Origin of the sequence: Burkholderia sp. Bp9140 (assembly GCF_003853425.1) — a bacterium.
Lineage (GTDB): Bacteria > Pseudomonadota > Gammaproteobacteria > Burkholderiales > Burkholderiaceae > Burkholderia.
The window spans coordinates 1-113,010 of the sequence record NZ_QTPQ01000029.1 but is presented as its reverse complement, the minus strand read 5'-3'; the positions used below and the strand labels follow the sequence as shown (position 1 = coordinate 113,010).

The 113,010-nt window shown below is 67.1% G+C and carries 106 protein-coding genes, 7 pseudogenes and 1 riboswitch (1 of these 114 only partly in view); of the genes and pseudogenes, 58 read left to right on the top strand and 55 right to left on the bottom strand.

Annotated features, from left to right (window positions below):
- The 4 genes from dbpA to DIE21_RS23820 all read right to left on the bottom strand — a co-directional run.
- Positions 1-709, bottom strand: the 5' portion of a protein-coding gene (dbpA, locus tag DIE21_RS23835) for an ATP-dependent RNA helicase DbpA (protein ID WP_124500017.1). The gene continues 689 nt to the left of window position 1, outside the view; 709 of the gene's 1,398 nt are visible here — the first part of the coding sequence; it begins with the start codon at positions 707-709; its stop codon lies off the left edge, out of view.
- Entirely contained in the window at positions 706-903 is a 198-nt protein-coding gene (locus DIE21_RS23830) for a hypothetical protein (protein WP_124500016.1), read from the bottom strand. Before DIE21_RS23830 ends, dbpA begins: the two co-directional genes overlap by 4 nt.
- Before the next feature lie 394 nt (positions 904-1,297).
- Positions 1,298-2,980 (bottom strand): malate dehydrogenase (quinone), encoded by a 1,683-nt coding sequence (gene mqo, locus DIE21_RS23825; RefSeq protein WP_185642831.1) that lies wholly within the window; start codon positions 2,978-2,980, stop codon positions 1,298-1,300.
- A 555-nt stretch (positions 2,981-3,535) separates the two neighbouring features.
- The gene (locus tag DIE21_RS23820; protein WP_311767464.1) at positions 3,536-4,939 is read right to left on the bottom strand and encodes a PLP-dependent aminotransferase family protein; all 1,404 of its coding nucleotides are present in this window, start codon (positions 4,937-4,939) and stop codon (positions 3,536-3,538) included.
- A gap of 119 nt (positions 4,940-5,058) precedes the next feature.
- Here DIE21_RS23820 and DIE21_RS23815 point away from each other — a divergent pair, with 119 nt between their 5' ends.
- Entirely contained in the window at positions 5,059-6,030 is a 972-nt protein-coding gene (locus DIE21_RS23815) for a DMT family transporter (protein WP_221622396.1), read from the top strand.
- 3 nt (positions 6,031-6,033) lie between these two features.
- Positions 6,034-6,204: pseudogene (locus DIE21_RS23810) on the top strand (alanyl-tRNA editing protein); the annotation flags it as partial.
- A gap of 48 nt (positions 6,205-6,252) precedes the next feature.
- On the opposite strand, the gene DIE21_RS23805 reads toward DIE21_RS23810, so the two are convergent.
- On the bottom strand, positions 6,253-6,573 hold the full coding sequence (locus DIE21_RS23805; protein WP_124500014.1) for a hypothetical protein: 321 nt from the start codon (positions 6,571-6,573) through the stop codon (positions 6,253-6,255).
- Between the two features lie 61 nt (positions 6,574-6,634).
- Positions 6,635-7,123 carry an Lrp/AsnC family transcriptional regulator gene (locus DIE21_RS23800; protein ID WP_057926304.1) on the bottom strand — a complete coding sequence of 163 codons (489 nt, stop codon included), beginning with the start codon at positions 7,121-7,123 and terminating at the stop codon, positions 6,635-6,637.
- 125 nt (positions 7,124-7,248) lie between these two features.
- On the opposite strand from DIE21_RS23800, the gene DIE21_RS23795 reads away from it, so the two are divergent.
- Positions 7,249-8,286, top strand: coding sequence for a histone deacetylase family protein (locus DIE21_RS23795; RefSeq protein WP_124500013.1), 1,038 nt, complete (start codon positions 7,249-7,251; stop codon positions 8,284-8,286).
- 70 nt (positions 8,287-8,356) lie between these two features.
- The gene (locus tag DIE21_RS23790; RefSeq protein WP_124500012.1) at positions 8,357-9,502 is read left to right on the top strand and encodes a branched-chain amino acid ABC transporter substrate-binding protein; all 1,146 of its coding nucleotides are present in this window, start codon (positions 8,357-8,359) and stop codon (positions 9,500-9,502) included.
- A 54-nt stretch (positions 9,503-9,556) separates the two neighbouring features.
- Here the strand turns inward: DIE21_RS23790 and DIE21_RS23785 are convergent, their stop codons facing one another.
- Complete coding sequence (locus DIE21_RS23785; RefSeq protein ID WP_124500011.1) at positions 9,557-10,432, bottom strand: mechanosensitive ion channel family protein; 876 nt, start codon at positions 10,430-10,432, stop codon at positions 9,557-9,559.
- A 329-nt stretch (positions 10,433-10,761) separates the two neighbouring features.
- Here DIE21_RS23785 and DIE21_RS23780 point away from each other — a divergent pair, with 329 nt between their 5' ends.
- Entirely contained in the window at positions 10,762-12,132 is a 1,371-nt protein-coding gene (locus DIE21_RS23780) for a M23 family metallopeptidase (RefSeq protein WP_124500010.1), read from the top strand.
- Between the two features lie 503 nt (positions 12,133-12,635).
- Here the strand turns inward: DIE21_RS23780 and DIE21_RS23775 are convergent.
- From DIE21_RS23775 to DIE21_RS23765, 3 genes are all read right to left on the bottom strand, one after another.
- Entirely contained in the window at positions 12,636-13,373 is a 738-nt protein-coding gene (locus tag DIE21_RS23775; protein ID WP_124500009.1) for a fucose-binding lectin II, read from the bottom strand.
- Between the two features lie 193 nt (positions 13,374-13,566).
- A complete protein-coding gene (locus DIE21_RS23770) occupies positions 13,567-14,391 on the bottom strand; it encodes a fucose-binding lectin II (protein WP_124500008.1) in 825 nt (274 codons plus the stop codon).
- Positions 14,392-14,522: 131 nt separating this feature from the next.
- A complete protein-coding gene (locus DIE21_RS23765; RefSeq protein WP_124500007.1) occupies positions 14,523-14,912 on the bottom strand; it encodes a fucose-binding lectin II in 390 nt (129 codons plus the stop codon).
- A 675-nt stretch (positions 14,913-15,587) separates the two neighbouring features.
- Here DIE21_RS23765 and DIE21_RS23760 point away from each other — a divergent pair.
- Positions 15,588-15,992 carry a peptide ABC transporter ATPase gene (locus DIE21_RS23760; protein ID WP_124500006.1) on the top strand — a complete coding sequence of 135 codons (405 nt, stop codon included), beginning with the start codon at positions 15,588-15,590 and terminating at the stop codon, positions 15,990-15,992.
- Between the two features lie 186 nt (positions 15,993-16,178).
- On the opposite strand, the gene DIE21_RS23755 is transcribed toward DIE21_RS23760, so the two are convergent.
- The 10 genes from DIE21_RS23755 to DIE21_RS23710 all read right to left on the bottom strand — a co-directional run bounded on the left by DIE21_RS23755 (position 16,179) and on the right by DIE21_RS23710 (position 28,989).
- On the bottom strand, positions 16,179-17,600 hold the full coding sequence (locus DIE21_RS23755) for a hypothetical protein (protein ID WP_260432548.1): 1,422 nt from the start codon (positions 17,598-17,600) through the stop codon (positions 16,179-16,181).
- Positions 17,601-17,653: 53 nt separating this feature from the next.
- Positions 17,654-19,021, bottom strand: a complete 1,368-nt coding sequence (locus DIE21_RS23750; RefSeq protein ID WP_124500026.1) for a glycoside hydrolase family 71 protein — start codon at positions 19,019-19,021, stop codon at positions 17,654-17,656.
- The gene (locus DIE21_RS23745; RefSeq protein WP_124500005.1) at positions 19,018-20,307 is read right to left on the bottom strand and encodes a hypothetical protein; all 1,290 of its coding nucleotides are present in this window, start codon (positions 20,305-20,307) and stop codon (positions 19,018-19,020) included. Before DIE21_RS23745 ends, DIE21_RS23750 begins: the two co-directional genes overlap by 4 nt.
- Positions 20,295-21,473: a glycosyltransferase gene (locus DIE21_RS23740; protein ID WP_260426764.1), complete on the bottom strand. Its 1,179-nt coding sequence runs from the start codon at positions 21,471-21,473 to the stop codon at positions 20,295-20,297. Before DIE21_RS23740 ends, DIE21_RS23745 begins: the two co-directional genes overlap by 13 nt.
- On the bottom strand, positions 21,433-22,527 hold the full coding sequence (locus DIE21_RS23735; RefSeq protein ID WP_124500004.1) for a polysaccharide pyruvyl transferase family protein: 1,095 nt from the start codon (positions 22,525-22,527) through the stop codon (positions 21,433-21,435). Before DIE21_RS23735 ends, DIE21_RS23740 begins: the two co-directional genes overlap by 41 nt.
- Complete coding sequence (locus tag DIE21_RS23730) at positions 22,514-23,575, bottom strand: glycosyltransferase family 4 protein (protein WP_124500003.1); 1,062 nt, start codon at positions 23,573-23,575, stop codon at positions 22,514-22,516. Before DIE21_RS23730 ends, DIE21_RS23735 begins: the two co-directional genes overlap by 14 nt.
- Complete coding sequence (locus DIE21_RS23725) at positions 23,572-25,827, bottom strand: polysaccharide biosynthesis tyrosine autokinase (RefSeq protein ID WP_260432547.1); 2,256 nt, start codon at positions 25,825-25,827, stop codon at positions 23,572-23,574. Before DIE21_RS23725 ends, DIE21_RS23730 begins: the two co-directional genes overlap by 4 nt.
- A gap of 25 nt (positions 25,828-25,852) precedes the next feature.
- Complete coding sequence (locus DIE21_RS23720; protein WP_124500024.1) at positions 25,853-26,290, bottom strand: low molecular weight protein-tyrosine-phosphatase; 438 nt, start codon at positions 26,288-26,290, stop codon at positions 25,853-25,855.
- A 47-nt stretch (positions 26,291-26,337) separates the two neighbouring features.
- Complete coding sequence (locus tag DIE21_RS23715) at positions 26,338-27,390, bottom strand: polysaccharide biosynthesis/export family protein (RefSeq protein WP_124500001.1); 1,053 nt, start codon at positions 27,388-27,390, stop codon at positions 26,338-26,340.
- 195 nt (positions 27,391-27,585) lie between these two features.
- Positions 27,586-28,989: an undecaprenyl-phosphate glucose phosphotransferase gene (locus DIE21_RS23710; protein ID WP_124500000.1), complete on the bottom strand. Its 1,404-nt coding sequence runs from the start codon at positions 28,987-28,989 to the stop codon at positions 27,586-27,588.
- 250 nt (positions 28,990-29,239) lie between these two features.
- Between DIE21_RS23710 and DIE21_RS37330 the strand changes: the two genes are divergently transcribed.
- A complete protein-coding gene (locus tag DIE21_RS37330; protein ID WP_185640682.1) occupies positions 29,240-29,398 on the top strand; it encodes a hypothetical protein in 159 nt (52 codons plus the stop codon).
- Between the two features lie 1,124 nt (positions 29,399-30,522).
- A complete protein-coding gene (locus DIE21_RS23705; protein ID WP_124499999.1) occupies positions 30,523-31,365 on the top strand; it encodes a peptidyl-prolyl cis-trans isomerase in 843 nt (280 codons plus the stop codon).
- 85 nt (positions 31,366-31,450) lie between these two features.
- Here the strand turns inward: DIE21_RS23705 and DIE21_RS23700 are convergent, their stop codons facing one another.
- The 5 genes from DIE21_RS23700 to DIE21_RS23680 form a co-directional block, all read right to left on the bottom strand.
- Positions 31,451-31,933, bottom strand: a complete 483-nt coding sequence (locus tag DIE21_RS23700; RefSeq protein ID WP_124499998.1) for an RES family NAD+ phosphorylase — start codon at positions 31,931-31,933, stop codon at positions 31,451-31,453.
- A gap of 368 nt (positions 31,934-32,301) precedes the next feature.
- Positions 32,302-32,622, bottom strand: coding sequence for a helix-turn-helix domain-containing protein (locus tag DIE21_RS23695; protein WP_124499997.1), 321 nt, complete (start codon positions 32,620-32,622; stop codon positions 32,302-32,304).
- Complete coding sequence (locus DIE21_RS23690) at positions 32,619-32,960, bottom strand: SymE family type I addiction module toxin (protein WP_124499996.1); 342 nt, start codon at positions 32,958-32,960, stop codon at positions 32,619-32,621. Before DIE21_RS23690 ends, DIE21_RS23695 begins: the two co-directional genes overlap by 4 nt.
- Before the next feature lie 409 nt (positions 32,961-33,369).
- On the bottom strand, positions 33,370-34,179 hold the full coding sequence (locus tag DIE21_RS23685) for a TlpA disulfide reductase family protein (RefSeq protein ID WP_124499995.1): 810 nt from the start codon (positions 34,177-34,179) through the stop codon (positions 33,370-33,372).
- A gap of 551 nt (positions 34,180-34,730) precedes the next feature.
- Entirely contained in the window at positions 34,731-35,714 is a 984-nt protein-coding gene (locus tag DIE21_RS23680; RefSeq protein ID WP_124499994.1) for a hypothetical protein, read from the bottom strand.
- Positions 35,715-35,897: 183 nt separating this feature from the next.
- On the opposite strand from DIE21_RS23680, the pseudogene DIE21_RS38310 reads away from it, so the two are divergent.
- Positions 35,898-35,987, top strand: a pseudogene (locus tag DIE21_RS38310) (class I SAM-dependent methyltransferase); the annotation flags it as partial.
- Positions 35,988-36,067: 80 nt separating this feature from the next.
- Here DIE21_RS38310 and DIE21_RS23670 read toward each other — a convergent pair.
- Positions 36,068-36,544 (bottom strand): GNAT family N-acetyltransferase, encoded by a 477-nt coding sequence (locus DIE21_RS23670; RefSeq protein ID WP_124499993.1) that lies wholly within the window; start codon positions 36,542-36,544, stop codon positions 36,068-36,070.
- A 131-nt stretch (positions 36,545-36,675) separates the two neighbouring features.
- On the opposite strand from DIE21_RS23670, the gene DIE21_RS23665 reads away from it, so the two are divergent.
- The gene (locus tag DIE21_RS23665) at positions 36,676-38,154 is read left to right on the top strand and encodes a PLP-dependent aminotransferase family protein (protein ID WP_124499992.1); all 1,479 of its coding nucleotides are present in this window, start codon (positions 36,676-36,678) and stop codon (positions 38,152-38,154) included.
- 28 nt (positions 38,155-38,182) lie between these two features.
- On the opposite strand, the gene DIE21_RS23660 is transcribed toward DIE21_RS23665, so the two are convergent.
- Complete coding sequence (locus DIE21_RS23660) at positions 38,183-39,220, bottom strand: aldo/keto reductase (protein ID WP_124499991.1); 1,038 nt, start codon at positions 39,218-39,220, stop codon at positions 38,183-38,185.
- 128 nt (positions 39,221-39,348) lie between these two features.
- Here DIE21_RS23660 and DIE21_RS23655 point away from each other — a divergent pair, with 128 nt between their 5' ends.
- The 6 genes from DIE21_RS23655 (at position 39,349) to DIE21_RS23630 (ending at position 44,967) form a co-directional block, all read left to right on the top strand.
- Entirely contained in the window at positions 39,349-40,236 is an 888-nt protein-coding gene (locus tag DIE21_RS23655) for a LysR family transcriptional regulator (RefSeq protein WP_124499990.1), read from the top strand.
- Positions 40,237-40,423: 187 nt separating this feature from the next.
- Entirely contained in the window at positions 40,424-40,723 is a 300-nt protein-coding gene (locus DIE21_RS23650) for a helix-turn-helix transcriptional regulator (RefSeq protein ID WP_124499989.1), read from the top strand.
- Between the two features lie 20 nt (positions 40,724-40,743).
- A complete protein-coding gene (locus tag DIE21_RS23645; RefSeq protein ID WP_124499988.1) occupies positions 40,744-42,096 on the top strand; it encodes a pyridoxal-dependent decarboxylase in 1,353 nt (450 codons plus the stop codon).
- Between the two features lie 161 nt (positions 42,097-42,257).
- Positions 42,258-43,481: a Zn-dependent hydrolase gene (locus tag DIE21_RS23640; RefSeq protein WP_124499987.1), complete on the top strand. Its 1,224-nt coding sequence runs from the start codon at positions 42,258-42,260 to the stop codon at positions 43,479-43,481.
- Between the two features lie 127 nt (positions 43,482-43,608).
- On the top strand, positions 43,609-44,076 hold the full coding sequence (locus DIE21_RS23635; RefSeq protein WP_124499986.1) for a cupin domain-containing protein: 468 nt from the start codon (positions 43,609-43,611) through the stop codon (positions 44,074-44,076).
- Positions 44,077-44,145: 69 nt separating this feature from the next.
- Positions 44,146-44,967: an SDR family NAD(P)-dependent oxidoreductase gene (locus tag DIE21_RS23630; protein ID WP_124499985.1), complete on the top strand. Its 822-nt coding sequence runs from the start codon at positions 44,146-44,148 to the stop codon at positions 44,965-44,967.
- Between the two features lie 139 nt (positions 44,968-45,106).
- Here DIE21_RS23630 and surE read toward each other — a convergent pair whose 3' ends face one another.
- The 3 genes from surE to DIE21_RS23615 form a co-directional block, all read right to left on the bottom strand.
- The gene (gene surE, locus DIE21_RS23625; protein ID WP_124499984.1) at positions 45,107-45,886 is read right to left on the bottom strand and encodes a 5'/3'-nucleotidase SurE; all 780 of its coding nucleotides are present in this window, start codon (positions 45,884-45,886) and stop codon (positions 45,107-45,109) included.
- A gap of 187 nt (positions 45,887-46,073) precedes the next feature.
- Positions 46,074-46,376 carry an AzlD family protein gene (locus DIE21_RS23620; RefSeq protein ID WP_409364647.1) on the bottom strand — a complete coding sequence of 101 codons (303 nt, stop codon included), beginning with the start codon at positions 46,374-46,376 and terminating at the stop codon, positions 46,074-46,076.
- On the bottom strand, positions 46,366-47,103 hold the full coding sequence (locus DIE21_RS23615) for an AzlC family ABC transporter permease (RefSeq protein ID WP_124499983.1): 738 nt from the start codon (positions 47,101-47,103) through the stop codon (positions 46,366-46,368). The genes DIE21_RS23620 and DIE21_RS23615 overlap by 11 nt, the downstream gene beginning before the upstream one ends.
- Before the next feature lie 126 nt (positions 47,104-47,229).
- Here DIE21_RS23615 and DIE21_RS23610 point away from each other — a divergent pair, with 126 nt between their 5' ends.
- Positions 47,230-47,688, top strand: coding sequence for an Lrp/AsnC family transcriptional regulator (locus tag DIE21_RS23610; RefSeq protein ID WP_006486309.1), 459 nt, complete (start codon positions 47,230-47,232; stop codon positions 47,686-47,688).
- Positions 47,689-47,909: 221 nt separating this feature from the next.
- A complete protein-coding gene (locus DIE21_RS23605) occupies positions 47,910-48,479 on the top strand; it encodes a hypothetical protein (RefSeq protein WP_124499982.1) in 570 nt (189 codons plus the stop codon).
- A gap of 198 nt (positions 48,480-48,677) precedes the next feature.
- Here the strand turns inward: DIE21_RS23605 and DIE21_RS23600 are convergent, their stop codons facing one another.
- The 5 genes and pseudogenes from DIE21_RS23600 to DIE21_RS23580 all read right to left on the bottom strand — a co-directional run bounded on the left by DIE21_RS23600 (position 48,678) and on the right by DIE21_RS23580 (position 51,174).
- Positions 48,678-48,965 carry a helix-turn-helix transcriptional regulator gene (locus DIE21_RS23600; RefSeq protein ID WP_124499981.1) on the bottom strand — a complete coding sequence of 96 codons (288 nt, stop codon included), beginning with the start codon at positions 48,963-48,965 and terminating at the stop codon, positions 48,678-48,680.
- Positions 48,952-49,293: a type II toxin-antitoxin system RelE/ParE family toxin gene (locus DIE21_RS23595; RefSeq protein ID WP_124499980.1), complete on the bottom strand. Its 342-nt coding sequence runs from the start codon at positions 49,291-49,293 to the stop codon at positions 48,952-48,954. The genes DIE21_RS23600 and DIE21_RS23595 overlap by 14 nt, the downstream gene beginning before the upstream one ends.
- A 207-nt stretch (positions 49,294-49,500) precedes the next feature.
- Positions 49,501-49,746 (bottom strand): annotated as a pseudogene (locus DIE21_RS23590) (LysE family translocator); the annotation flags it as partial.
- A gap of 225 nt (positions 49,747-49,971) precedes the next feature.
- Positions 49,972-50,766, bottom strand: coding sequence for a hypothetical protein (locus DIE21_RS23585; protein ID WP_260432549.1), 795 nt, complete (start codon positions 50,764-50,766; stop codon positions 49,972-49,974).
- Positions 50,767-50,841: 75 nt separating this feature from the next.
- The gene (locus DIE21_RS23580) at positions 50,842-51,174 is read right to left on the bottom strand and encodes a DUF2322 family protein (RefSeq protein ID WP_124499978.1); all 333 of its coding nucleotides are present in this window, start codon (positions 51,172-51,174) and stop codon (positions 50,842-50,844) included.
- A 175-nt stretch (positions 51,175-51,349) separates the two neighbouring features.
- On the opposite strand from DIE21_RS23580, the gene DIE21_RS23575 reads away from it, so the two are divergent.
- Positions 51,350-51,676: a thioredoxin family protein gene (locus DIE21_RS23575; protein ID WP_124499977.1), complete on the top strand. Its 327-nt coding sequence runs from the start codon at positions 51,350-51,352 to the stop codon at positions 51,674-51,676.
- A gap of 10 nt (positions 51,677-51,686) precedes the next feature.
- Complete coding sequence (locus tag DIE21_RS23570; RefSeq protein ID WP_124499976.1) at positions 51,687-52,106, top strand: secondary thiamine-phosphate synthase enzyme YjbQ; 420 nt, start codon at positions 51,687-51,689, stop codon at positions 52,104-52,106.
- 52 nt (positions 52,107-52,158) lie between these two features.
- Here the strand turns inward: DIE21_RS23570 and atsR are convergent, their stop codons facing one another.
- Genes atsR through DIE21_RS23555 form a run of 3 tightly spaced genes read right to left on the bottom strand, consistent with a single transcriptional unit; the run spans position 52,159 to position 55,411 of the window.
- The gene (gene atsR / locus DIE21_RS23565) at positions 52,159-53,970 is read right to left on the bottom strand and encodes a hybrid sensor histidine kinase/response regulator AtsR (RefSeq protein ID WP_124499975.1); all 1,812 of its coding nucleotides are present in this window, start codon (positions 53,968-53,970) and stop codon (positions 52,159-52,161) included.
- 9 nt (positions 53,971-53,979) lie between these two features.
- Positions 53,980-54,480 (bottom strand): molybdopterin-dependent oxidoreductase, encoded by a 501-nt coding sequence (locus DIE21_RS23560; protein WP_124499974.1) that lies wholly within the window; start codon positions 54,478-54,480, stop codon positions 53,980-53,982.
- Between the two features lie 49 nt (positions 54,481-54,529).
- Positions 54,530-55,411: a helix-turn-helix domain-containing protein gene (locus DIE21_RS23555; protein WP_124499973.1), complete on the bottom strand. Its 882-nt coding sequence runs from the start codon at positions 55,409-55,411 to the stop codon at positions 54,530-54,532.
- A gap of 379 nt (positions 55,412-55,790) precedes the next feature.
- Between DIE21_RS23555 and DIE21_RS23550 the strand changes: the two are divergent.
- The 5 genes and pseudogenes from DIE21_RS23550 to DIE21_RS23530 all read left to right on the top strand — a co-directional run.
- A pseudogene (locus DIE21_RS23550) lies at positions 55,791-56,190 on the top strand (tetratricopeptide repeat protein); the annotation flags it as partial.
- Positions 56,191-56,649: 459 nt separating this feature from the next.
- Positions 56,650-59,730, top strand: coding sequence for an ATP-binding protein (locus DIE21_RS23545; RefSeq protein ID WP_124499972.1), 3,081 nt, complete (start codon positions 56,650-56,652; stop codon positions 59,728-59,730).
- 119 nt (positions 59,731-59,849) lie between these two features.
- Complete coding sequence (locus DIE21_RS23540; protein ID WP_124500022.1) at positions 59,850-60,038, top strand: hypothetical protein; 189 nt, start codon at positions 59,850-59,852, stop codon at positions 60,036-60,038.
- Between the two features lie 349 nt (positions 60,039-60,387).
- On the top strand, positions 60,388-61,047 hold the full coding sequence (locus tag DIE21_RS23535) for a response regulator (protein ID WP_124499971.1): 660 nt from the start codon (positions 60,388-60,390) through the stop codon (positions 61,045-61,047).
- Positions 61,048-61,128: 81 nt separating this feature from the next.
- Positions 61,129-64,137 carry an ATP-binding protein gene (locus DIE21_RS23530; RefSeq protein ID WP_124499970.1) on the top strand — a complete coding sequence of 1,003 codons (3,009 nt, stop codon included), beginning with the start codon at positions 61,129-61,131 and terminating at the stop codon, positions 64,135-64,137.
- A gap of 354 nt (positions 64,138-64,491) precedes the next feature.
- On the opposite strand, the gene DIE21_RS23525 is transcribed toward DIE21_RS23530, so the two are convergent.
- Positions 64,492-65,508, bottom strand: coding sequence for a 1-aminocyclopropane-1-carboxylate deaminase (locus DIE21_RS23525; protein ID WP_124499969.1), 1,017 nt, complete (start codon positions 65,506-65,508; stop codon positions 64,492-64,494).
- Between the two features lie 193 nt (positions 65,509-65,701).
- On the opposite strand from DIE21_RS23525, the gene DIE21_RS23520 reads away from it, so the two are divergent.
- Together DIE21_RS23520 and poxB are read left to right on the top strand one after the other, a co-directional pair.
- Positions 65,702-66,202 carry an Lrp/AsnC family transcriptional regulator gene (locus DIE21_RS23520; RefSeq protein WP_124499968.1) on the top strand — a complete coding sequence of 167 codons (501 nt, stop codon included), beginning with the start codon at positions 65,702-65,704 and terminating at the stop codon, positions 66,200-66,202.
- A 354-nt stretch (positions 66,203-66,556) separates the two neighbouring features.
- A complete protein-coding gene (poxB, locus tag DIE21_RS23515; protein WP_124499967.1) occupies positions 66,557-68,278 on the top strand; it encodes a ubiquinone-dependent pyruvate dehydrogenase in 1,722 nt (573 codons plus the stop codon).
- A gap of 154 nt (positions 68,279-68,432) precedes the next feature.
- On the opposite strand, the pseudogene DIE21_RS23510 reads toward poxB, so the two are convergent.
- Positions 68,433-69,281 (bottom strand): annotated as a pseudogene (locus DIE21_RS23510) (LysR family transcriptional regulator); the annotation flags it as partial.
- Between the two features lie 250 nt (positions 69,282-69,531).
- Here DIE21_RS23510 and DIE21_RS23505 point away from each other — a divergent pair.
- The 3 genes from DIE21_RS23505 (at position 69,532) to DIE21_RS23495 (ending at position 71,412) form a co-directional block, all read left to right on the top strand.
- Positions 69,532-70,122 carry a class I SAM-dependent methyltransferase gene (locus DIE21_RS23505; RefSeq protein ID WP_124499965.1) on the top strand — a complete coding sequence of 197 codons (591 nt, stop codon included), beginning with the start codon at positions 69,532-69,534 and terminating at the stop codon, positions 70,120-70,122.
- A gap of 234 nt (positions 70,123-70,356) precedes the next feature.
- Positions 70,357-70,722, top strand: a complete 366-nt coding sequence (locus DIE21_RS23500; RefSeq protein WP_124500021.1) for a hypothetical protein — start codon at positions 70,357-70,359, stop codon at positions 70,720-70,722.
- 123 nt (positions 70,723-70,845) lie between these two features.
- On the top strand, positions 70,846-71,412 hold the full coding sequence (locus DIE21_RS23495) for a hypothetical protein (protein ID WP_124499964.1): 567 nt from the start codon (positions 70,846-70,848) through the stop codon (positions 71,410-71,412).
- A 30-nt stretch (positions 71,413-71,442) separates the two neighbouring features.
- On the opposite strand, the gene DIE21_RS23490 is transcribed toward DIE21_RS23495, so the two are convergent.
- A complete protein-coding gene (locus tag DIE21_RS23490) occupies positions 71,443-72,318 on the bottom strand; it encodes a LysR family transcriptional regulator (protein ID WP_124499963.1) in 876 nt (291 codons plus the stop codon).
- Positions 72,319-72,479: 161 nt separating this feature from the next.
- Here DIE21_RS23490 and DIE21_RS23485 point away from each other — a divergent pair, with 161 nt between their 5' ends.
- The 4 genes from DIE21_RS23485 to tam all read left to right on the top strand — a co-directional run bounded on the left by DIE21_RS23485 (position 72,480) and on the right by tam (position 75,645).
- Complete coding sequence (locus tag DIE21_RS23485) at positions 72,480-73,808, top strand: DUF3422 family protein (protein ID WP_124499962.1); 1,329 nt, start codon at positions 72,480-72,482, stop codon at positions 73,806-73,808.
- 30 nt (positions 73,809-73,838) lie between these two features.
- Positions 73,839-74,039, top strand: coding sequence for a hypothetical protein (locus DIE21_RS23480; protein WP_124499961.1), 201 nt, complete (start codon positions 73,839-73,841; stop codon positions 74,037-74,039).
- 273 nt (positions 74,040-74,312) lie between these two features.
- Positions 74,313-74,747 carry a GNAT family N-acetyltransferase gene (locus DIE21_RS23475; protein ID WP_124499960.1) on the top strand — a complete coding sequence of 145 codons (435 nt, stop codon included), beginning with the start codon at positions 74,313-74,315 and terminating at the stop codon, positions 74,745-74,747.
- 112 nt (positions 74,748-74,859) lie between these two features.
- On the top strand, positions 74,860-75,645 hold the full coding sequence (tam, locus tag DIE21_RS23470; RefSeq protein ID WP_124499959.1) for a trans-aconitate 2-methyltransferase: 786 nt from the start codon (positions 74,860-74,862) through the stop codon (positions 75,643-75,645).
- A gap of 42 nt (positions 75,646-75,687) precedes the next feature.
- Here tam and DIE21_RS23465 read toward each other — a convergent pair whose 3' ends face one another.
- Entirely contained in the window at positions 75,688-76,278 is a 591-nt protein-coding gene (locus DIE21_RS23465; protein WP_124499958.1) for a GNAT family N-acetyltransferase, read from the bottom strand.
- A gap of 538 nt (positions 76,279-76,816) precedes the next feature.
- On the opposite strand from DIE21_RS23465, the gene DIE21_RS23460 reads away from it, so the two are divergent.
- The gene (locus DIE21_RS23460; protein WP_124499957.1) at positions 76,817-77,308 is read left to right on the top strand and encodes a molybdopterin-dependent oxidoreductase; all 492 of its coding nucleotides are present in this window, start codon (positions 76,817-76,819) and stop codon (positions 77,306-77,308) included.
- A gap of 123 nt (positions 77,309-77,431) precedes the next feature.
- Positions 77,432-77,755: a winged helix-turn-helix domain-containing protein gene (locus DIE21_RS23455; protein WP_124500020.1), complete on the top strand. Its 324-nt coding sequence runs from the start codon at positions 77,432-77,434 to the stop codon at positions 77,753-77,755.
- 21 nt (positions 77,756-77,776) lie between these two features.
- Here the strand turns inward: DIE21_RS23455 and DIE21_RS23450 are convergent, their stop codons facing one another.
- Both DIE21_RS23450 and DIE21_RS23445 read right to left on the bottom strand, forming a co-directional pair.
- Entirely contained in the window at positions 77,777-79,120 is a 1,344-nt protein-coding gene (locus DIE21_RS23450) for a DUF2325 domain-containing protein (protein WP_124499956.1), read from the bottom strand.
- A gap of 109 nt (positions 79,121-79,229) precedes the next feature.
- Positions 79,230-79,727 (bottom strand): hypothetical protein, encoded by a 498-nt coding sequence (locus DIE21_RS23445; protein ID WP_185642830.1) that lies wholly within the window; start codon positions 79,725-79,727, stop codon positions 79,230-79,232.
- A 268-nt stretch (positions 79,728-79,995) separates the two neighbouring features.
- Between DIE21_RS23445 and DIE21_RS23440 the strand changes: the two genes are divergently transcribed.
- Positions 79,996-80,214, top strand: a complete 219-nt coding sequence (locus tag DIE21_RS23440) for a hypothetical protein (protein WP_311767463.1) — start codon at positions 79,996-79,998, stop codon at positions 80,212-80,214.
- 149 nt (positions 80,215-80,363) lie between these two features.
- Positions 80,364-80,765 carry a nuclear transport factor 2 family protein gene (locus DIE21_RS23435; RefSeq protein WP_124499955.1) on the top strand — a complete coding sequence of 134 codons (402 nt, stop codon included), beginning with the start codon at positions 80,364-80,366 and terminating at the stop codon, positions 80,763-80,765.
- Positions 80,766-80,843: 78 nt separating this feature from the next.
- On the opposite strand, the gene DIE21_RS23430 is transcribed toward DIE21_RS23435, so the two are convergent.
- The 4 genes from DIE21_RS23430 to DIE21_RS23415 form a co-directional block, all read right to left on the bottom strand.
- Positions 80,844-81,941, bottom strand: a complete 1,098-nt coding sequence (locus tag DIE21_RS23430) for a GNAT family N-acetyltransferase (RefSeq protein ID WP_260432546.1) — start codon at positions 81,939-81,941, stop codon at positions 80,844-80,846.
- A gap of 40 nt (positions 81,942-81,981) precedes the next feature.
- The gene (locus DIE21_RS23425) at positions 81,982-83,463 is read right to left on the bottom strand and encodes an aldehyde dehydrogenase family protein (RefSeq protein ID WP_124499954.1); all 1,482 of its coding nucleotides are present in this window, start codon (positions 83,461-83,463) and stop codon (positions 81,982-81,984) included.
- Between the two features lie 22 nt (positions 83,464-83,485).
- Positions 83,486-84,436, bottom strand: coding sequence for an agmatinase (speB, locus tag DIE21_RS23420; RefSeq protein WP_124499953.1), 951 nt, complete (start codon positions 84,434-84,436; stop codon positions 83,486-83,488).
- Positions 84,437-84,603: 167 nt separating this feature from the next.
- Positions 84,604-85,491: a helix-turn-helix transcriptional regulator gene (locus tag DIE21_RS23415; protein ID WP_124499952.1), complete on the bottom strand. Its 888-nt coding sequence runs from the start codon at positions 85,489-85,491 to the stop codon at positions 84,604-84,606.
- A 196-nt stretch (positions 85,492-85,687) separates the two neighbouring features.
- Here DIE21_RS23415 and DIE21_RS23410 point away from each other — a divergent pair, with 196 nt between their 5' ends.
- The 3 genes from DIE21_RS23410 to DIE21_RS23400 all read left to right on the top strand — a co-directional run bounded on the left by DIE21_RS23410 (position 85,688) and on the right by DIE21_RS23400 (position 88,626).
- Entirely contained in the window at positions 85,688-86,032 is a 345-nt protein-coding gene (locus tag DIE21_RS23410; protein ID WP_124499951.1) for a cupin domain-containing protein, read from the top strand.
- Positions 86,033-86,113: 81 nt separating this feature from the next.
- Entirely contained in the window at positions 86,114-87,568 is a 1,455-nt protein-coding gene (locus DIE21_RS23405; protein ID WP_124499950.1) for an FAD-binding oxidoreductase, read from the top strand.
- 137 nt (positions 87,569-87,705) lie between these two features.
- Positions 87,706-88,626, top strand: coding sequence for a LysR family transcriptional regulator (locus DIE21_RS23400; RefSeq protein ID WP_124499949.1), 921 nt, complete (start codon positions 87,706-87,708; stop codon positions 88,624-88,626).
- Positions 88,627-88,637: 11 nt separating this feature from the next.
- Here DIE21_RS23400 and DIE21_RS23395 read toward each other — a convergent pair.
- The 3 genes and pseudogenes from DIE21_RS23395 to DIE21_RS23385 form a co-directional block, all read right to left on the bottom strand.
- Positions 88,638-88,922, bottom strand: a pseudogene (locus tag DIE21_RS23395) (MFS transporter); the annotation flags it as partial.
- Positions 88,923-88,925: 3 nt separating this feature from the next.
- Positions 88,926-89,294 carry a hypothetical protein gene (locus DIE21_RS23390; RefSeq protein ID WP_124499948.1) on the bottom strand — a complete coding sequence of 123 codons (369 nt, stop codon included), beginning with the start codon at positions 89,292-89,294 and terminating at the stop codon, positions 88,926-88,928.
- Positions 89,295-89,315: 21 nt separating this feature from the next.
- Positions 89,316-89,672 carry a helix-turn-helix domain-containing protein gene (locus tag DIE21_RS23385; RefSeq protein ID WP_124499947.1) on the bottom strand — a complete coding sequence of 119 codons (357 nt, stop codon included), beginning with the start codon at positions 89,670-89,672 and terminating at the stop codon, positions 89,316-89,318.
- Positions 89,673-89,808: 136 nt separating this feature from the next.
- Between DIE21_RS23385 and gstA the strand changes: the two genes are divergently transcribed.
- The 6 genes from gstA (at position 89,809) to DIE21_RS23355 (ending at position 97,395) form a co-directional block, all read left to right on the top strand.
- Positions 89,809-90,441: a glutathione transferase GstA gene (gene gstA / locus DIE21_RS23380; protein WP_124499946.1), complete on the top strand. Its 633-nt coding sequence runs from the start codon at positions 89,809-89,811 to the stop codon at positions 90,439-90,441.
- An 83-nt stretch (positions 90,442-90,524) separates the two neighbouring features.
- Complete coding sequence (locus DIE21_RS23375) at positions 90,525-90,911, top strand: hypothetical protein (RefSeq protein WP_124499945.1); 387 nt, start codon at positions 90,525-90,527, stop codon at positions 90,909-90,911.
- 91 nt (positions 90,912-91,002) lie between these two features.
- On the top strand, positions 91,003-92,295 hold the full coding sequence (locus DIE21_RS23370; protein WP_124499944.1) for a TolC family protein: 1,293 nt from the start codon (positions 91,003-91,005) through the stop codon (positions 92,293-92,295).
- An 11-nt stretch (positions 92,296-92,306) separates the two neighbouring features.
- Positions 92,307-93,827 carry an efflux RND transporter periplasmic adaptor subunit gene (locus DIE21_RS23365; protein WP_124499943.1) on the top strand — a complete coding sequence of 507 codons (1,521 nt, stop codon included), beginning with the start codon at positions 92,307-92,309 and terminating at the stop codon, positions 93,825-93,827.
- Positions 93,824-97,030 carry an efflux RND transporter permease subunit gene (locus DIE21_RS23360; RefSeq protein ID WP_124499942.1) on the top strand — a complete coding sequence of 1,069 codons (3,207 nt, stop codon included), beginning with the start codon at positions 93,824-93,826 and terminating at the stop codon, positions 97,028-97,030. The genes DIE21_RS23365 and DIE21_RS23360 overlap by 4 nt, the downstream gene beginning before the upstream one ends.
- Positions 97,027-97,395, top strand: a complete 369-nt coding sequence (locus DIE21_RS23355) for a copper-binding protein (RefSeq protein WP_124499941.1) — start codon at positions 97,027-97,029, stop codon at positions 97,393-97,395. Before DIE21_RS23360 ends, DIE21_RS23355 begins: the two co-directional genes overlap by 4 nt.
- Before the next feature lie 133 nt (positions 97,396-97,528).
- Here the strand turns inward: DIE21_RS23355 and DIE21_RS23350 are convergent, their stop codons facing one another.
- From DIE21_RS23350 to DIE21_RS23340, 3 genes are all read right to left on the bottom strand, one after another.
- A complete protein-coding gene (locus tag DIE21_RS23350; RefSeq protein WP_124499940.1) occupies positions 97,529-98,539 on the bottom strand; it encodes a sodium:calcium antiporter in 1,011 nt (336 codons plus the stop codon).
- An 82-nt stretch (positions 98,540-98,621) separates the two neighbouring features.
- Positions 98,622-98,797: riboswitch (yybP-ykoY riboswitch) on the bottom strand.
- 133 nt (positions 98,798-98,930) lie between these two features.
- On the bottom strand, positions 98,931-100,346 hold the full coding sequence (locus DIE21_RS23345; RefSeq protein WP_124499939.1) for a heavy metal sensor histidine kinase: 1,416 nt from the start codon (positions 100,344-100,346) through the stop codon (positions 98,931-98,933).
- On the bottom strand, positions 100,343-101,014 hold the full coding sequence (locus DIE21_RS23340) for a heavy metal response regulator transcription factor (protein ID WP_124499938.1): 672 nt from the start codon (positions 101,012-101,014) through the stop codon (positions 100,343-100,345). The genes DIE21_RS23345 and DIE21_RS23340 overlap by 4 nt, the downstream gene beginning before the upstream one ends.
- Positions 101,015-101,281: 267 nt before the next feature.
- On the opposite strand from DIE21_RS23340, the gene DIE21_RS23335 reads away from it, so the two are divergent.
- From DIE21_RS23335 to DIE21_RS23300, 8 genes are all read left to right on the top strand, one after another.
- Positions 101,282-101,668, top strand: coding sequence for a hypothetical protein (locus tag DIE21_RS23335; protein ID WP_124499937.1), 387 nt, complete (start codon positions 101,282-101,284; stop codon positions 101,666-101,668).
- Positions 101,669-101,756: 88 nt separating this feature from the next.
- Entirely contained in the window at positions 101,757-102,050 is a 294-nt protein-coding gene (locus tag DIE21_RS23330) for a hypothetical protein (RefSeq protein ID WP_124499936.1), read from the top strand.
- Complete coding sequence (locus DIE21_RS23325) at positions 102,047-103,675, top strand: TolC family protein (protein WP_124499935.1); 1,629 nt, start codon at positions 102,047-102,049, stop codon at positions 103,673-103,675. The genes DIE21_RS23330 and DIE21_RS23325 overlap by 4 nt, the downstream gene beginning before the upstream one ends.
- Before the next feature lies 1 nt (position 103,676).
- A complete protein-coding gene (locus DIE21_RS23320; RefSeq protein WP_124499934.1) occupies positions 103,677-104,972 on the top strand; it encodes a multicopper oxidase family protein in 1,296 nt (431 codons plus the stop codon).
- Between the two features lie 76 nt (positions 104,973-105,048).
- Positions 105,049-105,396: a copper-binding protein gene (locus DIE21_RS23315; RefSeq protein WP_124499933.1), complete on the top strand. Its 348-nt coding sequence runs from the start codon at positions 105,049-105,051 to the stop codon at positions 105,394-105,396.
- A gap of 14 nt (positions 105,397-105,410) precedes the next feature.
- A complete protein-coding gene (copC, locus tag DIE21_RS23310) occupies positions 105,411-105,797 on the top strand; it encodes a copper homeostasis periplasmic binding protein CopC (RefSeq protein WP_124499932.1) in 387 nt (128 codons plus the stop codon).
- Positions 105,794-106,735 (top strand): CopD family protein, encoded by a 942-nt coding sequence (locus DIE21_RS23305; protein ID WP_124499931.1) that lies wholly within the window; start codon positions 105,794-105,796, stop codon positions 106,733-106,735. The genes copC and DIE21_RS23305 overlap by 4 nt, the downstream gene beginning before the upstream one ends.
- A 208-nt stretch (positions 106,736-106,943) precedes the next feature.
- Positions 106,944-108,758: an ExeM/NucH family extracellular endonuclease gene (locus DIE21_RS23300; RefSeq protein ID WP_124499930.1), complete on the top strand. Its 1,815-nt coding sequence runs from the start codon at positions 106,944-106,946 to the stop codon at positions 108,756-108,758.
- A 282-nt stretch (positions 108,759-109,040) separates the two neighbouring features.
- Here the strand turns inward: DIE21_RS23300 and DIE21_RS23295 are convergent, their stop codons facing one another.
- Positions 109,041-110,045 carry a helix-turn-helix domain-containing protein gene (locus DIE21_RS23295; RefSeq protein WP_124499929.1) on the bottom strand — a complete coding sequence of 335 codons (1,005 nt, stop codon included), beginning with the start codon at positions 110,043-110,045 and terminating at the stop codon, positions 109,041-109,043.
- 253 nt (positions 110,046-110,298) lie between these two features.
- On the opposite strand from DIE21_RS23295, the gene DIE21_RS23290 reads away from it, so the two are divergent.
- The 3 genes and pseudogenes from DIE21_RS23290 to glyA form a co-directional block, all read left to right on the top strand.
- Positions 110,299-111,546, top strand: coding sequence for a D-arabinono-1,4-lactone oxidase (locus tag DIE21_RS23290; RefSeq protein ID WP_124499928.1), 1,248 nt, complete (start codon positions 110,299-110,301; stop codon positions 111,544-111,546).
- Positions 111,547-111,579: 33 nt separating this feature from the next.
- Positions 111,580-112,359 carry an SDR family NAD(P)-dependent oxidoreductase gene (locus DIE21_RS23285; RefSeq protein WP_124499927.1) on the top strand — a complete coding sequence of 260 codons (780 nt, stop codon included), beginning with the start codon at positions 111,580-111,582 and terminating at the stop codon, positions 112,357-112,359.
- A gap of 320 nt (positions 112,360-112,679) precedes the next feature.
- Positions 112,680-113,010 (top strand): annotated as a pseudogene (gene glyA / locus DIE21_RS23280) (serine hydroxymethyltransferase); the annotation flags it as partial.

The following is a 113,010-nucleotide window of genomic DNA, read 5'->3' as shown; positions in this document are numbered from 1 at the left end:
CGACCGCGTGCAGCCTCTCGGTTTCCGTCACTTCGTAGAAGCGCTGGCGGATCTTGCTGTTGTCGTGGCGCTCCTCGAGCTTTACTTCCTTCGGGTTGCGCAGGAACTGCTGGCTCAGCTTCGCGATGCCGTCCGGATAGGTCGCGGAGAACAGCAGCGTCTGGCGCGTCGTCGGGCACATCCGCGCGACTTTCGCGATGTCGTCGAAGAAGCCCATGTCGAGCATCCGGTCGGCTTCGTCGAGCACGAGCGTGTTCAGCGCGTCGAGCTTCAGGTTGCCGCGGTCGAGGTGATCCATGATGCGGCCCGGCGTGCCGACGACGATATGCGCGCCGTGCTCGAGGCTCTGCGCCTGCGGGCGCATCGGCGTGCCGCCGCACAGCGTCAGCACCTTCACGTTTTCCTCGGCGCGCGCGAGGCGGCGCACTTCCTGAGCGACCTGGTCGGCGAGTTCGCGCGTCGGGCACAGGATCATCGCCTGCACGTCGAAGCTGCGGGTATCGAGGCGCGCCAGCAGCGCGAGCGAGAACGCGGCGGTCTTGCCGCTGCCCGTCTTCGCCTGCGCGATCAGGTCGTGGCCGGCCAGTGCGATCGGCAGGCTCGCGGCCTGGATCGGCGTCATGTCGACGTAGCCGAGCTGCGCGAGGTTCGCAAGCACGGCGGGCGTCAGCGATAGCGCGCTGAAGGGCGTGGCGGTCGGCTGGGTCATTCCAGGTCTCCGAGGTAAGGACGGCCTGCCATCTGCTCGTAGACGATCGTGCCGTCTTCGGCCTCGAAGCGTTCGAGATAGTTGCGCGCGCCGCACAGCGGGCAGCGGAACAGCAGCCCCTGGCCCTCGTCCTTGATGACGACGTCGGACTGCTCCCACTGCGTGCCGCAGCTCTGGTTTCGGCAGGTAAACACGGTTTTTCTCCAGCTGAATTCGGTTGGTGGCGCGCCCGGCGGGCGCGGCAACGGTGTGCGGCGCTCGCGCGGCTCGGGCGCGGGCCGCACCGGCGGTCGCGTGGACCGCGTCGATGCGGATGGTGGATCGGGGGCGACAGCGTCGCGCGTGCCCGCAATTCTAGCGGATGCGGGTGGCCGGCAGCGGACGATCGGTAGCGGGCTATCGGCGGTGGGATATCGGCAGTGGGTAGCCCGGCAGTGGACGACCGGCGAGGACGACCGGCGAGGACGACCGGCGAGGACCACCGGCGAGCGCGCCGCCGGTCGATGCGCGCGGTGCTGCCCCGTCCGCCATGAAAAACGGCCGCCCCGGAGGGCGGCCGTGCGGTGCGGAAAAACGGGGCCGGACGCGTTACAGCGCCATGTCGGCCGCTGCCTTCGCGGGGCTCGCCGGGGCGGAGCCCGTCGCCTGCGACGGCGTCGTCAGGTCGATCTTCGGCGGCGGCGACAACTGCAGCACGTCGCTCGTGTAGGTCCATTCCTCGACGACCTTCGCAGGGCTGTCGTTCAGCTTCGTGCCGTAGCTCGGCACGATCTGGCGGATCTTCTGCTGCCATTCGGGCGTCGCGACCTTGTCCTTGAACACCTTCTGCATCAGGCTCAGCATGATCGGCGCGGCCGTCGATGCGCCCGGCGATGCGCCGAGCAGGCCCGCGATGCTGCCGTCCTGCGAACTGACGATCTCGGTGCCGAGCTTCAGCACGCCGCCCTTCTTCGGGTCGCGCTTGATGATCTGCACGCGCTGGCCGGCCTGCCACAGGCGCCAGTCTTCCTTCTTCGCGTCCGGGAAATATTCCTTCAGCGCGTTGAAGCGGTCGTCGTCGGTCAGCATCAGCTGGCCGGCGAGGTACTGGACCAGCGGGAATTCGTCGACGCCCACGCGCATCATCGGCGCGACGTTATGCAGGTTGGTGCTCTTCGCGAGGTCGAAGTACGAGCCGTTCTTCAGGAACTTGGTCGAGAACGTCGCGAACGGCCCGAACAGGATGATCTTCTTGCCGTCGATGATCCGCGTGTCGAGGTGCGGCACCGACATCGGCGGCGAGCCGACCGACGCCTTGCCGTACGCCTTCGCGAGGTGGCGCTTCACGACCTCGGGGTTCTCCGTCACGAGGAACGAGCCGCCGACCGGGAACGCGCCGTAGTCCTTCGCCTCGGGGATGCCCGACGCCTGCAGCAGGTGCAGCGCACCGCCGCCCGCGCCGATGAACACGAACTTCGCGTCGACGGCCTGCGGCGGTTCATCCGAGTGCAGCTTGACCCACGACACGTGCCACGTGCCGTCCGCGTTGCGCGAGATCTCGCGCACTTCGCTCGACAGCGACAGCGTGAAGTTCGGCTGCGTCTTCAGGTAGCCGACGAACTGGCGCGTGATCTCGCCGAAGTTCACGTCGGTGCCGATCGGCGTCCAGGTGGCGGCGACCTTCTGCGAGCGGTCGCGGCCTTCCATCATCAGCGGCACCCACTGCTTGATCTGGTCGTAGTCTTCCGAATACTGCATCCCGCGGAACAACGGGCTCGCCTGCAGCGCGTCATGGCGCTTCTTCAGGAAGCGGACGTTGTCGTCGCCCCACACGAAGCTCATGTGCGGCGTCGAGTTGATGAACGCGTGCGGGTTCTTCAGCACGCCCTGGCGGACCTGCCAGGCCCAGAACTGGCGGGAGATCTGGAACGACTCGTTGATCTCGATCGCCTTCGAGATGTCGATCTTGCCGTCGGCCTTCTCCGGCGTGTAGTTCAGCTCCGCGAGCGCCGAGTGGCCGGTGCCGGCGTTGTTCCAGCCGTTCGAGCTTTCGAGCGCGACGCCGTCGAGGCGCTCGACCATCGTCATCGACCAGTCGGGCTGGAGCTCGTGCAGCCAGACGCCGAGCGTCGAGCTCATGATGCCGCCGCCCACCAGCAGGACGTCGACCTTCTTCGTATCGGCGGCATGCGCGGACGACGCAGCGACGCACAGCGCGAGCGCCGACAGTATTACCCGTAACGTTTTGATCACAGCAGATCCCTTTTCAACTTGGATGCATCGGTTTGCCATGCCGCCCGGTGGATGCGGATTCGCAACCGGCTCGCGAATCCGGAAATCCGGACCGCGAATCCGGAATTTCGGATCGACCGCGCCCGCCGTTGCATTTGCGCACGCGAAACCGTTGAGAAGGACACCTTCGGATCGGCTTCATGCGCTCGTGCAATCGCCTGCGTCGCGATCGAGCGACGGGCGCGCAGGCCCTTGCTGCAGGCCTCGCCGGACGGCGCTTCGCGCTGCGTCGCAAGAGGCCGCGTGCAACGCATTTTGCGGGGGCGGGATGGCAAGGGGCGCGTAATATAACCGAACTCGGCTAACGTGTCGCACGCGCAGAATATCCTTGTTTTCGTGGGGTTTTTTGCGTGTCCGGGTTTCCGGAATATCGTGGGAGGCGTGGGAGAACCGGGAGAAAAGTGAAGTGTCGCGGCGCGGGGTGCCGATGACGCAGCAACGGAGCTACTTCGGCGACTGACCGATGTCGCCCGGCAGGTTGCGGCGCCCACGTTGATGCATGATGCGTCTGCGAAATACCGGGCGCGAAATGGATAGGCATTCCGCATGCATGGCCTACAGCGGGGTATGTGACGATTGCATCCCCGCGCGCAGGAGATCGCCGAGGCGTTCGAATCCCTCTAACAGCATTGCCTCGCCTCCTGACGCGTTGCTGACGCTTGCGCGCACGAAGTGCGGTACCACGCCACGGCCGACGCTGAAGGCCTCTGCAACGCTGATGAGGTGATTGCGTTGTCGCAACTGATGCTCGACCTCCGCTGACCGCCAGGGAGCGGGTACTTCGATCCAAAAGTGTGGGCTGCGATCGTGCGTCCGATAGTTCAATCCTGCGAGGCAGTCGGAGACCAACGTCTTGCGTCGTTCGATTTCCGTGATCTGTTGATGCAGTAACGCGCGTGCCGTGCCGTCTTCGATCCAGCGACTGGCGATCTCGAGGCCCAGTGGCGCGGCCATCCACGAACTGGCGCGAATGGCCGCCCCCTGACGGCTTACCAATGGAGCTGGCACATGGAGAAACCCGGCGCGCAGGCCGGCCGCCACGGCTTTGCTCAGGCTGCTGATGAGAACACCGCGCTCCGGCGCGAAATAGCTGATCGGTAGCGGTCGGTCCTCCATCAAGACGCCGTGCGTTTCATCCTCGATGACCACGAGATTGTGTTCGCGACAGATCGACGCGATCACCTGCCGGCGCTTGGGAGACATGACTGCTGTCGTTGGGTTCTGGATCGTTGGCGTGCAGTACACGGCGGTCACCCGGTTGGCCCGGCAGATCTCGTCGAGCGACTCGGGCATTAATCCTTCATTGTCCATCGCGACATCGAGCAGCTTGATACCGAGGAATCGAGCCAGACCCACGAGGCCCGGATAGGTGAGCTGTTCGGTGACGAGCGTGTCGCCCGGGCGTACCAAGGCCATTAACGCGCAGAGCAAACCATGCTGGCTACCGTTGACACAAAGCACTTGATCTGCGGACGGCGCAAATTCGCCGTGTGCAATCCAACGTGCCCCGGCTTGCCGATGATGGGGTAATCCTGCGTCGGGCGTGTAGAGCATCAGCTCCTGCAGGGCGTGAGGTGACTGCGACAGTTGCGCGAGATCGCGAGCCAACAACGCGGCCTCCTGTCCGGGAATATGCATATTGCGGCTCATGTCGTGGCACAACGCCGGTGCGTCGACAAAATTGCGGAACCCGGTGTCGCGCGCTCGCTCTTGTTGACGCGAATGCACGTAGGTGCCGTCCCCCACCCGGGCAGCCACCAGCCCGAGTCGCTCCAACTCGGCGTAGGCCCGACTGACGGTGCCTGGCGTGATGGCCAATTCGTCGGCGAAGACACGATGAGGTGGCAGCTTGGTGCCTTGTGCGATCACGCCGGATTGAATGGCGCTTTGCAGCGCATGTGCAAGGCGCAAGTACTTGGGGCCTCGCCCTTTGTCCAGCGCATTTTCGACAATTGACATGGTGTCAATATTTGCTTTGACAGTCATATTCACCAGATTTACCCTGTGATTTCAGTGCTTTGTATGGAATTTGCAAGGCTATTATCTCGGTAATATATTCGGAATGGCGTATTGATACCATGTCAATGGCGGTTCAAAAAGAGCATTCGGCACGAGGCAAACTGGCCGGTATGGTGACGGCACTGCTTTTCCTGATCGTCTGCCTGAGTTGGGGTACGACCTGGCTGGGTATCAAAATTGCGGTCGAGAGCGTGCCGCCGCTGACGGCTGCGGGGCTGCGCTTCCTGATTGCATTCCCGTTGTTCGTGCTGTTCGCACTCGTTCGACGAGAGCCGATCCGCTTTCCCCGTCATCAGTTCGGCTTCTTTGTCTTCGTCACGTTATGTTATTTCGGACTGCCATACTATCTGCTCAATTATGGCGAAATCCATGTGTCATCGGGGCTGACGGCACTGTTGTTCAGCAGCATGCCGGTGTTCATCCTGATTTTCTCGGCTGCATTTCTGCGAGAGAGGATTTTTATTTCGCAAGTGGTAGGCATCGCTATTGGTTTTGGAAGTCTGGCGATGATCATTCGTTCACAAGGACTGCATCTTGACTACGCGGAGTTGCTCGGCGTTGTCGCTATCCTCGTCGCAGCCATCATGCATGCGCTTTGCTATGTGAAAACCAAGCAACGAGGCAGTGCGCTCAGTGTGATCACCTTCAATACGTTGCCTATCGGAATCGCAGGCACTGGGCTCTTTCTTGCCGGCTTGATCGTGGAGCATCCCGACCTCGCGCAGATCTCGTCACGTTCCTGGGGCGCGTTGCTTTACCTCGGACTTGCGGCATCGGTCGGTGGGTTCATTGTGTACTTCTTCCTGCTTAAGCGCCTGAGCCCGGTGATCCTGTCGTTCGTGTTCATCATCTTCCCGGTGTTCGCCGTGCTGATCGGCGCGTGGTACGAGAGCGTGCCGGTATCCCGCGAATTGATCGTCTATTCGGCGTTGCTTCTGGGGGGCTTTGCCATTACGAAATTGCCTGTCGAAACGTTGCAGGTGCGGAGGCGCCGAAGGTCGAGTCGGCCAAGAGACGACTGCTCGATCTAAACCGCTACGCCGGTGCGCTGCGATGTTGTGACCGACGCCGAGTGACGAGCAAATCCCGAGTGGGTTCGCACGATGAGCGTGATGCCTCCGACGGGATACGGAACAGTGCGCGTTGTGAATATCGAAGGCGTCGATCTGCAACCGTGTGGAGGAACGCATGTCGCCCATCGCGCTTGCACTTCATCGAGCCGCGGCGTTGCACCGCGGCCCGGTCATGTCACTTCACTTCGCTCCGCCGTTCCGGCAGAACTGCTCGTACCCCTGCGGCGAATTCGCGAAGCCATGCGCCTTCGCGAGTTCCCACGGACGCTCGCATTGCTGTGTCCGCTCGCACCATGCGTAGCCGGCCGAGCCGATGCAGCCATGCGCATCGCGATCGCCGCCGACCATCGGCGGCGCGGCCTGGGCGGTCTGTGCGCCCTGCGTGTCCTGCCCGGCGACATTGGGCGGGAGCGGGTAAGGTGGTTGCGTCGCGCACGCGCCCAATGCAAACGCGAAGGCGATCGTGGCGGCAAGCGACGCGGAAGGAATGAAATGTTTCATGCGGTAGCGCTCCATGGGATGAAGGTCGACAGCGGATGCCCGTGCGTGGGTGCATGAACGATCACGCATCCGGCACCGGCACGCGCGACGAGAATTTGACCTCGCGCAGCGCGAGGCTCGACTGGATCGACGACACACCGGCCTGCTTTCTCAGCACGCGCTCGACGAATTCCGCATACGCGTCGAGATCGGTGGCGACGACCTGCAGGATGTAGTCGGCCGCGCCGGTGATCTTGTGACACGACGTCACTTCGTCGTGACGCCGCATCACGTCCTCGAAGTGATCCGAATCCTGGTCCGAATGCATGTTGAACGTGACCTGCACGAACGCGAACACGTTCATCCCGAGCGCGCGGCGGTCCAGGTTCGCCTGGTAGCCGGTGATCACGCCTTCGTCCTCGAGCCGCTTGCGCCGCCGCCAGCACGGCGTGACGCTCAGCGACAGCCGTTCGCCGAGCGTCGCGTTGGACAGCGCGCCGTCTTCCTGCAGCAGGCGGAGCATCGCGCGGTCGACGCCGTCCAGTTCCACCGAAGCGCGATTTTTGCTCATTCCCGGGTCTCCGTAGACGGTTTTCTCAAAATTGTACGAAACGAAGAGGTGAAAAGCAAAGCTATTGCCGGCCGGCGTCAATAGACTGTTGCCACCCCTCACAGCCTTCACGGCAACGGTCAACCATGCTCACGGTCTACAGCAGCGATCACCATCTGCATCGCGGCGTCGAACTGAAGGACGGCGCGATCACCGATTCGTTCGAGAATCCCCTTCGTGCCGAAACGGTGCTTGCGCAGGTCCGCGCGGCCGGCCTCGGCGACGTGATCGCGCCGCGTGCGTTCGATCGCGCGTGCTATGCCGGCGCGCACAGCGCGCGCTACGTCGACTTCCTCGCCGGCGCATGGGACGAATGGACCGCGACCGGCCGCACCTGCCAGGCGCTGCCGCTCGTGTGGCCGGTGCGCGCGATGCCGTCGGCCGCCACGCTGCCCGACTTCATCGACGGCAAGCTCGGCTTCTTCTCGATGGATGCCGGCGCGCCGATCAACGCGGGCACGTGGGGCGCGGTGAGCGCGAGCGCGAACTCGGCGCTCACCGGCGCCGAGCTGCTGTCGAACGGCGGCGCGCGCGCGGCGTTCGCGCTGTGCCGGCCGCCTGGCCACCATGCGGGCCGCGAGTACATGGGCGGCTACTGCTACCTGAACAACGCGGCGATCGCCGCGCAGCACGGCATCGCGAGCGGTGCCGCGCGCGTCGCGGTGCTCGACGTCGACTTCCACCACGGCAACGGCACGCAGGACATCTTCTACGACCGTCCGGACGTGCTGTTCGCGTCGCTGCACGGCGAGCCGGCGGTGTCGTATCCGTACTTCTCGGGCCATGCCGACGAGCGCGGCACCGGCGCGGGCGAGGGCTTCAACCTGAACCTGCCGCTGCCGAAGGGCACGCAGTGGGACACCTACTCGGCGGCACTCGGCCAGGCCACCGCCGCGATCGCGAAGCACGCGCCCGACCTGCTCGTCGTGTCGCTCGGCGTCGACACGTTCGAGCACGACCCGATCAGCCATTTCAAGCTGCGCTCGCCCGACTACCTGCGGATCGGCGAAGCGCTCGCGCGCCTGGACCTGCCGACGCTGTTCGTGATGGAGGGCGGCTACATGGTCGACGAAATCGGTATCAACGCGGTGAACGTGCTGCTCGGCTTCGAAGGGCGCGCGTGAGCGCATCGCTTTGCCTGCAATCAACGACGGTCCTGATCACGAACCAAGAGCGACAAGGAAGGAGACGAACATGAATCGACATCGGAACAAGACGGCATGCGCGACCGCGGCCGCGCTGGCGTGCGCATTGTCCGCGCTGTCCGCGTACGCTGACGAGGTCGTGCGCATCGGGCACGTCGCGCCGCTGACCGGCGCGATCGCGCATCTCGGCAAGGACAGCGAGAACGGCGCGCGGCTCGCGGTCGAGGAGATCAACGCGAAGGGGCTCGTGATCGGCGGCAAGAAGATCACGCTGCAGCTCGACGCGCAGGACGACGCGGGCGACCCGCGCACCGCGACGCAGGTCGCGCAGCGGCTCGTCGACGACAAGGTGGTCGGCGTCGTTGGCCATCACAACTCGGGCACGTCGATTCCCGCATCGCGTGTCTATCGCGACGGCGGCGTCGTGCAGATCTCGCAGGCCGCGACCAACCCGACGTACACGCAGCAGGGCTTCAAGACCACCTATCGCGTCGTTGCGACCGATGCGCAGCAAGGGCCGGCGCTCGCGATGTACGCGGCGAAGCACATGGGGATCAAGACGGTCGCCGTGGTCGACGATTCGACCGCGTACGGGCAGGGCCTCGCGACCGAGTTCGAGAAGGCCGCGAAATCGGCCGGGATGAAGGTGATCTCGCGCGACGCGACCAACGACAAGGCGATCGACTTCCGCGCGATCCTCACGAAGATCAAGGGCGAGAACCCCGACGCGATCATGTACGGCGGAATGGACGCCACCGGCGGCCCGCTCGCGAAGCAGGCTCGCCAGCTCGGCATGCGCGCGAAGATCCTCGCCGGTGACGGCGTGTGCTCGACCGACCTGCCGAAGCTCGCGGGCCCGGCGTCGGACAACGTCGTGTGCTCGGAAGCCGGCATCGCGCTCGAGAAGATGCCGGGCGGCGCGGCGTTCGTGAAGCGCTATGAGGCGCGCTACCACCAGCCGATGCAGGTGTATGCGCCGTTCTCGTACGACGCGGTGCACATCATCGTCGACGCGATGAAGCGCGCGAATTCGACGGACCCGGCGAAGGTGCTCGCCGCGATGCCGGCCACCGACTATCGCGGCGTGATCGGCGAAACGAGCTTCACGCCGCAGGGCGACCTGAAGCACGGTGCGATCTCGGTGTTCACGTACAAGAGCGGCAAGAAGGCGCTGCTCGACATCGTCAGGATGTGACGCAGGCGGGGCGCGCCGTGCCGCGCGGCATGCGTGGTTGTGCGCCCCGAAGGTTTACGACGCCTGTACGCGACGAGGTTCGGCCTGTCGCGGCTGTCCGGCATCGTGCACGATGTGCAGCTCGCGCGTGCGGATCGGCAGCGCGCAGTCCGCGTCGTCGAGCGTCTTGCGCACCTGGCGCGCGAGGCGCCAGCGCATCGCCCAGAACGTGTCGGTGTGCGTCCACACGCGCATGTTCGCGATCGCCGTGCTGTCGTCGAAGCGCATCACCATCACGTCCGGCGCGGGATCCTTCAGCACGTCGGGGTCGGCTTCGGCCAGCGCGCGCAGCGCGTCGAGCGCGCGATCGATGTCGTCGTGCACGGACACTTCCACTTCGAGATCGAGGCGGCGCGTCGGATTGCGCGTGTAGTTGCGGATCGAGCTGCCCCACAGCGCGCTGTTCGGCACGTATTCGCAGATGCCGTCCGGCTTCGTCAGCCGCGTCATGAAGAGCCCGACCTCGTCCACCGTCCCCGCGACGCCCGTGCCGCCGTCGATGTAGTCGCCCACCTTGAACGGCCGCAGCAGCAACAGCATGATGCCGGCCGCGATGTTCTGCATCGTGCCCTGCAGCGCGAGCCCGATCGCGAGGCCGGCCGCGCCGAGCACCGCGACGATGCTCGCGGTTTCGATGCCGAGTTGCGACAGCGCGCCGACGATCGCGACGATGCGGATGCCCCATACGGCGACGTCGCAGAGGATCGGCCGCAGCGTGTCGTCGACGCGCTCCTTGTTCGCGAGCAGGCGGCTCAGCCAGCTGCCGATGCGTTTGGACAGCCACCAGCCGGCGACGAGCAGGGCGAGGCCGGCGCAGAGCCTGAGTGAAAGCGTGGACAACGCGTTCCACAGGAACGTCCAGCGTTCCGGATGAAGATGATCGAGAAACATGACGGGATTCCGGTTTGAAGACAGAAGGCGCGACAGGCGGCATCGTCCGCCGTTGTCGGGCAGGCTTGCGCATGCGCGCCGGCAGCCCTCGACTGTACACGGCGTTCGGCGGTTCGCGCGCATGCACGGGGTCGGATCTCACGCATCTTCGCCATGAAATCGCGCTTTAGTTCATGTACTAAGAGTGTCTAAGAACAAATAGGACTGGTCCTATTCAGCCATGTTTGCCATGCCGATACACTCGCTTCCAGGCTACCGGATCGCGATGATCGTTCGTCCGCGGCAACCGGTTCTTTTCCCGTTTTTCATTGATAGCGAGTGACGACGCGATGCGGTTCGACCTGTGTTTACGTCTCGCACGCGAACAAGGTCGATCCGCGCAATGCGGCGCCATCCGCTTTCCGCTTCGCCGCGCGCTGGTGCGCGGTGTCGTTGTTGCGGCGTGGCTTGCCGGCATGCAGGGTGCGGTGGCGTGGGCGTCTTCCGATGCCACGCCGTTCGCGCCCGTGACGGCGCAAGCAGCCGACCTTGTCGACGTGCCCTTCTTCAGTTCCGCCCGGACCATCTGGGGCGGCCTGCTGGCATCGACGGTGGTGCCGGGCATCGCGCCGGCTTCGCCGGCGGCCCGTGTGCGTGCGGACGCCTATTCCGGCATGTTCGTCGTGCGCGCAGGCGCATGTGCGCCGTACGTCGTCCTCTGCGACGCGGCACGCGATGCGATCGAGCGCGATTACGCGGCCCGCTTCGACTACGGTTTCGCATCGCCGCTTCCGGCAATCGGCATGCGGCCTGCATTCGAGCCGCGTCATGCCGATCTGGCGTCTGCCGAGCCGTTCGTGCTTGTGGAGCAGGAGAGCGGCACGCGTGTCGGCGCGATCACCGGCAGCCTGCGCGCGTCGCTCGCGCGTGCCGATCTGCCGGCCGGCGTCGCTGCGCAGGTCACGCGCATGACGGCCGGGCGGCTCGATGTGACGCAGCATGGCGCGCTCGGCGACACTTTCCGCGTGGCGTTCGAACCGGACGACAGCGCAACCCTGCCGGGCGGCGTGCGCGTGACGGCGCTCGATATCCGCTTTCGCGGCCAGCGCGTCGCGGCGGTGTGGTTCGCCGCGGACGCGGGATCGTCGGGCGCCTACTACGATCTCGACGGCGTGCCCCTCGCCGGCGCGCGGTTCGCGATGCCAGTCAACACAACGCGGATCAGCTCGCGATTCGGCGCGCGCGTGCATCCGGTAACCGGCGCGCGTCATGTACATTCCGGCGTGGATCTCGCCGCGCCGACGGGCCGTGCGGTTCATGCGTCGGAGCGCGGGGTCGTGTCGTTCATCGGCACCGAACCGGGCGGTTACGGCAAGTACGTGGTGATCCGTCATGACGGGGGCTATGCGTCATATTACGCACACCTGTCGGCATTCGAGCCGGCGCTGCGAACCGGCGCGCGGGTCGTGCGTGGCCAGCGTGTCGGTGCCGTCGGCAGCACCGGGACCGCGACCGGTCCGCATCTGCACTTCGAGGTGCGGCGCCATGCCCGCCTCGTCGATCCGATCGAACTGGTGCAGGCGGCCAAGGCGGCGAAACTGACGGGCGAGCAGCGTGTGGCGTTCAACCGCGTGGCCCATGCCGCGCGCGCGCAGTTGGCCGCGGCCACGGGGACGCGATCTCTTGCGATGTCGCAGTCCGGCGCACCGCACGACGGCTGATCATCAAGCGGACGTCAGCCGCCTCGACCGATCGGTGCAGACCGCTCAGGGCGATCATGCCACGCAGATCGGCGAAGAATGCGGACGGCAGGTGTCGACGGCGGCGACGGCTCAGGTGTGGACGCTCGATGTTCGCATAAGGCAGCGTTTGACGACATCGGCACGCGATGCACGCGGAGCTCGTGCGGAGCCCTCGTTGATGCAGGAAAGGTGGCGGCACCCACCGACCACCATCGAACGATCACGCCTGAACCGGCGACGCGATGGTGCACGGCACTCGATGTCCGAAACGACCCCTTGGCTTCCTGTCAACCGCGACCGGCACCTCGCACGACGATCGTAGTCGCGGCTTGCGCACGGGCATATCGGACCCGGCTGAATTTGCGTCAGCGAGAATGGATTGCCTCGCATGCGGCCGCGTGCGGGAAAGCTGGCCCGACGCCGAATCGCGACATCGACAGGTGCGGCGATTCGGCGTAACCGTGTCAGGCTGCGTGACGCAATCAGCCCAGCGGCCAGTTCAGGATCGCGATGCCGTCGTTGTAATCGTCATCCGTTCCGTCCTCCGACCCGACGAGCCCGAAATAGGTCTTCTTGAAAATGTCGACCTGACGCGAACCGATCTTCGACGGCTTGCCGTTCGCCGTCACGACCACGCGCACCTTCCCTTTGCCCGAGTTCACGATCTGCGTGTTCAGGTTCGCGTCCTGCGTACCGGCGCCCTGGAACGTTGCGGCCGGCTTCGCGTTGTCGTCGACGTAGACTTCGATCGTCTGCTGCGCGGACGAATTGACCAGCGCCGTCACGCCGAACGCGATGTTCGGCGGCAGGTTGAAGATGCCGTCGCGTTCGCCGCCGGTCGTCGTGGTATCCGGCTGCGCGGGCTGCGGTTGCGGCGTCGCTTTCGAGAAGTAGTTGACCACCGCACCGACGCCGAACTTCGCCGCGGCCCCGGGCAGCACGCCGGGTGCGCCGGCCCACGTCACCGTGCAGGCGACCACCTGCCCCGCCGCATCGGCCTTCACCTTGTTCTGCCAGCTGCCGACGTCGAAGCTGTACGGGATGGTCGCGATGTCGACGAACACATCGTACTGCGGCAGCTTTTCCACGAGCTGCGCGGTCATGAACTGGCGCATCCGGTCGAGCACCGCCTGGTCGCCGTTCGCCTGTACGGCGGTTGCATCGTTGCCGGCGAGTTGCAGCAGTGCGTACAGATCGTCATGGGTAAACGGTAGTGACATGTCGTCCTCGTCTCGATGAAAGGTCTCGCGTCGCGCGACCGGTGAGTGGATCTCGCCGTTGTCGCGCGCGGAGCACAGCGTGGGACTGCAAATGACTGCTCGGATGATTCGATTCGCAATGCGTGGTTGGCCCCGTCGCCATTGCGGGTTCGACAGCGGCGCGCACGCCAGGCCGCGCCGCGCATCGCCGGGTTCAGCCCAGCGGCCAGTTCAGGAACACGATGCCGTCGTTGTAGTCGTCGTCGGTGCCGTCTTCCGAGCCGACGATCCCGAAGTACGACTTCTTGTAGAGATCGACCTGCCGCGAGCCGAGCCGCGATGGTTTGCCGTTCGCCGTCACGATCACGCGCACGCGCCCCTTGCCGGAGTCGAGCACCTTCGTGCCGAGGTTCTGGTCCTGCACGCCGGCGCCCTTGAACGTCGCGGCCGGTTTCGGGCTGTCGTCGATGTAGATGTCGATCGTCTGGTCGTTCGCCGCGTTGGTGAGCGCGGTGACGCCGAACTTGATGTTCGGCGGCAGGTTGAACGTGCCGTCGCGTTCGCCGGCGCCGCCGACGTTGCCGCTGCCGGTGTTGCCGCCCGCACCGGTTTCGCAGGTTCCGCCGCCTTGCGACGACGATTGCGCGGCCGTTTCACCGATCGCGGAAATGCTTGCGTACGAGTCGATATGCATCGCGCTGCCGCGCACGCTTTTCCACTGGCCTTTCACGAACGTGACGCCGCTGCCGACGTCGATCGTCGCGACGAGCGTGAACGGCATGCGGCCGGTGGCTTCGGGCACCTTCGACGAATAGGTGAAGCAGCCGTCCGCGACGACGCCCTTGTCGGTCGCGATCGCGAAATAGATGCCGGGGAAGTTGTTGCCGGTCGCGTACGGCGTCGGCACGTTGAGGATGACCTGCAGTTTTCCGTCGCGAATCTCTGCCTTGGCTATGTCGATATGCAGGCCCGGGATGTCGACGTACGTCTCGGACGTGACAACGGGCGCGCTGTTGATCGAGGCCGAAAGGAGGGGCATGGAAGTCTCCGGTGGTAACGCGGTTTTAGAATGCGATGGTGCGTGAGGTACCACTCGACGGGAGCGAACCACCGGCCGGCCTGCCGCCTTTGGGCCGGCCGGCGTCGGCCGGTCGTCGATCGTGCGTCAGGTCAGCCGATCGGCCACTGCAGCACGACGATGCCGTCGTTGAAGTCGCTGTCGTGACCGTCTTCCGACACGACGATCCCGAAGTTGACCGTGAACGGCGAGCCGTCCGATTTCTTGCCGTTGACCGGCGCGAGGCGCGCGTCGGTGGCCGACGTCTTGCCGTTCACCGTCACTTCGAAGCGGAGCTTGCCGTTACCCGAATTCAGCGTCGCTTCGCGCGGGCCGTCGCGCGTGGTCAGCTTGTGATAAGCGGCGGGTTCCTTGCTGTCGCCGATAAACAGCTTGATATGCTGCTGCTCGGCGGCATTCGCGAAGAAAATCGCGCGGAAGTCGGTGTTCGGCGGGATCGAAAACTCGCCGGCGCGATTCGAGGACGTTTGATAGTCGGCCATGCTTTCCTCCTGGAGATCGATGGATAGGGCGCTTCACCGTGTCGCGCAAACGTTTGCTGTTTTAAACACGGCTCGGCCAGCATGGCGAAAAATAAATGAAAAAATATTCGGCCTGGAATGGGAATTGTTCAGAAAATCGAAAACTGAAACAGTCCGATTTAATGGCGATAATTCGAGTGCCTGTTAATCGATATATTCGAGAAATTATATCGAGGCGTGTCGCGATTTCTTGAATAATGGGTGGTCACGCAGGCGGGAATGGCGGGGAGGATCCAGCTTCGGAGCAGGCGCTCGGCGTTCGCATATGGCAGCGTGTTGTTTCAACATCGTCTTTCTCTGTCGTGGCCGCGCCCACCGGCCACCACCGAACGCCCACGCCGAAGCCGGATCGCAAGGGAGGGGTGCGGCGCCGGCGAAGCATGATGACCGGCTCACTCCGAACTTGAACAGGGCACTTCACCGGCACCGCACCCGGGAAGCATATCGACCGGTTGGCGCGGCGCCTATCGGACGAGGCTGATTCTTGCGTGCGATGTTGCCGGGCGCGGCCTGATATACCTGACAGGCGCTCAATTTCGAGATTTTCAGTATCGTGCAAGCAGCGCGCGCTGCCCGACGTTCGGCGGCTTTTTTCATTCAACCGGCCCCATGCCGGGCTCTCACGAGGACAGTGCGATGACGAAACCCGATATTCTGAAAGGTGATATCAAGGGACAGGCGCAGGATGCAGATCGCCACAACCTGGCGCGGCCCGCGGTGAACGGCGCACTGTGGGCGCGCGGCCTGACGACGCAGCGCGTGGCCGATCTGTTCAGAACGCTGCCGGGCCTGCCGGGACACTGGATGCAGCTGCAGAACGAGGTCAACGCCGGCAACCGCTATTTCTATGGCGTCCAGAACGGTCACCAGACCACCGACGAGGGCAAGGAACTGATCCGCTGGATCGCCGACGCGGTGGTCAGCGCCGCGCAGAAGGCGGGATTCGATTTTCCGTTGCAGCAGCTTCGGTTTACGGCCGATACCGGGTGGCTGAAGCTGCAGCGGGTGTCGGGGCGGGTGATGGTGTTTTCGCGGCCTTGAGGTCGGGAGACGTGCCGCGGCGCCGGATCGTCCTCGGATCGGCGGCGCGAGCGTGTCGATAAGCGCTATGTAAGCGCCATGGCGTCATCGCCGGCCGTTCTCCCGGATGTCCGACGCCGTCGGTGCCGCCGGCAATACCCGGCGGAGTGGGCGGTTCAGCGAGGCCGGACGCCGGTTCGGGGGAGACTAACCGCGAACCCGCACGCCATGCGTGCATGAATCATTCGCGTCGCCGCGCGATCGTCGCGGTTGCCGGAGCACGAACGCCATCGGCAGGCCGAACAGCAGGACCCATCGCACCGTGTAGTACACGATCACGTTCGAATCGAACAGAAAGAACAGGAACGGCAGCGGCCACATCACGGCCCGCAGGGGCAGCCATCTGCGAGCGCGGATTCCGGTGTTGTTCTGCACGACAAGCAGAATGGCGGGAATCGCAAACGACAAGACGAATCCCGCGATACCGAAGTTCACCAGGAACTCCCCGGGCATGCCGAACAACAGGGTCGTCTTGTCGAGCGCGGTGCGTTCGAGATCGCGAACGATCCGGGATTTTTCCAGCGCGAACGTGTCGGGCCGGTTGCTCCACAGCGCACTTGGGACGATCGACGCGAGCGCACCGGCGAAGCTTCGCCCCATCGGGTAGGCATAGGCCGGTTGCGCGACCGTATCGATCGCCAGTGCCTGCACGTCGAAGCGCGACAGGTCACGAAACAGGAACACGCTGACCGGTCCCATGCTCAACTCGAGATCGCGCTGCTCGGCAAACCGCTGCGACAGATTCGCAATGTCGTTGTAGCCGAGGCCGAATTTCAACGGCATCAGCAGCAGGCCGGTCAGCGCCACGCCGGTACCGGCGATCTTGATCGTACGCGGACCGATTCGAGCGACGAAGCCGTGATAAATGAACAGTGCGAACACCAGCACGAAGACGACACCCTGACGACTCCCGGCGATGCCGGAAGAGAGCCAGCCCAGCACGCCGAGCTGAACGAACGCCACCACGGTCAGCACGACGCTGCGGCGGCGTCGCATCGTGAGGCAAACGAATATCCACAGCGGCGAGGTGTTGGCCAGCGCCTGAATGACCCCCAAGCCGCGAAACGGATCGTTGTCGGTGCCCGTTTGCTCGACCCGCATGTCATACAGTTCGGCGATTCGTGCGTAACCGCCCAGCTTGACGTAGATGAAAGCGAGCGCACCGAGGGACAGACACGCGAACAGACTGGCGAGGCCGCTGACCCGCACGCCCGGTTCGAACCGCAATACGGGGTTGCCGAGGCGGCGCGCGTTAACGTCGAGCGTCAGCTTGACGACCAGCACGCCGGCGAGGCTCAGGAAATACCAGAGCGCGACGGCCGGATCGTCTTGCGGCAACAGTCGCAGATAGATCTCGTCTCCCGCCAGCAGTTGCCACAGCGGGAATACGCCGAGAATGAAGAACAGAAAGATCCGGAACCAGCGTACGGTCGGGGTTCTCGGCCGAATGCCGGCGATCGCCAGCAACAGCGTGCCGTTCAGTAGCAGCAGCACGCCATGCATGCGCCCGGTCAACAGCAGGGCCACGACGATCGCGGCAAGCGCGCCGACGGCGAACGTCGTCCGCATCATGTGCCGGTGATGGCCTTTCGGGCGCATCTCGATGTTCGAACGCAAGGGATTCATCGGGACTGTCCCTGGGGCGCCCAACCGCTGTAGTAGCCGTACTGGCTGCCGCCGCCGGGCTCTGCCACCACCAGCTCGCCCGCATACTCGAGCACGACCTGCTCGTTGCGAACGATCGAGAACGTCGGCCGCCCGGGCGTGCTCGGGACATCGACAAACGAAATTCCGGCCGGTAGCGGCCGGCGGTCCGCGCGCGCGTTCTGGCCGATTGTCAGCACAGCGGGGCCGGTCAGGAATACACACACGAATATGCGATCGACGAGCGGCCCTTGCGGCGTGCGCGGCGACCCGTATGTCGACGCCGACGGACCATGGGCGGCAGCGTCGCCTTGCCCGGCCGGACGCGGACGATAGAAAAAGAACAGCTCGTCGCGCACGATCGGCGGTTCGATGCCCGTCTTGAACCAGCGGATGTAATGACGCGACGCGCGCAGATAGCCTTCGTGGCTCAGGATCGGGCCGAAGCGCGCGTCATACACGCAGGCCTGCCGGGCTGCCCCGGTCGGCGCGACATACGTCGATTCAGCCCAGTCGTTCCAGGTCACGATCTGCACCCAGGTCGCGCGGGACTCGATCGCCGCGCGCCATTCCTCCGCCATGCCGGCAAACCCGAGCGTCTCGAACGCGCGGTAGTTCGTGCCTTGCGGCAAACCCCGGTAGTACGGCGTCACCGGGGCCATGAAGACCTTGCCGGCGCTGTGCAGGGCCGGGGCCAGTGCGCGCGTGGAGCGGGCCAGCAATGACGGTGCGCCCGCCGCACCGAAATAGAAATAGCCGTCCGCGGAGCGGATTTGCCGGACGATCTCGGCCGCCACGTTCGCGTCGATTTCCCGTTCGCCGGTGCGCGGAGACAGATGCGGGACAAAATACGCACCGAGGCGTCTGGCGGTCTCGATCAGCGATCGTGCACGGGTGCCGTGCCGCCCGCCCAGCGCGTACGCGGACAGCACGGGCCGTCCGTCCACCGTCAACTGCGCAAGGCGTCCGCGAACGGTCCGGACGATGTCCTCGAGTTCGTCCTGTGCATTGCCGTCGGCGGACACGAACAACCTGAACGCCCCGTCGAACCGGTCGGCGGTGTTGTAGATCGTCTCGACCCGCCGCTTGTAGTACGGCTCGGAAGCGTCCCACCCGCCGCAATTCAGTGCGAAGCCGTCGATGCCGGCCGCCATCGCATCACGCATTTCCTGTGCATACTGTTCGGGGCCGGCCGCCTTTCCGCCTCTCGGCCAGGCCACCATGTAGTGTGCGAAAACCCGCCGCGTGCCCGGCGCGGCGCTCGTCTCGCCGGTACGTGCGCGAAGCAGCCCGCCAGGGGTCAGCGCGGCCGCGACCGTCGTCGTGATGAAGGATCGCCGTTTCATGGCTGCTCCCGCTCGGCGCCCGCCGGAAGCGGCGCGGCTGGCAGGGCATGACCCGTCAGCAGGACACATGACGACGCCAGGATGATGAACGCCGCCGTGCCGACGCCGCAAATCGCGCCATAGGCGCCGAACTTCCAGCCGAGTGCCGCGACCAGCGCAAGCGTGAGGACGGCCTCGAACGACGCCATCTTCACGAAGGCTTGCCGGCTTCGCGCATACAGCCACAGTGACAGAATCCTGCAGAGAAACACCAGGCACGCGCCCAGCAGCACGGCGAACACGAATGCAAACTGACTGGCCCGGCCCCCGAGCGAATGAACCGGAAACAGACGGATCTCCAGCAGCGCGTACGCTGCGGCGGCCAGCACGCCCCAGCATGCCAGCACGCTCGCCACGAGCTTGCGCCCGAGCCGGATACCGCCGATCAGCCGCAACACACGCTCGCCGTTTCCGCCGATCGCCAGCGAAAACGACTGTCCGAAATTGAAGGCGAGATTGTTGAAGCCTTTGGCGACGCGATACAGCGCGGCACCGGCTGGCCCCGCGACGGCGGAAACGATCAGGACGTCGAGGTGCTTGGCACCGGACAGCACCGCGTTCGCATACCAGCTGCTCAGCATGTCGCCGCGCGCCTGCACGATAAAGTCGCGATACCAGCGCAGCCCGCTCGCCCCGGTTGCCGGATATCGGCCTGGCTCGAGACCGGTCGTGCCGCGACGCGTCACCCACAGGTAGGCACCCAGCAGCAGCGCGCCATACGCGGCCTCGACCAGCAGCAGCAGATCGGGAAAATGGCCGCGCAAGCCGTGGTATTCGGCGAGCACGGCGATGACAGCCAGGCGCGAAAGCGCCGAGATCGTCGAGATGACCAGCACGACGCCATTGCGCCTGGTCACCCTGAAGAAACCGAGCGCAAAGTGCGACAGCCCGTAACACACGGGCGCGAGCACGAGCACGGCGGTCCAGTTCGGCAGCGCGATCGAGCCGGTCCGGCCCAGCAGCGCGCAAGCCAGACAGAACAGCACGGTCGAGCCGAATGCGCTGAGGCAGTCGAGCCGAAGCAGGTTCGGAAACCGCGCCCGGATGCGATCGATCGTATAGATGCGCGCGGAACCGAAGTTGAAGGCGTCGATGGCGACGTAGAACAGGGCCAGCAACGCATACGAGCGCCCGACGAGCATGGGGTCGAGGAGATGCAGCGCCAGTGCCGCCACGACGAAATTCACCAGTGCCGGCAATCCGGCGCTGGCGGCGACATGGATCAGGTCGACGTTCAGGCGGCGCATCGCTCGACCAGGTAACGGCAGTACGCGTCGTATTTTTCCTGCAGCGCCGAATGGGAAAATTCGGCGGCTTTCGCCTGCTGCCTGATGCTCATGTCGACGAGCTGGGCGCGGTCGAGCGCGACTGCCTCGACCGCGGCCACGATCGCGTCGACCGAGCCGGCCCGGATCACGTCGCTCGCAGGCAGGACTTCCGGTATTCCGCCCACGCCGGTTCCGAGCACCGGCGTGCCGACGGCCATCGCTTCCAGCATCGCGCGCGGCATTCCTTCCTGAAGCGACGGCAGCACGAACAGATCGTGCTCGGCGACCGTCGCGCAGGCCGTCTCCGACGATACCTGTCCGCGGAAGTTCACGACGTTCGCGATGCCCAGCGCGTGTGCCAGCGCCTCCAGCTCCCCGCGCAATGCACCGTCGCCGACGAGCGTCAAGACGACGGCCACGTTCTTGCGCTTCAGGCGCGACACGGCTTCGAGCAGCGCCACGTGTCCCTTGCTCCGGTCATGCATCATCGAGACGTTGATCAGCCTCAATGACCCGGGCCGCGCGAGCGCGTCGGGATCGCGTGCCGCGAAGAGCGCGTTCGGCAGGAAGGCGTCGCTGAAGCCGAACGAATCGGCACGCGAGCGCGCCGGATACTTCGCCTGCAAATAGGCTTCCGTCACGTATCGCACGCTCTGCGCGCGCCGTGCGGCAAGCGCGGTCGAGCTGCAATGGATCCATTTCGCGACGCTGCGCAACGGATGGTTCGACGCACCCTTCCTGAAGTAGTCCTCCGGATCGGCAACGATTTCGGCCGAGAACGGCTTTCTCGTGATCCAGCACAGCAGGAGTGCAAGTGTCGCCACATTGCCCGGAAAGCGGATCATCAGTGTTTGCGCGCTCCGGATGACGCGGCACAGGCGTGCCGCCGTGCGCGGCAAGCCGGCGAGCCAGCGGCGGCCGCCGCGAACTGCGCCGAGGTCGACGAACGACGTGCGCGGCCCGGTTACGACGGAGCCGATCGGCCGGGCTTTCGGAAACGCGCGGGCGACGATCCGCACCGCGTCGAAATGCGGCGCGAACCGGCCGGCGAACTTCTCGTGGCCCATATGCGGACTGTAGATTTCGTCGCCGACGCGCGAAAAATTACCGTCCATCACAAAGGTGATTGAACTGCTCGATTTCATGACGGATCCTTTCCACCATCTCGTTGTAGCGAGTCGCGCCTGCCGTGCGCAGCGCCTGCCAGTACGTGCTGTCGTCGCGCGCAAGCTCGCGTGCCAGTGCGGCGACGCGGTCCGCGTCGAAGTCGCTGGCGTGCACCACGTAGCGCGACAGGCCGAGGTCGTCATACGCGGCCCGGCCTTTTCGTTCGTACGCGATATGAATGCTCGGCACGCCGGCCAGCACGCTTTCGAGGCTACCGTGCAGCCGGACGGAGACCACCACCGGACGCTCCCGCGCGACGAGCGTCGCCAGGTCGTCGACCTGCCCGATGCCGAACGTGTCGCGATAGAACGTGTCGTCGCCGTTTCCGCGGCCGCTGCTTTGCAGCGCGAATCCCGCGTCCGGCAGCCGCTTCGCGACGCAACGCAGACGGGCGACATAGTCATCGCGATACGGTTTGCCCTTCAGGTCGCGGAACACGAACCGGATCGGGCGGGCGTGTTCGGCTGGGCGCTCCGCATCCGGCTCGCTGCGTGGCGTCCGGCCGATCTCGAGCACGACGAGATCGCCCGTGCGAATGCCGTGCGGATGCGCAAGCTCGTCGACGCTCTGGCCGTCGCGCAGGAACACGACGTCGACGCAACGCCGCACCAGCGCCGCCAGCAAGGTGCCCGGCAGCGACCGCAGCGGACCGATGCTCTGCGGCAGATAGATCGATCGCTTCGAGCGCCGCAACGCCGTGCAGGCCAGCTGGCTGCCGTGCGCGACGAGCGATTTCCAGCCTTCCATGCCACTGGACGCGCGCAGGTAGCCGCCGCCCACGCCGAAGAACAGCGCCGGCCTGGCGCGGCCGAAGCCGCGCACCGATTCGACGCAGAAACGGGCCAGCGACCAGAGGCGGACGTTCGCGTCGTCGAGATAGCCGTGGAACGAAGCCGGATCGAGGCAGACGATCGTGACGACGCCATCGATGCCGGCGGCGCGGATCGCCTTCAGGCTCAACTTGACCAGCAGGCCGTCGCCGCTGTTTCGCGAGCTGTATGCGTGCAGCAGATAAACGTCAGGCTTGTTCATAGATCCGCATCAGCGATTTCAGGAAATGTTCCTGCCTGAAGGTCTGGTCGAATACGTGCCGGGCGTTCTCACCCATGCGCCGGCATTTGTCGACCGTCAGGCGGTTCAGGTTGTCGGCGAGGCATTGCCCGGTGAGCTCGGTGAGGATGATCCCGTTGTAGCCATGGATCACCTGCTCGGGCAGCGAGCTTTCGCCGGAGACGACGAGCACCTTGCCGGCGCGCATCGCCTCGATCGGAACGAGTGCAAGCCCTTCCCAGCGGGATGGCACGATCACGACGTCCATCGCCTGCATGGCGGCCTTCGTCGCGGCTGCATCGACCCAGCCGTGGTAGACGATCCGGTCGTCGCCGGCCCGCTCCGCCGCGACGCCGCCGCGCACCGCCACGCCGTACACGTTGATCTCGATGTCCGGCTGCAGCGCCGGCATGGCGTCGAGTACGACGTCGAAACCTTTCTGATAGTCGAGGCGGCCGAAATAGCCGACGCGTATCGTCGATGTGCCGGACGGACGATCGAGGGCGGTCCCGGACTCGTCGCCGGCTATACCCGTATAGACGAGGTCGACCTTCGACATCGGCAGCCGGTACTTGCGTGCCGCTCGCAATTCATCCAGCGACATGCAGACGATCCGGTCGCATCGGGTCGCCAGCAGGCGCTCCGTCAGCGCATAGCCCAGCCGCGTCACGGTGCCGACGTCCTTCTTCAGGAACGCCCAGGCGTGGGGCGTGTACAGGACCTTCGCGTGGCGATGCCGGAGCAGCCGCACGTACACGCCGGGGAACGTGCTGTGGCAATGGATCACATCCGGGCCGATGGCCTTCAGCAACGCCCGGATCTCGCGCGCGACCCCGGCGATGCGCGCCGGATGCCGGCTCGACCGGTATCCGATCAGCGTCAGTCCTTCGACGCCGGCCGTGCCGGTCATCTTGTCGGGATCGCAGATCAGCAGGACTTCATTACCCATCGCGATCTGCTCGCGAGCCAGCGCGCCGACATAGGTGGCAATGCCGCCCACCCAGGTTTCCACGACGTGCACGATCTTCATGACGTCTCCCGCTCGCGCGTGACGGGCGTGTCGCCGTTCGCGTCGGTCGAGCCATACGGCGCATATCGATAAGCCCCGTATCGGGAGCGATAGCCGAATGCTCGCGTATCGACGCCGTTGAAGAGGACGCCGAGCAAGCCCGACGAAATCCTGTTCAGCTGTTTCGACGATTCGGCGATCTCGCCGATCGTCGTTTGTCTGGCGCGCGTCACGAGGAGGGTCGTTGCGCAGTGCGGCGCCAGAATGCTGGCGTCCGACACCGCGAGTACCGGCGGCGTGTCGATGATCACGACGTCGTAGGCGGCGCTCATCTCGTCGAGCAGCCGGATCGTCGGTTCGCCCAACAGCAACTCCGATGCGTGCTGCGAAGTGGCGCCCGTCGGGATGAAGTCCAGCCCCTTCGATACGCCGCGCAGCGTGGCGCCATGCAGCGAGACGCGTCCCGTCAGCAGGTCCGACAGCCCCGGCGCGCTCGGCACGTCGAACGATTTGTTCAGGTGACCGCGCCGCATGTCCGCATCGACCAGCAGCACGCGCTGACCGGCGGCGGCCATCACGGCCGCCAGGTTGGAAGACACGAACGACTTGCCGACACCGGGGCTCGGCCCGGTCAGCAGCACACGGTTGTTGTCCGCGTCGAGCAGGGCCAGGCCGAGGGCCGTGCGCAGGCTTTTCAGGCTCTCGATGGAGGGGTCGTACGGGTTCTCGTCGGCGAGCAGCGACGGGACGCTCCCGCGTCGGGCGGCCGAAGCCGCGGCAGCCCGCTGCGCCGCCGAATCGGGGATCGTGCCGTAGACGTTCAATCCGGTGCGGCGCTCGATGTCGTCCGCGTCCGTGACACCGCCGAACAGCGCTTCGCGCGCGACCGCCGCCGTGACGCCCAGCATCACGCCGAGAATGGCGGACAGCGCGAGAATCAACGCCTTGCGCGGTTCGACCGGTTCTTCCGGGACGGGGGCGTTGTCCACTTCGCGAACGTTGCCGACCTTCCCGGCCGACACCAGCTTCAGCTGCTGGATGTTGTTCAGCACGCCGACATACATTTCGTTGCCGACCTCGACGTCGCGTCGAAGCCGGAGTTCGTCCTGTTCGACATCGGGAAACGCGTGCAGGCGCGCCGACAGTCCATCGATCTTCTGCTTCGCGGCCTCGATCTGGCGATCGAGCGCCTGCATCTCGGGATGGCCGGCCGTGAACCGGGTCGACGCCTCCGCGCGCTTCTGCTGCAACGCCAGCAGCGTCGCCTGGGTGGCGATGCTGTCCTGCAGGTAGGCCTGCGCCTCGATGCCGAGATTGAACGTGCCGCGCTTGCGCCGCATCGCGTTGAATTTCGCTTCGGCCTGTTCCAGGTTCTGCTTCAGTTGCGGCGCGACGTTCTCGAGGAACGCGAGGGACTTCTCCGCCTCGGCCGATTTCCGCTTGACGTTCTGGGCGACATACGCGGTGCCGATCGTATTGAGGATGTTCGCCACCGTATCGGGATCTTCGCCCTTCAGCGACACGTTGATGACGTTGCTCTGCTTGCGAATCTCCGATACGTTCAGGTGTTTCTGCAGCTGCTGCAGCGTCTTTAGTTCGGAATGGCGTTCCACCCGGAACACCACGCCCGGCCGCGCGTGGAGTGCATCGACACGGATCCGGAACGTGCCGCCGGCCTGCGTCGATTCGACGAGATGCCCGAGTGTGCCTTCGATCGGCTGGTCGAGATCGCCGTTTTCCAGCCGGAAGCGGCCGCCGGGCAGTGCCGTCAGTTCGAACACGTCGCCCTCGAAGGCTCTCGGAACGTCGAATGTGCCGATATCGATCGATTCGGTACCCCAGCCGTATCCGCCGAACCCGAGCAAACCGGGACGGGACAGGCCGTGTGCGCGCGCGGCGATCGCCTTGCCGATCAACGGGAAGCGCTTCGGCGTTGCGTCGATATACAGGCGCAGGTTCTTGACGGCGTGACCGACGACCATCCTTGACTGGATGATCTCGATCTCGGCCGCCGCCTGGATCTTCGCGTCGAAGAGCGACGACACGCTACCGAGCAGGGAGTCGGCCGCCCCCGTGCTGTCTTCGACCTGAATCAGCAGATTCGACTCGTAGATCGGGCGCGCCAGCCATGCATAGGCGGTGCCGAGTGCAAACACGACCGCCACGATGCCGACCACCAGCCAACGATTCGTCAGCAGCAGATCGACATACCGCACGAGTTCCGGCTCGTCGCCCAGGCCTGATTCGGGTGACGGGTTGGATGCCTTGTTCATGGAAATCCTGTTCATCATTCAACGCTCATCTCAGTGCCTGGATCTTCGGCACCCACGCGTTCACGCCCCGGTCGATCAGGGAATAGGCATGCCTGAACGCATCGATCGGCTTCAGGTACGGATCCGGCACATCCATGCCGTTCCGTTCGTCGAGGCGGAACACGCGCCCCAGCGAAAATGGATAGCGCGTGACGATCTCGCGCTGCTGGCTGGCTTCCATCGTCAAGACGATGTCTGCGCGACGAACCAGTGCCGTGGTGAGCTGCTGCGCGCGATGCGCGGAAATGTCGACTCCGGCTTCGGCCGAGACGGACGACGCGAGCGCATGCGCCGGCGCCCCGACGAGTGCCGACGTGCCGGCCGAGATCACCTCGATACTTGGCAGTCGCGACCGCAGCAGCCCCTCGCCGATCGGGCTGCGGCAGATGTTTCCGGTGCAGACCACGAGAATGGTGCGAATCATCTTTCCTCCGGCTTCTCTCTTGGGATATTCGTATCGACGGCTTTCGGTCATTTCGTGACGATCGCGCCCGTCAAACCGGCATTGATCGCCGGCAACAACAGATTCAGCACGCGGCTGAACCGGACGAGGCTGTTGCTGTCGACGTAGACGACATCCTTCGGCTGAAGGTCGAACTGATTGGCGAGCACCATCGCGACGGGCGAGCGGGCGTCGAGGTGGAACACGCGCGGCGCATCGCCCGACGCACCGCGGATCACATAGAGTTGCGCGGCATCGGCGCTCGCGCTATTGAAGCTGCCGGCCTGCGATAGCGCGTCGCTCAGCGTCAGCCGGCCCGTGCGCAGCGGCAGCGCCGTCATCGGCCGGGTCACCTCGCCCATCACGTAAGCGCCGTTCTCCTCGCGCGGCACCACGCGCAACAGATCGCCGTCGCGCAGCAGCAGGCCGGCGGGATTCGTGCCGCGCGCCAGCATGCCGGGCAGGTCGAGCGGATACGACACGCCGCCGCGTACCAGCACGAGGCGGCTCTGATCGGCCGCCGGCATGAAGCCGCCCGCGCGGCCGACCGCTTCGTACAGCGTCATCGGTACGTCGTTGAGCGGTACGGTGCCGGGCGTGCGCACCTCGCCGTCGACATGAATCTGCTTCGCGCGGAACGACGCGACGCGCACCGTGACCTTCGGCGCGACGAAATAGCGCGCGAGCGCGGCCGAGATCGCCCGGCGTGCGCCGTCGACGGTGAGGCCGGCGACCGGCACGTTGCCTGCATAGGGCACCTGCACGTTGCCCGCGTCGTCGATCACGAACCCTTGCGGCGGATCGGCCGGCCGTGCATTGGTCTGCTGCGACGGCCCTTGCGCGACGGCCAGCTCCGGGTGGTCCCAGACGGTGACCTGCAGCACGTCGCCGGCGCCGAGCGTATAGGCGGCGGGGCGGCCGAGCAGCGCGTCGGCCTGGTTCGCGTCGGCCGCACGCGCGTCGGCCTTCAAATGGCGGATCAGCGTCGCATCGATCTCGGCGATCGGCACCGGCAGCGTCGCGGCGGGTTCATGCGCGTTGCCGTTCGAACCCGGCAGGCTGGTCGTGGCGGGCATCTTCATCCCCGGCGCGAACGCACAGCCCGACAACACCGCGCAGCAAAGCGCACCGACGCAAGCGCGCAAGGTGCCACGCGCAGGCGATGGAGCGATCGCGGACGTGCGATGGCGGCGACCGCCGAAGGATCGGAAGAGAGATAACTTCAAGGTATGGCCTATTCGGGCGTGTGGGGCGGCTGGACGATGTGCATGCGGTGCTCAGTACGCGTTCTGATGACCGAATCCGCGCAACACCGTCGCACCGATGATTCGTAGGTCCAGCGCGAACGACCAGTTGCGCAGGTAGTACAGGTCGTACTCGACGCGGGACTGCATGCTTTCGAGTTGTTCGGTCGCGCCGCGCAGCCCGTTGACCTGCGCCCAGCCGGTGATGCCGGGCTTGATCCGGTACCGGTGGATGTAGCCGTCGACGAGCGTGCGGTACTGCGCGTCGTGCTCCACCGCATGCGGTCGCGGGCCGACCACCGACATGTCGCCGAACAGCACGTTGACGAACTGCGGCAGCTCGTCGAGGCTCGTGCGCCGCAGGAATGCGCCGACCTTCGTCACGCGCGGGTCGTTGCGCGTGGCCTGCGCAACCGTGCCGGGTTGTTCGACGTGCACGCGCATCGTGCGGAACTTGTAGATGTCGAACGTCTGGCCATCCGCGCCGCGCCGCTTCTGCGTGAACAGCACGGGGCCGGGCGACGTCACCTTGATCGCCGCGGCGACGACGAGCAGCAGCGGCATCAGCCCGACCAGCACGACGGCCGCGAACACACGGTCGAAGATCGCCTTCGTGACGCGCGCGCCGCGCGACAGCGGCGGAGCGGCCAGCGAGATCGCCGGTTCACCGAGAATGTCCTCGACGTGGCTGCCGAACAGCGCATGCTTGCTGACGTCCGGCATCAGGCGCAGTTCGACGAAATCGTTGCGGAATTCGTCGATCACGCGCGTGATCGTGGCGTCGTCGTCAAGCGGCAGCGCGATCCAGATCTCGTCCGCGCCTTCGGTGCGGGCAAGCGCGGCGAACGATGCAAGGTCGGCGGCGACGAAAGTGCCTTTGCCGAACGTGAACGCGCGCCCGGTCGTGCGATAGGCGCCGACGAACCGGTAGCGCGACGCGCCGGCCGTGTCGATCGATTCGGCGAGGCGTTCGAGCCATTCGTCGCCGCCGACGATCGCGACGCGGGACGGCGTGCCCGGCACATGCAGGCTGCGGTGGCGCGCGACGCTCAGCCCGACCCGGAACACGACGAGCGCGATCCCGACACCGATCGTCCAGCCGAAGAACCACGTCAGCAACGTCGTCGTGACGGGCGCCAGCGCGATCATCTTCAGTAAAACGAAACACTGAACGACAAACCAAAGGGCGAGCGTGCGCAGTGCGTAGCGAATGGCCGGCCGCGTGCGGCCGTCGAGGCCGATGCCGGCGAGCCGCAGCATGAACGCCGCGAGCAGCGTGCTGACGCCGATCAGGACCCATTCGATTCGGAATGCAGCGAGACTCCACATTGAACCTCGATGCGTGATTCCCGCGATGACGACGATAAGGAGGATATCGACGGCGCATATGGCACGTGCGCTACCTTTTTCCCGCTGGCGTTTCATACCTATGCTCATTCTGCTTGGTGCACGGTCATTCCGGTGTTGCGGCATGGACTGACTGCATGCGTATCGGGGCGAACCGGATCCGACATCGATATTTAAAGGTGACGGTTGGCAAGGAAGACGAGTTTATGGAGGGGGCGATCCGGGAACCATCTGACAACGCGTCATCCTGCGAAGAAAAGGGATCGGACAAGTACTATTTCGGTGCAGTTGCCGAGACGGTGAAGCAACGAAACGTCGACGCGAGGGCGGTGGGACGGGCGTGATCGACGCGATCCGTGCAAGCGGCGCGAGCACGTTCCGGCGCAGGATTGCCGCGACGCTCATGGCCGCGTCGATCGTGCAGACGACGATTTCGTGGCGCGGTCCGGGTTCGTTCTTCATGCTTTTCACTCGTCGTTGCCGTTGGGTGCATTTCTGAAACGCGTGGTGCGGGCGGCTTCGTTCAATCGGCCGCCGACATCGCGGCACCTTGTCCGCTGCATTCGGGCAGTACGGCGAGTCTATGAACGACGGCGGCGCGCGGCCATCGGCCAACAGGCGAACGGTGCGAGAAAGAGGCTCGGACCTGTCCGAGGCGGATTCGGACTCCGGAGCGACGAGGTCAAGGATGGTTAAACGAGGGGGCGGTCGGAAGAACGTGCGGGTGGCGCGGGTGGCTGCGTTAAGAACGACGCCGCCTGCGAGAGGCGGCGTCAAGACGGAGATACAACGTTCACGTCGAAAGACCGGAGCAGCAGAGCCGGTCACCCCGCAGCGCCATTGTCCCGAACGACGTTTCAGCGGGAAATAAGCCCGGTCTGATTCATGCGCGCTGCGTGATCGATGTCAGACCTGTCAGATGGAGATCGGTGTCGTCTACGCCTCCAAGACGAGCGTTTCATCCGGCATGGAGTCCTGACAATGAGCGACGCGGATTGCCGTGAGGTAGATGCGGCGTCAGGCACGACCGCGAGACGGAGCCGGCGCGTGAGCACGAGCACGCCCGTGGCGCGGTGGAGGACTGAAGTCATCCGGAATCGGACTCGTCTGATTGTGCAGCAGCCCTTCGCCCTTCGATAATGCACTGCTCGGGGAAACCGCATGGTGTGCGCCCGATACCTCGTATCCGAAGCATGTCTTCGTTCGTCACGCTGCCCGGTTTCGGGCAGCGTCCTTTTTCCGGATGAGTGCTCGAACGGATCGCGCGATGCACGCCGGGCCGACACACGTGAATGCCTTGCGGTGGCCGGTGGGCTCGGCCGCTTTCGACCCTTCAGGTCGCAGGTTGGTAGAACGCATGCCTCATGCGAGCGCAGGGCATTCACGCCTGTCCGCGGGCGGGTGCCCGCGCCGGTCGCATGCAAGCGGCCCGTGCCGGTGGAGTCCTGTCACCGGCACGGGCCCGGTACGTCCGGCTCTGATCCCTGGCGCGCCGTGCGCTTTCGTACGCGCATGCGTGGCCATCCCGGTGCCGATCCGCTCGGCTGCCCACTGCGGCGAAGCCGCTTTCCCCCTCGCCGCCATCGCGTGCGGGGTCTCCACTCCCTGATGAAGGACGTCCTCATGAAGAAGCATCGCATTTCCATCGTCTCCACCGTGATCGCACTCGCGTGTGCCAGCGGCATGACTGCCGCGCACGCCGCCGGCCCGCAACCCGACTCGGCGCTGCCGCCGGGCGTCGAGGCTGTCGTGAACGACGTGCCGATTCCGCGTAGCGACGTCGACGGCGCGGTCAAGGCATCCGGTCAGCCCGACACGCCCGCGCTGCGCGCACAGGTGAAGCAGAACCTGATCATCCGGCAACTGTTCGAGCAGGCCGCCGACAAGGCGGATTACGGCGCCCGCCCCGAAGTGAACAAGGCCGTGATGCAGGCTCGCACGGTGGCGGCGACGGATCTCTACCTGCGTGAAATGGCCCGCCCGCAGCCGGTGACCGACGCGCAGGTCAAGGCGCGCTACGACCAGATCGTCGCGAGCGCCGCACCGTTCCAGTACCGCGCGGAAGTGATTGCTGTCGGCACCCCGGCAGAAGCGAACGAAGTGGCCGCGGAACTGAAGAAGGGCATCGGGTTCGACGCGCTCGGGAAAAAGTACAACACGGCGCCGAACGGCGGTATCGCCGAATGGGTCGATCTGCATACGCCGGTGGCGGAAGGAAACACGGACGGTGTGCCGGTGGCGCTTGCGCAGGCGATCACGTCGCTGCAGCCGGGTGCCGTTTCGGACCCGATCCGGATCGGCAATGCTGTCGCGTTCGTGAAGCTGGATCAGAAGCGGAAGACCGTCGTGCCGACGTTCGACGCGGCGAAGAACGTGCTGCGCCAGCAGCTCGAAGCGCAGGCGGACCAGCGGGCGATGGCCGCGCTGGTCGAGAAGCTTGCCGCGCAGGCGACGATCCGGCAGTAAGCAGGGGGTGGGCGAAGGGCTGCCTGGTGTGTCTGACGCGTTGTCGGTAGACAGTCGGGTCGCCCGCCTTTCGTTCGCGTCGAAGTTACTTCACCGCGCGGCCGAACAAGCGCGGGTCCAGTGTAAACGGTTCGGTGCGGATGACCTGGACGGCGCTCATGCCGGAATGCGTCGGTTTCAGCAGCAGGTTGGTGTCGGTCGGGCACACGACTGACGGCACGCGCATCACCAGTTGTTCGCCCGCTGCAAGCCATTGCCGGCCCAGCTCGATCGTCGGTTCGGGGTCGCATGTCAGGTTTGCCCAGCCGTCCGGTAGTGCAGGGGTGAACGCGCCGTCATATGCGGCGTCCGGTACTTCTAACGTTACCAGGCAATATCCGCCGGCCGGCATCAAGCCAGCCATATGGACCAACGCTTCCAGCCGCGCGGTCGATGCGTGCGCGCACGTGTACACGACGCGCATGCCACGCGGGTTCCAGCGCCCGCCTGCCAGCGCCGCGCCATTCCCGCTCAGATCGTCGGCACGGTAATAGCCGCGCCGTTCCTTGGCGAGCCGATATACCCTCATGCACCGATTTAGTCGAACTTGGGAGACCGAGACTCGCGAGCAATGTCTGGATTTAGATCTGTTCGGATGAGAGTCAAGACTCTCTCGTTTGGCAGACTTGGGGATGCGCCGAAAGAGGGCGAATCGGCACTGTTCACCGCGCGATTTCCGACGCGCAATGACGAGCCACAGAATCAGCCTCGTCCGATTGGTTGTCACGATCGTTCACGTTAAATTGAAGAGGTGTGGTGCCGGAGGGGCTTCGGCGGCGGCCGTTGGGCCCGGTCGCAGTCATGCTATTCGTCGATAGCGCTACTCCTAACGCTGCCTCATGCGAGCGCCGAGGATATTCCGGTACCACACACTGCTTCTCGCGGACGCGGAGCGTGTCAGATCGACACGGTGATACCCGCCGAACGCGACTGCCCGGCAGGCCGTACCACGATCTCCACGTGCTGGCCAAACGACACCAGCGTCTGAAACAGCAGATCCAGCGAAACGTTCCGGATCCTGTCGCGCTGCTCCGGGGTGACTATCGGCCGCGCCATCTCGGCCAGTGCCGCGGCCTCGGTCTCACTCAGGCCGCGCGACACGATCAGCGCGTTGATCTTGAGCACGAGCGCGGACTTGGCCGACAGTGCGTCCGCATCGTCGAAGTCGAGATCGGCCGGCACGTTGTCAGGGTATTGGCGTGAGTTGCTGTAATTCATTGCGCGTCCCCCGCGATCACCGAAAACCGCCGCCGCTGCGGTCCCGTTGCCGAATCGACATCGGGTGATCCATCGTTCCCGAAATGCGCGCTGTCCTCGTCGTCGATCGGCGTGATCACCAGCCGCTTGTGCGTCACCTCGATCCGCAAACGTTGATCGGGCTCGAACCCCGCTGCCTCGATCCATCGACCGGACAGCTTCATCCACAGATGGAGGACGGGCGGCGCCATGTCGGTGAGCCTGAGGTGCGGGACGATGCGACGAGTTTGACAAGACGTCCGAGTGTCGACAAAAAAGTCTTGAAAACGAACCGGTGCGATATGATTCGCGTCAGCCATGGCTAACTCCTGCTGAGAGTTGGTTGTGGTCAGCGGCTCGCCGGTGTTGTGGCATCGGCGGGCCGCGCTCGTTTACGCAGCGCATTTCGACCTTCAGTCATTCACATGCTTGGCATGACGAAATGAATGGATCTTCGAAGCGAAAACGTGAAACCACTCTAGCCGAGGTTGGTCGCTATCAGGTGCTGGTTAGGTGCGTTTTCATCGACACGGGTCATCAGCCGATGTCTTGCATGCCTGAAGTCCAATGACCCCAGGCCAGACGCGCTGGTTCGCCGAACCGTCACTTCATTGCAGATGTGTCAGAAATCGTGTCGGTCGAATGCTTCGGCTCGCCAGACGCACGTCGCACGAGGATGTCATGTGCGTCGTGCCGGTAGCGTTCGAACTCGCGCGTAAGGCGCGGCAGTCAGGGGCCGAAGCGTGCGTTCACGATGTCCTTCAGCCGCGCGGCGGTGATCTCGCCCATGTGCGATTCGACGAGATTGCCTTGCGCGTCGAAGAAGAGCGTCGTCGGCAGCCCGCGCGAACCGTAGGCCTTCATCGTGTGCAGCGTGCGATCGAGCAGCACGTGGTCGAACCGCAGCGCCTTCCGTTCGAGGAACGCGCGCACCGTCTGCGCGTCTTCGCCCTGGTTGACCATCAGCACCGTGATGTCCGGATGATCCTGCTGCGCCTGCGCGAGGATCGGCATTTCGCGTTGGCACGGCGCGCACCAGGTGGCCCACAGATTGACGACGACCGGTTTGCCGGCGAAGCGCTGCGGCGCGACCGGCGTTGCGTCGAGCGCTTCGAGCTGCATCGCGGCAAGCGGCGGCGCGCCGCGCTGCAACGACACGAGCGTGCCCTGTGCGATGCCCCATGCAGCGAGCCCCGCCAGCATGCCGGCCATCACCGGGCGACGCAGCGCGGGCAGGCGGCGCAGCCGCCAGCCGGCGAACACGAGCGCCGCGGCGAGGCCGATGCGCCAGTCGAAGCCGCCGTCGCCGAGCGCGACGATCGAGCGCGGTGCGGCTGAATACTCGGACCACCATCGAGCGACATAGCCGGCGCGCGCGGCGATCAGGCCAAGCAGCAGCGTGTCGAGGATCAGGCTCGACGCGGTCTTGTGCTGGCCGTCCGGCGGGCGGCGCTGCATGAAACGCGCGACGAGCCACGCCAGCAGCGCGGCGGCGGCTACCGCGATGACGCGGATCGAGAAGGGACCGATGCTCAACATAGGAAGGAAAGAGAGTGACGTGGCCGGGGCGGGCAGGACGATTGCCGGCCGGAGACGGTGAAGCCATCAGCGGGCAGGCGGCGTTTCGACACGGGGTCGTGCATGCGGGTTCCCTTCGCGGTCCCGACCGGGTGTGCCACATCCGGCCGTTCCGGTCGCCGCCGCGTGCGCATCGTCAGGAGCACGTCATTTTCATGCACCCGCGGCGCGAATCAGACCGGGCTGATGGTCAGCGAACGGCCGTTCGTCAACAATGGGCCGGCCGGGTTGGAGTGGTGTCCGCCGGCATCCCGGACAGGGATCTCTCCTTGACGGCCGCTCGCCCCCGGGCGGCCGATTTTTTATCGTCGGGCGTGCGGGTGTGAATGTCTTGTGGCGGTCGGTGGGCGCGGCCGCGAGCCGATTCGGATCGGTTGGTTCCGGAACAGGAACGCTGCCAGATGCGAGCACAGGGCATTCACTCGCGCATCGCATGACGATCGGTCCCGCCCGGTGCCGTGCGCGGCGTCGACGGCCGGCGCGCGGCGCTGTCGCCGGCATTGGCCGGATTGCTAGCCGCCGAGCCGATACGCGGTAAAGAACTCGTACCACGGCGAACCTTGCGCCACGGGTATCCCGAGCGCCGACGTCCGCTGCTTCAATACCGTGAACACGCCGTTGATGCGCGCGGTCTGCGCGGCATCGCTGAATGGACGCGGCTTCGCCCTGCCGGCCGCGAACGCGCCGTAGGCGATCGCGAGCAGGCGCGCGCTGTCGTCGATCGAGACGATCGAGCCGTTGATCGCTTCGACGAAGCGAGGCCTGTCCTCTTCACGCGATGCGGCGATGCACTGGAACACGATCGCCGACACCTCGTGCAGGTCGTTCGCGCGCAGCAATGCCGGCAGGCGCGCGGCGATCCTGTCGGCCGGTTCTTCGTGCAGCGCAGCGCCGAAGTCGAGCACGGCGGCCATCGGATTGCGGTCCTGCTTCACGCGATCGAGCGCGGACGCGGACGCAGCGGCCGCCGCTTGCGCGTCGTCGCCGGGCGCGGTGCTGAGCACGTCCGCCACCTGCTGCGTCCATTCCGGAAAGATCATCCGCACGTTGCCGAACTGCTCGCCGCCTTGCGCGGCCGGATTCCACCGGTAGACGATCGTGCCGCCGTGAATGAACGGCGAATACAGGTGCTCGGGCGTTTGCGGCAGCGGCCGCCGGTCGATCGGCAGCCACGCGAGCGTCAGCCAGTCGTAGCGGCCGGTGGCGGGCACCGACGGGCTGGAACCCGCGACGACCTGCCAGGTGCCGCGGTTCGCATAGCGCCGGCGAGCATCGGGCACCGCGACGGTCTGCTGTTTCGCGGTATCGAAGTAGGTGGTGCCGGTCACGTTCGCGCCGCTGTCCGGAGCCGGCGTGAGGGTGGCGATGACCCACGATGCACCGTCGGCCGAACGATAGTCGGACGGCTGCAGCGTGGCCACGTCGTGCACCATGCGCGTTTCGGCGGCGACGGGGCTCGGCGGCAGATGGGCGGGACCGGCGACGATACTCGGCATGGACTTTCCTCGGAATCGGGTGCGTATCGGCAAACGCGAACCGAACGCGCACGACAGGCGGCGCAGGTTGCTCTCCGTAACTGTAGAACGTCGTGGCCGGAAACGGAAACCGGCGCAGCCGCCCCAGGTCGCGCAACGCACAACGCACAACGCACAACGCGCTCCGCCGCTTCTGCTTACCATGCGCCCGCGATGCTCGACGCCGCGCGGTGCGCGGATTCCGCGCACCGCCACGCGCTTGCCGACGCCGCCTCGCTGCCGTCCGAAGCAGCGGTCGCGCGTGCCGCTGTTCCAGGGGATCAAGGCACGGCAGCTGGATCGAAGCCGTCGCGGCCGCGCGGCGTGCGGCACGATCAGTGCGGCAAGACCTTTCGGTAGATCGCGAATCCGGTCTTCTCCGCGACCGTGTCGTAGAGCCGCATCGCCGTGTGATTCGTTTCGTGCGTCTGCCAGTACACGCGTTCGGCGCGCTGTTGCCGCGCGGCGTCGTACACGGCTTCGATCAAGGCGCGGCCCACGCCCTTGCCGCGTTCGGTGTCGAGCGTGAAGAGATCCTGCAGATAGCAGGTCGGCCCGATCAGCGTCGTGCTGCGGTGATACAGGAAATGCACGAGCCCGACGAGCCGGCCGTCGCGTTCCGCGACACGCGCATGCACGGGTTCGTAGCCGTCGAAGAAGCGCGACCACGTGAGCTCGGTGATCTCGCGCGGCAGCGCGGTATCGCCGAAGCGGCCGTAGAAGCGGTTGTAGCCGTCCCACAGCGGCAGCCAGGCGTCGAAATCGTCTTCCCGCACGGAGCGTACGGTCAGGCCGGCGTCGGTAGTGTTCATGGTCGCGCACCTCATCGATGGTGATGGAATGAAGCGCTGCCGGCGCGGCCGGCAACGGGAGCAGACGTTTACGATAGAAAGTTCGTGGCACCATGTGTAGACCCATGACGTCCGCACTTTCTGGAGCCACGATGGATTACGCCGTCCTGTTGTCGACCTTCGAGCGCGAAGCGGGGCCGCGGGCGGCCGCGCGGATGTCGCAGCAGCAGCGGCTGTACGCATGCCTGCGCGACGCAATCCTGAGCGGCCGGATCGCCGAAGGCGCGCGGCTCGCTGCATCGCGCACGCTTGCCGGCGAACTCGGCATCGCACGCAACTCGGTGCTGTACGCATACGAGCGACTGGCGTCGGAAGGGTTCGTGACCGGCACGCGGCAGGGTACGGTGGTTGCGCGGATGGGCTTGCGCGGCGCGCAGGTCGCCGCTGCGGCGCCCGCCGGCGATACGACGGTGCTGTCGCGGCGCGTTGCGCGGGCCGAGCGCGCGACGAGCGGTGTCGACGAATCGCTGCCGTTCATGCCGGGCGTGCCGGCCGTCGACGAATTCCCGCTCGCGCAGTGGCGGCGCTGCATCGAACGTGCATGGCGCACGGCCGGGCCGGCGCAGCTCGGCTACCAGTCGGCGGAGGGCGATGCGGTGCTGCGCGACGCGATCGCCGGCTATCTGCGCGCGTCGCGCGGCGTGCGCTGTGACGCCGCGCAGGTGATCGTCACCGACGGCACGCAAGGTGCGCTGGACCTGTGCGCCCGTGCGTTGGCCGACGCGGGCGATGTCGCGTGGATCGAGAACCCCGGCTACCACGGCGCGCGCAATGCGTTTCTCGCGGCCGACCTGCGCGTCGAGCCGATCGGCGTCGATGCGCAGGGGCTCGCGCCGCATCCGGACGACTGGCGCGATCGTCCGCCGAAGCTCGTCTACATCACGCCGTCGCACCAGTATCCGCTCGGCGCGGTGATGAGCCTCGAACGGCGGCTTGCGCTCGTCGCGCATGCGCGTGCGGCCGGCGCCTGGATCGTCGAGGACGACTACGACAGCGAGTTCCGCCACCACGGTACGCCGCATGCGGCCGTGCAGGGGCTTGCCGACGACGTGCCCGTGATCTATCTCGGCACCTTCAGCAAGGTGATGTTTCCCGCGTTGCGGCTCGGCTTCATGGTCGTGCCGCCCGCGCTGGCGCAACCGCTGCGCGACGCGGCGGGCGCGTTGATGCTGCAGGGCCGCGCGGTCGAGCAGCGCGCGCTCGCGGATTTCATCGGCGCCGGGCATTTCACGCGGCATCTGCGACGCATGCGCCGTGTGTATGCCGAGCGGCGCGACGCGTTGCACGATGCGCTGACGCGGCGACTGGGCACGCGGCTGACGGTGTCGGGCGGCGCGGGCGGCATGCATCTGTCCGCGCGGCTCGACGTGCCGGTAGCCGACACGGCGTTGAGCCGCGTCGCACAGGCGCACGGGCTGATCCTGCGGCCGCTGTCGTCGTTCTGCGTGCCGGGCACCGCGCACGGCTACAACGGGCTCGTGCTCGGCTACGGCGGCGTGCCGGCCGAGCGGATGGACGCGCTCGCGCGCAGGATCGGCGAGATGATCGACCGCGTGCTGGCCGCGCGGTGACGGGCGGCGCGCCTGCCCGCTGCTCCGCTTACCCGCGCATCGGCGGATTGAGCCGCGCGAACGCGTCCTGGCGGCGATACGGGAAGTACGGATACGGCGCTTCGACCGCACTCGCCGCGTCGAGCTTCGCGACCTGCGCGCCGGTCAGCGACCAGCCGACCGCGCCGAGGTTCTGGCGCAACTGTTCCTCGTTGCGCGCGCCGATGATCACCGACGACACGGTCGGGCGCTGCAGCAGCCAGTTCAGTGCGATCTGCGGCACGCTCTTGCCGGTCTCCTCGGCGATCGCGTCGAGTGCATCGACCACGTCATACAGCCGTTCGTCGTCGACCGGCGGCCCGAAGCCGGCCGTGTCGTGCAGGCGGCTGCGCTCGGGCAGCGGTGCGTCGCGGCGGATCTTGCCGGTGAGCCGGCCCCAGCCGAGCGGGCTCCACACCAGTGCGCCGAGGCCCTGGTCCGCGCCGAGCGGCATCAGGTCCCACTCGTAGTCGCGGCCGACGAGCGAATAGTAGACCTGGTTCGCGACGTAGCGCGACCAGCCGTGCCGGTCGGCCGCTGCGAGCGATTTCATGATTTGCCAGCCGGCGAAATTCGATACGCCGATGTAGCGCAGCTTGCCTGCGCGTACCAGGTCGTCCAGCGTCGACATCACTTCCTCGACCGGCGTGGCCGCGTCGAACGCGTGAAGCTGCAGCAGGTCGATGTAGTCGGTATCGAGGCGGCGCAACGCGTCGTCGACCGCGCGGATCAGCCGCGCGCGCGACGTGCCGGCGTCGTTCGGGCCGTCGCCGGTCGGCAGGCCCGTCTTGGTCGAGATCAGCACCTGGTCGCGCCGTCCGCGGATCGCGGCGCCCAGCACCCGCTCGGATGCGCCGTCCGAATATACGTCGGCCGTGTCGAACAGGTTCACGCCGGCTTCGACGCAGATGTCGACCAGGCGGCGCGCTTCGTCGACGCCCGTGTTGCCCCATGCGCCGAACAACGGGCCGGTGCCGCCGAACGTGCCTGCGCCGAAGCTCAGCGCGGGAACCTTGAGGCCGGAGCGGCCGAGCGTGCGGTATTCCATGTCGTGTTTCCTCTCGTCGTCGAGGCCGGTGCGTGCGGGCGCCGGCAAGGTCAGTGCTCACTCTAGCGCTTGCGGTTCATCCGGATAATTGGGCAGACTTCGAAAATATCCTTCGGAGGAAGCGAAGAATGCTGCTCGATAATCTCGCGCTGTTCCTGCGCATCGTGGAAAAGGGCGGGCTGGCTGCGGCCGGCCGCGAGGTCGGCCTGTCGCCGGCCACGGTCTCCGAGCGGCTGACGGCGCTCGAGCGCTACTACGGCGCGGCACTGCTCACGCGCACGACCCGCGCGATCAGCCTGACCGACGAGGGCCGCACGCTGGTCGCGGGCGCGCGGCGCCTGCTCGCCGAGGCCGACGAGCTCGAAAGCCGCGTGCGGCTCGGCGCGCAGACGCTGTCGGGGCCCGTGCGGCTGAGCGCGCCGGCCGATCTCGGGCGGGCGCGCGTCGTGCCGGTCGTCGATGCGTTCCTGGCCGAGCATCCGGGCGTCACGGTCGATCTGCATCTCGGCGACGGCTACGTCGATCTCGTCGGGCAGGGACTCGATTTCGCGATCCGGCGCGGCATGCTCGCGGATAGCGCGCTGCGCAGCCGCTCGCTCGGCCGTTCGCGCCGCGTGGTGTGCGCCGCGCCCGCGTATCTCGCCGCGCACGGCACGCCGCGGCATCCGGACGAACTCGCCGCGCACGACTGCGTCGTGATGCGTTTCGGGCAGGAGCTGTATGCCGAATGGCCGTTCCGCGTCGACGACGAACCGAAGCGCGTGATGGTGCGCGGCCGGCGCGTGGCCAACGATGGCGCGCTCGTGCGCGCGTGGTGCATCGCGGGGCACGGGATTGCGCTGAAGTCGCTGCTCGACGTCGAGCAGGATCTGGCGTCCGGCGCGCTCGTCGAGATTCTTCGCGCGTTTTCGCCGGGAGAAGTCGACCTGCAGATCGTCTATCCGGGCGGCGCCGTACAGCCGCGGCGCGTGCGGGCGCTGATCGAGCGGCTGGCGCAGGCGTTGGCGGCGGGGTGATGCCGAGGTGTTTGCGCCGCGGCTGACGCGCAGCCATGCCCCTGTCGACGTCACAACGTCGAATGCGGCGCAGCGACGGATGGCGCAACTTCCCGCACGACCGCGAACGCACACAGCGCCCGCCGGAGCGGTTGTACACATTTCGTCATTTAGCTAATATTCGAAACGTCAAGCGAAACCGCAACCCATGAACGACGTCACCCGCATCAGCGCACTGGCCAATGAAAGCCGCCTGGCCGTGATGCGCTGGCTCAAGCAGCCGCGCAAGCACTTCCCGCCGCAGCCGCACGGCGACTTCGACGAACTCGGCGTGTGCTGCACCTACATCACCGAGAAGCTCGGCATCGCGCCGGCGACGACCACGCGCCACATGCGCATCCTCGCGGATGCCGGGCTCGTGCAGGCGACGCGCGTCGGCAAGTTCACGTACTACAAGCGGATCGACGATGCGCTGCATCAGTTGGGCCGCGATCTCCTGCAACTTTGACCTTCACCGAGGCAATCGACATGGATGAACTCGCCCTGCTGGCCGACGCCGACCGGCGCGCGCACGCGTATCTCGCGGCGACGAACGCACGGCGCGCGTATCCCGACGCGGCCGCGCTCGCCGGTCTCGCGGCCTTCGACGAGCCGCTGCCCGATACGGGCCGCCCGGCCGACGACGTGCTGCGCCTGCTCGACGAGCGCGGCACGCCCGCGACCGTCGCATCGAACGGCCCGAACTACTTCGGCTTCGTGATCGGCGCGACGCTGCCGGCCGCCGCTGCGGCCGAGCGGCTGATGCTTGCATGGGACCAGTGCGCGTCGTCGTTCGTGAATTCGCCGGTGGCCGCGACGATCGAGCGGCAGGCCGCGCGCTGGGTCGTCGACGTGCTCGGGCTGCCCGAGGACAGCGCGGTCGGCTTCGGCACGAGCGCGACGGCCTGCACGCTGGTCGCGCTGGTTGCCGCGCGGCGTGCGCTGCTCGCGCGCAAGGGCTGGGACGTCGACGAGGACGGCCTGATCGGCGCGCCCGAGGTCAAGGTCGTGGTCTCCGAGCGCGTGCACGTGACGGTGAAGAAGGCGCTGCGCGTGCTCGGCTTCGGGATGAAGCGCGTCATCGTCGCGCCGGTCGACACGCACGGCCGCATCGACCCCGCGCAAGTGCCGCCGCTCGACGACCTGACGATCCTCTGCGTGCAGGCCGGCGAAGTGAACACCGGCGAATTCGATCCGTTCGCGGCGCTGATTCCGCCGGCGAAGGCCGCCGGCGCGTGGGTGCACGTGGACGGCGCGTTCGGGCTGTGGGCGCGCGCGTCGTCGAAGCGCGCGCTGACCGACGGCATCGACGGCGCGGACAGCTGGACGACCGACGGCCACAAGTGGCTCAACACGCCGTACGACGGCGCGATGGTGATCTGCCGCGACGCGGCCGCGCTCGCGACCGCGATGAACAGCGATGCCGTCTACCTGAGCGGCGCGCAGGATGCGCAGAAGAACCTGAACCTCGAATTCTCGCGGCGTGCGCGCGGCATACCGGTGTGGGCCGCGCTGCGCGCGCTCGGCCGCGCCGGCGTGGCGACGATGGTCGAGCGGCATTGCGCGCAGGCACAGCGCGTCGCGGCCGGCCTGCGCGCGGCCGGCTACGACGTGCTGAACCGTGTCGTGCTGAACCAGGTGCTCGTGCGTGCCGGCACCGACGACGAGACGATCGCGATCCTTCAGGCCGCGCAGGATTCGGGCGAAACATGGTTCGGGCAGACCGTGTGGCAGGGGCGGCCGGCGTTCCGGATCAGCGTGTCGTCATGGCGTACCGAGGACGAGCACATCGACCGCCTCGTCGCGTTGCTGACGAAGCTGCGCGGCGTGCACGTGGGCTGAGCGGCCGCGGCGCGTGCGTCTTGCGCGCGCCGCTGATGTCGATCATTCGTCGTCGTCCTTCCCCGGCACGCTCGCCGGAGAAGTTATCGCACGCAACGACATCCTGGTTTTTTCTTGTCGAATCGAGTGTATATGCTCGGAGCTTTTGAGGAGCGGCCAAGATGATTCTCGTTAACCAGCAACGGCTGTGGGATTCGCTGATGGAGATGGCGACGATCGGCGCGACCGCGCGTGGCGGCAGCTGCCGGCTCGCGCTGAGCGCCGACGAGGTGCTCGGTCGGCAACGTTTCATCCGCTGGTGCGAGGAAGCTGGTTGCGACGTACGCATCGATCCGATCGGCAACGTGTTCGCACGCCGGGCCGGCACCCGGCCCGACGCGCCGGCCGTGATGTGCGGCAGCCATCTCGACACGCAGCCGCTCGGCGGCCGTTTCGACGGCGTCTATGGCGTGCTCGCCGGCCTCGAGGCGATTCGTGCGCTGAACGAGCACGGCATCGTCACGCGCCATCCGATCGACGTCGTCGCATGGACCAACGAAGAGGGATCGCGCTTCACGCCAGGCATGATGGGCTCAGCCGTCTATGTGGGCACGCTGGATCTCGACTACGCGCTGGCCCGGCCGTGCATGCAGACGGGCGTGCGGCTCGGCGACGAACTCGAGCGCACCGGCTTCGCCGGCCGCGAGCGCGAGCGGCAGATGCCGAAAGCCTATTTCGAAGCGCATATCGAACAGGGCCCGGTGCTGGAGCACGCCGGTCTGCCGATCGGCGTGGTGACCGGCGTGCAGGGCATCTACGAACTCGACGTCACGGTGACGGGCTTCGAGTCGCATGCGGGCACGACGCCGATGAGCGTGCGCAAGGACGCGATGGGCGTGGCGGCCGCCATGATCGCCGCGATCGTCGACCATGGACATGCGTTCGATGCCGATGCGCGCGTGACTGTCGGCCATGTCGCGTGCCAGCCGAACTCGCCGAGCACGATACCCGGCCTGGTGCGTTTCAGCGTCGACGTGCGTCATCCGTCGCGGCCGGCGCTGCAGCGGCTCGTCGCCGATATCGAAGCGATCTGCATGCAGCGCATCCCGCTGCGCGGCACGCAGGTTCAGGTACAGAGCATTGCCGAATACGAGCCGGTGGTGTTCGATGCCGAATGCGTCGCGCGCGTGCGGCAGGCGACGGCCGCCGCCGGCTATCCGTATCTGGAAATGTGCAGCGGCGCGGGGCATGACGCGGTGAACCTGTCGTACGTCGCGCCGAGCGCGATGGTGTTCGTTCCGTGCAAGGCCGGGCTGAGCCACAACGAGGCCGAGGATGCCGATCCGGTGCACCTCGCGCAAGGCGCGTCGGTACTGGCGAACCTGCTGGCCGATTGCGCGCGGTAGTCAGGCGTGCCGGCGTGCGCGTACGCCGTTCTCGTCTGCGTGAAAATGTCGGACAATAGCTCGGCATGCACGCCGCGCCGGCCCGGGCGGCCCGTTCTACTGAAGCATTCATGCTGACGAGATCCCCATGTCCACGACACCTCCCCGGGAACTGCTGAAAGCCGCTGACATCGCGAAGATGGAACCGACGCGCGCGGTGCATTCGCTCAATCCCAACGCCGTTCGCCTCAAACGACAGCTCAGCGACCTGACCGGCCTCACGCAGATCGGCGCGCACCTGCTCACGCTGATGCCCGGTCACGAATCGGCCGAGTATCACCGCCACCTGTACGAGGAAGAATGCGTGTATGTGCTGTCCGGCACCGGCGCGGTCACGATCGGTGAACGCACGTGCGAAATCGGGCCGGGCGATTTTCTCGGCTTTCCGCGCGGCGGCGAGGCGCACACGTTGCAGAACACCGGCGACGTGCCGCTGGAACTGTTCATCCTCGGCCAGCGCCTCGAACACGACGTCTGCGAATACCCGAGAATCGGCAAGCGGCTTTACGTCGCCGGCGAGCTCGAGGATTTCGTCGAGTTGCCGAAACGGCCGTAGACGGCACGCATCTGCATCGGCCTTCATCATGCTTATGATGCGGGAACGCCACCGACAGGATTCCACGCCATGGACGCGCCGCATCCGCCGATGAATGCCCCGATTGCCGAAACGGAACCTGAAACCGAAACCGTCGCCGAGCCGCGCGCGTCGCGCGTGCATCGGCCTGTCGCGCTCGTCACCGGATCGACGTCGGGAATCGGCGCGGCCATCGCGCGACGCCTGTCGGCGGATGGTTATGCGGTGATCCTGCATTCGCGCCGTTCCGCCGCGACCGGTCGCGCGATGGCGCGCGAACTCGGCGCGGCCTATGTGCAGGCCGATCTCGCCGACGACGCGGAGCGCGTGCGGCTGATCCGCGATGCGCTCGCCGTGCACGGGCGGCTCGACGTGCTGGTCAACAATGCGGGCGTCAGCCGCGTGATTCCGCATGACGATCTTGCCGCCGCGACACCCGACGTGTGGCGCGAGATGCACGAGATCAACGTGATCGCGCCGTTCCGGCTCGTTGCCGAAGCGCAGCCCGCGCTGCTCGAGGCGGCGTCGAGCGGGCGGGCCGGCTGCGTCGTGAACGTCAGCTCGCATGCGGGCGTTCGGCCGAAGGGCGCGTCGATTCCGTACGCGGCGGCGAAGGCCGCGCTCAATCACACCACGCGCCTGCTGGCGCGCACGCTCGCGCCGGCGATCCGCGTCAACGCGGTGGCGCCGGGGCTCGTCGATACGCCGCTGACCGCCGACTGGACCGAAGCGCAGCAGCTCTGGCGCGAGCGCGCGCCGATGCGACGCGCGGCGACGCCGGACGACGTCGCGCAGACGGTCGCGATGCTCGTCGCATCCGATTACGTGACGGGCGAGATCGTGATGCTCGACGGGGGATTGAACCTGACGTGACGGGACGCGGTTGATGCGATCGGTGCGGCGAGGCCGCGCGGCGGGCGGCCCTTGTGCCGAGGTCAGGCGACCGGCAGGCAAAGCCGCCTGCCGGTTCCACGGATCACCGGTCGCCGGTCGCCGGTCGCCGGTCGTGAGCTCAGCCGAGGTCAGACCGCAGCCGCGCGAGCGCCTGGTCGTGCGTGCGTTCGAATTTCAGCGGCGTGACCGCGATATAGCCTTCGCCGAGCGCGACCGTCTCCGAATCCGCATCGTCGTCGCGCGGTGCGCGGGCCAGCTTCAGCCAGTGGTATTCGATGTCGCGCGGATCGCGCCCCGACACGATTTCCACGCCCTGCAGCGTGCCGGCGCCCTGGTTCGTCGCCTTCAAGCCGCGCACGTCGTCGGCCGGCCGCGGCGGGAAATTCACGTTGAGGCATGCGTCGCGGTCCCAGCCGGCCGCGACGAGCCGGCGAATCACGTCCGGCGCGTGCGTGAGCGCCGTGTTCCACGGCACCGCATGGCGGTCGCTGAACGCCTGGCTCAACGCAATCGCGGGCACGCCGACCAGCATGCTCGTCATCGCGGCGCCGACGGTGCCGGAGAACACCGTTTCGGTGCCGAGGTTCGCGCCGCGATTCACGCCGGACAGCACGACGTCGGGCCGCGCGTCCTTCATCAGGTGGCTGACCGCGATCGCGACGCAATCGCCCGGCGTGCCGCGCACGGCGAAGCGGCGCTCGCCCTTGCGATGCACGCGCAGCGGTTCGTGCAGGCTCAGCGAATGCGACGTGCCGCTCTGGTCTTCCGCCGGCGCGACGATCCAGACTTCGCGCGCCAGTTGCGTGGCGACCTGTTCGAGCACTTCAAGGCCGGGGGCGTCGAATCCGTCGTCGTTGGTGAGCAGGACGCGGTCGAACAGCGGGCGGGTTTCTTGCATCGGGACGATCCTCGCGGGTAGGCAATGAGAGGGGAAAGGCATCGCGCGTACATCCGCAAGGCTAGCATTGCGTCGTGACGCGTGTCGTGTCGTGCTGTGCCGTGTGGTCGACGCGGATGCGAAAACGGGCGCATGGCGCGCCCGTTCCCGGATTCGATGTGCCGCCCGCGTGGCGGTCGGAATTGCGTTACCCGAGCAGATGCCGCAGCACGCCGGCCGACGCGACGCCGACGATCACGGTCGGCAGGATCGACAGGCGCGTCGCCGCGACCAGCGTGACGGCGAGCGCGAGCAGGTCGGCCGGGCGCGTCGACACGAAGGCCGGCGCGATCACCGAGATCAGTACGCAACCGGGCACGTTCTCCATCACCGATGCCATCCGCGGGCTCAGCGTGCGGTTGCGCAGCAGCACATAGCCGAGCACGCGCGACAGGTAGGTCGTCGACGCCATCAGCACGATGGTCGCCACCGTCGCGAAATCATGCAGCATCGCGCGGCTCCCACAGCAGCGCGGCGATCAGCCCCGCGCACGCGCCAGCCGCGACGTACCACGCGCCGGGCACGGCCAGGTGCGTGGCGGCCGCGACGACGAGGCTCACGAACCACGGACGGCTCGCGCGCATGCCCTTCCACATCCCGCGCAGCAGCACCAGAAACACGGCCGTGAACGCCATGTCGAAGCCGTACTGCTCGACGTCGCCGATCGTCGGGCCGACCGCCGCGCCGAGTGTCGTCATCGAGATCCACGTCAGGTAGAGCCCGGCACACACGCCTGCGTAATAGGGGACGCTGATGTGCGTGGCCGAGCGCGAGCGCGCATCGGCGAGCGACATCGCCCAGCTTTCGTCGCACATGAAGAACAGCGCCGCGAACGCGCGGCGGCGCGGCAGGTGACGGATGGTCGGCTCGAACGCCGCGCCCATCAGGATATGGCGCGAATTCACGAGGAACGACATCGCGACGATCAGTGCGATGTGCGGCGGGGACGTCCACAGCTGGATCGCCGCGAACTCGGAGCCGCCGCCGAAGTTCAGGCCCGTCATCATCGGGACCTCGAACAGGCTCAGCCCTTTTTGCGCGGCCTGCGCGCCGAGCACCAGCGCGAACGGCACGAATCCCAGCATGACGGGCAGCGCCGCGCGCAATCCGCGACCCATCTCGGCGACATGGGCGGGCTTGTCGCGAAGCCCGGACGACGTTGAAACGCTACTGCTCATTACTCCTCCTTCGGGGGAGTAGGATTGTCTGCTTTTTTGACTCGAATCGGGTTGCGTTGTGGCCAGATATTCCTGAGAATTTGGCATCGAATGAGTGTTTTTATATTTTTTTGGAATTTGATGCCAATGAAACTTGATGCTATCGACAGGCGGATCCTGAGCGCGCTGCAGCGCGATGGCCGCATGCAGAACGTGGAGCTCGCGCACGAGGTCGGGCTGTCGCCGTCGCCGTGCCTGCGGCGCGTGCGGCTGCTCGAGGAAGCGGGCGTGATCGAGAAATACGTGGCCGTGCTGAACCCGGCGAAGGTCGGCAAGGGGCTGACGATCTTCACGCGCGTGTGGCTGAAGGGGCAGGACGCGGAATCCGTGAACCGTTTCGCCGAGGCTGTCCAGCAGATGCCGGAAGTGGTCGAGTGTCACCTGATGGCCGGCGACTGCGATTTCCTGCTGCGCGTGGTGGCCGCCGACATCGACGACTATCGGCGCTTCCAGATGGAATACCTGACGCGCATTCCAGGCGTGCTGAGCGTGAAGACCGACATCCCGATGCAGAAGGTCAAGCTCACGTCGGCGCTGCCGACGTAACGACGTAACGCGGCGCGGGCGCGCTGACGATTCGGCGAATCGTCACCAGCCGGTGACAATCGGCCGATACACTGGCGGGACATGCTGCTTCGCCGCGCACCGGCTGCATCACGGTGCGATTTCGATGTGCAAGCAACTAACGGTCAACCGCGAAGCGATCGGTCCCGCGCGCTGCGCGCGATGCGATCCGCCGGGCGGTGCGTTCCTATGTCGAGCCATTCATGCAGCCACTCAACAATCCGTGGAATTCGCTGGAGATCATCAAGCTCGTGCTCGGCGTGCTGACGCCGTTGTCCGTCGCGTGTCTCGGCTGGCTCGTCGCGCGCCGGCTGAAGCGGCTCGAGCTCGTGCAGTGGACCAACCAGCGGCTGATCGAGAAGCGGCTCACGCTGTACGACACGGTCGCGCCGCAGCTCAATGCGCTGCTGTGCTTCTACACGTGGATCGGCTACTGGAAGGACATCTCGCCGGAGGACGTGATCCGCGCGAAGCGCGATCTGGACCGCACGTTTCACATCTACCGCTACCTGTTCGACGACGACGTGTACGACGCGTATCACACGTTCATCCACGCGTTGTTCGAGATGCATACGGGGCCGGGTCGCGATGCGCGGATCCGATCGCTGATCCAGGGGCCGGACGGCGACCGGAGCGTGCACGGCACGTACGAATGGAAGGCGGCGTGGTCCGAACGGTTCTCGACCGCGAACGTGACGGACAAGGCCGACGTGGTGCGGCACTACACGCGGCTGATGGAGCGGCTGCGCGTCGCGCTGGGTGCGAATCGCTGACATTTGCCCACGCGCGCTGCGTGCCGATTGCGTGTGATGGCGGATACGCGTGGACGTGATACCGGGGCGCGGGAGCCGCGTGGCCCGGAAGATGCGGAAACCGGCGGCGCCGATTATCGCTGACGCGCATCGTCCGGGTTTTGAACCACCGTGGCGACGCGCCGGCTGCTCGAACGACGGGCGGCCGGGTAGGACGAATCAGGCGAACGAGATCACGAGTTTCTTGCCGCAAGCCGCCGCGTACTTGCGCAGCGTATCGATGGACGGTGAATGCTGGCCCGTTGCGAGCGCGCGCTCGAGTCGCGTCACCGCTGGTGCTTTCGTGCCCATGCGCTCGGCCACATCGGCTTGCGACAGGCCGGCGTCTCGCCGGGCAGCCAGCATCACGTCGAGCAGTGCGAGTTCTTCGCGGTTCAATCGTTCGTATTCGGCGTGCACCTCAGGGTCGGACAATGCACGCTCGCGCAGTTCCTTATACGTTGCCATCTTGAACCTCCTTGAGTCGACGGCGTGCGATTTCCAGTTCTTTCGGGGGTGTCTTTTGCGCCTTCTTCACGAAACAATGAAGCATGACGATACGCCGGTCGGCAATCGCGCAGTAGAACACTCTGGCGATACCTTCAGCGCCCTTCAGCCGCATTTCGTACAGCCCGTTTCCCATCGACTGGGTGTGCGGTTCGCCAAGATTCGGGCCGTACTGCGCCATGCGATCGGCGAGCGCAAAAAAACGGGCAAGCAGCGTCGTCGGCAAGTTGACGACCCCCCTCTCTACGCGCGCATTGAAGAACTGAATTTCGTACGAGTTGGCCAGCATAGTAACAAATATGTTATTGAGACGCAAGTGCGATGCCCGGACGCGACTGCGGATGCGGGTCGCCGGGCGGACGTTCGAAGCGTGGTTACGTCTGTCGGGGAGGTCGATCAGGAAGAAGGTGCTCGACAGGGCTCGGGCTACCTGAATCGGGCGACGTGTGCGATTCGGTGTCGGCGCGGATGATGAAGGTTGGCCGCGCCGGCAGGATCAATTCCGCTCCGCGACCGCGAGCCGGAGCCATGCTGCCAACGCCACGAATACCGTACCGAGCAGATACCGCGGCAGCCTCGACGGCCGGCAGCGCGCGCCGGTCCGCTGGTTCAACCGGCTCGCTGACAGAATCACCGTGTCGTTGACGACGAGCCCGATCAGATTGAGCACAGTCGCGAACACGAGGATCTGCACGGCGATCGAGCCGTGCTCGGGGCGCACACACTGCCGGAACGGCGCGAGCGTGGAGAAGTCGATCATGGAACGCCCTTTGTGCCGGAGAGGCGTGAAAGGCAGATCAGTCTAGGCGTGCGTTCCGTGCGGGGCAATCGACCGAATGGCCGAAGATTCGATGCACCGGCGCAGGCGATCGCCAGCGGATGCGCTTCGTTTTCGGCGCGCCGGCGAACTCATGGCCGGCCGCCACGCGCCAATCACGCGCACGCGCACGCGGCGCTGCCGCACCGGTTACTGCTTCCTGCAAGCCACCTGATAATCGATCACGGTATTCGCCGACGGCGAGTCCGGCTCGCCGCCGACCGTCGTTACACCGAGCACGCCGGCCGCGTTCCGATACCGCAGCGCGCAATACCCCATGCCGGTGCCCGAGCACGCTTCGGCTTCGATGATCCCGTGCTTCGCGAGCGTCGCCGCGCCGTCCATCGCGTCCGGCTTCTCGTGCGGACGCAGCGGCTGCCAGCCATGCGAGATCAGGATCTTGCGCGCCGTGTCGAGCGGTTTGCCGTACACGTTGGGCACGATCGCACGGCCGTGACAGTACGTGCGTTCCGCGGCAACCGCGGTCAGCCGCACGCCGCCATGCTCTTCGCGCAGTTCGCCGACGGGCGCCGACGGACCATCGCCACCCCAGACCAGCAGCGCGCCGCTTTCCAGCGGCTCGACCGAGCCGAGCTGCCAGCCGGCCGCGCGTGCCGTATAGCCGAGCGCGACGAGTGTCGTGCCGTCGAAGACGCCGACGTTCGCGTTGCGCGCAAAACAGATCGCGCTCGTCCCCGGCTTGAATCCGCTCGCGAACGTGACGACCGTGTAGCGGCCGAGCGGTGCTTCGGACGTCACGATCCAGCCAAGCTTCGCGACGTCGCGGCCGGCCGCGGTTGCGGTCTTCGCGCGATATCGCGCGCAAAACGTGTCGAGCGCGCCGTTTTCCGGCGAGCGCGGCAGCGCGCCGAGCGGATCCAGCGACGCGCCGGCGATATCGGAAGCCGTGCGCAGCGTCTCGGCCGACGCTGCGCCGCCGAGCATGACGCACGCGAGTGCCGCGAGCGAGGCGACGCGGCGGGCAAACGCCTGGGCGGCGGCGATGCGACGCACGCGGACTCAGTCCTTCGCGATCACGTCGATCCGCAGTGCGTCGCCACCGTCGACGATCGCCAGCAGACGATCGACGTTCGGGTGTGCGCCCGGGCGGTTGCGTGCGTCGGCGGTATGCTCCGCGAATACCGCGAGACCGTGTTCGGCGGCCTTCGCATCGAGCGCGCCGAACGCCTGCTTCAGGTAGTTGTACACCGCGAGCGAGCCCTGCTTGCCCGGCTGGTTCTCGATGCTGGCGACCACATCGCCGTTCGCGCCGACGAGATCGATGCGCGCGATGCCGTCGATGGCCGGCAGTTGCGCGAGGTTGTCCTTGAATACTTGGGTCGGTTGAATCACTGAAACACTCCGTCGGTTCGGTCATGGGCCAATCGGCCCGTATCTTAGCCGATCACGTCATCCGGGCCGTCGGCATCGCACGCACTTTTCCGCTACAGTAGGAAATCACCGGCCGCATCTGCCGCCCACGCCGGCACGTGGCGGCCACGTTCCGCCATTGCACACGAGGGCCCCGATGGACACTGAGCAACGCTACACCGCCAATGCGCCGACGCGCGCGGAAGTCGACGCACTGGCCGGTGCCACCGTCATCGAATTCGGCGCGAACTGGTGCGGGATCTGCGCGGGCGCGCAGCCTGCGATCGTCGCGTCGGTCTCCGCGCATCCGGCCGTGCGGCACCTGAAGATCGAGGATGGCCCGGGCCGGCCGCTCGGCCGGTCGTTCGGCGTGAAGCTGTGGCCGACGCTCGTATTCCTGCGCGACGGGGTCGAAGTCGCGCGCGTCGTGCGTCCCGCCGACGCGCAGCAGATCGAAGCCGACGGCTTCGCCGCGCTCGCCTGAGGACGTCATCATGCAACAGGCCATCACGCACATCGGCGTCGACGCGCGCGGGAGCGGCCTCGTCGAGTTCACGCCGCAGGTGCGCGCATTCGTCGACCAGCAGGCGATCCGCACCGGGCTGCTGACCGTGTTCTGCCGCCATACGTCCGCGTCGCTGCTGATCCAGGAGAACGCGGATCCGTCGGTGCAGCGCGATCTCGAACGCTACTTCGCGACGCTCGCACCCGAGGACGACACGCGCTACGAGCACGACACCGAAGGGCCCGACGACATGCCCGCGCATCTGCGCACGGCGCTCACGCAGGTGCAACTGTCGATCCCGGTCGAGCACGGACGCATGGTGCTCGGCACCTGGCAGGGCATCTACCTGTTCGAGCATCGTCGCGCGGCGCATCGGCGCGACGTCGTGCTGCATCTGATCGGCGAGTAAACGCGGGAAACGGGCGGGCAGGCAGGTCGGCCCGTGACGCATCGCCGCGCGTTCAGCCGAGCAGCTTCTCGACGAGCGCGCCGAGTTCGCGCAGATGAACGGGCTTGGGCAGGAATTCGTCGAACACCCGCTGGTTCTCGCGCAGCGCGGCCGATTCGTACGCGCTGACGCCGAGAATCGAAGGAAACCTTCCGTGGTCGTCCGGTTGCGCGACCATCCGGATGCGGTGCGCGACTTCGAAGCCGCTCAGGTCCGGCAGTTCGAGATCGAGCACGACGAGGTCGTAATGCGCGTCGCCGAAACGGGCGATGCCTTCTTGCCCGGTGCCGCACAGATCGGCGTCGAGGCCGAGCGCCGACAGCATCGCGCCGAGCGTTTCGCGCGCGTTGTCGTTGTCGTCGACCACGAGCGCGCGGCGGTTGCGATGCGCGGCTGCAGCCGGCCATGCGGGCGCGTCGCCGGCGGTTTCGCCGGCATCCGGCGCTTCGGCCGGCAGGGTCACGACGAACTCGCTGCCCTCGCCGACGGCGCTGCGCACGTCCACATGGCCGCGCAGTGTCGTCACGATCTCGCGCACGACGGCGAGCCCCATCCCGATCCCGTCCACATGCAGGCCGACCGCGTCGTTCGCGCGGTAGAACGGCTCGAAGATCTTCGACAGATGCTGCTTCGCGATACCGGCGCCCGTGTCCCGCACGGCGAGTCTCAGCTGCCGGCCGGCCGGCGTGTCGACGAGCATGATGGATACGTCGATCGATCCGTCGACGGTGTATTTCACCGAATTCTCGATCAGGTTCGACAGCACCTGCCGCAACAGCTTGCGATCCGAGCGGATCGCGAGGTCCGGCGGCTCGACCTGCTGCGCGACCACGATCCGCTTGGCCGCGATCTTCTCGCGCAGCGGGTCGAGCACTTCGGCGAGCAGCGAGGCCATGCCGACGGTCTCGGTTTCGGCGAGACGCTTGGTCGAGCGCAGCTTGATGTAATCGGTCAGGTCCTTGACCAGCGCTTCGAGCGACGACGCGGAATTCTGCAGCCGCCGGATCGTCTTCAGGTTCGCGTCGGACTGCGGCCGCGCGAGCAGGATCTCGATCGATCCGCAGATCGCCTGCAGCGGCGTGCGCAGTTCGTGGCTGACCATCCCGAGGAACGCATTCTTCGCCTCGATCATCTCGAATGCGCGATCGGACGCCTTGCGCTCCGCATCGAGCGCTGCATCCTGCCGCTCGAGCAGGTCGTCGCGCGTGCGCATCGTATAGAACAGCAGCAGGAACAGCGCGCACAGGATCACGCCGAGGATGATCCCGAGCGCCAGGATCGCCCGCTGCTTTTCCCTCAGCTGATGGAACGTGAAGTCGCGCTGCGCCATCTCGATCGCGCGGAAGGAGTTCGCGAGGCCGTTGACCTTCGGCCAGTACGCGTTGACCTGGTCGATCACGCGCTGCGCGCCGTTCGGCGCGGTGCGCAGCAACGGCACTTCCTGCTTCAGGCGCGCCATGAATTCGGCGAGCAGCGCGATCTCGGCCCGCGCGCGCGGGATGCGCAGCCAGTATTCGGACACCTCGGACGGCCGCTGCAGGAACCCGAACGACACCGACAGGCTGTCGAGCTGCATCTGCACGTGATCGAAGTCGTCGTCGACGTGCGTCGCGTACAGGATCAGCTGGCGATCGAAGCGCGTGTAGACGTTGCGGTATTGCGCGGCGGTCCAGAACACGCCTTCACGCGGCCCTTCGAGCACGCCCTCGTTGACCGACGTCGCGAGCAGGTCCCACAGCAGGAATGCCCACGCGGCGAATCCCAGGATCCACAGCGATCCCAGGACCAGGATGATCTTTCTGTTCTTCCACCGCCCGCGCTTCATGTCGTGCGCTTACTTCACGGTCAGGCCGATGATCTGCCACGCGAACTTGGCTTCGCCGAGCGGCGTCTTCAGCTCGTCGGGATACTGGTCGCGCGGATACATGATCCACAGCGGCCCGTAGTTGTCGTTGCCGAGCACCTTGCCGTTCATCGTGCGCGCAAGGATCACGCCGTACTTGTCGGCATCCGACACGGGGATCGTGAACGTGTATTCGTCGATGCAGCGGAACTCGATCTGCGTGCCGTGCGCGTCGACGGTCTTCAGCACGTCGGACAGGCGCGGGCCGGTGAAGGTCGCCTTCGGCGTCCAGCTCGTCGACGTGACGATCGTGTATTGCGGCAGCGCCATCAGCGCCTGCTCGGAAAAGACGAACGTCGTCTTGCCGGGCTGGTTGCTGCGGCCGATCTTGCCGTCGACGGTGAACGTAAACGACGCGGCCCAGCACGCGGCAGCCATGCCGAGCAGGCCGGCCGTGACCAGGCTCTTGATCCAGATCGTCGAGATTCGCATGTGTTTCCCCTTGGTCGTGTTCGTGTGATGGTCGGACTTCGTGGTGGTCTCAGCTCGCGGCGGCGGCGGCCGGGACGGCCGGCAGCGCGATCTTCAGTTCGCGCGCGACTTCGGCGAACAGGATCGGCAGGCGCACCGGCTTTTCCTCGCAGCGCGCGTTGTAGTGCGACACGATATGCGCGATCTCGTCCTCGCTCGCTTCGCCGGTGGAGATCTTGCCGGTCAGCAGGAAGATCGGCGCGCCGCCGTTTTCGCTCGACCGGATGCCGCGCACGAGCTCGGCGGCCGTCTGGTCGCCGAGCATCCAGTCGAGGATGTAGCCGTCGAAGTCCTCGACTTCCAGCGCCTTGCGGAACGATGCGCCGTCATAGTAGGGGACCGCGTTCACGCCTTTTTCGATGAAGTATTCGCACACGGTTTCGGCGACGTCCCGCGAATCGTCAACCACGGCGATCCGCGCTGCATAGACGGTCGGCTGGCTCGAGCGCAGCTCGATGACGTCGACCGGATAGGTGCGGCCTTCGCGCGCGTGCTGGCGTTCGGTGACGATCCATTCGCCCTGCCACTGCAGCGCGACGAAATCCGTTTCGATCTGGCTGCTGGCCTTCGCCGAGATCGCCGCACGGCAGCGAAAGCGGCGCGACTCGATCACGAGCGTCGCGTCGATCATTTCGGCGGCGGCCGGCTGCGTGCCCTTGTCGTCGAGCAGGATCGCGGGCGGCACGCCGAAGTGCGTCGCGATGTCCTGCAACTGCGACAGGTTCCACGGGATCAGGCCTTTCATCTTGCGCGTGACGACCGAGAAACTGAGACCCAGCACGTTCGCGATCGTCGTGTTGTGACTGCGCGGCGGAATACCGTTGCGCGTCAGCAGATCGCGCACCTTGGTGGCGGTGATGAGATCGACGTTGGCCTGCTCGCTATTGGACATCTCGATGGGGTCTCCTGGGTTTTCGCGACGAAGAGCATATTCAAAAGTGACGCGATACGCAAACTTTGAAATCACGAATCACCTTGACATGCCATATTTCTCCATTATTATTGCTCACCACGTCACTATTGTTTGTTGCGTCATGTTTGGAGGGCGCGGTTGGCGGCAGTCGACCCGGCGCGAAACGACGCCGACGAAGTGACTGAACGATTCGAAGAGAGAGCCTGAGAGAGCCTGAGAGAGCCTTGGACTGCGTGTCGGCGTGGGTGAATTGTATTCGCCTCGCCGCACGCAAACCGGGTACGCGCTCGCGGGGCGGGATAGCGCGGAGCAGTGCGGCGCAAATAGAAGTGTGGAAGCACAAATGGTTCGCCGTTGACTGGCGCCGGGGCTGCTGTTGCTGGCCGCGTGTGCGCAGGATCCGTCCATTACCAGCAAAACGGGTGATCTGCGGCGACACGGGTCGTTCCGATCACCCTAAAGATCAGGTGTCCTATCAAAAAAGGGGCGATTCGGAAGACCGCGAGGATCCGCGCATCGTGTCGCTGAAGCAGGCCGCGACGCGCCAGCCGAAGGCCGCCTACGACCTCGGGCTGCGTTATTTCCGCGGCGACGGCGTGCGCCAGGACAGCTATCAGGCACTCAAGTGGATGCGCGACGACGCCGAGCGCGGCGACCTGAACGCGCAGAAGGCGCTCGGCAGTTTCTACCTGTTCGGCCTCGAGGAGATGGGCTCCGATCCGCGCGAAGCGGACACGTGGCTGTCGATCGCGGCGGGAGGCCGGAAACCGCACGAGTTTCCAGTGCACGACGCTGAATCCGCTCACGCAGAACTGAGCGGACGCTGCCGACCCGGCGCGCATCGCGCGGGCCGGCCCTTGCCGGGCGTTCCGCGCGGGTCGAACCGCGTACCTCGGGTGCGCCGCATCGTCCGTGGATGCATCTCTTGCCGCCGGCCTGCCGACGGTATTGCATGTGCGCGCGCGGACCGTCAGCGGTCTCGTGACTTGTCCGACCGGACAGGGCGTCGCGTGCGATTCCGTCGCGAAGATTCGTTCGAGTTCAAAACAAGAATAAAAACAAATCAGACGTGTACTAAAAGGATAATGCACGACTGATTTCCGCAGTGTCGTTTGGCATGATCGGGATATCGCTATCCCCAATGTATCCATCGTGACGCCCCGCCCGGCAGGGAATTTGCCGCATGTTCCGCATCCCGGGCGCCGTCACGCCGAGTCATGTCATACAGCACGCTTCAGTCCATTCGCCGCTACCAGAGCATTTCGATGTTAGGGGGCGGCATCGTCGTCACGATCCTGATCCTGATCGCCTGCGGGCTCGGGATCACGTCGATCGTTTACGGCTATCTGGACGCCGAGCGGCGCAATTTCCTGAACGGCGTCGAGGAAGCCGTCGACGAGATGCAGGTGGCCGAGACGTCATTCCGCAACGGCGTCGCGAACACGCAGCTGATCTGGCGCGAAACGGGCGCCGCGCCCGCCGATGTCGTGAACGCCTTCTTCGCCAACGGTCAGCAGTTGGCGATCACGCCGTATCCATCGCTCGTGGTCGGCGTGCCGGGACAAACCGCGCAGCGCGACGAAGTCGCGCGCTACCTCGCGCTGTCGTTCCTGCTGTCGCGCATCTGCGCGGCGAGTTCGATCAATCGCGGGCGTACGCTGGAGGGCTATCACTACAGTACGCGTACCGGCCTGTTCGGCTTCGTGCCGCATCTGTCGCGCGACAATCCCGCGCTTGCGTCGGCGCGCGCGCGTGCCGACGTGCTCGCCGCGCTGCACGTCGATTTCGACGGCGCCGCGCGCGCCCCGGCCGACGGCCGGCCGAACGTGCGCTGGCTGCCGCCCTACGTCAACCCGGTGACGGGGCAGGTGCGCATCCGGATCGCCGCCGAGGCGCGCGCCGGCGGTCGGCCGTTCGCGGTGCTCGTCACCGAATACGCGCCGGAATACCTGCTGTCGTGGCTGCCCGGACGCGGTTTGGCCGGCACCTTCTTCGTCGTGTCGGCGGACAACCGGCTCATTGCGATCGACCCCGACGTCGAGCGGACCAACGCGCTGACCGAGCGCTTGCTGGGGCTCGACGTCGCGCACGGCGCTCGGCCGTCCGGCGAGCCGCTCTTTCGCGACGGCGCGATCGTGTTCCGCAGCCGGCTCGCCTCTACGGGCTGGACGATCGCGTACGCGCTGTCGTGGGCCGATGTGGCGGCCGCCATCGGCGTGCAGGCCGGCGCGCTCGCGGCGGCGACGCTCGTCGCGATCGCCGTGATGTGGCTGCTGCTCGTGCGTTTCCACCGGCGCGTGCTCGTGCCGGTCTATGCGCGTTCGGCGCGTGTGTTCGAGAGCGAGGCGCTGTGCCGCAGCGTGATCGCGATGGCACCGGTCGGGATCGGCCTCGTGTCGCTGTCCGATCGCCGCGTGATGCTCGCGAGCGACGTGCTGGCGCAGATGCTCGTGCCGCACGGCGGCGATCACCATGCGCTGACCGCGCAGGTGCTGGAGCAATACGACGCGTTCATCGCGAACGGCGGGGCGGGGCGGACGATGATGACCGAGCTCGTGCTCGATGCAGACGGCGCCGCGCCGTTGCATCTGGAGATCATCGCGCGCAGCGCGCGTTACCAGGGCGAGGACGTGCTGATCGCGGCTTTCGCCGACACGACCGCGCAGCGCCGGCTCGTGCATCAGCTCGAGGAAGCCGTGCGCGCGGCCGATTCGGCGAATGCGGCCAAGTCGTCGTTTCTCGCCGCGACGAGCCACGAGATTCGTACGCCGCTCAACGTGATCCTCGGCAACCTCGAACTGCTCGGGCGCACGGCGCTCGATGCGTCACAGCAGAGTCGCGTGCAGACGCTGCGCGCCTCGGCCGAGGGCCTGCTCGCGATCGTCAGCGACATCCTCGATTTCTCGAAGATCGAGGCCGGCGCGATGTCGGTCGAGTCGATCGAGTTCGACGTGATCGCCGTGATCGAGCGCGAACTGGCGGCGTTCGCGCCCGTCGCAAAGGCGAAAGGGTTGCCGCTGTTCGCCGATATCGATGCGAGCGGGGCGCAGCGCATGCGCGGCGATCCGACGCGGCTCGCGCAGGTGGTCGGCAACCTGCTGGGCAACGCGATCAAGTTCACCGGCGCAGGGCGCATCGTCGCGCGCGTGGCGGTGGGGCAGAACGCGCACGGGGCGCCCGAGCTCGCGATCGGCATCGAGGATACGGGCATCGGGATCGATCCCGCGCACCAGGCCAGGCTGTTCAAGCCGTTCTCGCAGGTCGACGCGTCGATCACGCGGCGCTACGGCGGCACGGGGCTCGGGCTCGCGCTGTGCGACCGGCTGGTCGCGGCGATGGGCGGGACGATTGCGGTCGACAGCGCACCGGGCATCGGCAGCCTGTTTAACGTGCGCGTGCCGCTGCGCATGGGCATTGCGCCGAAATCGCCGGCCGCTGCCGGCGCTGGCGACAGCCGGACGCTGATCGTCGTGTCGCCGGAGGACGCGTGGCGCGCGTTCGCGTTTCCGCATCTGCGTGCATGGGGTTTCGATGTCGCGATGCATCCGAGTCCGATCGGGATTGCCGCCGGGTGCCTCGCGCGTGCTCACGCGATCGTGCTCTTCGGCGATTCGGACCAGTGGCGGCGCGAGGAGCTCGACAGTCTCGGCGGCGGCGCGCCGGTCGTGCTCGCTACACCGGACGGTCCGCTGCAGCCGGACATCGCGGGCCGCACGATCCGCGTGTCGAGCTACTCGCTGAACGGGCTGCGCACGGCGATCGAGCACGCACGTGTCGCAACCGCCGAGCAGCGGCGCCCGCCGGCGGGCGTTGCCGGTGACGATCGACCTGCGGCGGCTTCCGGCGCGCGCGTGCCGCGCGTGCTGGTCGCCGACGATGCGTCGGTCAACGGGTCGATTTTTCGCGAGCAGCTCGACGTGCTCGGCTGTGCGGTCCGGTGCGTGTCGTCGGGCGGCGCCGCGCTCGATACGCTCGCGAACGGTGCGTGGGACGTGTTGCTGCTCGGCGCCGACCTGCCCGACATGTCGGCCGGCGAACTCGCGGAAGCCGTCCATGCGCGCACGCTGCCGTGCGACATGATCGTCGTGGCATCGCATCTGGCGCCCGACGACGCGCGACGTTACGCCGCATCGGACGTCGAGTGCGTGTTGACCAAGCCGGTGACGCTGGCCGACCTGCGTCGCGGTCTGGCGCGCATCGCGCGACAGCGCGGGATCGCGTTTCCTGCCGCCGCGGAGGGCGAACGGCCTGCGTCGAGCGCAATTGCGGCCACGGTGGCGCACTGGCCGGGACGATAAAAAAAGCGATGCCACGGCGGCATAGATCGCCGGCGTCAGAACGGGGAAGGCAGACACGCCGCATCGCACAGATGTCGCGTGATTTAGACTGAAGAAGGAAGGGTAAGGCCGTGCGCTATATGGGAAAGGTGTTCGGGCTGCTGCTTGGATTTGCGACGCTGCCGGAGAAATCCAGACGGGATTTCCTCACGAGGCTGAACGAATTCATGATGATGTCGCCGTCGCAGAAGCGGCGGGCCATCACCGAGTGGCAGCATGCCACGGACGACGGGGCGGGTGAACCGGACAAGTCCGTGGCCAAACGTTAGGCAGCGGCTCAGGCCGTTTCGCGGGACGGGATGGATCGACGGTGTCGGGAGCGCCGTCGATCGGGTGTGCGTGGGCGGCGGATCGCCGAACGTGTCTGCCGTCGCGACGCCGTGTCCGAGCCTGGCGGCCGGCGCGCCGGCGGTCGCGTGGAAGCGCGGCGCGCGCCGGTGCAAGCGGCCGCCCCGATTGCTCGAGGCGACGCAGAACCCGTCTATTATCTTAAAATTACGCTGCGCACCGCCCGGTTCGCTGGACATCGCAACGCGACCGTGTTGCGAGTTCGATTCGAATCCCGGCGCGTCGCACAACATGGCACGTCAGGCCGCGTGTATCGGGAGAAGAATAGAGATGGATGAATTTTTTGTGCGAGTGATGGTGGCGGACGATCATCCTTCGTCCGCACTCGGGATGTCGCAGGCACTCGCGGGCAGCAGCACGATCAAGCTGCTTGGCACTGTCTCGAATTCGACCGACCTGGTGGCGATGCTCGACGAGCAGCAGAGCGACGTGCTCGTCGTCGACTACGTGATGCCGGGCGGCAAGTATGGCGACGGTCTCGCGTTGTTGTCGTTTCTGCAGCGTCGCTATCCCGCGCTTCATCTCGTGACGATCACGATGATCGACAATCCGAGCGTGCTGCATGCGATTCAACGGCAGGGCGTCGGGTGCATCCTCAGCAAGTCCGACGCGATTTCGCATCTGGTCGGCGCGGTTCACGCAGCTTATGTCGGCGCGAATTATCTGTCTCCGTTCGTCAAGCAATTGCTGGAGGGCGCCGACACGTCGCCGGGCACGCGCGCGCTGACGGCCCGCGAAATCGAGGTCGTGCGACTTTACGGAGCCGGCCTGACGGTCGGCGAGATCGCTGTCCAGCTTCACCGGAGCAAGCAGACGATCAGCTCGCAGAAGTCGAGCGCGATGAAGAAGCTCGGCATCGTCCGCGACGCGGACCTGATCCGCTATGCGAGCGAGGGGCAACTGCCCGAATTGCCCGGGACCAATGCGTAGACGCGCAACCGGCGGGCGGTACCGAGTGACCCGGACGGCGCATGACGCCGTGCCGGCGCCGGGTCGACTTCGACGACACGTATGCCCACCAAACTGAAAGCACTGATTGCGCACGCCACCGCCGTCGCGGGCCGCAAGCCGTTCGAGCCAGGACGCGTGCGACGCCAGCAGCAATGGCTGCTATACGGGAGCGGCGTCGCGATCACGGTGTTCGTGCTGGTCTGCGCGGCACTGGTCGCGCGACTCGATCTGCAGGAGTCACTTGCGCAGTACCGTTCGGAGTTCCTGGTCCGCAAGGCCGACCTGCTGGCGGAGATGGAGGTGGTCAGGGCACTTCAGAACCGCTATGTCGAGAACCTCGAGCTGATAGCCCGGCACGGTCCGGCCGTATCGCCCGATACGCTCGGGCGGTTCGTCGACGATCGCGGCAGGCTGGTCGCCGTCGGCCAGGCGGGGCGCGTGGCGTTTGCCGCGTTCGCGGTCGCTTCGTCATCGCAACCGGCGAAGGCCTATGCGCCCTTGCTTGGCAGGCTGCTGGCGCAGGTCGACGTCACCGGCAGCATGCCGGTGCAACAGCCCGGCGATCCGGGAATGGGCGGGTATCTTGTCGATCCGGACGGCAATTTCGTCATCGTGACCGGGTATCCGCTGGTCAAGCAGGTGCTGGCGCTGCCTGCCGGCTTCGACATCAAGGCATTGATACGGCAATTGCAGCCGCCGCCCGATTTCGTATCGGCGGCGGCCGCATCGGATTACCGGAAGATCCTGCTGGACCGGCGCGAGGACCCGCTGGTCGGGCGCTCGGTGCTGCGGTTCGTGCAGGCGGTACGCGACCCGCAGGGCAAGCCGATCGCATGGTTCGCCGTGGTCACGCGACCGGCGATCGACGATTTTCTCCGTTCCTCGTCCGTCGGCAAGGATTACGCGCTGGTCAACCCGGACGCGCGGGTGCTGACCGGTCGCGAGGCCGATCCCGTGCTGACCGCCCGAGCGCTCGATTATGCGCATGCGGCCCGTGGCGAACGGGCGGTGGCCCATCGCGTCGGCATGAACATCGTCATCGGCGACCGGATGCCGGGGTTCCGCGAGGTGCTGACCGCGACGATCTCGTGGCGCAGCCTGTTCGATGACGTGGCCGTCCGCCTGGGTATTGCAGTCGGTCTCGCGCTGCTGGCGATCGGAACGGTGTGGTTCGCGATCGTCATGTTCGATCGACGCGCGCTGCGCCCGGCGAACCGTCGTGCAATCCGGCTGATCGAAAGCGAGGCGCTGAACCGCACGCTGATTCGCACGGCGCCGGCCGGGCTCATGCTGCTGTCGCTCGCCAACGGCGACACCATGGTGCGCAACGAGGCCGCGCAGGCCTACGACGACACCGGGACGGCGGCGTCGCTCGGCAAGCGCATCTGGCAGGCCTACCACCGCGGCATCGCGGGCGGGCGGGCACCGCGCGTCGTCACGCACGAGTTGTCGATCGACCTCGTCGACGGCGGCGCGACCTATCTCGCGGCGCATATCGTCCGTACCCGCTATCGCGGCGTCGATGTGTTGCTCTGTACGCTGACCGACATCACCGCGCGCAAGCAGATGGAGGACAAGCTGCGCGAGGCCCGACATGCGGCGGACGATGCGAACAAGGCCAAGTCGACGTTCCTTGCGACGATGAGCCACGAGATCCGCACGCCGCTGAACGCGATCGTCGGCAATCTGGAATTGATGGAGCGCGCGCCATTGCCGGCTGACGAGCGGCGGCGCCTTCAGACGGTGATGGCGTCGTCGGATGCGTTGCTGCGCGTGATCAACGACGTGCTCGATCTGTCGAAGGCCGAATCGAACCAGATGGTGCTGGAGGCCGTGCCGTTCGATCTGCGTGCGGTTCTGCGCGACGTCGCCGCGATCTTCCAGCCGCTTGCGGCGGCCAGGCACCTCGCGCTCGAATGCACGATCGAGCCGCAGGTGGCCGACGGTTATGTCGGCGACCCGACTCGCCTGCGCCAGATCGTGTCGAATCTCGTCAGCAACGCCATCAAGTTTACCGAGCGCGGCAGCGTGACGATCGAAGCGCGCCCGGCCGGCACCGCCGGTCAAGCATGTGGCGTCGAGGTGGTGGTGCGCGACACCGGTATCGGCATTGCGCCGGAGAGTCTGCCGACGTTGTTCGACGTGTATGTCCAGACCGATGCGTCGATCTACCGGCGCTTCGGCGGCACGGGGCTCGGGCTGCCGTTGTGCCGGCGCCTCGCGCGGCTGATGCACGGCGACCTGGCAGTCGAGACCCGGCCGGGCAAGGGCGCGACCTTCATTGTGTCGCTGCCGTTGCCCGGCGCCCCGCCCGGATGGCGCGCCGCGTTCGACGAAGCGGAATCCGGCGCATTGACGTTGCCGGCATGCGCGGACGACGAGACCCCGCTGCGCGTGCTCGTTGCGGAGGATCATCCCGCGAGCCGTGCGCTGTTGCGCGATCAGCTCGATGCGCTGCATTGTGACGCGACGCTCGTCGCGAACGGTGTCGAGGCGATGCGCGCGTTCTTCACGCAGCCGTTCGACGTGGTGCTGACCGATCTCGGCATGCCGGAACTCGACGGCTTCGCGCTCGCGAACTTCCTGCGCGAGCAGGGGGCGACGGTGCCCGTGATCGCGATGACTGCGCATGCGACCGAGGAGGATCGACGTCGCTGTGCGCAGGCGGGGGCGGTGGAAGTCGTGCTCAAGCCATTGTCGATCGATGCGCTCGAAGCGGTGTTGCGGCGCCACGGAGGACGCGGCGCGACGGCGTCGCATCCGGCCGATCGTGTCGACCGGCAGGTGCCGCTCATGACGGAAGAGATGCGCGATAAGTTGCGGACCGCGACGCTGCACTCGCTGGCGACGATCGATGCCGCATTGCTGCGCGGCGATGTCGCTTGCCTCAGCGGCGAGCTGCATTCGATGCGCGGTGGTTTCGCGCTGGCCGGCGACGCGGACTCGAGCGATGCATGCGCGAAAGGCGAGCACATGCTGGCCGCGGGCGGTCTCGATGCGCTGAAGCCGGCATGGCCGGAGATACGCGCGGCGATGGAGGCCGCGCTGTCGAGATTGTCCGGTATCTGAACCGAATGGCGCCGCGCTTGCCGATGCGGCGGCGGGGCATGCTCAGGACGGTCATGGCTGCCGCCCGGGCTGCTTGCGATACTGGCGCGGCGGAGTCGGCACGGCAAGCCTGGCCTTGCGATCCACGCGCGGCAGGCGTAGCCCGATGCACGGACGGCCGTCACGATGACGACCGTCCGTGCGATATCGAACGATATGTCGAGATCGACGCGTGCGTCGGCGATGCGCGCCGCGATGCCGATGAGGTACGGGTGAAGCAAGCCGGCAGCACCGAGCGCACGACGGGCGAGCGCGCCGGGAACGAATGCGAGCGCGAACGGCTCGAACGTGCGCCGGGCCGGCGTCGGCTTCACCTCACCCGTTGCGGAAGATTTCCGAGTAGGCGCTCAACGCAGGCACGCCGCCGAGATGCGCATAAAGCACCCGCGATCCCGGCTCGAATTCCCCGCGACGCACCTTGTCGATCATCCCGTGCATCGATTTCCCTTCGTAGACGGGATCGGTCAGCACGCCTTCCAGTCGTGCACACAAGCGAATCGCTTCCAGCGTTCCATCGTTCGGCAGTCCGTATTCCGGCCCTGCGTAGCGCGTGTCGAGCACCACGTCCTGCTCGTCGATCGCGCGCCCGAGCCCGACCAGTTCGGCCGTGTGCCGTGCGATGCGCGTGATCTGTTCATGTGTGCGCTCCGGCGCCGCCGACGCGTCGATGCCGATCACGCGATTCGCGCGTCCGTCGGCCGCGAAGCCGACGACCATCCCCGCCTGCGTGCTGCCCGTGACCGAGCAGACCACGACGTAATCGAACTTGAAGCCGAGCTGCGCTTCCTGTTCGCGCACTTCTTCCGCGAAGCCGACGAACCCGAGTCCGCCGAGCGGATGCTCGGAGCAGCCGGCCGGAATCGGATACGGCTTGCCGCCCGCCTGCCGCACGCTCTCCATTGCTTCTTCCCAGCTGCGGCGAATGCCGATGTCGAAGCCGTCGGCAACGAGCCGCACGTCGGCGCCCATCATGCGTGACAGCTGGATGTTCCCGACGCGGTCGTACACCGGATCCTCGTAGTTGACCCAGTGTTCCTGCACGAGCACGCATTTCATCCCGAGATGCGCGGCGACGGCCGCGACCTGGCGGGTCTGGTTCGACTGCACGCCGCCGATCGACACGAGCGTGTCGGCCCCCTGCGCGAGCGCGTCGGGGATCAGGTATTCGAGCTTGCGTGTCTTGTTGCCGCCGAACGCGAGGCCGCTGTTGCAGTCCTCGCGCTTCGCATACAGCTCGACTTTGCCGCCGAGATGCGCGCTCAGGCGCTTGAGCGGCTGGATCGGCGTCGGGCCGAACGTGAGCGGATAACGGGGGAAACGTTGCAGGTTCATCAGGGTTTGCTCCGAAAGGCAGTGGGCGGGAATTCGAATCGGTCGGGTGCGGCCGACACACCGTGTCCCGATGGAAAAATGATAGGCAGGATCTCGCGAAATGAGCTTGCGAAATAAATGATGAAAACCTACGTTATCGATGAGTTTTGAATGGAGTGGATAATTCTGGTTCGTTAAACAGACAGGAGACGCAATGAAATTAGATCGCGGAAACGTAGCGCCGGCCGATGCCGTGCCGGCACTCGATCGCATCGACCGCGCGATCCTCAGGCAGTTGCAGCAGGACGCGTCGATCTCGAACGTGAGCCTCGCGGCGAAGGTGAAGCTGAGCGCGCCGGCGTGCCTGCGGCGGGTCGAACGGCTGAAGGAAATGGGGCTGATCCGCGGCATCGTCGCGCTGCTCGACCCGAAGCCGCTCGGTGCCGGGATGCTGGTCGTGATCGGCTTCGTGCTCGATCGTTCGACGCCGGAGGCATTCGCCGCATTCGAGAAGGCCGCGCAGAAAGTGTCGGGGTGCGTCGAATGCCACGTGGTGACCGGCGAATTCGACTATTTCATGCTGGTGCGCACGCGCGACAACGAAAGCTTCAACCGGCTGCATGCCGAACAACTGCTGTACCTGCCCGGTGTGCGGCAGGTGCGCTCGTTCATGGTGCTCAAGGAGATCCTGTCGACGCATGTGCTGCCGGTGTAGCGCTTGGTGATGTCGGCGGCAGGACTCGCACGCGTCGATCACGACGAGCCGGCGTCCGAGCGAGGCCGATCGCTTGGTTGGCCGCCGGCGCGGGCGCCCACGAAACGGTGACGCTTGCCCGCCATCGCGGAACGGGACGAACGGCAGCGCAATCGGTCACGGCTTACGGCTTACGGCTTACGGCTCACGGCTCACGGCTCACGGCTCACGGCTCACGGCCGCGTGGGCGCGATGCGCGTTCATCGTCACGACGTCGCTCGGCACGATCGCGTATGCTCGTCCCGTCATCGGCGAAGGCGGCGGCCGCCGAAGCCGGATCAATCGTGTGACGACCGATCAACGAGCGAGGGCATCATGGCAAGACAGACGATGGCGGAATACCTGGCGAAGACGCTGGCGGCAGCGGGCATCGAACGCATCTGGGGCGTGACGGGCGACAGCCTGAACGGGCTGTCGTTCAGCCTCGGCCAGATCGGCTCGATCCGCTGGATGCATACGCGGCACGAGGAAAGCGCCGCGTTCGCGGCCGGCGCGGATGCCGCGTCGACCGGGCGGCTCGCAGTGTGCGCGGGCAGCTGCGGCCCCGGCAACCTGCACCTGATCAACGGGCTGTACGACTGCCACCGCAATCATCAGCCGGTGCTCGCGATCGCCGCGCACATTCCGTCGACCGAGATCGGCCTCGGCTACTTCCAGGAAACTCATCCGCAGGAACTGTTCCGCGAGTGCAGCCATTTCGCGGAACTCGTGACCAATGCGTCGCAGTTCCCGCGCGTGCTCGCGCGCGCGATGCGCACCGCGATCGAAGAGCGCGGCGTCGCGGTGATCGTGCTGCCCGGCGACATCGCGCTCGGCGACGGCCCGGAAGAAGCGCCGGCGTGGACCGAATCGGCGCCGCCGTCGATCCTGCCGGCCGACGCCGATCTCGACCGGCTCGCGGCGCTGCTCAACGAATCGGACGCGGTCACGCTGCTGTGCGGCAGCGGCACGCAGGGCGCGCACGACGAAGTGGTCGCGCTGGCCGACACGCTCGGCGCGCCGGTCGTGCACGCGCTGCGCGGCAAGCAGTTCGTCGAATGGGACAACCCGTTCGACGTCGGGATGACGGGGCTGATCGGCTTCAGCTCGGGCTATCACGCGATGGAATCGTGCGACACGCTGCTGATGCTCGGCACGGACTTCCCGTACCGGCCGTTCTATCCGGCCAACGCGAAGGTCGCGCAGATCGACTGGAAGGGCTCGCAGCTCGGCCATCGCGCGCCGCTCGCGCTCGGGCTCGTCGGCACCGTGAAGGAAACGATCGCGGCGCTGCTGCCGCGCCTCACGCGCAAGACGCAGCGGCGCTTCCTCGAGAACGCGCTGAAGCACTACGCGGCCGCGCGCAAGGGGCTCGACGATCTCGCGGTGGCCGAGCCGCCGGGCCGCGCGATCCATCCGCAATACCTGACGAAGATCGTCGACGAAGTCGCGGCCGACGACGCGATCTTCACGGCCGACGTCGGCACGCCGACGCTGTGGGCCGCACGCTACCTGACGATGAACGGCAAGCGCCAGCTGCACGGCTCGTTCAATCACGGTTCGATGGCGAACGCGATGCCGCAGGCGCTCGGCGCGCAGGGCGCGCATCCGGGGCGGCAGGTCGTGTCGCTGTCGGGCGACGGCGGCCTGTCGATGCTGCTCGGCGATCTGCTGAGCGCGCGCCAGCTCAACCTGCCGATCAAGATCGTCGTCTACAACAACAGCCTGCTCGGCTTCGTGTCGATGGAGCTGAAGGCGGCCGGCTATCTCGACACGAACGTCGACCTGAGCCCGACCGACTTCGCGGCGATCGCGAAAGGCGCGGGGATCTTCAGCGTGCGCGTCGAGCATTCGGAGAACGTCGAGCACGCGCTGCGCACCGCGTTCGCGCACGACGGGCCGGCGCTCGTCGACGTCGTCACGTCGAAATACGAGCTCGCGATGCCGCCGAAGATCGAGATCGCGCATGCGAAGGGGTTCAGCCTGTTCATGTTGCGCGCGATCCTGAGCGGACGCGGCGACGAGATCGTCGAGCTGGCGCGGACCAACCTGCGGTGAGATGGCGGTGCGGCGCGGGTGACGGACCCGCGGCCGCGGCGGCCGGTATGCATGGCGTCGGCCCGTGATCCGGCCCGGCCGGTGTCGAAGGCCGGGCACGCAACGGTGAGCGAACGGGCCCCGACTGCATGTCGCCGCGCGCGTTCGCGAATCGTCAGTCGGGCGATGCCGCGCCGCCGGCGGACGCCCATTCGCGCACGGCCTCCACGAACAGCCGCAGTGCGGCCGGCGGATGCCGGTTCGCCGGATAGTAGAGGCACAGGTTGTCGAATGTCTGTTCCCATTCGGGCAGCACGCGCACCAGCCGGCCGTCCGCCAGGTGCTCGGCGACCCGCGATTGCGTGACCCACGCGATGCCGATGCCGGCGAGCGCCGCGTCGACCATCAGGTTCAGGCTGCCGAGCGTCACCGGTCCGTCGACGTCGACGCTGACGCGCTTGCCGCCGCGCATCAGGTCCCATCGATGGAGTGCGCCGCTTTCGAAGCGGAACCGGAGGCACCGATGGCGCGTGAGGTCCTGCGGGCCGTCCGGCGCCGGGTGTCGCGCCAGGTAGTCGGGGGATGCCACCGCGACGAAGCGGACCGCGTCGTCGAACCGCACGGCGATCATGTCGCGCGGCACGTCCTCGTGCACGCGAATGCCCGCATCGAAGCCGTGTTCGACGATGTCGATCAGCCGCGAATCGACGACGAATTCCACATGAATGTCCGGATAGCGCGTGACGAAACCGGGCAGCACATGCCGGATCAGCGGGCGCGACGCGGATTCCGACGCGCTGATCCGGATCTGGCCGGACGGCCGGTTGCGGGCGGTCGCGGCGTCGTTGATCGCGTCCTCGAGATCGGCGACCGCGGGCCGCACGCGCAGCAGCAACTGTTCGCCGGCCTCGGTCAATGCCACCGAGCGCGTCGTGCGGTTGAACAGGCGCACGCCGAGCCGCGCCTCGAGATGGCGGATCGCATGGCTCAACGCCGACGGCGACACGCCGAGGATGCGGGCCGCGCAGCTTCAGCAGCGCGTCGACCGCTGATCGGGCATGCGGCGGCGGCACGCCCGCACCGGCGACGCAATCAGGGACAATCTTCACGTCGCCTTAAGTTTGCATTTCCTAGAATCGATTGATCGTCGCTTTGCCGCGGCGGACCGATTTGTCCAGGAGAATGCACGTGAAAGAGCCCCGAGTCGCCGTAGCCCCGTTTCCTGCAGTCATCGGCACGTCGAAGCTGAACGCGCAAGCGCGCAAGGTCGGCCGATGACCTGGCCGAACGCGTTGCGTGTCTCGGCACTGTTCGTGCGCGAGTGGGTCGGCCGCCCGGCCGCGGTGGGCGCGTTGTGCCCGAGTTCGCGGCAGCTGGCGCGCGAGATGGCCGATGCGGTGCCGGACGGCGACGGGCTCGTCGTCGAACTCGGCGGCGGCACCGGCGCGATCACCGCCGCGTTGCTCGAGCGCGGCGTCGCGCCGCGGCGCCTCGTCGTGGTCGAGCGGTCGCCGGCGTTCGTGCAGCACCTGCGACGACGTTTTCCCGGTATCTCGATCGTGTCGGGCGACGCGCGGCAGCTCGAGCGGCTGCTGCCGCCCGACGCGCGGGTCGACGCGATCGTGTCGTGCCTGCCGCTGCGCACGCTGCCGCGCGAGGACGTGACGGCGATCGTCGATCAGTGCCAGCGCGTGCTGTCGCTCGACGGTGTGGTGATCCAGTTCACCTACGACCTGCGATCGCCCGACCGTCATCCGCTGCGCGATCCGGCATTTGTTGCCGGCGCCAGCCGGATCGTGTGGGCAAATATTCCGCCTGCCCGCATCGTGACGATGCGCAGGGCCGCCATCGGAGAGGTGGCGTGATGCCCGCGTGATACCGCGCTTCCGGACGCCGGGCGTCGAGGTGGCGCACAGTGTATCGGCGCGGCGCGGGCCGTTGTCCTGTCAGCGTTGACGGGGCGCCGGCAGCGCCATCAGGCACGCTACGTGCCGGCATGCCGTTTTTTGCACTGCAATACCGATTTTTTGCACGGTATTTATGCGGCGCCTTCTAAGCTCGGGATGTGTCCAACAGCCGGGACGCCCGCCGTCCTCGCCATGACCTTCATCCATCCCGTCCCCGCATTCGACGCCGCCGGCCGCCAGCTGCGCGCCGGCGCCCACGGCACCGTCATTCCGTTTCCGCCGCCGCGCCCGCGCCTGCAGTTGCCCGTCACGCTGACGGCCGATACCGGCGCGCTCGCGCACGCCCGGCTCGCGGCGCTGCTGCATTCGCCGCTCGGCGTGTATGTGGTCAGCGCGCGCACCGTGCGCGACGTGATCCACGTGCAATTCGACATCGCGCCCGAAGACCTGGATTTCACGCTGCACATGCTGATCGCGCAGCAGACCGATGCCGTGATCGGCCCCGTCGCGCGCCGTTTGCACGTCGGCGCACCGGTTTGCCCGGCCCGGGAACGCTGATTGCTCGTACCCGTATCAGATTCGCCGTCGTTTCGCCGGTCGCCGTGCCGTCCGTCGGCCGGTCGCGGCGGACGTTCGCGCGCCGCGTCGTACGCGGCGCCGGCCCTTCGACAGGGAGGATCCATGTACCTCACGGAAAAAGTGCACACCGTGCGTCCGGCGAGCGGCCGCCTGCGCGCGGTGACGCTGCCGTCGGGCGGACAGCTTGCCCGGCAGTTGCTGGTGACGGTTCGCACGGCAGACGTGCTGCTGCGCCAGGCGATCCGGGTGCCGGATCGCCATCACTGGTCGGTCGACATCGAACGCGTCGACGCGGCCGGCGGCCCGCTGGCCGCCTGGGATTCGCACGTGACGCTGCGCATCGCGAAGGCGTTCGCGCCGTCGGTCGATGCGAACACGCGCGCCGGCGATCCCGATCAGGTTGCGGTCGACATCCGGCTGTTTCTTCCCGAGCAGGCGTATCTGGGCGAGCAGCGCGTCGGCATCTTCGGCCGGCGGCACGGCAACCGGTTCGGCGCGACGCTGTCGGTGACGGCCGGGTCGCAGTGGGGCGGCCGGCGCAACGAATGCATTCCGCCCAACGGGCGGCACGTGCACGGTAACACGCTGGAAGCGCTCGTCGACACGGTGGCTGGCATCGTCAACGCGGCCATGCTCGCGGCCGGTCATCCGCGCCCAGGCGGTGCGTGACGACGCGGCCGGCGCGCGCCTGACCGTGGTTCAGACGTCGCTGGTCTGGCCGGTTTGCCGTTGCAGATCTTCCATCAGTTGTTCCGCGAGAAAGTCGCATGGCGGGCGCTTCGATTTCGTGCTGCGCGCGAGGATCAGCTCGAGCGGCGGCAGATCGGGCAGCCCGTGCGCGCGGCCGAGCATCGACAGTTGCGCCGGAATCGCGCAGCGCGCGAGCGGCGCGACCGCGAGGCCGGCCTCGACCATGCTGAGCAGCCCGAGCAGGCTGGGGCTTTCATATGACGTGCGGTACGGCACCTTCGCGCGTTCGAGGCTGCGGATCGCGTTCTCGCGCGCGACGCTGCCCGGCATGAACACCGCGATCGGCAACGGCCGCTCTTCCCACACGCGCGGCCCGTTCGTCATCGCGGCCCACGCCATCGGCTCGTGGCGGATGAAGTCGCCCGACAGCCCCTTGATGCGCGTGCCGCACACGAGATCGACGGTGCCGTCCTTGATCAGCGGCGCGAGCGCGCTGCTCGGCAGCCCCATCACCTGGATCTCGACCTTCGGGTAGGTCGCCGAGAACTTCTTCAGCACCGACGGCAGCAGCGACGACGCATAGTCGTCCGGCACGCCGATGACCACCTTGCCGGTCACTTCCGGCCGCACCACGGCCGCCCACGCCTCGTCGCGCAGCGCCAGCATTCGTCTGGCGAATCCGAGCAGCACCTCGCCTTCGCGCGTCAGCACGATGCTGCGCGGCTTGCGCACGAACAGCGGCCGGCCGATCGCATCCTCGAGGCTCTTGATCTGCATGCTCACGGCCGACTGCGAGCGGTTCACCGCTTCGGCGGCGCGGGTCATGTTGCCGGTTTCCGCGACGGCGACGACGGTGGCCAGCACGTCGTGATCGAGCATCTTCATGGGTATCAGGAAAACTGAACGTAACGATCAGCATTATGCGTTTTTATTGTTGCTGTGTGTCTGCCATAGTGCGATCACGCTGGCGTTGTGCCCGAGGGCGACGCGGCGGCCAGGCCGGCTGAACCGGCGTGCAGGACTGAACAGGGAAGAGTGGTGTACCGATGATGGATCATCCGTTACGCGCCGCACTGGCCGCGGAATTGCATGCCCGGCCGTTCCTGCGGCTCGCCGAAGCCGTGTCGCTCACGCATTACGCGATCTACACGGACGGCCAGCCCGACATCCACGAAACGCTGCTGCATGCGCTGTGCCGCGACACCGGCATCGCCGTGCCGCAGGACGGCGCGACCCACTACGCGGTGCAGTCGCCGTGCGGCTGGCATCTGAAGTGGGAACGCCACACCGAATTCTCGACCTTCACGTTCGTCGCGCCGCGTCGCGACACCGGCTATTTCGACGATCTCGCGATCGAAGGGATCCCGGCCGCCTGGTTCGCGCGGCTCGCGGGCATCCGCTTCGTCGCGGTGCGCATGGAGTTGCTGTCGGGCGACGCCGCGCGGCTCGTGTGCGGCGACCTGCGCCGCTGGATCGATGGGCCCGCGCTCGTCGGCAGCAGCGTGCTCGGCGGCGGCAAGGTGTTCTGCGACTGGCACGTGCGCGACGACGGCTTCATGCGCTTTCTCGTCGTCGACGAGGATTTCCGCGAGGAGCAGGGCGGCCGCCTGCTGCAGCGCCTGTATGAAATCGAGACGTACCGGATGATGGCGCTGCTTGCGTTGCCGGTCGCGCGGCGGATGAGCCGCGAGCTCGACGAGATCCACGCGGCGCTGCATGCGCTGATGCAGCGGATGGACGCGAGCGGCGCCGAAGGCGACGACGCGGCCCTGCTCGTGAAGCTCACGCATCTCGCGGTGCGGGTCGAGGCGCTGTCGGGGTCCGGCGGCCGCTTCAGCGCGTCGCGTGCATACGAAAAGCTCGTGCTGGCGCGCATCCAGGAACTGCGCGAGGAGCGCATCGAAGGAATGCCGACGATCGCGGAATTCATGGAGCGGCGCTTCGCGCCGGCGATGGAAACCTGCCGCAGCGTGTGGGCGCGTCACGAGCAGATCGCCGCGCGGATCGCGCGAGCGGTCGACCTGCTGCGCACGCGCGTGAATCTCGCGCAGGAAAAGGACGTGACGCGCCTGCTGGCCGGCATGGAGCGCACCGCGCGCAACCAGCTTCATCTGCAGCACGCGGTCGAAGGGCTGTCGGTGGCAGCCATTTCGTACTACGTGCTGTCGCTCGCGACCGCGGCGTTCAAGGCGCTGCACGTGATGAACCTGCCGGTCGATCCCGAGCTGGCGGAAGGCCTGCTGATCGCGCCGGTCGTGTTCGCGGTGATTCACATCACGCGACGCACGCGCGCGCAGCTCGCGCGGTCGGAGGCCGCGCACGACGGCGCGCCCGTGCCAACCGTCCATGCGGCCACGTTGAAGCAGTCCAATTAGAACATCGACGACATATAAAAAGGAGTGGAGATGACTTTTACGCAAACGCAACCCGGGTTTTTCACTGGCCTCGATGCATTCGACGAACCGGTGTGGGATCAAGCCGGCGCGCCGGAAGAGGCGCACGTGACGTCGTATCAGGCCGTGCTGCAGGAGCCGATGACGTCGCTCGTCGGCAGCACGATCGATCGGCCGGATGTCGCGGCGGTGGCGATTCTTGGGTACAACTGACGCGGGATCGTTTCGCGTCGATTCAACGTCACGCAGGCGTTCCGGTCGATTCGTTTATCGGACGTCCGATGGGCAGATTGTGTCGCATGCGTGGCCGGGGTTCGGAGCCGGCCTGCGTCTGTATGCCCGTCGAGGAATCCGGTCGGCGTGGCTTGTGCCACGCCCGACCATTGATTCCGCCCGCCAGTATTCAGCCGGACGCGCTATAGTCGTGCGACGCCCGCTGCAGACGCTCCACATGTCCGGCGGCCCGTTCACGCACGCCTTCAATTCATGACCGCGCATCCCACCGTTGCTCTTCGGCTGACCGACACCGAACAGCCGGCCGCCCGCGACTTCATCAGCCGCAAGCTCGGCGAATTCAACCACGCGATGACGGGCCGCGCCGATACGGCGGCGCTCGACGTCTACGTGACCGATCCCGCGACCGGCGAGGTATTGGGCGGCCTCACCGGCCGGACGTCGCTCGGCCTGTTCTTCATCGATCTCTTCTACCTGCCGGAACCGCTGCGTGGCGGCGGCTTCGGCAGCAGGCTGCTGCGCGAGGCCGAAGCGGAGGCGAAGCGGCGCGGCTGCGCCCGCGCGGTGCTGTACACGATTACGTTCCAGGCGCCGGACTTTTACCGGAAGCACGGCTACGAGGCATTCGGCGAAGTGCCGTGCGAGCCCGAAGGGACGGCACGCGTGTTCATGGTCAAGACGCTTTGAGCACCTTGCCTGCCGTCACCGCCCCGGCGTCGCGCGCTCGACGATCATGTCGTACAGCGCCTGCGCCGCGGGTGACAACTGTGCGGCCTTGCGCTTGACCAGGAGGCATACCGTGACGACCCCACTCGATCAATACGCGAAACAGTACGCGCGATTCGAAGACGAACGCACGCGGCCCGTCCGCGACCTGCTGGCCGCGGTGCCCGATACGCCGATCCATACCGCGATCGACATCGGCTGCGGGCCCGGCAATTCGACCGAGGCGCTGATCGCGCGCGCACCGGACGCGACGGTCCGCGGCATCGACGCGTCGCCGGACATGATCGCGGCCGCGCGCAAGCGCCTGCCCGCGCTGCGTTTCGATCTCGCGGATGTTTCCACCTGGGACGATCCGGGCGGCTATGACCTGATCCTGTCGAACGCGGTGCTGCAGTGGGTGCCCGCGCACGATACGCTGTTCCCGTCACTCGTCGGCCGGCTCGCGCCGCGCGGCCATCTCGCGGTGCAGATGCCCGACAACCTCGACGAACCCGCCCACCGGCTGATGCGCGAAGTCGCCGCGGCCGGGCCGTGGGCGGACAAGCTGAAGAGCGCGGCGCGCACCGAGCGGTTCGACGCGCGGTACTACCATGCGCTGCTGTCGCCGTCGTGTTCGCGGGTCGATGTCTGGCGCACGACGTACTACCATCCGTTGAGCGGCGGCGTCGATGCGGTCGTCGAATGGTTCAAGGGCAGCGCGCTGCGGCCGTTCCTCGCGGCACTGGACGACAGCGAACGCGACGCGTTCGTCGCGCGCTATCGCGATGCGCTCGCCGGTCCGGATGGTTATCCGGTGTTCGAGGACGGCACCGTGCTGCTGCCGTTCCCGCGGCTGTTCATCGTCGCGACGCGGAAGTAACGCAGCAGCAAGGCCGGCGTCGAGGCGGCAGGCTGTCGCGGGTCAGGGCAGCGGCCGCATCGATTCCGGATCGACCGTCCGGCTCTTCGCGGTCTGCCCGTCTCGCAGATCCTTGTACCAGAAGAGGGCGACTTCGCCGTCGTTCGCGCCGTCGGCGTACAGGAAGCGGTCGTGGCCGCCCACGACGAAGCCCGCGCGGGCGTACGTGCAGCAGGCCGCGACATTGTTCGCCTGCGTTTCCAGCCGCATGAAGCCGAATCCGCGGCTGCGTGCCCACGCTTCCGCGGCCGCCAGCAGGAACTGGCCGATCCCTTGCCGCCGGCAAGCGCGATCGACCGCGAGTTCCGCGATCTCGGCCATTCCGTTCCAGCTTTCGGTGATCGCGACGAAGCCCGCGAGACGCCCGCCCGCGGTCGCGCGGAACAGCGCGGTGCCGCCGGACGCTTCGCGCGCCCAGCCGGCCGGGTCGAAGCCGTAGTCCTTGCGCCGCACGGGCAGCGCGCGCAAATCGAGCAGATCCTGGTACGGCGCATTCAGCTCCCACGCGATCTCGAACGAAAAGTCGCATCCGTTCAGTTCGTCGGCGGGCAGATCGACCGCCTGTTCGATGCTGATGTGCTCGGCTCGGTCCATGTGTCGGTATCCTGTCTTCAGCGGGATGGCCTGGTATTCCCCCGGACGAGCGCCCGCCGCCCGCGGCGAGCCGGATCGCGCCCGTTCCTCTCTTGAATCGCTGCGCTCGCACAATGCTTCCCCCGCGGCGCCGTTCAACGCCCGATTATGCGGGATATCGGCGCAGAACCGGCCGAGCCTGGGCCGGCGGTGCGGGATCGCGGATCGCGGCGATGCCGCTCATTCGCCGGAGCGCTGTTGCACCTCGAAGCGCCATGCAACCGCGCAACGCGCCGGCACGGAACGCGATATATTCGGCGGTGCATATCGAAACGATGATCGACCGCACCGACACACATTCACCAGCACGGGAGCACCATCTTGAATTCGACGCACCGGGAAGCCGTCGGCGAAGAGGTCATCCGGAACATCGTGCTGTCCTGACGCGAGGCGTCGCACCGGGCGTGATCCGGTGCCGTGATCCGGCGCATGCGGTCTGCACTCTGTCTTGTGGACGTTTCCCGGCGTAATATATCGACCGATACAACGGAGGCGGGCGATGGAGATGACAGGCACGACAGCGCCGTCGGCGCATCATGAGACAGCGGGTTCGATCGCGCTGGCTGGCGCCTTCGAGCGGCCGATGACCCTGACGCTCGACGACCTGCGCCGCCACGCGTGCGTGAGCGCCGGGCCGTTCGACCTGCGCTGCTTCACGACGAACCGCTTCATCCGCTCGGTTCAGCCGTATCGCGGCGCGCGGCTGAAGGACCTGATCGAGGCCGCCGGGCTGCGCAACGACATGCCGGGCGACTTCAAGCGGATGGTGTTCATCGCGTATGCGCACGACGGCTACGCGGTCACGTTCTCGTGGCATGAACTGTTCAACACGCCCGTCGGCGAGCATGTGATCGTCGCATACGCATGCGGTGACGCACCGCTGTCGATCGACGACGGCGCGCCGCTGCTGTTCTCCGGCGCGGACGTGCTGCCCGCGCCGCGTCACGTGAAGCGGCTGGCGGGGATCGTCGCGCGGGTGCTCGAGGTCTGAGCGGGTGCCGCGCAGGCCGCCGGCGGCTCGCCGCGCGATCCATCGTGTATGCTTGCCCGCATCGTTCCATCGGCAGACAAGATGAAGACTTCGGCACACCCCAAGCCAGAGGTGCGGTTCAGAATGCGCATCCAGCAGGCCGGCACGATCGCGCTCGGGCCGGGCAAGGTCGCGCTGCTCGAGGCCGTGCGCGAGCACGGGTCGATCTCGGCGGCGGCGCGCAGCCTCGAGATGTCGTACCGGCGCGCGTGGCTGCTGATGGACGAGCTGAACCGGTCGCTGAAGTCGCCCGCGACGGTTTCCGAACACGGCGGCCAGAGCGGCGGCGGCAGCGTGCTCACGCCGGTCGGCGAGGAGATCATCCGGCTCTATCGCGAGATCGAGGCGCGCGCTTACGCGGCCTGCGCGGGCGAGATCGCCGCGCTGACCAGGATGGTGCGCCGCTGAAGCCTGCGTTGTTTGACGTGGCTAGCCATGCCGCAGGCAGAAGCGCGACGCTTCGCCCGTCTGCGCATCCGGCGGCATGACCTCGTGCGCATGCGCATCGAGCCGCCCGATCAGCTTGACGAAACTGGCGACGCTCGCGGTTCGCAGCGGGTAGTAAGCGATCTGGTGGCGTTCGCACATGCGCTTGAGCAGGTTCACCGAATCGTGGTCGACGCAGTCGACCGGGAACACCACCATGTGCGCGCCCGGCAGCGCGGCGGCCAGCAGGCCCTTGCGATCTTCGATCCCGCCGTCGTGCAGCGTCAGTTCGCCGCCCGCCGTCTCGACGATCCGCCGGATCGCGCGGTTCGACCCGGGCCGGCCGCCGACGTAGACGATGCGCTTGCGCTGCAGCATCGACAGTGACGCTGCCACGGGCGCGGCCGGATCGCCGGTCGACGCCTGCACCGCCTGTTCGATCGCGCTCGCCTCGGCGCGCAGCGTCCTCACCATCGCCATCAGGTCGTCGAGCCGTGCGCGCATCGCGCGGGCGCTCGCCTGTTCGGCGGCGATCCGCTGTTCCGCCGCCTCGCGGCGGCTCGTGTGCAGCGCAACGCGTTCGTCGCGCGCGGCCAGCGCCTCGCGCAGTTCGCGCACTTCGTCGTGCAACCCGCTTTCGGCACGCATCGGCTGCACGTTCCGGCGGGCAATGCACGCGTCGCGCTCCTTCAGCGCGGCATCGCGCGCCATGCTCATCTCGTGCAGGCGCGCCTGCTGCCGCTCGATCTTCGCGTGCAGCGCCGCATTCTCTTCCTCGAGCGCGACCAGCCGGCGAATATCCGCACGATTCGCCGCGCCGACGAGGTGCGACAGCATGTGCAGGTCGCCGAACGCGGCCTGGCGCACGCCCATCGTCGTGCACGGATGCGTCATCAGCGCCCAGTACGCGGGCGGGATGTCGCCGCTTTTCAGCGCGTCCCGCCACAGCGCGAGGAGCGCATCGGCGTCCTTCGCCTTGTCGAATGCGCGTATGGCACCCGCATAGCGTTCGTCGAGCGCCTTGTGCAGTGCCTTGCCGCCGGCCGCGCCCTTGATCGCGAGCTCGACGGCCGCGTGGTGGATTTCCAGGTCGGTCGCGCGCTGGCGGTCGAGATCCGAGAATTTCGGCACGAGCTTGCGCAGTTCGTGCGTGGTCAGGCAGGTGCCGATGATCGAGCAGTGCAGGTTCGAATCGAGCTCGGACAGGCGCGCACGACGCTTCAGCTCGACTTGCTGCGCACGGGACGGCGCGCAGCAGGCATCGGTTCGCCCTTCGCCCGCGGGTGAAGAGCCGCCGGACGATGGCAGACCCGCCGTGCGGGCCAGGCGAAAGGGCGGAGCGTGCATGTGGACCTCGATCCGGACCTGACGGACCGGAGACGGATGCGCGAAAGACCGGCGAAATATACCACGGAATATAACGCACGAAATGCCGGGGAAATGCGCGGTTCGCGGCTCAGCAGAGGGCGGCGGATTCCGGGTGCGATGCGGGCGTGTGACGTTCGATCACGTGTTCGACGCACAGCCCGACCAGCAGCACGTCGACGCGCTCCAGCGCGGCCACCGCGTCGCGCATCGCGGCCGGGTCGTTGCTGAATGCGTCGGAGAACACGTCGTCGCGCGTGCGTTCGAGGCCGCGTGCCAGCCCGATCGCGCGTTCGAGGTCGGACAGCCGCGTGAAGCGGGCGGCGCGTGCGTCGCGCGCGAGCCTCGCCAGCAGGTCGCGCAGGCTCAGTGCGGACAGCGTGTCGTCCGTCGCGGCAGAGAACACCCGGATGAAGCGCATCACGCTGCCGCGCAGGCGCCGGAACGCATCGACGACGTCCGTGACCTGCTGCGCGCGGCCGTCGCTCGGCACCGGCCGCAGCGTGCTGATCTTGCGGGGCAGTGTCGACGTGGGCGTCTTGGCGCGTACGGTGCGCGGCGGGGCGCGGTCCGTCGGCGTGCGGGGCATGGCGTGTCTCCGGTGGTACAGATGTCGATATATTCTATGGGATATAACGACGAGGCAGCGAACGCGTTTCGCGGATCTCGAGCGATGTCGCTGATCGGCCCGTTGCCGTCGCGTGTTTCCGCGTCGGAAAACGCGATCTTCGGCATGCATCCGTCGCCCGCGCCGTTCTCCGGTTCGAACGCCTGTCATGCATGAAGCCTGTCCAGGGCCGGCATGGGCAGCCGTCATGCCGGCCGCCGCGAGACGCGCATGTCGAAAGCGTGCCGGCGTGGCCTTCAACGACGAGAAGGCAAGTCGCGCGGCGTCGGCACGAGATGCCGCGACTGCCTGTTGCATGGGAACGCCGCTGCACGATGAAATCGCCGCGCGCGATGCCGGTTTGCTTGAACTGGCGGTGGATCGCGGGACAGAGGCCATTGCCGCCCGCCATGGCGACGGGCCGGTGGCCGGCAAGATTCAGGCGCATGTGATCGTGGCGGCAGGATAGCGGCACCGCGAATTGCTCATACCAAATCCATCTCGCCCGACTGCGCGTGAACCCGGTGCGTGGCCGTCCCGCGGTTCGACTATGCTGAATTGTCTGCGGCCCGATTTCCGCGCCGCAACGCGGCGAATCGGCGATGACGGGAGGGCGCGATGAGCGAGCAAAGCAACGTGCAACTGGTGCAGCAGGCATACGCTGCGTTCGGCAGGGCCGATATCGACGGCGTGCTGCAGACGCTGTCCGAAAACGTCGACTGGTTCATCCCCGGGCCGGCCGACGTCGTTCCGTTCGTCGGCAGAAGACAAGGGCCGCGGGAGGTCGCGGCGTTCTTCGCGGCGCTTGCGTCGGTGCAGACCGCGGAGCGGTTCGAGCAGCTCGAGTTCATCGCCAGCGGCAACCGGGTCGTCGTGCTCGGCACGCAGCGCTGGCATGTCCATTCGACCGGACGCACGTACGAGGACGACTGGGTGCACCTGTTCACGATCGATGGCGGGAAGATCGCGACGTTTGCCGAATATCACGATACCGCGGCCGAGGCGGCCGCGCATCGATAGTGACGGCGCAGGCTGCGCGCCTGGTTGCCGACGAAACGCCGATCGGACAGGCGCGCACGGCCGCCGCGCGACGCGGCCTCACATGAAGCCCGGATTCCTCGGGAGATAACGCGTCCAGTCGCTGCAATCGTGCGTGGACATCGACACCATCGGAAGCGTGAATCGCATGCCTCGGCTGGCCGCGATCGCCAGCGCATCGCTCGTCCCGGGAACGAACGCGGAGACCTGCGTCGCGTCGCCCGCGACGGCCAGCGCCAGCGCCGCCCGGAATGCATCGGGCATCGCATGTGCGTGCATGACCGCCAGCGGACCGATGTGGCCCGTGGCGGCAACGTACGCGTAGCCGATCCGCTCGCCCCCGTCTTCGAGGAACACGCGTTGCATCGTCGGATCGCCTACCAGGTAACGGTGATGCTTCTCGCGCGAAACACCCAGCGTGGCGAGATCGATTCGCCGCAGCATGTCGAGATCGTCGCCGGTCATCCGGATCGGTGTCGTGCTCAGCGCGGGGCCGGGCGCATGACGCGCCAGTGCGTCGCGCGCGGCGCTGCACAAATGGATCGGCACGCGCGGAAGCAGGCCGTGTCGCACATACAGTCCCTGGGACACGACGTTGAATGCGAAGGTGATCAGGCTCCTTTCGGTCGCGCCGGCCGCGCTTGCATGCCGGATGGTGCGCTCCAGCAATGCGTCGCCGATACCCTGTCCCTGACGGCCGGGAGCGACGAACAGTTCGGCAAGGAACCAGAGCCGGTCGCATACCCAGCTCAGGGCAAAGCCGACGATCTCGTCGTCATCCTCGGCGAGCCACGCCCCACATGGATCGTCCCGGACGCAGAAAGCCTGGAAATCCGGCGGCCGCGACGTGGCGATCGCCCCGAACCCGTGGCGGACGGTCAGGTCGTTGATGCTGCGAACGACCAGCGCTTCGGCGCGCGGCAGTTCGTCGGCGCTTGCAGGGCGGATAACGCGCGGCATAGGCACCTCTCGTCGGGTAACGCCTTCATGTATAGCAAACGGGGGCGACAGACCCAAGCGAGCGATGGCCGGGCCGGCCCGCGTCGATCGTGCGCGACGCCGTCCGATCGCCATCCGTTTCGGGCGGAACGCAGACGGGCTTTCCTGCATTCCGCTGGTATTGCGCGAATCCTCGCAAAAAACGGCGACGCCGCGCAACTGGGCACGGCGTCGCCCACGGCCTGGATGGCTGCCCTGGTCAATCGATCGCGCGCATCGCGTGGCGCAGCTCCTGATAGCTGCGCAGGCCCGTCACGCCGAGTTCGCGGCCGATCCCGCTGAGCCCGAAGCCACCCCAGCACACATGCGGGTAGATCAGCTGCGGCGTGTTGATCCACACGAGCCCGGCACGCACGCGCGCCTGGAACTGCCTTGCGGCTTGCGCATCGCGCGTGACGACGGTCGCGACGAGTCCATAGCGCGTGTCGTTTGCGAGCGCGATCGCCTCGTCGTCGGTGCGGAACGACTTCACGCACGCGACCGGGCCGAATACCTCGTCGGTCCACAGCAGGTTGTCGGCGGCCGGTTCCGCGACCACGACGGGCGCCATGAAGAAGCCGCTGCCGCCGCCCTCGGCGACGCGCCCGCTGAACGCGATGCGCGCCCCGGCCGCGATGCCTTGCTCCAGCATCGCCTCGACGCGCGAGCGCTGCGCGGCCGAGATCATCGGCCCCATCGCGACCTGCTCGGTGGCGGGCGGCGCGACGACAAGCGCGCGCACGGCCGTTTCGAACGCGGCCATGAAGCCGCGGTAAAGGCTGTCGTGCACGAGGATGCGCGCGGTGGCCGAGCACATCTGGCCCGCGTTCGTGAACGCGCCGGCGACGGCGAGCGATACCGCGGCGTCGAGATCGGCGTCGTCGCGCACGATCAGCGACGACTTGCCGCCGAGTTCGAGCGTCACGCGCTTCATGTCCTCGGCCGCGGCCTGCATGACCTTGCGCCCGGCAGCCGTGCTGCCGGTAAACGAGATCTTGTCGATCAGCGGATGCGCGGCCAGCGCCGCGCCGACCTCGGCGCCGCCGTTCACGACGCTGACGACGCCGTCCGGCACGCCGGCTTCGGCGATCAGGTCGAGCAGCGCGTGCTCGGCCGGCGACGTCAGTTCGGACGGCTTGAGCACGACCGTGCAGCCGGCCGCGAGCGCGGGCGCGAGCTTCCACGCGGTCGTGACCATCGGGAAATTCCACGGCATGATCAGCGCGGCGACGCCGAGCGCGTCGTAAAAGCGCTCGGCCGCGACGGCGTCGCTCGGCAGCGCGACCGGCTCGGCCGCGAACAGCGCCGGGTCGTCGCACAGCCGCGCGTAGTACGCGAACGTCGCCGCGACGTCGTCGACGTCGGCATCGGCTTCGAACGGCGGCTTGCCGCTTACTTGCATCTGCAGCGCCGCGAGGCGCTCACGGCTGGCTTCGACGCGTTCGGCGATCTTCGCGAGCAGGCGGCCGCGCTCGGCGGGCGGCGTGTCGCGCCAGCCGGCGAATGCGTCGCGCGCGGCGCGGACCGCGGCGTCGACGTGAGCGGCGCTCGCGAATGCCTGCCAGCCGATCGTCTCGCCGGTCGCGGCATTGAAGATCGGCGCGCCGGCTTCATCGGAATGCGCGCACACGGGCTGGCCGGCGATGCGCGCAGCGGGCAGCACGCGCGTCGCGGCGGAAGGGGAAAGCTCAGTGGTGGACATGACGGTTTTCCTGTCGATCGGATCAGCGGCAGGCGACGCCCGGCATCGCGCAGAGCATCTCGAACGCGAGGTTCGCGCCGACGAGCGCGGTGGTGCCGGTCGGATCGTACGGCGGCGACACTTCGACGAGATCCGCGCCGACGATGTTCAGCCCCTTCATCCCGCGAATGATCTCGAGACCTTGCTGCACCGACAGGCCGCCGATTTCCGGCGTGCCGGTGCCGGGTGCGAACGACGGGTCGAGGCCGTCGATGTCGAAGCTGAGATACACCGGCGCGTCGCCGATACGCTCGCGCACCTGTGCCATCAGCGGCGCGAGCGACTGGTTCCAGCATGCTTCCGCCTGCACGACGGTGAAGCCCTGCTGGCGGCACCAGTCGAAATCGTCCGCGTGGTAGCCGGTGCCGCGCAGGCCGATCTGCGTGACCTTGTCGCATTGCAGCAGGCCGTCTTCCACCGCGCGGCGGAACGGCGTGCCGTGCGCGATCTTCTCGCCGAACATCGTGTCGTTCACGTCCGCGTGCGCGTCGACGTGCACCACGGCGACCTTGCCGTATTTCCTGTGCAGCGCGCGCAGGATCGGCCATGCGATCGTGTGGTCGCCGCCGAGCGTGATCGGCCGGCAGCCGTTCGCGACGATCTCGTCATACGCTTGCTCGATACGGCGCACCGAATCCTTCAGGTCGTAAGGGTTGGTCGCGACGTCGCCGATGTCGGCGACCTGCAGCGAATCGAACGGTGCGGCGCGCGTGGCCATGTTGTACGGGCGCAGCAGCACGGATTCGGTGCGGATCTGGCGCGGCCCGAAGCGGGCACCCGAGCGGTTCGACGTGCCGAGGTCGAGCGGCACGCCGACGAAGCACACGTCGAGGCCGTCGGTCGTGTCGGCCTGCGGCAGGCGCATCATCGTGGCGATGCCGCCAAAGCGCGGCATCTCGTTACCGCCCATCGGCTGGTTCAGTTCGCGGTGCATGGGGCCGTCTCCTCTTTCCGGTGAAAAACGATCGGCCGATGGTAGAGGAGAAGGCGGGCGCGAAGATCTTGAAGTCGCAACGTTTACATCGACGGGTCTCGATGCGAGCGGCATCGCCGCATCGACGCGGCGCAACCGCAAGCGGGGGCGATCGGCGACCGATCAAGTCAGCCCGGGATCACGGACGGCGCATCGTCGTCTGCATGTGCCGCGGCGGCAGGAAACGCCGGCGCGGCCGAGCCCCATGCGGCGAGCTCGCGCTTCGTGCGCACGCCGAGCTTCGCGAACGCGCGCTTCACGTACGACTCGGCCGACGCGACGCGCACGCCGAGGATGTCGGCGGTCTCCGGCACGGTCTTGCCGGAGATCAGGTGCTTGCAGGTTTCGTATTCGCGCTTCGACAGCTTCACGCCGTCGGCCGCGATCCGCGCGTCGAACTGCGCGAGCGGATGTACGTCGGGCGTCGGGTGCGCGACGCGCCGCGCGGCGGTGGTCGACGCGTGCAGCTCGAGCAGCGGGAACAGCATGTCGCTGATGCTGCGAAAACGGTTCATCTCGGCGAGCGTGAACGGCGGGCGGTCGCGGCCGCGTTCCAGCGCGATCGAATGCTGCGCATAGCGGGTGCCGCGCGCGAGCACGCATTCGTGGCCGATGTGCACGTCGTCGAACAGCCGCTGGCGGAACTCGCCGGGCGGGATCGCCGCGATGTCGCGCACGACGAGCATCGTGCCCGTCTTGCCGCGCAGCCCCGCGAACAGCGGGTCGCTGTCGAGAAAGCGCTCGTAGTAGAGCGTCATCACGTCGGAGATTTCGGCGGTCTCGGCGCCGATGCCGCTGCTGCCGACCCATTCGCAGCGGTAGCCGGTGGGCATCGTGCCGTCGACGCGCGAGCGCTCGACGTGCGCGACGTCGAGCGGCACGACTTCGTTCAGCAGTTGCGTGAGACGCGGCACGAAGTGCGGCGTGCCGACCGTCTCGATCAGCTCGCCCAGCGCCTTGAACGACACGTTGAAGCGGTCGGTGTCGCGGTGGAAGGGGTTCACGTCGTGCAGCATGCGGTTCCCCGGTGAAAGGCGGCGCGATTCTAGCGTCCGAAGCCGAAAACGTCATTAGGGGGAAATACGGTACGGCGTCCCGCGATCTTGCGCGCGCCGGAAAACGCGCTTTGTCCCCCCCGAAGGGGGGCATACCGGGGCAGTGTAAATGCGTAACGTTGTCTCTGCTTCTTCAATCGAGAGACGAAAGACTGAGATGACCAAACTGATCAAGGACATCCTGCCGCTGGGCGCAGGCATGGGCGAATTCACGAAGCTCGACTTCGGGATGGACGAAACCGACTGGCGCGCGGCCGAAGGCAAGAGCGGCAATTACCTCGTCGGCTGGTGGGAAGGCAAGGTCGGCTCGGTGGCGTTCCCCGAAACCACGGCGGACGAAGCGGTGTGGCTTGTCGAGGGCCGGATCGCGCTGACCGACGTGGAAGGCAATCGCAGGGAATTCACGCCGGGACAGGGCTATCTGCTGCCGGCCGGTTTCGCGGGCCGCTGGGAGACGATCGAGGACGCGAAGAAGTTCTACGTGCTGCTCGAGAAGTCGTGATGTGAGCCGCCGCCGTGGCGTCGTCACCAGGGTGACGCGCGCCCCGCGGCGGCTTCGTTTTCACGTGTCATGGCCGGGATCATGGAAATGGAAGTCAAGGAAGCAGGACACGCCGCACCGGCGCACGCGCCGCGTGGCACGCCGGCGGCATTGAGCGTCGAACAGGCGCTCGCGAATACGAAGCTGTTCCCGTACTGGCTCGACAACCCGGCCGCACCGGCCACCGAGCCGGAACTCGCCGGCGACGTGACGGCCGACCTGCTGATCGTCGGCGGCGGCTTCACCGGGCTGTGGGCGGCCGTGCAGGCGAAGGAACAGATGCCGCACCTGAACGTGGTGCTGATCGAGGCCGGCAAGGTCGCGCACGGCGCATCGGGTCGGGCGGGCGGGATCATCTCGACGTCGGTGATGCACGGGCTGCCGAACGCGGTGCGCGTGTTCCCGAACGACATCGCGCAGCTCGAGGCATTCGGCCATCACAACCTCGACGGCTTCGAGGAAACGCTGAAGCGCTACGACATCGACGCCGAGATCGAGTGGAACGGCGAAATGACGGTGGCGGTCGACCCCGGGCACCTCGCGCACCTGAAGGGTGACTACGACCTGCATCGCGAATACGGTCACGACGTCGTGCTGCTGAACCGCGAGGAAACGCGCGAGCAACTGAACTCGCCGCTGTTCGCGGGCGCGCTGTGGTCGCGCAACCGCAGCGGCATCGTGCATCCGGCGAAGCTCGCGTGGGGGCTGAAGCGCGCGGCGCTGTCGCTCGGCGTGAAGCTGTACGAGCACACGCCGCTCACGGCCGTGACCGACGAAGGCGGCACGGTGGTCGTGAAGACGCCGAAGGGCAGCGTGCGCGCGCCGCGCGTCGTGTTCGGCAGCGGCACCGCGAAGGTCGGCATTCCCGACATCAACCGCCGCGTGATGCAGGTGCGCGACCACGTGCTCGCGACCGAGCCGCTCACCGACGAACAGCTCGTGCGGATCGGCTGGAAGAATCGCCAGGGCGTATACGACACGCGCACGCAGCTCAACTATTTTCGGCTGACGAAGCACAACAGCATCATCTTCGGCGGGCTGGTGAGCTATCACTTCGACGGCGATCCCGAACCGCATCAGGACGGCCGGCGCGAAACCTATTACCGGCTCGCGGAAGCGTTCTACCGGACGTTCCCGCAACTGGGCGACGTGCGCTTCTCGCACGCGTGGGGCGGCCCGATCGACTACTGCTCGCGCGGCTCGGTGTTCGCGAAGCGCTATCTCGGCGACAAGGCCGTGTTCGTCGCCGGCTACACGGGCTTCGGCGTCGCGGCGAGCCGGTTCGGCGCGTTCATGGGGCTGAACCTCCTGTTCGATCGCGACAGCCCGGAGCGCACGCTCGACATCGCGAACCAGAGCCCGGGCTATATCCCGCCCGAGCCGATGCGCTGGGTCGCCGCGAAGATCACGTTCCATGCGTTCGACGGCGCGGATGCCGAAGGCGGCTGGAAGCGCGCGTGGATCAACGGGATCAAGGCGATGGGCTTCCCGATGTAGGCGACGCGGCGGCGTTCGTGAATGACGGGTAGGGTGTGCGCCGTTGCCGATGGCGGCGCACACCGGGTCGGGTACATCGGTGAAGGCGGCCGGTGTCGTGCCGGCCGGACAACGCGCGCACGCGCAGCGGCTTCAGCATGTTCTCGAATACCACCGATCTCGATCTCCGGCTCATCCGGGTCTTTCTGGCCGTCGTCGACGCACGCGGCATCACGGCCGCCGAGGCCTCGCTCGGCGTGCGGCAATCGACGATCAGCACGCAGCTCTCCGCGCTGGAGGCGCGCGTCGGCTTCAAGCTGTGCGATCGCGGCCGCGGCGGCTTTCGCCTGACGTCGAAGGGCGAACGCTTCGCGGCCACCGCGCGCACGCTCGTCGCGGCGACGTCCGAGTTCGTCGCGCGCGTGCGTGACATCGACCGCAAGCTGGTCGGTACGCTGTCGATCGGCCTGATCGGCCAGGCGCCGCTCGTCGAGAACGCGCGCCTCGCCGACGCGATCGGCGCATTCCGCAAGCGCGACCAGGCCGTCACGTTCGCGATGAAGGTCGCATCGCCGCAGGAGCTGGAGGAAAGCCTCGTCAACAACCAGCTCGATCTCGCGATCGGCTATTTCTGGCATCGCGTGCCGGGGCTCGACTACACGCCGCTGTTTACCGAGGCGCAGGTGATCTACTGCGGCCGCGGGCATCCGCTGTTTCATGCGGCGCGGCCGGTGTCGGCCGACGACCTGCAGGCGCACGACTGGGTGTGGCGCACCTATCCGGTGCCGGAGGAGCAGCATCCGCTGCCGGAGCGGCGCGTGACCGCGAGCGCGGACAGCATCGAGGCCGCGACGATCCTGATCCTGTCGGGCGGCCATCTCGGCTACCTGCCCGCGCATTACGCGGAGCCGTTCGAGCAGCGCGGGCTCGTGAAGGCCGTCGGCCGCGCGACATTCAGCTTCGACGTGCCGCTGCATCTCGCGATGAAGCGCAGCGCGAGCGACAAGCCGATCGTCGGCGCGTTCTGCGAGGACCTGCTGCGTGCGTTCAACCTCAAGACGGTCGCGCTGGCCGCATAGCGCGACGTCGCTCACGCGTCGATGCGTTCGACCTTGCCGACCAGCAGCCCGTACGACAGGCTGCCCGCGAGCGCCATCGCGGCGATGTAGGTGATCGCGCGCGAGAAGTCCGCGCCGTCGACGAGCAACCCGATCACGATCGGCGTCGCGATCGCGGCCAGGTTGCCGATCAGGTTGAACACGCCGCCCGTGAGGCCGAGCAGCCGGGCGGGCGCGAGGCCCGACACGAGCGACCACGTGATCGATGCGAAGCCGTTGCCGAAGAACGCGATCGTCATGAACGCGATCACCCAGCCGGCCTACGCGCCTGCGCTCTCGTCGCGATACCCGTCCTTGCCATCGAAGATTTCCTTCAGCGCGGCGCGCAGCGCGACGGGATCGTGTTCGCCGGGCACGAGATGGATCACGTAATGCGTATTGCCGTCGAGCCTCGCGGCGGTGCGTTCATCGAGCTCGACGTCGAGCGTGTCGCCCGTGAGACGCACCGTCAGATCCTTCACGTGCGCGGTGAGCTGATCGAGCACCATCACCTCGATCGTCGTTTCCTCCGGAAAGCGCAGCAGCGAGAAGCAATAGTTCCGCTCCGCGTCGTGGCAATAGATGTTCGCGCAGCTTTCGTCGTCGTCGATATCGGACGTGGCCGCGCCGACGGTAGCGTGTAGTTCCATGATGTTTCTCTCGATGTGGGGTTATCGGGCCGGCGCGGTTTCCGCTTCGACCTCGCAATGCGCATCGCGCGCCTTCAGCCACAGCCCGAATTCGCGCATGACCTCCACGACGGGCCGGAGCCGGTCGCCGTCCGCGGTCAGATCGTATTCGACGCGCACCGGCACTTCCGGATACACGGTGCGCCGCACGAAGCCGGCGTCCTCGAGCGCGCGCAGATCGAGCGTCAGCATCCGCTGCGAGATGCCCGGCATGTCGCGGCGCAGGTCGCTGAAGCGCTTCGGCCCGTCGAGCAGATACGACACGAGCAGCAGCCGCCAGCGGCCGCCGAGCAGGCGCATCGCTTCTTCCACGGAACATCCTGTCGCACTCGTTTTCATGCTGCTGATCCTGGTCGGTAACTTTTTTGTGACTACGGCACAAACGTCTGCCGTCTTCCCGGCGCTGCGCGGATGCGAGATATTAGCGCCCGCGTCGCGGCGAATCGAGAGTCGAACCCACCAACCAAGGAAACGCATGAAGCTCTATCACGCTCCCGGCAGCTGTTCGCAGGCAATCCGCATCGTGCTTCGCGAAGCGGACATCGATGCGCAGATCGTCACGGTCGATGCGCGCAAGCATCGAATCGACGACGGCCGCGACTACTACGACGTCAACGAACTGGGCTACGTGCCGCTGCTCGAACTCGACGACGGCACGACGCTGCGCGAAGGGCCGGTGATCGCGCAGTATCTCGCAGACCGGCGTCCGGAAGCGGGGCTCGCGCCCGCGTACGGCACGCTCTCCCGCTACCGGCTGATGGAATGGCTGAACTTCCTCGGCACCGAGATTCACAAGGGCTTCATTCCGCTGCTGTACGCGGTGCAGGCGGGGAAATACGTCGACCCGGTACGGCAGAAGCTCGACAGCCGGTTCGCGTGGATCGACTGGCAACTCGACGGCAATACGTATTTGACGGGCGACACGTTCACGATCGCCGATGCGTACTTGTTCGCGCTCACGGGCTGGGGCAAGGCCGAATGGATGCGCTCGGTGTACAACGCGGACATCGACCTGAGCCGGCATGCGAACCTGCGTGCGTGGTACGAGCGGGTTCGGGCGCGGCCGGCCGTGCAGCAGGTGCTGGCTGCGGACGGCCTGATCCGTTAGCGCGTGCGGACAGCTCCGGAGACGGTACGAATCCGTACATATCGCCCCGCCACACCGCAATCTGTCGCGCTATAATCGCCGCCATGAAATGGCTTCGGACCTTCATCCTGCTGCTGCTTTGCGCGGTGCTGCCCATCAGCGGGCTGGCAGCCAGCGGCCTGACCGGTGAATGTCCGATGCAGCACACGATGTCGATGGAAGCGGACGCGGGCATGAGCATGTCCGCCGACATGAGCGGCTGCGATTCGATGAAGGCATCGCCCACCGACACCACGAAGGCCAAGGCCAAGGCGAAGGGCATGGCCTGCAAGGTGACGGCCCAGTGTCAGTTCGGCAGTCTCTATCACCCGGCCGGCCGCACCGGCATCAGCCGTCCCGCCGCATTCGCCAGCACCGTCGCCTTCCACTACGCGCAGTCCGTCCCGGTCCGCGACCCGAACGGGTTGTGGCGCCCGCCACGCTTCAACTGATCCCGATCCGATAGGTTCGCCGCCTCCGCGGCGAGGTTCGTCCTGTATCAGGACGTGGAATCCCTATGGGGTTCCGCCTTGGGGTTAAACCATGTCATTCCATTTCGGCACGCCGCCCGCGCGGCGTGCGCGCCGGCGCGCGCCCGTGCTTTGGGCGGCGCTGCTGGTTGCGGGCGCGGTGCGCGCGCAGCAACCGTCATTCACGCTGGACGCCGCGCTGCAGTCCGCCACCGATCATTCCGCGTCGATGCAGGCCGCGCAGGCGTCGGTGCGCGCCAGTTCGGAGGCGGCCGTGAAAGCCGGCCAGTTGCCGGACCCGATGCTCAAGGCCGGCATCGACAACCTGCCCGTCAACGGCGGCCAGCGCTTCACCATCGGCCAGGACTTCATGACGATGCGCCGCATCGGCATCGAGCAGGAATGGGTGTCCGGCGACAAGCGGCGCCTGCGCTCGGCGCTCGCGAACGAGCAGGTCGGACGCGAACGCGCCGGCTACCTCGCGCAGCTCGCCAGCGTGCGCCAGCAGACCGCGACGGCGTGGCTGAACGCCGTCTACGCGAAGCAGGCGCTCGCGCTCCAGCAGGCGCTGCTCGATCACATGAATCACGAACTCGAAGCGACCCAGGCGTCGTATCGCGGCGCGAAGGCGAGCGCGGGCGACGTCGTCCAGGCGCGGGCCATGCTTGCGCAGACGCACGATCAGCTGCTGAAGGCGCAACAGGTCTACCAGACGGCGCGCATCGCGTTGTCGCGCTGGACCGCCGTGCCCGTCGAGGACGTCACGGGAACGCCGCCCACGCCGGAATCGTTCGTGTCGTCGTTGCCGCCGGATGAATTGCGGCTGTCGCAACCGGCGCTCATCACCGCGGCGGATGACATCGCGGTCGCCGAAGCCGATACCGCGGTGGCGAACAGCGAGCGCAGCCCCAACTGGACGTGGGAAGTCGCGTACCAGCAGCGCGGCGGCGCGTATTCGAACATGGTTTCCGTCGGCGTCACGATTCCGTTGCCGCTCAACCGCAAGAACCGGCAGAACCGCGACGTCGCCGAGAAGGCCGCGCTCGCGACGAAAGCGCGCCTGATGTACGAGGACACGCTGCGCCAGGTGCAGGCCGATATCCGCATGCAGTCCTCGACGCTCGCGAGCGGCCGCGCGCGCATCGCGAACCTGGGCGACGCGCTGCTGCCCGCCGCCGACCAGCGCGTGCAGTTGGCGAACGCCGCCTACCGCGCCGGCACGGGCTCGCTCGCGGACACGTTCGCCGCGCGCCGCGCGCAACTCGATGCGCAGTTGCAGGTGCTCGATCTCCGGCGCGAGGTCTCGCAGACCTGGGCGCAGCTCGAATATCAGGTCGTGCCGGCGACGCTGGCCGCCGCGCAATGAAGGAGAACGACATGACGAAGCAAACACTGGCCCGTGCCGCGCTGCTGGCGTTCGCCGCCGTGGCGCTGCTCGGCGCGGGTTATGTCGCGGGCGCACGCCATGCGGCAAGCGTCGCGCCGGAAGCCGCCGCGGCGTCGCCCGGCAAGCCCGACCCGACGACCGGACGCAAGGTGCTGTACTGGCACGACCCGATGGTGCCGAACCAGCACTTCGACAAGCCGGGCAAGTCGCCCTTCATGGACATGCAGTTGCAACCGGTCTATGCGGACGAAGGCGGCGGCACGTCAGGCATCCGGATCGATCCCGGCCTGCAGCAGAACCTCGGCGTCCGCTACGCGACCGTCCGGCGCCAGGAAGCGGCCGGCGGATTCGATGCGGTCGGCACCACGCAATTCGATGAAGCGCGCACGGATGTCGTGCAGTCGCGCGTGACGGGCTACATTGATCGCCTGTACGCGCGGGCACCGATGCAGCGCATCGACAAGGGCGCGCCGATCGCGTCGCTGTACGTGCCGGACTGGCTCGCGCCACAGGAGGAATATCTCGCGCTGAAGCGCGGCGGGATGGATGGCAGTCTGCTGGAGGCATCGCGTGCCCGCATGCGCGCGCTGTCGATTCCGGACGGCATGGTCGCGAGCCTCGATCGCACCGGCCGCGTGCAAACGCACGTCGTGCTGAGCGCGCCGGAAACCGGTGTGGTCAGCGAGCTGAACGTGCGCGACGGCGCGATGGTCGCGCCGGGGCAGACGCTGGCCAGGATCTCGGGGCTGTCGACGCTGTGGCTGATCGTCGAGATTCCCGAGGCACTGGCGTTGAACGTGCAGCCGGGGATGCCGGTGGACGCGACGTTCGCGGGCGATCCGTCGCGGCACTTCACGGGGCGCATCCGCGAGATCCTGCCGGGCATCAGCACGAGCAGCCGCACGCTGCAGGCGCGGCTGGAGATCGACAACGCGTCGCTGCGGCTGACGCCCGGCATGCTGATGCGCGTGCGTGTCGCCGGGCCGAAGGCGGTGCCGCGCCTGCTCGTGCCGTCGGAGGCGGTGATCGCGACCGGCAAGCGCACGATCGTCATCGTGAAGCGCGGCGACGGCGGCCTTCAGCCGGTGACGGTGACGGTGGGCAACGACGTCGGCGGCGATACGGAAGTGCTCGGCGGGTTGAGCGAAGGCGATACGGTCGTCGCATCGGGGCAGTTCCTGATCGATTCCGAAGCGAGCCTCAAGTCCGTGCTGCCGCGGCTGGACAGCAGCGCCGGCGCGAGCGGGGCGGTGGCCGCGTCCGCACCGAAAGCGGCGGCGCCGAGCTATGAGACCACCGGCAAGGTCGAGAACGTCACGGCCGACGACATCACGTTCTCGCATCAGCCCGTACCCGCACTCGGCTGGGGCGCGATGACGATGACGTTCGGCAAGCCGTCGGCCACCGCGTTCCCGGACGTGAAGCCGGGCCAGACGGTGCGCTTCGCGTTCACGCAGGGCGACGACGGCTATCGGCTGACGAAGGTCGAACCGCAGGGAGGCGAACGATGATCGCGCGCATCATTCGCTGGTCCGTCCACAACCGCTTCCTGGTGCTGCTCGCCACCGTGCTGATCGCGGCGTGGGGCGTCCATTCGCTGCGGCAGACGCCGCTCGATGCGTTGCCTGACCTGTCGGACACGCAGGTGATCGTCAAGGCGTCGTATCCGGGCAAGGCGCCGCAGATCGTCGAGGACCAGGTGACCTATCCGCTGACGACGACGCTGCTCGGCGTGCCGGGCGCGAAAACCGTCCGCGCGTACTCGTCGTTCGGCGATGCGTTCGTCTACGTGCTGTTCGACGACCATACCGACCCGTACTGGGCGCGTTCGCGCGTGCTCGAATACCTGAGCCAGGTGCAGAGCCGCCTGCCCGCCGGCGCGACCGTGTCGCTCGGGCCGGATGCGACCGGGGTCGGCTGGGTGTACGAGTACGCGCTTGTCGACCGCACCGGCGGCCACGACCTCGGGCAGCTGCGCGCGCTCAACGACTGGTTCCTGAAGTTCGAGCTGAAGGCGGTGCCGGACGTGTCGGAAGTCGCGAGCATCGGCGGGATGGTGCGCCAGTACCAGGTCGTGCTCGATCCGGACAAGCTGCGCGCGTACGGCATCACGCAGGCGGCGGTCGCGGACGCGCTCGGCAAGGCGAACCAGGCGTCGGGCGGCTCGGTCGTCGAGCTGGCCGAGTCGGAGTACATGGTGCGTTCGTCCGGCTACCTGCGCACGCTCGACGACTTCCGGCACGTCGTGCTGCGCACCGACGACGCGGGCACGCCGGTGCTGCTCGGCGACGTCGCGCGCATCCAGGTCGGCCCGGCGATGCGGCGCGGCATCGCGGAGCTGAACGGGCAGGGCGAGGTGACGGGCGGTGTCATCGTGATGCGTTCGGGCAAGAACGCGCTGACGACGATCGACGCGGTGAAGGCGAAGCTCGCCAGCCTGAAGCGCTCGCTGCCGCCCGGCGTCGACATCGTCACGACCTACGACCGCTCGCAATTGATCGAGCGCGCGGTGGACAACCTCAGGGACAAGCTGATCGAGGAATTCGTGATCGTCGGGATCGTCTGCGCGGTGTTCCTGTTCCACCTGCGCAGCGCGTTCGTCGCGATCCTGTCGCTGCCGCTCGGCGTGCTGGCTGCCTTCATCGTGATGCGCTATCAGGGCGTGAACGCGAACCTGATGTCGCTGGGCGGCATCGCGATCGCGATCGGCGCGATGATCGACGCGGCGATCGTGATGATCGAGAACGCGCACAAGCATCTGGAGGCCTACGGCCACGCGCATCCCGGCGAGCCGATCACGGCCGCGCGCCGCTGGGAGCTCGTCGCGACGTCGGCCGCGGAGGTCGGGCCGGCGCTGTTCTTCTCGCTTCTGATCATCACGCTGTCGTTCATTCCGGTGTTTTCGCTGGAAGGGCAGGAGGGCAAGCTGTTCGCGCCGCTCGCGTTCACGAAGACCTACACGATCGCCGCCGCGGCCGGGCTGTCGGTGACGCTGGTGCCCGTGCTGATGGGCTATCTCGTGCGCGGCCGCATTCCGCCCGAGCACGCGAACCCGATCAACCGCGTGCTGATCCGCCTGTACCGGCCGCTGCTCGAAGCGACGCTGCGGCGCCCGTGGTTCGCGATCGGCGTCGCGCTCGTCGCGCTGTTGCTGACGGCCGTGCCGTTGTCGCGGCTCGGCGGCGAGTTCATGCCGCCGCTCGACGAAGGCGACCTGCTGTACATGCCGACCGCGCTGCCGGGCATCTCGGCCGACAAGGCGAGCGAACTGCTGCAGCAGACCGACCGCCTGATCAAGACCGTGCCCGAGGTCGACACCGTGTTCGGCAAGTCGGGGCGCGCGGATACGGCGACCGATCCCGCGCCGCTCGAGATGTTCGAAACGACGATCCGCTTCAAGCCGCGCAGCGCGTGGCGGCCGGGGATGACGCCGGAGAAGCTCGTCGACGAGCTCGATCGCACGGTGAAGGTGCCGGGCCTGTCGAACGTGTGGGTGCCGCCGATCCGCAACCGGCTCGACATGTTGTCCACCGGCATCAAGACGCCGGTCGGCGTGAAGATCTCCGGGCCGGACCTGACGGGGATCGACGCGATCGCGACGCAGGTCGAGGCGGCGGTGAAGCACGTGCCGGGCGTCACGTCCGCGCTCGCGGAACGGCTGAACGGCGGCCGCTACATCGACGTCGACATCGACCGCCTCGCGGCCGCGCGCTACGGGCTGTCGGTGGCCGACATCCAGTCGGTCGTGTCGTCGGCGGTGGGTGGCGAGGATGTCGGCGAAGTGATCGCGGGGCGCGAGCGCTTTCCGATCAACATCCGCTATCCGCGCGAGATCCGCGATTCGCTCGAGAACCTGCGGCAACTGCCGGTCGTCACCGCGCGCGGCGCGCAGATCCGCCTCGGCGACGTCGCGCGCCTCGCGATCGCCGACGGGCCGCCGATGATCCGCAGCGAGAACGCGCGGCTGTCCGGCTACGTGTACGTCGACATGCGCGGCACCGATCTGCGCACGGCGGTTCGCGCGATGCAGCAGGCGGTCGCGCAACAGGTCGCGTTGCCGCCCGGCTATTCGATCGCGTGGTCGGGGCAGTTCGAGTATCTCGAACGCGCGGCGGCGACGCTGCGCACCGTGGTGCCGGTCACGCTCGTCGTGATCTTCGTGCTGCTGTTCGTCACGTTCGGCTCGGCGGCCGATGCGCTGCTGCTGATGTCGACGGTGCCGTTCGCGCTGGTCGGCGGCTTCTGGCTCGTCTGGGCGTTGGGCCACGCGGTGTCGGTCGCGACGTCGGTGGGCTTCATCGCGCTGGCGGGCGTGGCCGCCGAGTTCGGCGTGGTGATGCTGCTGTACCTGAAGGGCGCGCTGCAGCGCCGCCTCGACGCCGGTGCGCCGCTGACCGATGCGATGCTGCTCGACGCGATTCGCGAAGGCGCGGTGCTGCGCGTGCGGCCGAAGGCGATGACGGTCGCCGTCGTGCTGGCCGGCCTCGTGCCGATCATGATCGGTCACGGCGCCGGCTCCGAAGTGATGCAGCGCATCGCCGCGCCGATGGTCGGCGGGATGGTCACCGCGCCGCTGCTGTCGATGTTCGTCATTCCCGCCGCGTGGCTTCTGCTGCAGCGCCGTCGTGCGCGAAGCGCGAGCCGTCAGCGGCATTCCGATGCAGTTCCTCACGGCATGAACGTGCCGTCCACCCCAACTGGAGAATCCCCATGAAGATGAATCAACTGATCGCCACTGCCGCAGCCGTTCTCGCAACCGGCGCGTTCGCCGTACCCGCGTTTGCCGCGGGCGACATGTCGGGCATGGACATGTCCGGCATGAAGATGTCGTCGGGCGGCGCGGCCGAGTCGAACACGGCGCTGACCGATGCCGAAGTGAAGAAGGTCGATGCCGCCAGCGGCAGGATCACGCTGAAGCACGGCGCGCTCGAGAACGTCGGGATGCCGTCGATGACGATGGCGTTCAAGGCGAAGGACGCGGCCATGCTCGCCGAGGTTCATGCGGGCGACAAGGTGAAGGTGCGCGTCGAGAACGTCAACGGCACGCTGACGATCGTCAAGCTCGTGAAGGCGTCGTAAGCGCGGGATGCGGGCGGCGCAGGCCGCCTGCAGCGCGGGCAGCGAAGCGCGATGCAGCTGCTTGCGCCGCGGTCGGGTGCGTGCGTCCGCCGGACGACGCGCCCGATCGCACCCGATGCGGCGTTTCAGCGCGTCAGCGCGTCAGCGTCACGAACAGATAGCCGACGTAACCGGCCCCGTTCGCGAGCAATGCCCAGATCGCGAGCCCGCGCGCGCGGGCATTGACGCGCAGCCAGACCGCCGCCGCGAGCGTGATGACCACGCCGGTCAGCACTTCGGGGCGCGGCTCCCACGGCGTCAGCATGATGCCGATCGCGGGCAGCAGCGTGCCCTGGAACACCATCGCGCCGGTGATGTTGCCGAACGCGAGCGTGTCCTTCCCGCGGCGGATCCACAGCACGCTGTTGACCTTCTCCGGCAGCTCCGTCGCGATCGGCACGATGATCAGCGACAGCAGCAGCGCGGAGATGCCGAGCAGGTGCGACACGCCTTCGACGCCGTGAATGAAGCCCTTTGCACCGCCGACGAGCAGTGCGACACCGAGCGCGAGCTGCAGCGCGATGGTCGCGAGGTTGGTCGGCAGCCCGACGCGCGACAGGAACATCGCGTGCGGCGCTTCGGTGCCGTGCCCGGCGTCGACGAGCTGCGTCGACGCGCGGAACGTCATCACGACATACGTCACGTAGATCCCGACCAGCATCACGGCGAGCAGCGCGCGGACGGCCCACACGTGATGCGGGACGAACATCGCGACGGTGGCGAGCGCGAACGCGGCGATGAAGTAGTTCAGGTCGCGCACGAAGCCGGTCCGCTCGGGCGTGATCGTGCCGGTCAGGCCGCGCGAGCGGATCACGGCGAGCGTCATCAGGAAGGTCGTCAGCGTCGCGAGCATCAGCGGCGCGCCGAGAATCGCGCCGACGCCGATTTCCTCGTTCACGGCCGCATTCGACGTGCCGCCCGCGAGCGCAAGCAGCGGCACCATCGTTTCGGGCAGCGCGGTGCCGACGGCCGCGAACAGCGAACCGGTGACGCCTTCGGAAATCTTCAGCCGTTCGCCGAGATGTTCGAGCGCATTCGTGAAGAGTTCGGCGGCGACCAGGATGACGAGCAGCATGAACGCCAGTTCGACGAGCATCAACGTCATGCGGCACCTCCGCAGGCAGGCATGCGGGCGGTCATGGAACGCGCGAAACGCGAAGAGGAGGCAAGGAGGAACATGGGGACTCCGTGGTCGGACGTGGACGAACCATGACGCATCTGCCGACGTCCGACCAGGACCGACGCGATGCGTCGATGGTCTCGCCAGACCGATTCGGCCGAACGCGCCACGGCCGCGGGCCGAGTGTGTTGACGCGTTCGCTTTCCGGGGAAGGAAAGCAGGCTACTCCCCAAAGACGAAGGGCAGTCTAGCCGAGCCGGCTGCTTTCGGCAAGATTGCGCGGTCATGCCCTTTCATTCTGGCGGGGCACTCGCGTTTCAGCGGATGCGCATGCCGTGCCGGGAAGCAACCGGCGTGCACGGGCGTCGTGCGCGTGTCACGAAGCCCCGGCCGGGAAATACAGCGCGAACGTGGTGCGTCCGTCGCGGCTCGCGACCTCGATCTTGCCGCGGTGCAGTTCGACGATCGACTTGACGATCGCGAGCCCGAGCCCGGCGTTGCGCGCCGCGCCGTGCCGCGACGAATCGATCCGGTAGAAGCGCTCGAAGATCCGCTCGATCTGTTCGGGCGGAATCGCGACGCCGCGGTTCGTGACTTCGACGACCGCGTAACCGGGCCGCGTCGATACGGCCAGCTCGATCGTCGACCCGGCTTCCGCGTGTTCGAGCGCGTTCGACGCGAGGTTGCTGACGGCGCGCCGGAACAGCGTCGCGTCCGCGACGACCGGCGCTTCGCCGTGCACGTCGAGGTGTACGCCGGCTTCGTCGGCCAGCGCCTGGAAATACGACGCGAGCCGGCGCAGCTCGTTGCCCGCGTCGAGTTCGACGGTCTTCAGGTGCTGCAGCGCATTGTCCGTGCGCGCAAGAAACAGCATGTTCTCGATCATCCGCTGCAGCCGTTCGCATTCCTCGATGTTCGAATCGATCAGCGCCTCGTATTCCTCGGTGGTGCGGGCGCGCGACAGCGTGACCTGCGACGAGCTGATCACGTTCGCGAGCGGCGTGCGCATGTCGTGTGCGAGGTCGGACGAGAACTGCGACAGCCGCACGAACGCGCGCTCGAGGCGGTCGAGCATCCGGTTGACCGACGTGGCGAGCTCGCGCAATTCGACCGGGCCGCCGCGCGCATCGAGGCGCGCGTTCAGGTTGTGCGCCTCGATGCGCGACGTCTGCCGGCCGAGGCTCTCGACCGGGCGCAGGCCGCGCGATGCGACCGCGTAGCCGAGCGCGCCGACCAGCAGCGCGCCGAGGGCGGCCGCGAGCCAGATGTCGACGCGATAGCTTTCCAGCAGTGACTGGCGATCGGTCGCCGTACGCGCCAGCGCGACCTGGATGGTCTCGCCCGACGGCAGCGCGGCGCGCGCACGCACGCAGCGCGACGTGCCGATGCCGGACGGCGAGCAGGTGAACGGGCGGGCGGCCGCGCCCGCCGCAGCGGCCGGCTGCGGCCGCGCGATGACCGAGGCGAGCGTGTTGCCGGCTTCGTCGGTGTGTTCGACGAGCGGGCGGTTCGCGCTGTCGTAGATGCCGAGATAGACGCCCGGATGCGACAGCAGCACTTCGTGGAAGACGGCCGGATCGGCGCGCAACGCAGCCGTCGAGCCGCTCGCTCGCGCGAGCTGCAGGAACTGGTTGAGCTTGCCGGCGATCTCGATGTCGTCGCGCCGGGTCAGCTCGGCGGACAGCGAGCGATACAGGTACGCGCCGGTCAGCGCGAACACGAGCGCGGCGACGGCGGCGAACGCGAGCGTCAGGCGCCGGAGCAGCGAATAGGGTGCGGGGCCGACGGTCACGCGCGATCCTCGAGCACGTAGCCCATCCCGCGTATCGTGTGGATCAGCTTCTTCTCGTAGGCGTTGTCGATTTTCGCACGCAGGCGCTTGATCGCCGCATCGACGACGTTCGTGTCGCTGTCGAAATTCATGTCCCAGATCTGCGACGTGATGAAGGTGCGCGTCAGCACCTCGCCCTCGCGTTCCGCGAGCAGCTGCAGCAGCGCGAACTCCTGCGCGGTCAGGTCGATGCGGTTGTCGGCGCGCCGCACGCGGCGCTTGATCAGGTCCACCTCGAGATCGGCGACATGCAGCATGTCGCGCGCATTGCGCGGCGCGCGCCGCAGCAGCGAACGGATGCGGGCGAGGAACTCCGCATACGCGAACGGCTTGAGCAGGTAGTCGTCGGCGCCCAGTTCGAGCCCCGTGACCTTGTCCTCGATCGCCTCGCGGGCCGTGAGCAGCAGCACCGGCGTCTGCTTCTGCGCGCGCAGCCGCCGGAGCACCTCGAAGCCGTCCAGCTCCGGCAGCATCACGTCGAGCACGACGAGATCGAAATCCTCGTGCAGCGCGAGGAACAGCCCGTCCTGGCCGTTCTCGGCCACGTCGACCGTGTAGCTCGCCTCCGTCAGCCCCTTGCGGAGGTACGACGCCATCTTGGGTTCGTCTTCGACTATCAGTATCCGCATGGTGGAGCAGGCCGTTCGTGATTCCAGCCGGTCAGTGTAACGCGTGAGCTTACGGTGCCACGCGTGCGCGAAAGATGACCGCCGGATGACGGAATTGTCACGAAGCGCGCATGCGATGCAATGCCCGCGCTTCATGAAAATCCGGTCATGTTTCGGCCATGTCGTCGTCACGCCGGCGGCGATAAGCTGCGACCGTCTTGTGTCCGGAGCGCGCCGTCGCGGCGCTGCTCCCGTTCATCCGGTCATTGTCTGCCTGATTCCGCATCCATGTCGTACTGGCGCAAATTCATCCTCGTCGTGCTGCTGGCGCTGTGTCTGCCGATCCAGTCGTTCGCGACCGTGTCGATGCAGTGCGCGGGCGCGGTCGCTGCGGTGCCGCATGCGGAGGATGGGGCGAGCGCCGATGGCCCGGCTGCGTCGCAGGCGATGCAGCGCGCCCACGGCGAACAGCATGAGCACGACAACCACGCACGGCACGCAACGTCGTGTTCCGCCTGCGGCGCCTGCTGTTTCGGCACGGGCATGGCGGAGGTGCCCGCGGTGTCCGTTACGTCGGACATCGGCATCGCGATCGTCTCATTCGCGCCTTCGACCGTCGTCGTGTCGTTCCTGACCGGCGGCATCGACCGGCCGCCGCGCCGGATTCCCGTCTAGTCCCTGCCCGCGGCCGGCCGGCCGCGATCCGCAAACCGTGCCGACGGTCATTCGACGTCCGCCGCACGACTCACGACGAGAAACATCCATGCGATTGATCATTGCGGCGCTGCTTGGCGCGGCGGCCCTCGTGCCGTCGCTCGCGCCCGCGCAAACCGCCTTTCCCGATCCGGCCGATGCAGCCGCGTCGGTGCCGGACGTCGCCGTGACGTCCGCGTTCGACGGCTACGTGCCGTATCGCGACGACGCAGGCCCGGGCTGGAAGCAACTGAACCGGGACGTGATGGAGCGGCCCGCGAAGGGGCAGACGACCGGACACGCAAAGCCCGGAAACCCGGCGGCCGGCGCCGCCCATTCGATGCACGGAGGGGCCGCGCAATGACGAGATTTGCGATTTCACCGCGATTCGGCGCGACCGTGTTCGCGCTGGCCTTCCTCGCCGGCTGCACGACGTTCTCGAAGGACGGCGGCTTCGATGCCGTGTCGTCCACCGCATCCGAGCGCATCGGGAAGGACGCCGTCATCGTCAGGACCGACGCCGACCGCGAAGCCGTCGACAAGCGGACGAAGGAATTGCTCGCGAAACCGCTGTCGATGGACGACGCGGTGCAGCTCGCGCTGCTGAACAACCGCGGACTGCAAGCGTCGTATGCCGAACTCGGGCTGTCGGAGGCCGACCTCGTGCAGGCCGGCCGATTGCCGAACCCGCGCTTCTCGTTCAGCCGCACGCGGGCCGGCGACGGCGAGCTGAGCCTCGGCCGCACGTTCTCGGCCAACGTGTTCGCGCTGCTGACGCTGCCGCTCGCGACGAACATCGAACGCCGCCGCTTCGAGCAGACCAAGCTGGAGACGGCCGACGCGATGCTGAAGGTCGCGGCCGACGCGCGTCGTGCGTATGTCGAAGCCGTGGCCGCCGAGCAGGCCGCGAACTATGCGCAACAGGTGCGCGACGCCGCGAGCGCGGCCGCCGAACTCGCGTTGCGGATGCGGCAGGCCGGCAACTTCAGCCGGCTCGACTACGCACGCGAACAGGCGTTCCATGCGGACGCGGTCGCACAGCAGGCGAAGGCGCAGCAACAGGCCGTGGCCGCGCGCGAGAAGCTCACGCGTGCGATGGGACTGTGGGGCGAGCGCACGCGGTACACGCTGCCCGAGCGCCTGCCCGACCTGCCGAAGGCGCGCCCCGATCTGCCCGATCTCGAACGCTACGCAATGCGCAACCGCCTCGATATCCAGGCCGCGAAGCTGCAGACGCAGGGCGTCGCGTCGTCGCTCGGACTCAGCAAGGCGACGCGCTTCGTCAACGCGGTCGATCTCGGCTACGTGAACAACTACGAGACCGGCAAGGGTCACGAGCACGGCTACGAGATCAGCGTCGAGATTCCGCTGTTCGACTGGGGCGGCGCGAAGGTCGCGCGGGCCGAGGCCGTCTACATGCAGTCGGCGAACCGGCTCGCGCAGACGGCCATCGACGCGCGCTCGGACGTGCGCGAATCGTATGCGGCATACACGATGAGCTACGACGTCGCGAAACACTATCGCGACGAAGTCGTGCCGCTGCGCAAGACGATCTCGGACGAGCTGCTGCTGCGCTACAACGGGATGCTCTCGAGCGTGTTCGAGCTGCTGGCCGATGCACGCGAACAGGTCGGCGCGGTCAACGGCTACATCGATGCGCTGAAGGACTACTGGCTCGCCGAAACCGATCTGCAGGCGGCTGTCGGCGGCCGGCTGCCGACCGCGCAGGCAACGCAACCAACGCAGCGGCAGCCGACGCAGCAGCAGCCAACGCAGCAGCAGCCAGCGCAGCAGCAGCCGACGCAGCCGACGCAGCCGACGCAGCCGACGCAGCCGACGCAGCCGACGCAGCCAGCGCAGCCAGCGCAGCCAGCGCAGCCAGCGCAACGCGCGGCCGCTCCCGCCGCATCCACGACCGACGCTGCGCCGCAGCCGGCTTCCTCACCCGTGGCGCAACCGGCGCCCGCAACGCATCCGGAAGGTCATTGACATGGTGTCCCGTCGACAATTTCTCAGCGGCTCGGGCGCCGCGCTGCTCGGTGCGGCGATGGTCAGCAAGGCTGGCGCCGCGTCGCTGCCCGAAGCGCCCACGATGGCGAAAGCCGGCACGCAGCCGCCGCTCGTGCCGCCCAACGGCCGCCCGTACACGCCCGTCGCGACGCTGAACGGCTGGACGCTGCCGTGGCGGATGAAGAACGGCTGGAAGGAGTTCCACCTGACGGCCGAGCCGGTCGTGCGCGAGATGGCGCCCGGGATGAACGCGAACCTGTGGGGCTACAACGGCCAGTCGCCGGGCCCGACGATCGAGGCCGTCGAAGGCGACAAGGTCCGCATCTTCGTGACGAACCGGCTGCCCGAGCACACGACGATCCACTGGCACGGGCTGCGGCTGCCCAACGGGATGGACGGCGTCGGCGGTCTCACGCAGCCGCATATCCCGCCCGGCAAGACCTTCGTCTACGAGTTCCAGCTGGAGGCGCACGGCACGTTCATGTATCACCCGCATGCCGACGAGATGGTGCAGATGGCGATGGGGATGATGGGCATGTTCATCGTGCACCCGAAGGATCGCGCGACGATGCCGGTCGATCGCGACTTCGTGTTCCTGCTCGCCGCGTACGACATCGATCCGGGCAGCTACACGCCGCGCGTGAACGAGATGACGGACTTCAACATGTGGACGTTCAACTCGCGCGTGTTCCCGGGCATCGACCCGCTGCCGGTGCGGGCGGGCGACCGCGTGCGGATTCGTTTCGGCAACCTGACGATGACGAACCATCCGATCCACCTGCACGGCTACAGCTTCGAGGTTGCCGGCACGGACGGCGGCTGGATTCCGCCGGCGGCGCGCTGGCCGGAGGTGACGGCCGACGTCGCGGTCGGCCAGATGCGCGCGATCGAGTTCACCGCCGATCGCCCCGGCGACTGGGCGTTCCATTGCCACAAGTCGCATCACACGATGAATGCGATGGGCCACCAGGTGCCGAACCTGATCGGCGTGCCGCAGAAGGATCTCGCGAAGCGCATCGGCAAGCTCGTGCCCGACTACATGGCGATGGGCAGCACCGGCGGCGCGATGGGCGGCATGGAGATGCCGCTGCCCGACAACACGCTGCCGATGATGACGGGCACCGGCCCGTTCGGGCCGCTGGAAATGGGCGGCATGTTCACGGTCTGCAAGGTGCGGCAGGGGCTCGGCCGCAACGACTATCGCGATCCGGGCTGGTTCCGGCATCCGAAGGGCACGGTCGCCTACGAATACACCGGCGAATTGCCGGACGGCTGAGCGGCACGCAGCATGCGGCGGCCGTGACGATGCGGCCGCCGGTTTCATTTCACTCACTCTGGATGGAGCAGGCACGATGAAGAAGGAACTGGTTTCGATGGCAACGGGTTGCGCGCTGGTGTTTTCGGCCGCGTCATACGCGGCCGGCGACATGGCCGGCATGGACATGGGCGGCAACGCGAAGCAGGGCGCCGCCGCGACACGCGCGATGTCGCACGGCGAGATCCGCAAGGTCGACACGGCCGCTGGCAAGCTGACGATCAAGCACGGCCCGCTGGAGAACCTCGGGATGGATGCGATGACGATGGTGTTCAAGGTCAAGGATCCGGCGATGGTGTCGCAGGTCAAGGCCGGCGACAAGATCGATTTCGTCGCCGAGGACGTGGGCGGTGCATTGACCGTCGTCGAACTGCGCAAGCCGTGAGGGTGGGTATGAACATGCATACGACGATCACGACACTCAGGCGGCTTGCCGGCTTCGTCGCGGCCGGCGCGCTGATCGCCGCCGCGCCGGTTGCGGCCTCGGCGCACGGCAAGCTGGAAAGCGCGACGCCCGCGACCGGCAGCACGGTCGACACCGCTCCCGACACGTTGCGGCTTGCGTTCAACGAAGATCTCGAACCGACGTTCAGTTCGGTGAAGGTGTCGGACGCGAACGGCAAGCCCGTCGCGCACGACAAGGCGAAAGTCGATCCGGCGACGCCGCGCGTGATGACCGTCGCGCTGCCGACGCTCGCGCCGGGCGCGTACACCGTGCAATGGGCGGCGATGACGGCCGACGCGCATCGCACCAAGGGCACCTACACGTTCAAGGTGAAAGGGTGAACGAAGGCTTCGTCGGCATGCTGCGGCTGGCGGCGGTGGCGATCCAGAACGCCGGGTTCGCCGTCGTCGTCGGCACGCTGCTGGGCAGCCACTGGCTCGCACGCGGCGTGTCGGCGTGGCAGCGCGACCTCGCGCGGCGGCTCGTCGCGACGCTGCGCGCTGCGTCCGTCGTGTCGCTGCTCGCGAGCATCACGGCGTTCTGGGCGCATTGCGCGTTGATGAGCGAAGTGGCGCTGCTCGACGCGGGGCCGGCCGTTCGCTCGATGCTGGCCGGCACCGGGTTCGGTCATGCGTGGCTGGCCGGCGCCGTGTTCATGGCCGTCGTCGTGCTGCTGTCGTTCCTGCGGCGCGCGACCGATACGCGCTTTCCGTTCGTGCTGTGGGCCGCGCTCGCGGGCGTCGCGCTGGCGCGCAGCAACGGCGGGCATCCGGTCGATGCGGGGCTGTTCAGCGTGCCCGTGTGGGTCGACTGGCTGCATCTGCTGGCGATCAGCGCGTGGGTCGGACTCGTGTTCGTGACGGCATTCGGCGTGATGTCGCGATTCGCCGGGATGCCCGCGAGCGAGCGCATGACCGGCGCGTCGTTCGTGCAGGCACTTTCCGATACGTCGACGGTTGCACTGGCCATGCTGTTTGCGACCGGCGCGTACAACGGGTGGCGCGGTGTCGATACGCCGAACAACCTCTTCACGTCGACGTACGGACAGATCCTGCTGCTCAAGCTCGCCCTCGTGCTGATCGCGGCGGCGCTCGGCGGACACAACCGGTTCTTCGGGATGCCGAAGCTGATGGTCGCGCTGAAGGATCCGGCGGTTGCGGTCCCGGTCGTCGCATTGCGCCGGTTCGGCGCGGTGCTGCGGATCGAGGCGGTCGTGCTCGCCGGCGTGCTGATGGTGGCGGCGTTGCTCGTGTCGAGCGCGTTGCCGGGGACGGTTTAGCACCGCGGCCGGCGGGTGAAGCCGGCATCGGGAAATCGTCGGAACAGGGGCGGTCCTTGTCGGGCGATTTCCCGCTTTTCGACCGCGCGCGGGGTCGATCGCCATCGTGGGGTGGCCGGAAAATTACAGTCATCTGTCTCTGGGTTGCGAAAAACTGTCACCAAGCGCCGCTAAGCTTTCGCCACCCTCACAACCGGGATTCCCCGTCATGCGCTCGACAATCCGCCTGTTTGCCCCGCTATTGCTGCTGCCCACGCTTGCCGCGCCCGTCCTGGCCGCCACTGCCGCTCCCGTCAGCCCGAGCTGCGGCGGCAGCACGACGCCGATCGCCGACATCCAGGGGCCGGGCGCGCCGTCGCCGCTCGCCGGCCAGAACGTGTCGATCGAAGCGGTCGTGACGGCCGAGTTCGGCGGCACGGACGGCTTCGGCGGCTTCTTCGTCCAGCAGGCCGACGCACAGCGCCGCAACCAGCCGGGCGTGTCCGAAGGCCTGTTCGTCTATGCGCCGAAAGTGCGCGCGAAGGCCGGCGATCTCGTGCACGTGACGGGCAAGGTCGAGGAGAAGTACGGGCAGACGCAGCTCACGCTGTCGGGCGCGATCGCGGTGTGCGCGAACGGCCAGACGGTCACGCCGGCAACGCTCTCGCTGCCGGTCGAGAACCCGAATGCGTTCGCCGCTTATGAAGGGATGCGGGTGCGCCTGCCGCAGACGCTGACCGTCACCGACAACTACGAGCTCGGCCGCTACGGCAGCGTGATGCTGAGCAACGGCCGCCTGCGCACGCCGACGAGCGTGGTGCCGCCGTCGCAGGCGCAGACGCAGATCGATGCGAACGCACGCAACCGGCTGATCCTCGACGACGGCTCGAACAAGCAGAATCCGGCGACCGTGCCGTATCCGGCGCCGGAACTGTCGGCCGCGAACACGCTGCGCTCGGGCTACACCGTGCGCGACGTCGAAGGCGTGCTCGAGGTGCGTTACGGCGCATGGCGCGTGCAGCCGCTGCCCGGCGCGGCCGCGCCGGCGTTCGACACGCGTTCGAACCCGCGCACCAACGCACCGGCGCGCGATCCGAAATCGAACCTGCGCGTCGCGTCGTTCAACGTCCTCAACTACTTCAACGGCAACGGTCTCGGCGGCGGCTTCGACGATCCGGCCAACCGCGGCGCGAAGAGCTACCCGGAATTCCAGCGTCAGGAAGCGAAGATAGTCAGCGCGCTGAAGGCGCTCGACGCCGACGTGATCGGCCTGATGGAAATCCAGAACAACGGCTACGGCGAACTGAGCGCGGTGCGTCAGCTCGCGGCGAAGCTCGGCAGCAACTGGCGCGTCGTCGACCCGGGCACGTCGCGCCTCGGCGGCGACGCGATCGCGGTCGCGATGATCTACGACAGCCGCGCGGTCGAACCCGTCGGCCGTGCGTCGACGCTCGCGATCGACGACAAGAACCGCCAGCCGCTCGCGCAGTCGTTCCGGCGTGTCGGCGGCAACAAGCAGGCGCTGACGATCGCGGTCAATCACCTGAAGTCGAAGAACTGCCCGGACGCGGCGAACGACGACCTCGACCAGGGCGATGGCCAGGGCTGCTGGAACCCGACGCGCACGCGCGCGGCCGCGAAGCTGGCCGACTGGCTCGCCGGCACGCCGACGGGTGTCGCGGGGCAGGGCACGCTGCTGATCGGCGACTTCAACAGCTACACGCATGAAGACCCGATCCGCCTGCTCGAATCGCGCGGCTACCGCAACCTGGTGTCGCGCTGGATCGGCGCCAACGCGTACAGCTACGTGTACAACGGCGAAGCCGGCTATCTCGATCACGCACTCGCGTCGCTGCCGCTTGCATCGCACGTGAAGGCCGTGCACGAATGGCACATCAATGCGGACGAGCCGCTCGCGCTGCAGTACACGCTCGCGTACAAGTCGGCCGAGCAGCAGAAGACCTTCTACGCGCCGGATGCGTATCGCTCGTCGGATCACGATCCGGTGCTGATCGATATCGCGCTGCCGGGCGGCGGGCGCTGAGCGCCGGTCGAGCGTTTGAAGCACGGCGTGCGGCGCTGCCGCACGTCGTCGCGTGAGTGGTGGCGCTGCCGCTCGCTCACGCGATTTTCCCCTTCCCCCACGCATCACGTGCCCGATTCGCGATCGCTGCAAGGCGATCCGGAATGCGCGGCGCGATTGAGCGCTTCTTCATTGCGAACACCCGTGTATTACGCGTCAATGCCGTGCGGCGCGCCCTGTGGTTTCTCGGGCAACTAATTCCACCGCACATCTGAATAGCATCGCATCGCGCACGGTCGACGTTCAGCTTTCCCGGTGTGCGTAGCGCCTCGCCGTCGCCGACGGCAACTCGCCGAACATCGTCCGGTAGTCCTGCGCGAAACTGCTCAGGTGCCAGAATCCCCACTTCGTCGCAGCGGACGTCACCGACCCGCCCAGCCGCAGCTCGCGCCGAACGTGATTCAGCCGGACGGCGCGCAGGTACGCGATCGGATTGAGATTGAGCGTGTCGTTGAACGCATATTGAGCGGTACGCCGGCTGATGCCGAGCTGCACGCACAGTTCGGCGATCGACAGCGGGCACGTCGACGCATCCTGCAGCCGCTCCTGCACCGCGTTGACGAGTGACCAGTACTTCGTCGAACGCGACGCGAGTGCATCCACGTCCGGCGCGGGCACCGTCATGGCTTCGGAAATCGCATACAGCACGGTCCGCTCGAGCAGTTCGATCCGCGCCTGCGTCGTCACGTCCCCGATCGGCGTGCTTTTCGCGGCCGCGGCCATCGTGTGGCGCAGCAGGTCGCGCAGGCGGTCCGCGACCTGGGCCGTCATCGGGATCAGCGGCGCGAAGGTGCGGGCCCGCAGCGACGCGGCGAGCGTGCGCAGCGCCTCGGTCGACAGCTTGTCGGGCTCGATCTCGACGTTCACGAGCACGTGCCGGTCAGGTGAATAGAACTCGAACACCGGCTGGCTCGAGAACACATGCAGGCTGTCGCGGCCGCTCTTCTCGCCGCACATCCGCGCATGGCCTTCGAGCTCCAGCGGCACGGCCACCGCGATGCGGTCCGACGGCACCGCGCCCTGCTGCAGGATCACCTTGTCGAGATCCTCGACCAGCAGCCGGATGCCGCCGAGCGACACGATGGACGACGAGCCATGAAACAGGCCGCCCGAGATCTGCGTGTAGTTGAGATCCCAGCCGTCGAAGATCCGCGCCTGTTCCTCCACGTCGGTGAACGCGCAGAACGCCACCGTGCGTGCGAACGACGGGGCGCCAGAGTAATCGCGCGGATCGGCAGACGGCGTCATCGGAGTCGGGAGGGGGCGGGCCGGATCGATTCATTGTATCCGCTCGACGCGCCGGTCAAAAAAGCCCCGGCGGCCCGATTCCCCGTGGAAACCCTCGCTTGCCGAAATCCGATAGTGAAAAGCCGGCCGGCGCAATACCTTTGATACGAACACGACGCATCGCGCCGGCGCCGGGACTATCCCGCTTCGTTGCCGGCCGACCCGAACACGGCTGCCGGCGCGGGACGGCCGGCGCACTTCTGGAGAGACGTTGATGGCGCTTCCACGTGGCGGATTCTGGCGGAACTGGGTAGGCAATCAGTCGTGCGTGGCCGCGCACATGGCGTCGCCGGCCAGCGAGGCGGAGATTGCCGAGCTGGTGCATGCCGCGACCAGCCAGGGCAAGAACGTCCGATGCGCGGGATCGGGACATTCGTTCACGCCGGTTGTCGCGACGAGCGGCCTGCTGCTGTCGTTGCAGGACTACCAGGGCATCGTCGCGGTCGACGAACGGCAAAAGCGCGTCACGGTGAAGGCCGGCACGCGGATCAACGCGGTGACGCGCCACCTGAAGGACATCGGCTTCTCGCTCGTCAACCAGGGCGACATCGATTCGCAGGCCATTGCCGGTGCGTTGGCGACGGGCACGCACGGCACGGGGACGACGCTCGGCAACCTGTCGTCGCAGGTCGTCGGGATGCGGATCGTTCGTCCCGACGGCTCGATCATGGAAGTGGGCGACCAGCAGGACCTCGACCTGCTGCACGCGACGCAGGTGAATATCGGCATGTTCGGCGTGGTCTCGGAGCTGACGCTGCAGGTGACCGACGCGTTCTGGCTGCACGACCGCGTGTGGCGCGAGGACTTCGAGGCGCTGATGGAAAAGTACGACGACCTTGCGGCAAGGCATCGGCATTTCGGTTTCTTCTGGTGCCCGACGTCCGAAAGCCGCCACCTGTACTGCCTGCCCGACACCACGAAGGTGTCGAACTCGAAGAAGGACTACGACGTGTGCGAAATCAAGGTGATGGACGTCACCGACTCGCGCACGTTCCACGCAGGCGAGCACGAGAAGATCGCGTACAGCGCCGAGGTCTATGCGATCGACTACGTCGCGAATTTCCACGAACTCGAGTACGCGGTGCCCGCCGAACACGGCAAGGAAGCGCTGCGCCGCGTGCGCGACCTGATCCTCACCAGGCATCGCGACTGCATCTTCCCGGTCGAGTACCGCTTCACGAAGGGCGATCCGGCGTGGATCAGCCCGTTCAACCACCAGGACAGCGTGACCATCTCGTGCTCGGGCGGCCCGAACGGCGTCGACTACTGGCCGTTCCTGAAGGACGTCGACGACATCCTGCGCGACTACGGTTCGCGTCCGCACTGGGGCAAGCTGCACTTCACGAACCGCGACGACGTGGACCGCTGGTTCCCGAAGGCCGAAGCGTTCCGCGAACTGCGCCGCAGTGTCGACCCCGAAGGCTATTTCCTCAACGATCATCTTCGGACGCTGTTCAGCTGAGCGGTCCGAACGAACCAGACTGGAGAACGACGCATGAATGCCAAGATCGACGGCCGCCTGGCCGGCAAGGTCGCCATCGTGAGCGGCGGCGCGGGCGGGTGCGGTGGTGCCGCGTCCGAACTGTTCGCCGCGCAGGGCGCGAAGGTGGCGATCATCGACCGCGACGGCGACGCCGCCGAAACGCTCGCGGCGCGGCTGCGCGATGCCGGCTTGCAGGCCATCGGCTTCGGCGCCGACGTGTCGAAGCAGTCGGACGTGCAGCAGGCGGTCGATGCGGCGCGCAAGCACTACGGCAATGCCGACATCCTGTTCAATCATGCGGGCACGCTGATCGTCAAGCCGTTCCTCGACATCGAGGAGTCGGAATGGGACTGGCTGATGGGCGTGAACGTGAAGAGCATGTTCCTGATGACGAAGGCGGTACTGCCGCAGATGCTCGAAAAGGGGCGCGGCAGCATCGTCTGTACGTCGTCGATCTCGGCCGTCTGCGCGACGCCGGGCGAAGTGCTGTACGACGCGACCAAGGGCGCATGCCACATGTTCGCGCGAGCGATCGCGGTCGAATACCGCGACCGCGGTATCCGCTGCAATGCGCTGGCGCCGGGGTTCATCCGCACGCCGCACGGGATGCGCGAACTGAAGGATCTGCAGGCGATGGGCGTGGACGCGACCGAAGCGGCCATCGCGGTGCAGCAAGGCCGGCTGTGCGAGCCGTCGGAAGTGGCCGCGGCCGCGCTGTTCCTCGCGTCGGACGAATCGAGCTTCGTCAGCGGCACCCAGCTCTTCGTCGACAACTGTTTCTCCGCTGTTTAGGCCCCATATTCGCAAGAAGCCGAAGGGCAGGCACGACCTCTCCAGGAACGGCAGGTTCGGTCGAAGGTTCCGCAGCGATGCGGACCTTCGATTTTTTTTGGCCGGGCCGCCGCGCGATGTGTCCTAGCGGATTGTCGCAATCCTTCTATCTGAACGAATTTGCGTCTGCTGGAATGGCAATGACGAGTCACCGTTCAGCCGGCATCGCGGGGCGGCATGGTTGTCGACGTCATCGAGCGCCGTTCCGGCGCTCGGCTTCGCGGGTCCGGGCAAGTCCGGCATACCAGGATCAATCCATCACTTTCTTTTGATCAATCATCATGTTCAATCGCACTACCAGCACCGTCGCCAATGTCGATCCGGAACTCTGGACTGCCATTCAGGACGAGAACCGCCGCCAGGAAGACCACATCGAGCTGATCGCGTCGGAAAACTACACGAGCCCGGCCGTGATGGCCGCCCAGGGCTCGCAGCTCACCAACAAGTACGCGGAAGGGTATCCGGGCAAGCGCTACTACGGCGGCTGTGAATACGTCGACGTGGTCGAGCAACTGGCGATCGACCGCGTGAAAGCGCTGTTCGGCGCGGAAGCCGCGAACGTGCAGCCGAACTCGGGTTCGCAGGCGAACCAGGGCGTGTTCTTCGCGATGC

Coding starts and splice junctions, on each gene's coding strand:
- DIE21_RS23370 (WP_124499944.1), top strand. CDS start 91,003: ATGTCATTCCATTTCGGCACGCCGCCCGCGCGGCGTGCGCGCCGGCGC.
- DIE21_RS23540 (WP_124500022.1), top strand. CDS start 59,850: ATGGGAAAGGTGTTCGGGCTGCTGCTTGGATTTGCGACGCTGCCGGAG.
- DIE21_RS23385 (WP_124499947.1), bottom strand. CDS start 89,672: ATGAAAACGAGTGCGACAGGATGTTCCGTGGAAGAAGCGATGCGCCTG.
- speB (WP_124499953.1), bottom strand. CDS start 84,436: ATGCACCGCGAACTGAACCAGCCGATGGGCGGTAACGAGATGCCGCGC.
- DIE21_RS23640 (WP_124499987.1), top strand. CDS start 42,258: ATGATTCTCGTTAACCAGCAACGGCTGTGGGATTCGCTGATGGAGATG.
- DIE21_RS23415 (WP_124499952.1), bottom strand. CDS start 85,491: ATGCTGCACGACGTGAACCCCTTCCACCGCGACACCGACCGCTTCAAC.
- DIE21_RS23760 (WP_124500006.1), top strand. CDS start 15,588: ATGACGAAACCCGATATTCTGAAAGGTGATATCAAGGGACAGGCGCAG.
- DIE21_RS23755 (WP_260432548.1), bottom strand. CDS start 17,600: ATGCGGACGACGTTCGCCGTCGGCGCGCTTGCCGCGATCGTCGTGGCC.
- DIE21_RS23670 (WP_124499993.1), bottom strand. CDS start 36,544: ATGAACACTACCGACGCCGGCCTGACCGTACGCTCCGTGCGGGAAGAC.
- DIE21_RS23710 (WP_124500000.1), bottom strand. CDS start 28,989: ATGAGCATAGGTATGAAACGCCAGCGGGAAAAAGGTAGCGCACGTGCC.
- DIE21_RS23610 (WP_006486309.1), top strand. CDS start 47,230: ATGAAACTTGATGCTATCGACAGGCGGATCCTGAGCGCGCTGCAGCGC.
- DIE21_RS23785 (WP_124500011.1), bottom strand. CDS start 10,432: ATGTTTCTCGATCATCTTCATCCGGAACGCTGGACGTTCCTGTGGAAC.
- atsR (WP_124499975.1), bottom strand. CDS start 53,970: ATGAAGCGCGGGCGGTGGAAGAACAGAAAGATCATCCTGGTCCTGGGA.
- DIE21_RS23600 (WP_124499981.1), bottom strand. CDS start 48,965: ATGGCAACGTATAAGGAACTGCGCGAGCGTGCATTGTCCGACCCTGAG.
- DIE21_RS23575 (WP_124499977.1), top strand. CDS start 51,350: ATGGACACTGAGCAACGCTACACCGCCAATGCGCCGACGCGCGCGGAA.
- DIE21_RS23445 (WP_185642830.1), bottom strand. CDS start 79,727: ATGCCCCGCACGCCGACGGACCGCGCCCCGCCGCGCACCGTACGCGCC.
- DIE21_RS23665 (WP_124499992.1), top strand. CDS start 36,676: ATGGATTACGCCGTCCTGTTGTCGACCTTCGAGCGCGAAGCGGGGCCG.
- DIE21_RS23775 (WP_124500009.1), bottom strand. CDS start 13,373: ATGTCACTACCGTTTACCCATGACGATCTGTACGCACTGCTGCAACTC.
- DIE21_RS23355 (WP_124499941.1), top strand. CDS start 97,027: ATGAAGATGAATCAACTGATCGCCACTGCCGCAGCCGTTCTCGCAACC.
- DIE21_RS23350 (WP_124499940.1), bottom strand. CDS start 98,539: ATGACGTTGATGCTCGTCGAACTGGCGTTCATGCTGCTCGTCATCCTG.
- DIE21_RS23330 (WP_124499936.1), top strand. CDS start 101,757: ATGCGATTGATCATTGCGGCGCTGCTTGGCGCGGCGGCCCTCGTGCCG.
- DIE21_RS23700 (WP_124499998.1), bottom strand. CDS start 31,933: ATGAGGGTATATCGGCTCGCCAAGGAACGGCGCGGCTATTACCGTGCC.
- DIE21_RS23500 (WP_124500021.1), top strand. CDS start 70,357: ATGACCTTCATCCATCCCGTCCCCGCATTCGACGCCGCCGGCCGCCAG.
- DIE21_RS23715 (WP_124500001.1), bottom strand. CDS start 27,390: ATGAAGATGCCCGCCACGACCAGCCTGCCGGGTTCGAACGGCAACGCG.
- DIE21_RS23585 (WP_260432549.1), bottom strand. CDS start 50,766: ATGCTCGGCGGCGCAGCGTCGGCCGAGACGCTGCGCACGGCTTCCGAT.
- DIE21_RS23645 (WP_124499988.1), top strand. CDS start 40,744: ATGGATGAACTCGCCCTGCTGGCCGACGCCGACCGGCGCGCGCACGCG.
- DIE21_RS23340 (WP_124499938.1), bottom strand. CDS start 101,014: ATGCGGATACTGATAGTCGAAGACGAACCCAAGATGGCGTCGTACCTC.
- DIE21_RS23525 (WP_124499969.1), bottom strand. CDS start 65,508: ATGAACCTGCAACGTTTCCCCCGTTATCCGCTCACGTTCGGCCCGACG.
- DIE21_RS23560 (WP_124499974.1), bottom strand. CDS start 54,480: ATGCGAATCTCGACGATCTGGATCAAGAGCCTGGTCACGGCCGGCCTG.
- DIE21_RS23410 (WP_124499951.1), top strand. CDS start 85,688: ATGACCAAACTGATCAAGGACATCCTGCCGCTGGGCGCAGGCATGGGC.
- DIE21_RS23495 (WP_124499964.1), top strand. CDS start 70,846: ATGTACCTCACGGAAAAAGTGCACACCGTGCGTCCGGCGAGCGGCCGC.
- DIE21_RS23615 (WP_124499983.1), bottom strand. CDS start 47,103: ATGAGCAGTAGCGTTTCAACGTCGTCCGGGCTTCGCGACAAGCCCGCC.
- DIE21_RS23635 (WP_124499986.1), top strand. CDS start 43,609: ATGTCCACGACACCTCCCCGGGAACTGCTGAAAGCCGCTGACATCGCG.
- DIE21_RS23770 (WP_124500008.1), bottom strand. CDS start 14,391: ATGCCCCTCCTTTCGGCCTCGATCAACAGCGCGCCCGTTGTCACGTCC.
- DIE21_RS23655 (WP_124499990.1), top strand. CDS start 39,349: ATGCTGCTCGATAATCTCGCGCTGTTCCTGCGCATCGTGGAAAAGGGC.
- DIE21_RS23485 (WP_124499962.1), top strand. CDS start 72,480: ATGATGGATCATCCGTTACGCGCCGCACTGGCCGCGGAATTGCATGCC.
- DIE21_RS23660 (WP_124499991.1), bottom strand. CDS start 39,220: ATGGAATACCGCACGCTCGGCCGCTCCGGCCTCAAGGTTCCCGCGCTG.
- DIE21_RS23505 (WP_124499965.1), top strand. CDS start 69,532: ATGACCTGGCCGAACGCGTTGCGTGTCTCGGCACTGTTCGTGCGCGAG.
- DIE21_RS23490 (WP_124499963.1), bottom strand. CDS start 72,318: ATGAAGATGCTCGATCACGACGTGCTGGCCACCGTCGTCGCCGTCGCG.
- DIE21_RS23285 (WP_124499927.1), top strand. CDS start 111,580: ATGAATGCCAAGATCGACGGCCGCCTGGCCGGCAAGGTCGCCATCGTG.
- DIE21_RS23725 (WP_260432547.1), bottom strand. CDS start 25,827: ATGAACAAGGCATCCAACCCGTCACCCGAATCAGGCCTGGGCGACGAG.
- DIE21_RS23720 (WP_124500024.1), bottom strand. CDS start 26,290: ATGATTCGCACCATTCTCGTGGTCTGCACCGGAAACATCTGCCGCAGC.
- DIE21_RS23555 (WP_124499973.1), bottom strand. CDS start 55,411: ATGTCCAATAGCGAGCAGGCCAACGTCGATCTCATCACCGCCACCAAG.
- DIE21_RS23735 (WP_124500004.1), bottom strand. CDS start 22,527: ATGAACAAGCCTGACGTTTATCTGCTGCACGCATACAGCTCGCGAAAC.
- DIE21_RS23545 (WP_124499972.1), top strand. CDS start 56,650: ATGTCATACAGCACGCTTCAGTCCATTCGCCGCTACCAGAGCATTTCG.
- DIE21_RS23800 (WP_057926304.1), bottom strand. CDS start 7,123: ATGAGCAAAAATCGCGCTTCGGTGGAACTGGACGGCGTCGACCGCGCG.
- DIE21_RS23475 (WP_124499960.1), top strand. CDS start 74,313: ATGACCGCGCATCCCACCGTTGCTCTTCGGCTGACCGACACCGAACAG.
- DIE21_RS23335 (WP_124499937.1), top strand. CDS start 101,282: ATGTCGTACTGGCGCAAATTCATCCTCGTCGTGCTGCTGGCGCTGTGT.
- DIE21_RS23790 (WP_124500012.1), top strand. CDS start 8,357: ATGAATCGACATCGGAACAAGACGGCATGCGCGACCGCGGCCGCGCTG.
- DIE21_RS23595 (WP_124499980.1), bottom strand. CDS start 49,293: ATGCTGGCCAACTCGTACGAAATTCAGTTCTTCAATGCGCGCGTAGAG.
- DIE21_RS23750 (WP_124500026.1), bottom strand. CDS start 19,021: ATGAAACGGCGATCCTTCATCACGACGACGGTCGCGGCCGCGCTGACC.
- DIE21_RS23690 (WP_124499996.1), bottom strand. CDS start 32,960: ATGGCTGACGCGAATCATATCGCACCGGTTCGTTTTCAAGACTTTTTT.
- mqo (WP_185642831.1), bottom strand. CDS start 2,980: ATGGCAAACCGATGCATCCAAGTTGAAAAGGGATCTGCTGTGATCAAA.
- DIE21_RS23705 (WP_124499999.1), top strand. CDS start 30,523: ATGAAGAAGCATCGCATTTCCATCGTCTCCACCGTGATCGCACTCGCG.
- DIE21_RS23745 (WP_124500005.1), bottom strand. CDS start 20,307: ATGCGCCGCCTGAACGTCGACCTGATCCATGTCGCCGCCAGCGCCGGA.
- DIE21_RS23765 (WP_124500007.1), bottom strand. CDS start 14,912: ATGGCCGACTATCAAACGTCCTCGAATCGCGCCGGCGAGTTTTCGATC.
- DIE21_RS23390 (WP_124499948.1), bottom strand. CDS start 89,294: ATGGAACTACACGCTACCGTCGGCGCGGCCACGTCCGATATCGACGAC.
- DIE21_RS23730 (WP_124500003.1), bottom strand. CDS start 23,575: ATGAAGATCGTGCACGTCGTGGAAACCTGGGTGGGCGGCATTGCCACC.
- gstA (WP_124499946.1), top strand. CDS start 89,809: ATGAAGCTCTATCACGCTCCCGGCAGCTGTTCGCAGGCAATCCGCATC.
- DIE21_RS23535 (WP_124499971.1), top strand. CDS start 60,388: ATGGATGAATTTTTTGTGCGAGTGATGGTGGCGGACGATCATCCTTCG.
- DIE21_RS23780 (WP_124500010.1), top strand. CDS start 10,762: ATGCGGTTCGACCTGTGTTTACGTCTCGCACGCGAACAAGGTCGATCC.
- DIE21_RS23815 (WP_221622396.1), top strand. CDS start 5,059: ATGTCAATGGCGGTTCAAAAAGAGCATTCGGCACGAGGCAAACTGGCC.
- DIE21_RS23405 (WP_124499950.1), top strand. CDS start 86,114: ATGGAAATGGAAGTCAAGGAAGCAGGACACGCCGCACCGGCGCACGCG.
- DIE21_RS23460 (WP_124499957.1), top strand. CDS start 76,817: ATGGAGATGACAGGCACGACAGCGCCGTCGGCGCATCATGAGACAGCG.
- DIE21_RS23680 (WP_124499994.1), bottom strand. CDS start 35,714: ATGCCGAGTATCGTCGCCGGTCCCGCCCATCTGCCGCCGAGCCCCGTC.
- DIE21_RS23480 (WP_124499961.1), top strand. CDS start 73,839: ATGACTTTTACGCAAACGCAACCCGGGTTTTTCACTGGCCTCGATGCA.
- DIE21_RS23365 (WP_124499943.1), top strand. CDS start 92,307: ATGACGAAGCAAACACTGGCCCGTGCCGCGCTGCTGGCGTTCGCCGCC.
- copC (WP_124499932.1), top strand. CDS start 105,411: ATGCATACGACGATCACGACACTCAGGCGGCTTGCCGGCTTCGTCGCG.
- DIE21_RS23455 (WP_124500020.1), top strand. CDS start 77,432: ATGCGCATCCAGCAGGCCGGCACGATCGCGCTCGGGCCGGGCAAGGTC.
- DIE21_RS23685 (WP_124499995.1), bottom strand. CDS start 34,179: ATGTTGAGCATCGGTCCCTTCTCGATCCGCGTCATCGCGGTAGCCGCC.
- DIE21_RS23315 (WP_124499933.1), top strand. CDS start 105,049: ATGAAGAAGGAACTGGTTTCGATGGCAACGGGTTGCGCGCTGGTGTTT.
- DIE21_RS23465 (WP_124499958.1), bottom strand. CDS start 76,278: ATGGACCGAGCCGAGCACATCAGCATCGAACAGGCGGTCGATCTGCCC.
- poxB (WP_124499967.1), top strand. CDS start 66,557: ATGGCAAGACAGACGATGGCGGAATACCTGGCGAAGACGCTGGCGGCA.
- DIE21_RS23295 (WP_124499929.1), bottom strand. CDS start 110,045: ATGACGCCGTCTGCCGATCCGCGCGATTACTCTGGCGCCCCGTCGTTC.
- DIE21_RS23425 (WP_124499954.1), bottom strand. CDS start 83,463: ATGTCCACCACTGAGCTTTCCCCTTCCGCCGCGACGCGCGTGCTGCCC.
- DIE21_RS23820 (WP_311767464.1), bottom strand. CDS start 4,939: ATGTCAATTGTCGAAAATGCGCTGGACAAAGGGCGAGGCCCCAAGTAC.
- DIE21_RS23695 (WP_124499997.1), bottom strand. CDS start 32,622: ATGAATTACAGCAACTCACGCCAATACCCTGACAACGTGCCGGCCGAT.
- DIE21_RS23320 (WP_124499934.1), top strand. CDS start 103,677: ATGGTGTCCCGTCGACAATTTCTCAGCGGCTCGGGCGCCGCGCTGCTC.
- DIE21_RS23375 (WP_124499945.1), top strand. CDS start 90,525: ATGAAATGGCTTCGGACCTTCATCCTGCTGCTGCTTTGCGCGGTGCTG.
- DIE21_RS23605 (WP_124499982.1), top strand. CDS start 47,910: ATGCAGCCACTCAACAATCCGTGGAATTCGCTGGAGATCATCAAGCTC.
- DIE21_RS23435 (WP_124499955.1), top strand. CDS start 80,364: ATGAGCGAGCAAAGCAACGTGCAACTGGTGCAGCAGGCATACGCTGCG.
- DIE21_RS23300 (WP_124499930.1), top strand. CDS start 106,944: ATGCGCTCGACAATCCGCCTGTTTGCCCCGCTATTGCTGCTGCCCACG.
- DIE21_RS23360 (WP_124499942.1), top strand. CDS start 93,824: ATGATCGCGCGCATCATTCGCTGGTCCGTCCACAACCGCTTCCTGGTG.
- DIE21_RS23650 (WP_124499989.1), top strand. CDS start 40,424: ATGAACGACGTCACCCGCATCAGCGCACTGGCCAATGAAAGCCGCCTG.
- DIE21_RS23620 (WP_409364647.1), bottom strand. CDS start 46,376: ATGCTGCATGATTTCGCGACGGTGGCGACCATCGTGCTGATGGCGTCG.
- DIE21_RS23795 (WP_124500013.1), top strand. CDS start 7,249: ATGCTCACGGTCTACAGCAGCGATCACCATCTGCATCGCGGCGTCGAA.
- DIE21_RS23400 (WP_124499949.1), top strand. CDS start 87,706: ATGTTCTCGAATACCACCGATCTCGATCTCCGGCTCATCCGGGTCTTT.
- DIE21_RS23450 (WP_124499956.1), bottom strand. CDS start 79,120: ATGCACGCTCCGCCCTTTCGCCTGGCCCGCACGGCGGGTCTGCCATCG.
- DIE21_RS23290 (WP_124499928.1), top strand. CDS start 110,299: ATGGCGCTTCCACGTGGCGGATTCTGGCGGAACTGGGTAGGCAATCAG.
- DIE21_RS23520 (WP_124499968.1), top strand. CDS start 65,702: ATGAAATTAGATCGCGGAAACGTAGCGCCGGCCGATGCCGTGCCGGCA.
- DIE21_RS23325 (WP_124499935.1), top strand. CDS start 102,047: ATGACGAGATTTGCGATTTCACCGCGATTCGGCGCGACCGTGTTCGCG.
- DIE21_RS23530 (WP_124499970.1), top strand. CDS start 61,129: ATGCCCACCAAACTGAAAGCACTGATTGCGCACGCCACCGCCGTCGCG.
- DIE21_RS23805 (WP_124500014.1), bottom strand. CDS start 6,573: ATGAAACATTTCATTCCTTCCGCGTCGCTTGCCGCCACGATCGCCTTC.
- DIE21_RS23630 (WP_124499985.1), top strand. CDS start 44,146: ATGGACGCGCCGCATCCGCCGATGAATGCCCCGATTGCCGAAACGGAA.
- DIE21_RS23740 (WP_260426764.1), bottom strand. CDS start 21,473: ATGAAATCGAGCAGTTCAATCACCTTTGTGATGGACGGTAATTTTTCG.
- DIE21_RS23570 (WP_124499976.1), top strand. CDS start 51,687: ATGCAACAGGCCATCACGCACATCGGCGTCGACGCGCGCGGGAGCGGC.
- surE (WP_124499984.1), bottom strand. CDS start 45,886: ATGCAAGAAACCCGCCCGCTGTTCGACCGCGTCCTGCTCACCAACGAC.